Annotated in this window: 86 protein-coding genes and 2 pseudogenes (1 of these 88 running past the window's edge); 51 read left to right on the forward strand and 37 right to left on the reverse strand. The window is 70.4% G+C overall.

Features of this window, described 5'->3' with window-relative positions:
- On the forward strand, positions 1 to 525 hold the 3' portion of the coding sequence (locus ACFWZH_RS16175) for a class I SAM-dependent methyltransferase (protein ID WP_384430403.1). The gene continues 240 nt to the left of window position 1, outside the view; 525 of the gene's 765 nt are visible here — the last part of the coding sequence; its start codon lies off the left edge, out of view; its stop codon occupies positions 523 to 525.
- A 120-nt stretch (positions 526 to 645) separates the two neighbouring features.
- On the opposite strand, the gene pqqE is transcribed toward ACFWZH_RS16175, so the two are convergent.
- From pqqE to ACFWZH_RS16200, 5 genes are read right to left on the reverse strand one after another with little or no spacing between them, the layout of a single operon-like run.
- Positions 646 to 1,812 (reverse strand): pyrroloquinoline quinone biosynthesis protein PqqE, encoded by a 1,167-nt coding sequence (gene pqqE, locus ACFWZH_RS16180; RefSeq protein WP_384430771.1) that lies wholly within the window; start codon positions 1,810 to 1,812, stop codon positions 646 to 648.
- 29 nt (positions 1,813 to 1,841) lie between these two features.
- A complete protein-coding gene (pqqD, locus tag ACFWZH_RS16185; RefSeq protein ID WP_384430405.1) occupies positions 1,842 to 2,099 on the reverse strand; it encodes a pyrroloquinoline quinone biosynthesis peptide chaperone PqqD in 258 nt (85 codons plus the stop codon).
- Positions 2,096 to 2,773, reverse strand: coding sequence for a pyrroloquinoline-quinone synthase PqqC (pqqC, locus tag ACFWZH_RS16190; RefSeq protein ID WP_384430408.1), 678 nt, complete (start codon positions 2,771 to 2,773; stop codon positions 2,096 to 2,098). The genes pqqD and pqqC overlap by 4 nt, the downstream gene beginning before the upstream one ends.
- On the reverse strand, positions 2,770 to 3,717 hold the full coding sequence (pqqB, locus tag ACFWZH_RS16195) for a pyrroloquinoline quinone biosynthesis protein PqqB (RefSeq protein ID WP_384430411.1): 948 nt from the start codon (positions 3,715 to 3,717) through the stop codon (positions 2,770 to 2,772). The genes pqqC and pqqB overlap by 4 nt, the downstream gene beginning before the upstream one ends.
- 10 nt (positions 3,718 to 3,727) lie before the next feature.
- Positions 3,728 to 3,925, reverse strand: coding sequence for a pyrroloquinoline quinone precursor peptide PqqA (locus ACFWZH_RS16200; RefSeq protein ID WP_384430414.1), 198 nt, complete (start codon positions 3,923 to 3,925; stop codon positions 3,728 to 3,730).
- 562 nt (positions 3,926 to 4,487) lie between these two features.
- Between ACFWZH_RS16200 and ACFWZH_RS16205 the strand changes: the two genes are divergently transcribed.
- The 4 genes from ACFWZH_RS16205 to ACFWZH_RS16220 all read left to right on the forward strand — a co-directional run bounded on the left by ACFWZH_RS16205 (position 4,488) and on the right by ACFWZH_RS16220 (position 7,477).
- On the forward strand, positions 4,488 to 5,585 hold the full coding sequence (locus ACFWZH_RS16205) for a PQQ-dependent sugar dehydrogenase (RefSeq protein ID WP_384430417.1): 1,098 nt from the start codon (positions 4,488 to 4,490) through the stop codon (positions 5,583 to 5,585).
- Between the two features lie 173 nt (positions 5,586 to 5,758).
- A complete protein-coding gene (locus ACFWZH_RS16210) occupies positions 5,759 to 6,361 on the forward strand; it encodes a hypothetical protein (protein WP_384430420.1) in 603 nt (200 codons plus the stop codon).
- Positions 6,362 to 6,399: 38 nt separating this feature from the next.
- A complete protein-coding gene (locus ACFWZH_RS16215) occupies positions 6,400 to 7,140 on the forward strand; it encodes an alpha-ketoglutarate-dependent dioxygenase AlkB family protein (protein WP_384430423.1) in 741 nt (246 codons plus the stop codon).
- A 100-nt stretch (positions 7,141 to 7,240) separates the two neighbouring features.
- On the forward strand, positions 7,241 to 7,477 hold the full coding sequence (locus ACFWZH_RS16220) for a DUF2277 family protein (protein WP_384430426.1): 237 nt from the start codon (positions 7,241 to 7,243) through the stop codon (positions 7,475 to 7,477).
- A gap of 38 nt (positions 7,478 to 7,515) precedes the next feature.
- On the opposite strand, the gene ACFWZH_RS16225 is transcribed toward ACFWZH_RS16220, so the two are convergent.
- Both ACFWZH_RS16225 and ACFWZH_RS16230 read right to left on the reverse strand, forming a co-directional pair.
- Entirely contained in the window at positions 7,516 to 8,343 is an 828-nt protein-coding gene (locus ACFWZH_RS16225; protein ID WP_384430774.1) for an endonuclease/exonuclease/phosphatase family protein, read from the reverse strand.
- Between the two features lie 423 nt (positions 8,344 to 8,766).
- The gene (locus ACFWZH_RS16230) at positions 8,767 to 9,384 is read right to left on the reverse strand and encodes a flavin reductase family protein (protein ID WP_384430429.1); all 618 of its coding nucleotides are present in this window, start codon (positions 9,382 to 9,384) and stop codon (positions 8,767 to 8,769) included.
- A 1,492-nt stretch (positions 9,385 to 10,876) separates the two neighbouring features.
- Between ACFWZH_RS16230 and ACFWZH_RS16235 the strand changes: the two genes are divergently transcribed.
- The 3 genes from ACFWZH_RS16235 to ACFWZH_RS16245 all read left to right on the forward strand — a co-directional run bounded on the left by ACFWZH_RS16235 (position 10,877) and on the right by ACFWZH_RS16245 (position 13,768).
- Complete coding sequence (locus ACFWZH_RS16235) at positions 10,877 to 12,172, forward strand: hypothetical protein (protein ID WP_384430432.1); 1,296 nt, start codon at positions 10,877 to 10,879, stop codon at positions 12,170 to 12,172.
- A gap of 242 nt (positions 12,173 to 12,414) precedes the next feature.
- Positions 12,415 to 13,353 carry a hypothetical protein gene (locus ACFWZH_RS16240; protein ID WP_384430434.1) on the forward strand — a complete coding sequence of 313 codons (939 nt, stop codon included), beginning with the start codon at positions 12,415 to 12,417 and terminating at the stop codon, positions 13,351 to 13,353.
- Positions 13,354 to 13,396: 43 nt separating this feature from the next.
- The gene (locus ACFWZH_RS16245) at positions 13,397 to 13,768 is read left to right on the forward strand and encodes a hypothetical protein (RefSeq protein WP_384430437.1); all 372 of its coding nucleotides are present in this window, start codon (positions 13,397 to 13,399) and stop codon (positions 13,766 to 13,768) included.
- Positions 13,769 to 13,988: 220 nt separating this feature from the next.
- Here the strand turns inward: ACFWZH_RS16245 and ACFWZH_RS16250 are convergent, their stop codons facing one another.
- Complete coding sequence (locus tag ACFWZH_RS16250; RefSeq protein WP_384430440.1) at positions 13,989 to 14,261, reverse strand: hypothetical protein; 273 nt, start codon at positions 14,259 to 14,261, stop codon at positions 13,989 to 13,991.
- Positions 14,262 to 14,359: 98 nt separating this feature from the next.
- Between ACFWZH_RS16250 and ACFWZH_RS16255 the strand changes: the two genes are divergently transcribed.
- The 4 genes from ACFWZH_RS16255 to ACFWZH_RS16270 are packed head-to-tail and all read left to right on the forward strand — an operon-like array spanning position 14,360 to position 21,782.
- Entirely contained in the window at positions 14,360 to 15,253 is an 894-nt protein-coding gene (locus ACFWZH_RS16255) for a hypothetical protein (RefSeq protein ID WP_384430443.1), read from the forward strand.
- A 3-nt stretch (positions 15,254 to 15,256) separates the two neighbouring features.
- Positions 15,257 to 16,285 (forward strand): polyprenyl synthetase family protein, encoded by a 1,029-nt coding sequence (locus ACFWZH_RS16260; RefSeq protein ID WP_384430446.1) that lies wholly within the window; start codon positions 15,257 to 15,259, stop codon positions 16,283 to 16,285.
- Positions 16,286 to 16,340: 55 nt separating this feature from the next.
- Positions 16,341 to 18,098: a hypothetical protein gene (locus tag ACFWZH_RS16265; RefSeq protein WP_384430448.1), complete on the forward strand. Its 1,758-nt coding sequence runs from the start codon at positions 16,341 to 16,343 to the stop codon at positions 18,096 to 18,098.
- 6 nt (positions 18,099 to 18,104) lie between these two features.
- The gene (locus ACFWZH_RS16270; protein ID WP_384430451.1) at positions 18,105 to 21,782 is read left to right on the forward strand and encodes a hypothetical protein; all 3,678 of its coding nucleotides are present in this window, start codon (positions 18,105 to 18,107) and stop codon (positions 21,780 to 21,782) included.
- Positions 21,783 to 22,382: 600 nt separating this feature from the next.
- On the opposite strand, the gene ACFWZH_RS16275 is transcribed toward ACFWZH_RS16270, so the two are convergent.
- Positions 22,383 to 22,739 carry a hypothetical protein gene (locus tag ACFWZH_RS16275; protein ID WP_384430454.1) on the reverse strand — a complete coding sequence of 119 codons (357 nt, stop codon included), beginning with the start codon at positions 22,737 to 22,739 and terminating at the stop codon, positions 22,383 to 22,385.
- Positions 22,740 to 23,693: 954 nt separating this feature from the next.
- Between ACFWZH_RS16275 and ACFWZH_RS16280 the strand changes: the two genes are divergently transcribed.
- Complete coding sequence (locus ACFWZH_RS16280; RefSeq protein WP_384430458.1) at positions 23,694 to 24,143, forward strand: papain-like cysteine protease family protein; 450 nt, start codon at positions 23,694 to 23,696, stop codon at positions 24,141 to 24,143.
- A gap of 10 nt (positions 24,144 to 24,153) precedes the next feature.
- A complete protein-coding gene (locus tag ACFWZH_RS16285; RefSeq protein WP_384430461.1) occupies positions 24,154 to 25,032 on the forward strand; it encodes a hypothetical protein in 879 nt (292 codons plus the stop codon).
- A 397-nt stretch (positions 25,033 to 25,429) separates the two neighbouring features.
- Here ACFWZH_RS16285 and ACFWZH_RS16290 read toward each other — a convergent pair.
- A pseudogene (locus tag ACFWZH_RS16290) lies at positions 25,430 to 25,747 on the reverse strand (hypothetical protein); the annotation flags it as partial.
- A gap of 906 nt (positions 25,748 to 26,653) precedes the next feature.
- Between ACFWZH_RS16290 and ACFWZH_RS16295 the strand changes: the two are divergent.
- The 3 genes from ACFWZH_RS16295 to ACFWZH_RS16305 all read left to right on the forward strand — a co-directional run bounded on the left by ACFWZH_RS16295 (position 26,654) and on the right by ACFWZH_RS16305 (position 31,355).
- Positions 26,654 to 28,714: a transglycosylase domain-containing protein gene (locus ACFWZH_RS16295; RefSeq protein ID WP_384430464.1), complete on the forward strand. Its 2,061-nt coding sequence runs from the start codon at positions 26,654 to 26,656 to the stop codon at positions 28,712 to 28,714.
- A gap of 66 nt (positions 28,715 to 28,780) precedes the next feature.
- Positions 28,781 to 30,070, forward strand: a complete 1,290-nt coding sequence (locus ACFWZH_RS16300; protein ID WP_384430467.1) for a hypothetical protein — start codon at positions 28,781 to 28,783, stop codon at positions 30,068 to 30,070.
- Between the two features lie 154 nt (positions 30,071 to 30,224).
- Positions 30,225 to 31,355 (forward strand): amidase domain-containing protein, encoded by a 1,131-nt coding sequence (locus tag ACFWZH_RS16305; protein WP_384430470.1) that lies wholly within the window; start codon positions 30,225 to 30,227, stop codon positions 31,353 to 31,355.
- Positions 31,356 to 32,621: 1,266 nt separating this feature from the next.
- Here the strand turns inward: ACFWZH_RS16305 and ACFWZH_RS16310 are convergent.
- A complete protein-coding gene (locus tag ACFWZH_RS16310; protein WP_384430473.1) occupies positions 32,622 to 33,140 on the reverse strand; it encodes a winged helix-turn-helix transcriptional regulator in 519 nt (172 codons plus the stop codon).
- A gap of 114 nt (positions 33,141 to 33,254) precedes the next feature.
- Between ACFWZH_RS16310 and ACFWZH_RS16315 the strand changes: the two genes are divergently transcribed.
- The 7 genes from ACFWZH_RS16315 to ACFWZH_RS16345 all read left to right on the forward strand — a co-directional run bounded on the left by ACFWZH_RS16315 (position 33,255) and on the right by ACFWZH_RS16345 (position 51,017).
- Entirely contained in the window at positions 33,255 to 34,049 is a 795-nt protein-coding gene (locus ACFWZH_RS16315) for an SDR family oxidoreductase (RefSeq protein WP_384430476.1), read from the forward strand.
- 23 nt (positions 34,050 to 34,072) lie between these two features.
- The gene (locus ACFWZH_RS16320) at positions 34,073 to 34,432 is read left to right on the forward strand and encodes a nuclear transport factor 2 family protein (RefSeq protein WP_384430479.1); all 360 of its coding nucleotides are present in this window, start codon (positions 34,073 to 34,075) and stop codon (positions 34,430 to 34,432) included.
- A gap of 287 nt (positions 34,433 to 34,719) precedes the next feature.
- Positions 34,720 to 37,227, forward strand: coding sequence for an ATP-dependent Clp protease ATP-binding subunit (locus ACFWZH_RS16325; RefSeq protein WP_384430483.1), 2,508 nt, complete (start codon positions 34,720 to 34,722; stop codon positions 37,225 to 37,227).
- Positions 37,228 to 37,295: 68 nt separating this feature from the next.
- A complete protein-coding gene (locus ACFWZH_RS16330) occupies positions 37,296 to 37,832 on the forward strand; it encodes a phosphate-starvation-inducible PsiE family protein (protein ID WP_384430486.1) in 537 nt (178 codons plus the stop codon).
- Between the two features lie 343 nt (positions 37,833 to 38,175).
- Complete coding sequence (locus ACFWZH_RS16335; RefSeq protein ID WP_384430489.1) at positions 38,176 to 40,950, forward strand: SpoIIE family protein phosphatase; 2,775 nt, start codon at positions 38,176 to 38,178, stop codon at positions 40,948 to 40,950.
- A gap of 420 nt (positions 40,951 to 41,370) precedes the next feature.
- Positions 41,371 to 42,513, forward strand: coding sequence for an ABC transporter substrate-binding protein (locus tag ACFWZH_RS16340; RefSeq protein ID WP_384430492.1), 1,143 nt, complete (start codon positions 41,371 to 41,373; stop codon positions 42,511 to 42,513).
- A 338-nt stretch (positions 42,514 to 42,851) separates the two neighbouring features.
- Positions 42,852 to 51,017 carry a type I polyketide synthase gene (locus ACFWZH_RS16345; protein ID WP_384430495.1) on the forward strand — a complete coding sequence of 2,722 codons (8,166 nt, stop codon included), beginning with the start codon at positions 42,852 to 42,854 and terminating at the stop codon, positions 51,015 to 51,017.
- Positions 51,018 to 51,391: 374 nt separating this feature from the next.
- Here the strand turns inward: ACFWZH_RS16345 and ACFWZH_RS16350 are convergent, their stop codons facing one another.
- From ACFWZH_RS16350 to ACFWZH_RS16360, 3 genes are all read right to left on the reverse strand, one after another.
- A complete protein-coding gene (locus tag ACFWZH_RS16350; RefSeq protein WP_384430777.1) occupies positions 51,392 to 51,769 on the reverse strand; it encodes a DUF6192 family protein in 378 nt (125 codons plus the stop codon).
- 532 nt (positions 51,770 to 52,301) lie between these two features.
- A complete protein-coding gene (locus tag ACFWZH_RS16355; RefSeq protein ID WP_384430498.1) occupies positions 52,302 to 52,547 on the reverse strand; it encodes a hypothetical protein in 246 nt (81 codons plus the stop codon).
- 119 nt (positions 52,548 to 52,666) lie between these two features.
- Complete coding sequence (locus ACFWZH_RS16360; RefSeq protein ID WP_384430500.1) at positions 52,667 to 53,560, reverse strand: NADP-dependent oxidoreductase; 894 nt, start codon at positions 53,558 to 53,560, stop codon at positions 52,667 to 52,669.
- A 69-nt stretch (positions 53,561 to 53,629) separates the two neighbouring features.
- Between ACFWZH_RS16360 and ACFWZH_RS16365 the strand changes: the two genes are divergently transcribed.
- The gene (locus ACFWZH_RS16365) at positions 53,630 to 54,205 is read left to right on the forward strand and encodes a TetR/AcrR family transcriptional regulator (protein ID WP_384430503.1); all 576 of its coding nucleotides are present in this window, start codon (positions 53,630 to 53,632) and stop codon (positions 54,203 to 54,205) included.
- A 447-nt stretch (positions 54,206 to 54,652) separates the two neighbouring features.
- Here the strand turns inward: ACFWZH_RS16365 and ACFWZH_RS16370 are convergent, their stop codons facing one another.
- From ACFWZH_RS16370 to ACFWZH_RS16385, 4 genes are all read right to left on the reverse strand, one after another.
- The gene (locus ACFWZH_RS16370; RefSeq protein ID WP_384430506.1) at positions 54,653 to 54,817 is read right to left on the reverse strand and encodes a hypothetical protein; all 165 of its coding nucleotides are present in this window, start codon (positions 54,815 to 54,817) and stop codon (positions 54,653 to 54,655) included.
- A 54-nt stretch (positions 54,818 to 54,871) separates the two neighbouring features.
- A complete protein-coding gene (locus tag ACFWZH_RS16375; protein ID WP_384430508.1) occupies positions 54,872 to 57,469 on the reverse strand; it encodes a hypothetical protein in 2,598 nt (865 codons plus the stop codon).
- Positions 57,466 to 59,040 carry an NB-ARC domain-containing protein gene (locus tag ACFWZH_RS16380; protein ID WP_384430511.1) on the reverse strand — a complete coding sequence of 525 codons (1,575 nt, stop codon included), beginning with the start codon at positions 59,038 to 59,040 and terminating at the stop codon, positions 57,466 to 57,468. The genes ACFWZH_RS16375 and ACFWZH_RS16380 overlap by 4 nt, the downstream gene beginning before the upstream one ends.
- A gap of 445 nt (positions 59,041 to 59,485) precedes the next feature.
- Entirely contained in the window at positions 59,486 to 60,697 is a 1,212-nt protein-coding gene (locus ACFWZH_RS16385; RefSeq protein WP_384430512.1) for an acyltransferase family protein, read from the reverse strand.
- A 415-nt stretch (positions 60,698 to 61,112) separates the two neighbouring features.
- Here ACFWZH_RS16385 and ACFWZH_RS16390 point away from each other — a divergent pair, with 415 nt between their 5' ends.
- Positions 61,113 to 63,416 carry a PQQ-binding-like beta-propeller repeat protein gene (locus ACFWZH_RS16390; protein WP_384430779.1) on the forward strand — a complete coding sequence of 768 codons (2,304 nt, stop codon included), beginning with the start codon at positions 61,113 to 61,115 and terminating at the stop codon, positions 63,414 to 63,416.
- A gap of 195 nt (positions 63,417 to 63,611) precedes the next feature.
- Here the strand turns inward: ACFWZH_RS16390 and ACFWZH_RS16395 are convergent, their stop codons facing one another.
- On the reverse strand, positions 63,612 to 64,532 hold the full coding sequence (locus ACFWZH_RS16395) for an NADP-dependent oxidoreductase (protein ID WP_384430782.1): 921 nt from the start codon (positions 64,530 to 64,532) through the stop codon (positions 63,612 to 63,614).
- A 131-nt stretch (positions 64,533 to 64,663) separates the two neighbouring features.
- Here ACFWZH_RS16395 and ACFWZH_RS16400 point away from each other — a divergent pair, with 131 nt between their 5' ends.
- Both ACFWZH_RS16400 and ACFWZH_RS16405 read left to right on the forward strand, forming a co-directional pair.
- A complete protein-coding gene (locus tag ACFWZH_RS16400) occupies positions 64,664 to 65,086 on the forward strand; it encodes a winged helix-turn-helix transcriptional regulator (RefSeq protein WP_384430515.1) in 423 nt (140 codons plus the stop codon).
- Between the two features lie 115 nt (positions 65,087 to 65,201).
- The gene (locus tag ACFWZH_RS16405; RefSeq protein ID WP_384430517.1) at positions 65,202 to 66,311 is read left to right on the forward strand and encodes an NAD(P)/FAD-dependent oxidoreductase; all 1,110 of its coding nucleotides are present in this window, start codon (positions 65,202 to 65,204) and stop codon (positions 66,309 to 66,311) included.
- 148 nt (positions 66,312 to 66,459) lie between these two features.
- On the opposite strand, the gene ACFWZH_RS16410 is transcribed toward ACFWZH_RS16405, so the two are convergent.
- A complete protein-coding gene (locus tag ACFWZH_RS16410; protein ID WP_384430785.1) occupies positions 66,460 to 67,092 on the reverse strand; it encodes an SDR family oxidoreductase in 633 nt (210 codons plus the stop codon).
- Between the two features lie 57 nt (positions 67,093 to 67,149).
- On the opposite strand from ACFWZH_RS16410, the gene ACFWZH_RS16415 reads away from it, so the two are divergent.
- Both ACFWZH_RS16415 and ACFWZH_RS16420 read left to right on the forward strand, forming a co-directional pair.
- Positions 67,150 to 68,541 carry an MFS transporter gene (locus ACFWZH_RS16415; protein WP_384430520.1) on the forward strand — a complete coding sequence of 464 codons (1,392 nt, stop codon included), beginning with the start codon at positions 67,150 to 67,152 and terminating at the stop codon, positions 68,539 to 68,541.
- A gap of 26 nt (positions 68,542 to 68,567) precedes the next feature.
- Positions 68,568 to 68,912 (forward strand): AMP-binding protein, encoded by a 345-nt coding sequence (locus tag ACFWZH_RS16420; protein ID WP_384430523.1) that lies wholly within the window; start codon positions 68,568 to 68,570, stop codon positions 68,910 to 68,912.
- On the opposite strand, the gene ACFWZH_RS16425 is transcribed toward ACFWZH_RS16420, so the two are convergent.
- A complete protein-coding gene (locus ACFWZH_RS16425; RefSeq protein WP_384430526.1) occupies positions 68,821 to 69,204 on the reverse strand; it encodes a hypothetical protein in 384 nt (127 codons plus the stop codon). The genes ACFWZH_RS16420 and ACFWZH_RS16425 overlap by 92 nt on opposite strands.
- 643 nt (positions 69,205 to 69,847) lie before the next feature.
- On the opposite strand from ACFWZH_RS16425, the gene ACFWZH_RS16430 reads away from it, so the two are divergent.
- The 6 genes from ACFWZH_RS16430 to ACFWZH_RS16455 all read left to right on the forward strand — a co-directional run bounded on the left by ACFWZH_RS16430 (position 69,848) and on the right by ACFWZH_RS16455 (position 82,382).
- A complete protein-coding gene (locus ACFWZH_RS16430) occupies positions 69,848 to 70,009 on the forward strand; it encodes a hypothetical protein (RefSeq protein WP_384430529.1) in 162 nt (53 codons plus the stop codon).
- Positions 70,010 to 70,019: 10 nt separating this feature from the next.
- Positions 70,020 to 76,088, forward strand: coding sequence for an SDR family NAD(P)-dependent oxidoreductase (locus tag ACFWZH_RS16435; protein ID WP_384430531.1), 6,069 nt, complete (start codon positions 70,020 to 70,022; stop codon positions 76,086 to 76,088).
- 41 nt (positions 76,089 to 76,129) lie between these two features.
- Positions 76,130 to 78,466: a 3-hydroxyacyl-ACP dehydratase gene (locus ACFWZH_RS16440; RefSeq protein ID WP_384430534.1), complete on the forward strand. Its 2,337-nt coding sequence runs from the start codon at positions 76,130 to 76,132 to the stop codon at positions 78,464 to 78,466.
- Positions 78,463 to 80,085: a PfaD family polyunsaturated fatty acid/polyketide biosynthesis protein gene (locus ACFWZH_RS16445; RefSeq protein ID WP_384430537.1), complete on the forward strand. Its 1,623-nt coding sequence runs from the start codon at positions 78,463 to 78,465 to the stop codon at positions 80,083 to 80,085. The genes ACFWZH_RS16440 and ACFWZH_RS16445 overlap by 4 nt, the downstream gene beginning before the upstream one ends.
- Complete coding sequence (locus ACFWZH_RS16450; RefSeq protein ID WP_384430540.1) at positions 80,085 to 80,945, forward strand: hypothetical protein; 861 nt, start codon at positions 80,085 to 80,087, stop codon at positions 80,943 to 80,945. The genes ACFWZH_RS16445 and ACFWZH_RS16450 overlap by 1 nt, the downstream gene beginning before the upstream one ends.
- A 114-nt stretch (positions 80,946 to 81,059) precedes the next feature.
- Positions 81,060 to 82,382, forward strand: coding sequence for an aldehyde dehydrogenase family protein (locus ACFWZH_RS16455; protein ID WP_384430543.1), 1,323 nt, complete (start codon positions 81,060 to 81,062; stop codon positions 82,380 to 82,382).
- A 7-nt stretch (positions 82,383 to 82,389) separates the two neighbouring features.
- On the opposite strand, the gene ACFWZH_RS16460 is transcribed toward ACFWZH_RS16455, so the two are convergent.
- The 6 genes and pseudogenes from ACFWZH_RS16460 to ACFWZH_RS16485 all read right to left on the reverse strand — a co-directional run bounded on the left by ACFWZH_RS16460 (position 82,390) and on the right by ACFWZH_RS16485 (position 87,011).
- A complete protein-coding gene (locus tag ACFWZH_RS16460; RefSeq protein ID WP_384430546.1) occupies positions 82,390 to 83,085 on the reverse strand; it encodes an HAD family hydrolase in 696 nt (231 codons plus the stop codon).
- An 84-nt stretch (positions 83,086 to 83,169) separates the two neighbouring features.
- The gene (locus tag ACFWZH_RS16465; RefSeq protein WP_384430549.1) at positions 83,170 to 83,847 is read right to left on the reverse strand and encodes a LysE family translocator; all 678 of its coding nucleotides are present in this window, start codon (positions 83,845 to 83,847) and stop codon (positions 83,170 to 83,172) included.
- A 139-nt stretch (positions 83,848 to 83,986) separates the two neighbouring features.
- Positions 83,987 to 85,273 (reverse strand): ATP-binding protein, encoded by a 1,287-nt coding sequence (locus ACFWZH_RS16470; RefSeq protein ID WP_384430553.1) that lies wholly within the window; start codon positions 85,271 to 85,273, stop codon positions 83,987 to 83,989.
- A gap of 272 nt (positions 85,274 to 85,545) precedes the next feature.
- Positions 85,546 to 85,797, reverse strand: a pseudogene (locus tag ACFWZH_RS16475) (hypothetical protein); the annotation flags it as partial.
- Between the two features lie 57 nt (positions 85,798 to 85,854).
- Positions 85,855 to 86,454 carry a hypothetical protein gene (locus ACFWZH_RS16480; protein WP_384430556.1) on the reverse strand — a complete coding sequence of 200 codons (600 nt, stop codon included), beginning with the start codon at positions 86,452 to 86,454 and terminating at the stop codon, positions 85,855 to 85,857.
- Positions 86,451 to 87,011, reverse strand: coding sequence for a hypothetical protein (locus tag ACFWZH_RS16485; protein ID WP_384430559.1), 561 nt, complete (start codon positions 87,009 to 87,011; stop codon positions 86,451 to 86,453). The genes ACFWZH_RS16480 and ACFWZH_RS16485 overlap by 4 nt, the downstream gene beginning before the upstream one ends.
- A 236-nt stretch (positions 87,012 to 87,247) precedes the next feature.
- Between ACFWZH_RS16485 and ACFWZH_RS16490 the strand changes: the two genes are divergently transcribed.
- Together ACFWZH_RS16490 and ACFWZH_RS16495 are read left to right on the forward strand one after the other, a co-directional pair.
- On the forward strand, positions 87,248 to 88,303 hold the full coding sequence (locus ACFWZH_RS16490; RefSeq protein WP_384430562.1) for a sensor histidine kinase: 1,056 nt from the start codon (positions 87,248 to 87,250) through the stop codon (positions 88,301 to 88,303).
- Positions 88,300 to 88,953, forward strand: coding sequence for a response regulator (locus ACFWZH_RS16495; protein ID WP_384430565.1), 654 nt, complete (start codon positions 88,300 to 88,302; stop codon positions 88,951 to 88,953). Before ACFWZH_RS16490 ends, ACFWZH_RS16495 begins: the two co-directional genes overlap by 4 nt.
- Before the next feature lie 119 nt (positions 88,954 to 89,072).
- Here ACFWZH_RS16495 and ACFWZH_RS16500 read toward each other — a convergent pair whose 3' ends face one another.
- Entirely contained in the window at positions 89,073 to 89,717 is a 645-nt protein-coding gene (locus tag ACFWZH_RS16500) for a TetR/AcrR family transcriptional regulator (RefSeq protein WP_384430568.1), read from the reverse strand.
- 91 nt (positions 89,718 to 89,808) lie between these two features.
- Here ACFWZH_RS16500 and ACFWZH_RS16505 point away from each other — a divergent pair, with 91 nt between their 5' ends.
- From ACFWZH_RS16505 to ACFWZH_RS16515, 3 genes are all read left to right on the forward strand, one after another.
- Positions 89,809 to 90,438, forward strand: a complete 630-nt coding sequence (locus ACFWZH_RS16505) for a dihydrofolate reductase family protein (protein ID WP_384430571.1) — start codon at positions 89,809 to 89,811, stop codon at positions 90,436 to 90,438.
- A gap of 161 nt (positions 90,439 to 90,599) precedes the next feature.
- Positions 90,600 to 91,172, forward strand: coding sequence for a dihydrofolate reductase family protein (locus ACFWZH_RS16510; protein WP_384430574.1), 573 nt, complete (start codon positions 90,600 to 90,602; stop codon positions 91,170 to 91,172).
- Positions 91,173 to 91,323: 151 nt separating this feature from the next.
- Entirely contained in the window at positions 91,324 to 92,505 is a 1,182-nt protein-coding gene (locus tag ACFWZH_RS16515; RefSeq protein ID WP_384430577.1) for an acyl-CoA dehydrogenase, read from the forward strand.
- A 55-nt stretch (positions 92,506 to 92,560) separates the two neighbouring features.
- On the opposite strand, the gene asnB is transcribed toward ACFWZH_RS16515, so the two are convergent.
- Positions 92,561 to 94,387 carry an asparagine synthase (glutamine-hydrolyzing) gene (gene asnB / locus ACFWZH_RS16520; protein ID WP_384430580.1) on the reverse strand — a complete coding sequence of 609 codons (1,827 nt, stop codon included), beginning with the start codon at positions 94,385 to 94,387 and terminating at the stop codon, positions 92,561 to 92,563.
- Positions 94,388 to 94,403: 16 nt separating this feature from the next.
- On the reverse strand, positions 94,404 to 95,810 hold the full coding sequence (locus ACFWZH_RS16525; RefSeq protein ID WP_384430583.1) for an MFS transporter: 1,407 nt from the start codon (positions 95,808 to 95,810) through the stop codon (positions 94,404 to 94,406).
- A gap of 344 nt (positions 95,811 to 96,154) precedes the next feature.
- Between ACFWZH_RS16525 and ACFWZH_RS16530 the strand changes: the two genes are divergently transcribed.
- The 3 genes from ACFWZH_RS16530 to ACFWZH_RS16540 all read left to right on the forward strand — a co-directional run bounded on the left by ACFWZH_RS16530 (position 96,155) and on the right by ACFWZH_RS16540 (position 98,603).
- Positions 96,155 to 96,370 (forward strand): heavy-metal-associated domain-containing protein, encoded by a 216-nt coding sequence (locus tag ACFWZH_RS16530; protein ID WP_384430586.1) that lies wholly within the window; start codon positions 96,155 to 96,157, stop codon positions 96,368 to 96,370.
- Between the two features lie 319 nt (positions 96,371 to 96,689).
- Positions 96,690 to 97,850, forward strand: a complete 1,161-nt coding sequence (locus ACFWZH_RS16535; protein ID WP_384430589.1) for an alkaline phosphatase PhoX — start codon at positions 96,690 to 96,692, stop codon at positions 97,848 to 97,850.
- 96 nt (positions 97,851 to 97,946) lie between these two features.
- Positions 97,947 to 98,603 carry an HNH endonuclease family protein gene (locus ACFWZH_RS16540; protein ID WP_384430592.1) on the forward strand — a complete coding sequence of 219 codons (657 nt, stop codon included), beginning with the start codon at positions 97,947 to 97,949 and terminating at the stop codon, positions 98,601 to 98,603.
- 93 nt (positions 98,604 to 98,696) lie between these two features.
- Here ACFWZH_RS16540 and ACFWZH_RS16545 read toward each other — a convergent pair whose 3' ends face one another.
- Positions 98,697 to 99,983 (reverse strand): hypothetical protein, encoded by a 1,287-nt coding sequence (locus ACFWZH_RS16545; RefSeq protein WP_384430595.1) that lies wholly within the window; start codon positions 99,981 to 99,983, stop codon positions 98,697 to 98,699.
- Positions 99,984 to 100,335: 352 nt separating this feature from the next.
- On the opposite strand from ACFWZH_RS16545, the gene ACFWZH_RS16550 reads away from it, so the two are divergent.
- From ACFWZH_RS16550 to ACFWZH_RS16570, 5 genes are read left to right on the forward strand one after another with little or no spacing between them, the layout of a single operon-like run.
- Positions 100,336 to 102,078, forward strand: coding sequence for an amino acid adenylation domain-containing protein (locus ACFWZH_RS16550; protein WP_384430597.1), 1,743 nt, complete (start codon positions 100,336 to 100,338; stop codon positions 102,076 to 102,078).
- A gap of 23 nt (positions 102,079 to 102,101) precedes the next feature.
- On the forward strand, positions 102,102 to 102,377 hold the full coding sequence (locus tag ACFWZH_RS16555; RefSeq protein WP_384430600.1) for a phosphopantetheine-binding protein: 276 nt from the start codon (positions 102,102 to 102,104) through the stop codon (positions 102,375 to 102,377).
- A gap of 14 nt (positions 102,378 to 102,391) precedes the next feature.
- Complete coding sequence (locus ACFWZH_RS16560) at positions 102,392 to 103,144, forward strand: thioesterase II family protein (protein ID WP_384430603.1); 753 nt, start codon at positions 102,392 to 102,394, stop codon at positions 103,142 to 103,144.
- Positions 103,141 to 104,343 (forward strand): cytochrome P450, encoded by a 1,203-nt coding sequence (locus ACFWZH_RS16565; RefSeq protein ID WP_384430606.1) that lies wholly within the window; start codon positions 103,141 to 103,143, stop codon positions 104,341 to 104,343. Before ACFWZH_RS16560 ends, ACFWZH_RS16565 begins: the two co-directional genes overlap by 4 nt.
- A 29-nt stretch (positions 104,344 to 104,372) precedes the next feature.
- Positions 104,373 to 105,350 (forward strand): TauD/TfdA dioxygenase family protein, encoded by a 978-nt coding sequence (locus tag ACFWZH_RS16570; protein WP_384430609.1) that lies wholly within the window; start codon positions 104,373 to 104,375, stop codon positions 105,348 to 105,350.
- A 101-nt stretch (positions 105,351 to 105,451) separates the two neighbouring features.
- Here the strand turns inward: ACFWZH_RS16570 and ACFWZH_RS16575 are convergent, their stop codons facing one another.
- Positions 105,452 to 106,591, reverse strand: a complete 1,140-nt coding sequence (locus ACFWZH_RS16575; protein ID WP_384430612.1) for an alkene reductase — start codon at positions 106,589 to 106,591, stop codon at positions 105,452 to 105,454.
- A 65-nt stretch (positions 106,592 to 106,656) separates the two neighbouring features.
- Between ACFWZH_RS16575 and ACFWZH_RS16580 the strand changes: the two genes are divergently transcribed.
- On the forward strand, positions 106,657 to 107,022 hold the full coding sequence (locus tag ACFWZH_RS16580) for a MerR family transcriptional regulator (protein ID WP_384430615.1): 366 nt from the start codon (positions 106,657 to 106,659) through the stop codon (positions 107,020 to 107,022).
- 108 nt (positions 107,023 to 107,130) lie between these two features.
- On the opposite strand, the gene ACFWZH_RS16585 is transcribed toward ACFWZH_RS16580, so the two are convergent.
- Positions 107,131 to 107,595 carry a peptidase inhibitor family I36 protein gene (locus tag ACFWZH_RS16585; protein WP_384430618.1) on the reverse strand — a complete coding sequence of 155 codons (465 nt, stop codon included), beginning with the start codon at positions 107,593 to 107,595 and terminating at the stop codon, positions 107,131 to 107,133.
- A gap of 681 nt (positions 107,596 to 108,276) precedes the next feature.
- On the opposite strand from ACFWZH_RS16585, the gene ACFWZH_RS16590 reads away from it, so the two are divergent.
- Positions 108,277 to 110,121 (forward strand): peroxidase family protein, encoded by a 1,845-nt coding sequence (locus ACFWZH_RS16590; RefSeq protein WP_384430621.1) that lies wholly within the window; start codon positions 108,277 to 108,279, stop codon positions 110,119 to 110,121.
- A gap of 16 nt (positions 110,122 to 110,137) precedes the next feature.
- On the opposite strand, the gene ACFWZH_RS16595 is transcribed toward ACFWZH_RS16590, so the two are convergent.
- The 4 genes from ACFWZH_RS16595 to ACFWZH_RS16610 form a co-directional block, all read right to left on the reverse strand.
- The gene (locus ACFWZH_RS16595) at positions 110,138 to 111,760 is read right to left on the reverse strand and encodes a GMC oxidoreductase (RefSeq protein WP_384430624.1); all 1,623 of its coding nucleotides are present in this window, start codon (positions 111,758 to 111,760) and stop codon (positions 110,138 to 110,140) included.
- A gap of 93 nt (positions 111,761 to 111,853) precedes the next feature.
- Entirely contained in the window at positions 111,854 to 114,073 is a 2,220-nt protein-coding gene (locus tag ACFWZH_RS16600; protein ID WP_384430627.1) for a serine protease, read from the reverse strand.
- Positions 114,070 to 114,387: a trypco2 family protein gene (locus ACFWZH_RS16605; protein WP_384430630.1), complete on the reverse strand. Its 318-nt coding sequence runs from the start codon at positions 114,385 to 114,387 to the stop codon at positions 114,070 to 114,072. The genes ACFWZH_RS16600 and ACFWZH_RS16605 overlap by 4 nt, the downstream gene beginning before the upstream one ends.
- Before the next feature lie 287 nt (positions 114,388 to 114,674).
- Positions 114,675 to 115,307, reverse strand: coding sequence for a type III effector protein (locus tag ACFWZH_RS16610; protein ID WP_384430632.1), 633 nt, complete (start codon positions 115,305 to 115,307; stop codon positions 114,675 to 114,677).
- Positions 115,308 to 115,343 lie beyond the last annotated feature (36 nt).

Consider the following 115,343-nt stretch of genomic DNA (forward strand, 5'->3'; position numbering starts at 1 on the left):
CGCCATCACCCGCATCCCGCGGTGCGCTACATGTCCGGGGCTGCCGAGAACGTGCCCGCCCCCTCGGACGCATTCGATGTGGCCTTCCTTTCCCGCGTGATTCATCACCTCCCCGACCGCCCCAGGGCCGCTCGTGAACTGGCCCGCATCCTCCGTCCCGGAGGTGTGGTGATCATCCGGACCACGTTCCGGGAACGGCTGGACGCGGTGGTCTACGACTACTGGCCACAACTGCGGTCCGCTGACGAACGGCGGTTTCCGGGAGAGGCGGAACTGCTGGCCGACTTCGCGACCGCCGGCTTCGCCGTACGGGAGGTCGCCTCCTTTGCTCAGCCGGTGACCGCGAGTCTGCGCGACTACCACTCCCGCTTGATCCACCGCCCGCAGTCGAAGTTCGCCTCGCTCACGCCCGAGCAGTTCCACGAAGGGTTGCAGCGCCTCGCCGCCGCGGCCCGGGCCGAGCCCGTCGAGCAGCAGGTACCCGTCATCGAACGCTACGACGTAGCCGTGTTCTGCCGCCGGTGAAGCCGGTCCTCGCGAGGCGATGCGGCGGTAGCGGACGCTGAGAGCGCCGGCGATGCCGACAGGCGGCGAGAAGGTGTTCCGCCGTGCGAGACGGTATCCGTTGCGCCGTTGCCTCACCCTTCATGGGCCTGAGCGCTCGGCCCCCGCCGTCCCCCTCTGGGTGGTCGTGCCGCGGTGGGCGGGTCTGCGCGGCCGGCCCGTTCCGGTGGCGGTCCGCTCGGGCCGGGCGTCCACCAGGTCACGGACAAGGGCGTGGTGCGGGGACAGCCGGCAGGCGGGATCGGTGGCCGCGGCGTCGCCGGTGAGCGCGAAGGCCTGGCAGCGGCAGCCGCCGAAGTCCTTCTCGCGCAGGTCACAGCTGCGGCAGGGCTCGCGCATCCACTCCGTGCCCCGGTAGCGCCGGAAGGCCGGTGACCGGTCCCAGATCCACTCCAGGCGGTGATCGCGGACATTGGGGGCACCGAGGCCGGGGATCGAGGCGGCAGCCGGGCAGGGCAGCACCGTGCCGTCGGGCGTGACGGTGAGCGAGAGAGCGCCCCAACCGCCCATACAGGGCTTGGCCTTGCCGTCGAAGTAGTCGGGGACGACCCAGATCAGTTCGAGCGTGCCGGCGAGCTCCGTCCGTCGGAGCCGTACGGTCCGCTGTGCGCGATCGAGCTGCTCGCGGGAGGGCAGCAGTTCGGCGCGGTTGAGCAACGCCCAGCCGTAGAACTGGGTGTTGGCGAGTTCGATGCGGTCCGCGCCCCATGCGGGGCCGAGATCGATCAGCGCGTCCAGCGCATCGAGGTTGTGGCGGTGCAGTACGACATTGAGGCCGAGGGGCAGTCCGGCGTCCCGGACCAGGGCGGCGGCCCGCTCCTTCGCGGCGAAGGAACGGCGTCCGGCGATCAGGTCGGAGGCGCTCGGTTCGGCATGCTGGACGGAGAGCTGCACACTGCGCAGCCCGGCCTCGACGAGCCGGCCGAGCCGGGCCCGGGTGAGGCCGACGCCACTGGTGATGAGCTGGGTGTGGATCCCGGCGCCGTCGGCCGCCGCGACGATCGCATCGAGGTCGGAGCGCAGCAGCGGTTCGCCGCCGGAGAGGTGTGCGCTGACCACTCCGATGTCAGCGGCCTGCCGGAGTACGTCCTCCCACTGCACGGTCGTCAACTCGGCTTGTTTCCGGACGAGTTCGAGGGGATTGGAGCAGTAGGGGCAGTGCAGCGGGCAGCCGTGGGTGAGTTCGGCGAGCAGGGCCCAGGGGCGTGGCGGCGGAGGCGGGGACGGGGTCGTACGGGACGGGGGCACCGGCTCCGGATCCGGCCCGGACGTACTGGTCACCGCAGCCACCCTTCGTCTCGTGTCCGCCCGAGGAATTCCGGCACTTCCGCCGACACCGGCGCGTCCGGATACCGGCGGCTCAGCTCCGCGACGATCGCTGGTACGTCGTGCCGGCCGTCGCACAGGCGCAGCACATCGCCCGCGCTCCCTTCCAGGACCACGACGCGTTCGGGGAGAAGCAGCAGATCCGTGCCGCGTACCCGGTCATGGCGCAGATGGACGCCGGGAGCAAGCTCCGGGCACCAGCGCGTCATGGCCCCTCGCCTCGCTCGACCGCGTCCAGCAGCGCCCACAGCACCTGGCATTTGAACGTCAGCGCGGCGACCGCCAGGTCCTGCTCGGTCTCCGTACGCGCCCAGTCCAGTACCAGCGCCAGCGCCTCCTTGCTGTCCCGTCGCCCCTGGCTCTGCCGGCCACGGAAGTAGGCCAGACCGTCGGCATCGATCCAGCGGTAGTGCTTCTCGAAGGCGTCGATGCGGGTGCGCATGATGTCCGGCGCGGACAGTTCGGTGAGGGAGGCGGCGACCGCTTCCAGCGGCGAGCGCAGCCGGCAGAAGTTGACGTAGCCGTCGACGGCGAGTCGGACCCCCGGCAGGACGCCGGTCTCGTCCAGCAGCAGCGACCGGTCGAGCCCGGCGGCCTCGCCGAGCCGCAGCCAGCGCTCGATACCGCCCTCGCCTTCCTGCTGCCCGTCGTGGTCCTGGATGCGGCGCAGCCACATCCGGCGCAGTTCCGGGGTGTGCAGCTTCGCCAGGATCAGGGCGTCCTTGAGGGGGATGTGGCGCTGGTAGTGGAATCGGTTGCGGATCCACCGGCGCAGCTCCTCGGGCGTCAACTCGCCCTGGTGCATGCGCAGGTTGAAGGGGTGGCGGTCGTGGTAGCTGTCGCGGGCCACGCCTCGCAGTCGCTCCTCGAACGGCGTGCTCATAGCTCGATCTCCATGCCTTCCGCGGCCACCGCGAGCCCCAGCTCCGCCAGCTGCTCGTGCTGTGGCGCGGCGGGGTCGACGAGCGGGTTGGTGTTGTTGAGGTGGGTGTAGAGGCAGCGGGCGGCGAACGGGGCCAGGCGGACGGCGGTGCCGTTCGGTCCGTCGATGGGCAGATGTCCCATACCGTGCGCGGTACGTGTGGAGAACCCACTGCGACGGGGTTCGTCGTCGTCCCAGAAGGTGCCGTCGAGAAGGACGACATCGGCACCGGCCAGCGCCGTTTCGAACGCCTTGGGCCAGGCGGCCAGGGCCGGGGCGTAGAGCACGGTGCCCTGCGTCCGGCGGTCGTGCAACCGGATGGCGACCACCCACGGATCGTCGTCGCGGTGCTCGCCACGGTGGTCGGCGCGGTGCTCGGCGCGGTTCTGGTCGCAGCCCGTGTCACGCACGGCGTACCGGGGCCGCTTCGCGGAGAGCGGGATGGCGCTGATCTCGACATCGGAGCTCTCGCTCAGCGGTACGGGCGCGGATCCCAACTCCCGCCATTCGAGGCGGATATAGGGCGTGAGCACGTCGTCGAGGTGCGCACGGTCGCGTAACGCGGCACGGACCGGTCCGGTGGCGAGCACTTCGATCCGGTCGGCCTCGCGGAGCCGTGCGACGCCGAGCGTGTGGTCGAGTTCGGCATCGGTGAGCGCGATTCCCGCCACGGGGGTCCGGCGTGCCGCGGGGCCCGGGTGGAGGGCGGGGGTGCCCTCCATCTGGTCGGCGATGTCGGGGGTGGCGTTGATCAGGTACCAGCGGTCGTCGTCGGCTCGTACGGCGAGCGAGGCGTGGCGGCGGCGCCGATCGGGGTGAGCGCGCGCCCCGGAACACCCGGGGCACGCACAGTTCCACTGCGGCACGCCGCCGCCCGCCGCGGTGCCGAGCACGTGCAGCAGCACGGCGGGGCGGTCAGCGGGTGGTGAGGGAATAGGCGGTGACTTCGAGCGCGGTCTCGATGACCGTATAGCCCGGCGTCCGCCAGACGCCGGCCGACTCGCGGCGCGGAGCGGCGGGCCGGAGGGCGGCCGGAGTCACGGTGGTTTCACTCATATTGACGTCATTCCCCGTCACGTCATTCGAGACGGCCTCATTGATGCGGGATTTCATGCCGATTCCAGCCTTTCGTAGGGGCGCGGGGCGTGGAAGTGTGCGGGGTGTCGGGCGCCGAGGCACAGCCGAGGACAGTAGCCATTGCTCGCCACGCTAGAGGGAACGGCACGGGGAACGCGCGCTTCGTTCACCAACGGTTCCAGGGGCGCCGACCGTTGACGGATCGTTGACCACGTGGCGTCGTGTCGCCTCGTTACGTTCCTTGTGTTGCCTTGCAGAATCCTCAGCCACCGGGCCACGGTCAAGGGCGGGACGCAAAAATGATCCGACCTATGGGGCGGTTACGCAGCCCTCCAAGAGGCTCAGCAGCCGAAACTCCGCTGCTCATTACGCGAATCTGCGGAAAGTTCCCGCCCTCCAAGGATCTTTGAACCTCAACTCCGCTCTCCGCAACGGCAATACCTCCCATGTCCCCCTACCTTGACCCGGCCTCCCGGGCGCAGTACTTTCCGGAGTCCCCCGAACCAACAGGAAACTTTCCTATCAGCCCGGCGCCGCTGATGCTTGTTCGTTCGCCCTAGGGAACGCCCCCTCGCATCTCCCTGACCGGAGGACCCCCATGCGCATTCGCACCAGAGTCGCGCGCCGCGCCACACTGACCGCCGTCGCCGCTACCGCCCTGGCCGCCGGACTCCTCGTCTCGACCGCCGGCACGGGCGGCGCCGCCGGCAACTCCGTACGCGCCTCCGAGCCCGGCACCCCCCGGACCGTATCGGCGGGCTGGTCCGTCCCCTGGGGCCTGAGCTGGTTGCCCGACGGCTCCGCCCTGATCAGCGAGCGTGACTCGTTCAAGGTCTTCACGCTCGCCCAGGACGGCACGAAGACGGAGATCGGCGAGGTCCCCGACACCGTGACCACGGGCGGCGAGGGCGGACTGCTGAGCATCGCCGTATCGCCGTCATGGAAGACCGACCACTACGTGTACGTGATGCACACCGCCTCCGAAGGCAACCGCATCGCTCGCCTGACCTTCGACGGCAGCACGCTGGGCGACTACGAGGTGCTGGTGGACGGCATCGAGAAGAACAGGTACCACAATGGCGGGCGCATCAAATTCGGCCCCGACGGCTATCTCTACGCCACCACGGGCGATGCCCAGGCATCCGACCTGGCCCAGGACAAGAACTCCCTCAACGGCAAGATCCTCCGGATGACCCCCGACGGCAGGCCGGCCCCCGGCAACCCCTTCGACTCGCTGATCTACTCCTACGGCCACCGCAACCCGCAGGGCATCACCTGGGACGCCCAAGGACGGCTGTGGGAAGGCGAGTTGGGAAACACCGAATACGACGAGCTGAACCTCATCGAGCCGGGTGAGAACTATGGCTGGCCGAAGTGCGAGGGCGAGTGCTCCCTCCCCGGGATGACCGATCCGAAGCGTCAGTGGCCGGTCGCGGAGGCGTCACCCAGCGCGGTCGCGTACGCCGACGGGGCGATCTACATGGCCGCGCTGCGGGGCGAACGCCTGTGGCGCATCCCCGTCGACGGGACGACCGCCGGCACCCCCAAGGCGTACTACACCCACGACTACGGGCGGCTGCGTACGGTCGAGTCCGTCCCCGGCACGAAGTCCCTGTGGCTGACCACCACCAACGCCGACAACAACGGGGACGGCGGGCCGGGCTCGGACAAGGTGTTCCAGATCGACCTGAAGTAGATCGCGGAGTGGCTGCGATGGCCGGCCGCCTGTGTGGGGAGGCGACCGGCCATCGTGACGTCCGCTTTCCGCCAGCCATGGCGCCGTCGAAACCGCAGACTCACAGAGCGGCAGCGGCACCAGCCACAGCGACAGGCGGCCTCCAGAACCGGCCGCCCGAACAAGGACACACCATGACGCGCTCTCCCCTTCTCCCCCACTCAGAGGCGGCCGCGTACGGCGACCTCCCCTCCCCCGGCCCGCACCGCGATGCCGAACTGCGCGCGCTGCTGGGTCTGTTGACCGCTCCGCGTACCAGGATCAGCACGGTGGTCGTCGGCCACAGCCGGGACGCGGCGTCCCGATCCGCGGCCGCGGCGTTCATCGAGGCGTGGCGTACGACGGGCGGTCGAACGGTTCTCGCCACGGTTGACTGGTCGGAGACCGCCGCGTCCTGGTTGCGGGCGGCCGTGCGCTTCACCACCGGGGAGCCGGACGCCTGGGTGGTGGCCGCCGCCCCGCTCGGTTGGGCCCAAATGAGTCGTCGGCTCCGCCACAGCACCCACTGGGACCCGGCCCGTACCTACGGCTTCGCCTCGCTCGGGGACTCCCGCCTGCCCGCGTTGGCCGGCCCGGCCACGCTGCAGGGCATGCGCGGGGCCACGGCCGACGGAGCGCTCTGGACCATCGACCGTGGCTGGGTCACCCACCAGGTCCCGGCACCGCCGGCCGACCCCGTCAGCCGTGGCACGCTGGAGGAAGGCAGCGCGCGAATCAGCGGTCGCGCGAATGGGTGATGGCGCGAATCGACCATGGCGCGACGAGGCAGGAGCAGATGAGCACGCCCCTTCCCGGTTTCGAGGGCTTCACCACGGCGGCGGAGCAGCCCGACGCCGCCCGTACGGACAGCGGTCCGCACCCCGACCATACGGGCCGGAGCCGCCGGGAACTCGCCCCCGGTGCCGTGCACGTCCCCGGCTGGCTCTCCCTGACCCAGCAGCGCGAGCTGGTCACCGCCTGCCGTGACTGGGCGCGCGGCCCGGCCCCGATCCGGCACACCAAGCTCCCGCGCGGAGGCATGATGTCCGTCCAGACGGTGTGCATCGGCTGGCACTGGCAGCCGTACGCGTACACCCGCACCGCCGACGACGTGAACGGCGCCCGGGTCGCCGAGTTCCCGGACTGGATGGTCCAGCTGGGCCGCCGTGCACTGGTCGAGGCCTACCAGGACGCCACCGCCGGTGACGCCTACACCCCGGACACCGCGCTGATCAACTTCTACGACGGCCAGGCGAAACTCGGTATGCACCAGGACAAGGAGGAGCGCTCCAGCGCGCCGGTGGTCTCCCTCAGCATCGGCGACACCTGCGTCTTCCGGTTCGGCAACACCGAATCCCGCACCAAGCCGTACACCGATATCGAGCTGGCTTCCGGCGATCTCTTCGTCTTCGGCGGCCCCTCCCGCTTCGCGTACCACGGCGTGCCCAAGGTCCGCCCCGGCACCGGCGACCCGGCAACCGGGCTGAGCGGCGGCCGCCTCAACATCACCATGCGGGTGACCGGGCTCGACGGCTGAGGCCGGCGGCTCCCGGCGGAGGAGTCAGCGACAGCGCCGCCGGCGGCGTCAGCCCCCGGCTCCCACCGGCGGTGTCAGTGCCAAGGGGCACACTGGAGTCATGTGCCGCAGCATCAAGACTCTCCGTCCGCCCACCACTCCCACGGTCACCGACGAGGACATCCGGGCCGCGGCCCTGCAGTACGTCCGCAAGGTCTCCGGATTCCGTGCCCCCGCCGCACACAACCGCGCGGTGTTCGACGACGCCGTGGACGCCGTGGCGGCCGCGACCCGGGAACTCCTCGACGGCCTGCAGATCCGTGGCGCCTCCGCCGCCGCCCGTCAGCACTCCCCCTGAGCGGCGGCGCCACCCGCAAGCCAGCCCCTCCCCTCCACTCACCACTCCACCAGCGCCTGAACCGGTAGGTGATCGCTCGGAAACTGACCGTGCGCGGAGTAGGTGTTGATCGTCGCCCGCCGCGTACGCACTCCCGGCGAGGTGAGGATCCAGTCGATGCGGTCCCCGTCGCGCACCAGCGGCCGGTATCCGTGAAAGGTGGCGTACTGGGTGCTGCGCTCGTCCGCCGTGTCCCAGCTGTCGACAAGCGCCCCGCCATTGAGCATCGCCTCGTACACGGGGTTCTTGTGCGCCGGGACATTGAAGTCACCCGTGACGATCCGGGGCAGAGCAGCATCCAGCCCGCCCAGCCGCTGTGTGATCAGAGCGGCGGACCGCTCGCGCGCATACTGATTCAGATGATCGAGATGCGTGTTGAGCGCATAGAACTCGCTGCCCGTCCGCAGATCCCGGAAGCGCACCCAGGTCACCATCCGGATGACGGTGTTTCCCCAGGTCGCCGACGCGATCAGATAGGGCGTGTCGGACAGCCAGAAGTGGTCGTACTCGACCGGGGCCAGCCGCCGCACATCGTAGAAGATCGCCGCGAACTCGTCCTTGCTCCCGCCGGCCCGCCCCGTCCCCACCCAGTCGTACCGTGGCCCGAGGTCCGCTGCGATGTCGCGCAGCTGCCCGTACAGCCCCTCCTGGGTACCGAGCAGGTGCGGTGCCTCGTGACGCAGCAGGGACCGCATCACGGGCCGGCGCTCGGCCCAGGAGTTCGGCCGGCTGTCCGAGGCGTACCGCAGGTTGAAGGTCATCACCCGCAGCGGCCGCTCGCCGTCGTCGGCGGCGTACGCGGTCCCCGACCCGTACGCCGCCACCATCGGCCCGGCAGCCGCCGTAGCGGCCACCGCCCGTAACGCAATCCGGCGGCTGAGCGGCGCGGACTCATTCGACGCGGAAGCGAGACCAGTCACAGCAGCTCCAGTCGGTCGGCCAGAAGGCAGGCATCCATTCGGCTGTCCGGCCATCAAAGCCGGACACTCCGACCGCCAGGGCCCCCAACCCACCCAAGGCCCAACCCCGACAGAGTCTCGGACACCCGGGCAATCCGGAAGTAGCCCGCAAGGGAACCCACCGAGAACGCCGGGACACCTACTGAGACCCACGTGGAAACTTGGGAACCAGGGCACTAGGGAACTAGGGAGGAACCTGCTGGGACCCACTCGGCCCTACCCGGATCCGCCGCCGACCGAGGCGCTGCCCACCAGAGGGACCACCCGCCCCGCTTCCCCGCCCGCGTTCCCCTACCGGTCGCCGGCCGGCCCCTGCCAGTCCGCGTACTGGATACGGGCGAGGTCCCGTACATCGCCGACCGCGGCCCACTCGTTCTTCCCCATCCGCGACAACGGCTTCAGCCGGGAGACCTCGGGGTGCCCGTCGACGAGTACGTCCTGCGACACCACCGCGTGCACCACCCGCCCGAAGACGACGGTGGAATCGCCGATCCCGATCGTGGTGTGCACCTCGCACTCCAACGCCACCGGCGACGCCGCCACCCGCAGGGGCTTGACCCGCAAACTCGGCTCGGAATCGATGCCGGCTGCCTCGAATTCGCTCACGCCATGCGGGAAATCGGCACCCGTGTCATTGATCTGCGCCATGAGCCCCTCCGGCGCAAAATTCACCACGAACTGCCCGGTCGCCTCGACATTGCGCAGGGTGTCCTTGCGCCCGACAGAACTGAACTGCACAACGGGAGGCGCAACACTCGCGATCGAGAAGAAGGAGTGCGGTGCGAGGTTGTGCGTCCCGTCCGCCGAGATCGTGGACACCCAGGCGATCGGCCGCGGCACCACCGTCGCGGTCAGCAGCTGGTAGAAGTCGTTACGGGACATGACAGCGGGATCAAAGTCAGTGCGCATGGTGATCAGTATCCAGGAGAGCGGCCCCGGGTCGTATAGCGGATCCCCGGCACCACCAAACCTCTCAGTTCGGCGGAGAGTGCCCGCTATCGGGAGCCACCGAGCACCAGGAACCGACACCGACACCGTGGACGCCGAAGACACACGGGCCCGCCTGCGCTGGGCCCCTTCGTCAAGGTCTACCGGGAGAACGACACCTCGGCGTTCAAGAAGCGCCCGGGAGCGCAGGAAGTCGGCCCAGGTGACGGTGGTCCGCTGCGGGGCAGGGTCGATGCCCTCGGTCGTGAGGATCTCCCAGACGGTGGACGGTGCGACCTGGATGCCGAGGAGGGCGAGTTCGCCGTGGATGGGCGGTATCCCCAGGCGGGGTTCGCGGCGGCGAGGCGGAGCACCAGGAGGTGGATCGAGGCGTGGGTGCGCGGGCGGCCTGGGCGTCGGTCGGCGCTCGCACGGGCGTGACGGATTTTCAACAGGCCGCGGTGCCAGCGCAACACGGTGCCCGGGCAGACCAGCAGCCGGAGCCGGCGCAGTGTTGCGCGCGGGAGCGGGGGGGGGAGCAGGCGGCGAGGGACGCGCGGTCCCCGGCGTGGAGGTGGGGGCGCTGTCCGTCGAGTTGCCGTTGCGGGACGGCGCGTTCGATGGTTGAGGTGCCGCTGGACTACCGCGTCCCCGATAGCGAACGGATCGAGATCCAAGGGGCGTTGGCCTGGGTTCCTGGAGTTCGCTCCGGCCGAACGCACGGCTTGCTCCGCGCCAGTAGCGGTACTTCAGCAGCCGAAGGCGTCGTTGCCGGTGGTGGAATTGCGCCGGGTGGGTTCTTGCCCGTACGGACCAGGCGTCCATGGTGCCGCGACCGGAATGGTCGCGGTCCTGGCGCCGGCGTACTTCGCGGTTCTCCTCGCGCAGCCCGGTGACGCCCGCCTGGACGTCGGAGGCCGCCGTTCTGCGGATTCGTGACGGACCCGGCCCCGCCGCGTCCGCCACCCATCAGGCGTAAAGCCGGACGGAGAGGGGGACTCCGGCGGCGCCGGGGACCGTCGGCCCGCCCGCACTGGGTGGTGAGCCGCCGCGACGCATGGAGTGGCCGTGATGGAGCGCCGCTCTCTCGCGAGCGGACGTGGCCCGCAGAAGGGGGCCGGCTCCACTACCGGTGTTCTGCTCTCCGTGCGAGCACGGACAGGACGGGGCGCGCTGGGTGACCCATCCGGCCACCTGCTTCGGATCGCGCCAAACATGCGGCCCGGCGAGGACCGTGGACCGCGTGGAAAGCGGAGGCCAACACGCACCGACCAGACGTAACCCGAAGTAACGGGCATCGGAGGCGTGTCGGAATTTCTCCTGCGGTCTTGAACGGGCCGCAAGCATCCGACCATTATCGGTGCCGTCGCTCAAGTCACGTCTTCGTACCCGGATTCTCCTTGTCGAGGCTGCGTCCGGGCTCTTTGGCATGGGCTGACCTGACCGCTGGTAAAGAACTGCAAAAGGAGCATGCATGAATTACGACCTCGCGGTGGGGGCGAATGTCGACGTCGTGAACGCGACGTCCAAGGAGGTCTACAAACAGCTCTATCCGCGGTACTTCACCGGCTCGCAGCCCTTCGACGTAGAAGGCACCACGTTCACCGTCTCCTGGGACGTCGAGGAGGCCCCGGTCTTCGACCTCACCCCGCCCCCCTCGATTTCCGAGGCCGCCTTACGCGCGCACCTCACCGAGGGGCCGGCCGCGGGCCGGATAGCCGAGGGTGAGCTCGCCGAGCACGTCACGGCCCTGCGCGACTCGCTGGACGGGAGCACCTTCCAGGTGCGGCTCAACAAGGTGCACATCAAGGTCGATTCGGGGGACGGGAACCCCGTCGAGGAGGACATCGCGGTCACCGTCGACGTTCAGGCCACGACGTCCGACACGGGTATGTTCAGCCTCAACCCCCTCAAGGCCATCGCTGATGCGCCAAGCAAGGTCGACAAGGTCTTCCTGGACAAGGTGGTGCTCCCCAACGTCCTCGACCAGTCGCGGAAGGTCCTGTCGGGCATCACCCTGCCCGCACCGCAGATCCCGGGCCTGGCGCTGTCGACTCCGGTCCCCGTCATCCAGCCTCAGCAGGCGGTGGCCGCCCTCAACCTGGCAGAGCACGGCACGCCGCAGCCCCCGTTCCCCGACAGCTGGCCGCAGCGCCCGTTCTTCGCCCTCCTCGGACGGGACGCGGTCGAGCGCATTGCGCAGGTGGCGACCGCCTACCTGGAGGGCAAGCCGTTCCACGCCGGTGACAGCAAGGACTTCCTGGGCAGCAGCGCGTACTACAAGGCCGATGTCACCATCCACAACGTGCGGTGCGAGGTCGTGTGGGGCGACGTGCCGACCGTGCGCGTCCACACCGCCGTCTCCGGCAGCGGAAGCGCCGGCATCAACTGGATCTGGGGCGGGTCGACGGACGCGTTCTTCGACCTCTTCCTGGAGCCGGATCCGACGGTCACGCTCACCCTGGCCATGTCGGGGACGACGCTCAAGGCCACGGCCGTCGACGTGAGCTCCTTCGACTTGAAGCTCGTACCCACCCGCGGCGACATCGTGAGCATGATCGTCTCGTGGGTCGTCGACGCCCTGTCCTCGACGTTCGGCGGCATCGTGGGGAGCGCGCTGCGCGGCGTCGAGTTCCCGGTGGGCGACTTCCCGGCCATCCCCATCGACGTGGATCCCGTCCACCTCGACGCCACGCCGACGGGGCTGACCCTGGCACGCTTCGGCGACGCGCTCGCGCTCCAGGGAGACGTGACGGTCACCCAGCGGTAGGGGTCTTCGGAGTCCAAGTGCCGGGCCCGGCTTCCTCCCCGCCGGCGGGCCCGGCACCGGATGAATCTCGGAAATTTCCGCCACAGTGCCACCTGGGCGGCTTTGCGCTGCCCATTTGCGTGATGAAATTGAGGCACGCGGCAATATCGGAACGGCTTGTTTATTTGCTGCGGAAACCAGCCTCGGACAATGGCCGGGAACCGATTGTTTCACCCTCCGGACAGCCCCTTAAATCGGCTGCCGTGACCGAAACGCCATATGACCTCGCACTCGGTATCCACGCCGACGCACTCAACTCGGGACTCAAATCCCTGCACAGTCAGCACCGCGCGGTGTTCCAGGGGAACTACGGCCCGGAGACCATCGACGACATCGCTTACACCTTCTCCTGGGACTTCCTGGAGCCGCCCGAGCTCGTCCTGGAGAAGCCGGACGCCGGTCTCTGGTCCGAGATGATCAAGGCGGAGGGCATCACGGACCTCCCCGACTCGGGCGTCCTGCAGCTCCACGCACCGCAGTTGCAAGTGGGCGGCACCATCGCCGGCGATCCCCTCCCTCAGGGGGTCAGCGAGGTCAAGGTCGCCGTCCAGGCCAAGGTCGACCAAGGCGCCATCACCGTCGTCCCACTCGGTGTGTGGCTGTCCAAGATTCCGGACAAGTACACGAGGATCATGGTCGAGAAGGTCATCGTGCCGAACGTTCTCGACCAGGCGAAGAACCTGGTGAACGGGGTGAAGATCCCCGTCCAGGACCTCTTCGGCCAGCAGGTGGCCCTCACCCCCGTCCTGCTGGACGTCACCGGCACGCACCTGGTCCTCACGGCGACCGCCGGAACCGGCCGGACACCCGCCGCCGCTGCCGCTGCCGGTACGGCCACCGACTGGCCGTCGGACAAGCAGGTCTTCCTCCTCGTCGGCCGGGACCTGCTGGCCCGCCTCATCCAGGGAGCACTGGACCAGTGGCGCGACACGCAGTTGGCCGACGACGACAAGACCGTGACCGGAGTCGCCTCGGTCTGGTGGAAGGCGAAGTTCCGCAAGGCCGACAGCGTGAAGGTCGACGAGAACGACCCGACCACCATCTCCGCCGACTTCGACCTCCCGTGGTCGGTCGGCGTGGACCTGTTCCCCGTCGCCCCCGGCAAGGGGTGCGCGCTGTTCAAGGCCTCCCAGGAGTCCTGAGCCCCTCTTCCTCGTCGTTCCCTCACTCCAGGAGGTCCGCACCATGGACGCGCTGATCGACTTCGATGTCACCCTCGACCCGCAGGAACCCAACGTCACCTTCAAGGCGACAGGCCTGACGGACACGGCCCTCTCCGCGACGCTGGAGACGATCGTCCTGAACTCCGTCACCCTCAACCCCGTGTCCGATGCCGCCATGCTGGTCGCCGGGCCCGCCAACCTCCTGGCCCTCGCCGCGCCGAAGGTCGTCAAGGACGTGCTCGAAGGCAAGAAGACCGTCGACATCCCGCTCGACAAGCCGCTGGGCACCTCCATCACCCTCAACGACCAGACCGTGTCCGTGAAGCTGACGTCGCCCGAACTGGGCTCCCACGACGGAATGCTCATGGTCAGCGGCACGTTCGTCGTCTCCTGAACCGTCCCCGCACCGCTCCTGCCATGTACGACCGACCACTTCAGGAGACCTGTTGAACACGCCCCAGCCCCCGCAGTCCGGCGACGCCCGGCCCGGCCCCGAGGCCGAGACGCTCCACCTCGCCGACACCCCCGGCTACCCCCTGGCCCGCAGTGTGGAGATGCCCGGCACCCTCGACTACCCCACTGGCTCGCTGAGCTTCCGCCTCGGTGCGCTCCAGTTACGCGCCGAAGGGCAGCCGGAGGCACTCGGCGAGGAGACCCGCAGCGGCACCCGCCGCACCGTCCACCGTATCCCGGCCCTCGTCCTCACCGGCCGCTACGCCCTCGACACCCGCCCCGACGAGATCCGGGAGATCGACACCGCCGGCAACCTCCGGGCGCTTTCCGAAGAGGCGCGGCAGCCCACCCTGCCGGCCGGGGCCCGTGCCGTCGCACCCCACCACCCGGACGATGAGACCGTCCGCCGGTGGACGGCCCGCGCCGATGCCCACCGCACCAAGCTGATGAAGACCGAGAACGGCCGTCAAGCCCTCGTCCACTACGGCACGCACAACGAGAGCTACTACGACATCTTCAACGGCAGCTCCTCGTGTCCTCCAACCTCCGCAAGAAGTGGGGCGAAAAGGGCATCACCCAGCGCATGTCGGAACACACCTACGGCACCACCGATCCGGACGAGGCCGCCGGTGCCCGGCCGTCCGGCGGGGACGAGCAGCCGGTCAACGGCTGGGAGGACCCACAAGAGCACGTCCAGTACAACGCGCACGCGTGGCAGCAGCGGACCACGGTGCAGACCGCGCTCACCACCGAGGCCGCCCGGATCCAGCAGAAGGATCCCGACAAGGCCCAGCGTCTCCGGGATGCGGCCACGGCCGCCGAGGGCTTCTCCAAGTCGGTCCAGGACACCGGCAACGACGGCCGGCGGACCACTCTCATGACGCAGGACAACGTCTACACGACCATCAACCAGCACTCCGGGGAAATGCCGGCGGTCTCCCCAGAGGAAATGGCCCGCTACAACGGACTCGCCGCTTTCGCCGACGGGGAAGTGCAAGCGCTCCCGGCGGCGGACCAGGAGACCCGGCCCGAGGAGCCGGAGGACTGGATCACTCTGTCCGACGAGGAACACACCATCATCCAGGAGTTCGGCGCCGCCGCTTACCACGACGAGGCGATGCAGGGGCCGCAGGCGACCGACACCCTGCACACGGGCGAGTGCACGGCACGCCTGGAGGGCGTCCGCATCACCACCCGTCTCGCACCGGACGGCACACCGGCGGACGTGGCAGTGGAACTGCCCGACCTCGCACTGAACATCGACGACGAGGAGTGGCGGGGAACGGCCGCCGACGTGGCCCGCGAACGCCTCGCGGCCATGCGGTTCGTGCACACGCTGTTGCAGGACGCCGTTGCCGAGACCGTCCGCCGCGCCGCCTTCACCGGCATCACCGGCTACGCCCACCCGCAGGACGGACGGTCCTGACCCGTGCTCATCCTTGACACGACCGCCCCCGTCGAGGACGTCCTCGGCGGGGTGTGGACGAACCTGCTCGCTGACGACGTGCCGCGCTTCGAGTCGTTCCTCGAACAGGCGCTGGCCCCGCAGCACGAGTACCTCACCGACGACGAGCGAGCCCTGTACCGGCACGGCAAACGGCTGCGCCCGGCCGTCCTGCTGCTGGCCGCCCGCACGGTGCACGGCTCCACACCGCTCCCGGACAAGGTGCTCCAGGGCGCCGTCTCGCTGGAGATGCTGCACGTGGCGACGCTGATCCACGACGACATCGTGGACGGCGCCGCCCTGCGCCGCGGCCTGCCCTCGGTCAACGCCGCACGCGGCACCGAGACCGCTGTACTCGTCGGCGACCTGCAGTTCGTCCAGGCCATCCGCGGCTTCGTGCGGGCCATCGACCGGGACAGCGACATGGGCCTGATCGAGCTGGTCCTCGATACCGCCTTCCAGATCGGCTGTGGAGAGCTCGACGAGCTGCGCACGGACCTCGCCCAGGACCCGGAACTCCTGGCCACGACGTACTGGCGCACCGCCGACCGCAAGACCGCCGCCTTGTTCGGGCTCGCGGCCGAGACCGGGGTGACGCTGGCCGACGGGCACAGCGGCGACGCCCGCCGGGCCGGGTTCTACGGTCGTCGGCTCGGCCGCGCCCTGCAGGTCATGGACGACCTGTTCGACCTCGCCCAGGACGAGGCAGGTTCCGGCAAGCCGCGCGGCATGGACCTGCTGCGCCGCCGCGCCTCCCTGCCGCTGATCTACGCCATGCAGGAGTGGGGTCCCGAGCACGCGGTCAGTCGCATCATGCGCGGTGAGCCCACCGGCGCCGAGGCCCTGGAGAGGACGCTCGCCGAGGTCCGAGGCGGCCGCGGCTTCTCGCGCGCGTACACCGATGCCCGCGCCCAGGCGCTGGAGGCCGTCGAGCTGCTGCGCCCGTTCCCGGCCGGACCGTACCGCTACGCGCTGGAGGACCTGGCCCTGCACGTCGTGGACCGCGGGGCCTGACCACGGCCCGGCAGCCCGCCCCGACCGACCACTCCGAGAACCCGAGGAGAGCCCTGTGGCCACCGAGCTGATGAACTTCATCTACGCCACCATGTACAAGCGCGTCAACGACCCGGACAGCCCATACTGGCTGCCCACCGTCCTCAAGGACGTCCGCACGACCGACGGCCACACGCTGAATCCGCTGAACGTCGACACATGGGACATCGGGGAGCTCGACGGCGCCGAGGGCAAGGCGATCGGGGACACCATCGCTTCCGCGTGGTGGATCTTCGTGGGCTCCGCGTTCGACGACGCGAAGGACCGCGGCGTGCCCGACCTTCCGGACAACCTCGACCCCTTCACCAGCCAGCGCGACGCCGACCGCCCCTACCCCTCGCTGTCCCTGACCTCCGTCACGGTCGACGGGCTGGCGAACGCCTCGGTCGGGGAACTGCAGCGCCTCACGCCCACCGAGAACGGCTACCGGGGCACGATCCGGGTCACCACCGCGGCGTACGACACGCACGGGTGGCAGAAGCAGATCACCGTCAAGGGCACGTACAGCCTGGTGCAGCACGTGGTGGTGATCGACGACCCCGGGGACGGCAGTGGGGGAGACGACCTGAAGCCGCCGACGAAGGTCGTGGTCAACGGGCTGGAGGGGGTGGAATGGCCGCGCCAGGAGATCGAGGGCCATGGACAGTTCGCCGTGGCGGCCCAGGACCTCGCCTTCGACGTCGTGCTGTGTGCCGAGGCTACGGGCACGGGTGCGGACCGCACCCCGCTGCTGACCATCGAGTCGATCACCGTCGCGTCGCAGCCGACGTTCCACCTCGACGAGAAGTCCCTGACCATCGAGGGCAGCACGATCGACGAAGCCACACTCGACATCTGGAAGCAAGCGGCGGCCGACGCCTTCAACGCCCCCGACGCCGGTCAGGCCCTCACCGCGAAGCTCGTCGCCACCCTCGCCGACCCCTCCTTCCGCGACCAGTTCTCCTCGACGGTCACCACCCAGCTGGTCAAGGCGCTGGACGGGGTGCTCGGCGCGGTCCTGAAGGGCAGCCTGCCCTCGGACGACAGCGGATTCCCGCCGAAGTACGGGTTGCTGGACGTCTACCTCTTCGACCGGCTGCGGGCCTCTGTGAACGATGCCGGCTCCGGCTTCTACCCCCCGTCCGTCGTGCTCGGGGCGAGTGACCCCACGCTGGAGCCGTACCGCCTCGGGGACATCGACCTCGGCTCGTACAAGGTCGGCGTCGCGACTGCCGACCTCAGTTTCAAGGAAGGCTCGATCAAGGGCATCTCCAACGTCCTGATTCCCGTGAAGGACGCCGCCCTGACGGACGGGGGCATCGGGGTGACCCTGAGGTTCGGCCAACTCCCGGGCGACGCCAAGGTTCCCGGGCCCCCGCTCACCATCACGGGCACGGGCGTGGTCTCCTTCCCCGATGCCGCGGCCGCTCCCGCGACGGCCCCGGAACGCGCCGCGGCGAGCGACGACGACACGATCGAGGGCGACATCACCGTCACCATCAACCAGCCCTCGGCGACGGCCGCCCTGTCCTTCAGCGGCCGCGACGCCGACGAGCTCACCATCGGCCTGGACGCGCTCACCCTCGCCATCGCCACGAAGGACCTACAGGTCACGATCAAACTCAAGGAGCCCAGCCCCTTCGAGCAGATCATCCAGCAGGTGCTGAACAAGGACGAGGTCAAGCAGAAGATCATCGACGGTGTGCAGAGCACCGGCGACACCCACCGGACCGACATCGCCAAGGAGCTCACCGACAACGCCCGCACGGTCATCCGCACCAAGCTCGAAGGCTGACCACCCATGACGATCGACGAACTCAAGGCCCTCCTCACCCAGCACACGCAGGGCACCACTCTCACGCTCCCCGCCGCCGGCCTCGGCGCCGGTCCCGCGGCCGCGCTCATCGGCACATGGCTCGACGGCACGCTCACCGTCACGGACCTTCAGCGCGAGGACCACGACGACAGCGTGGTCGTGCACGGCACGCTCACCGTCACCGGCCTCGGCCTCACCGACCTGCCGGTCCACGGGATCGAGTTCGGCCTCGACCCCCTCGACCACGACCCCACCCTCTGCGTCCCGCTCGTCGTCCCCGCGGACTGGACCTTCGCCACCTCCTTCCCCGCCACCGACGGCAGTGACCTGGCCGCCCTCGCCTTCCCGGTGCCGCCTGCGCTCCTGCTCACCTCGGCGGCCCGGCCCGCGCGCCACGGGTACCCGGCGCTGGACCCCGGCCTGACCTTCCACGCCTCCCAGGTGAACGATCCGGAGCAGCTCGGCAGCCTCGCCGCGCTGCTCCGGCCCCGGCCCGGGGTACTGTCGCTCAGCGGACCGGTCGTACGCCGCCCCGCCAAGGGCCCGAACGGCGAGGTTCGTACCGACATCGCGCTGCGCTCGTCGCCCCGGCCGGACGGGGAGTTCTCAGCCTCCTTCTACCTGTCGGCCGGTTCACGTGAGGAGGGGGCGAACGGCTCCTCGGTCACGTACGGCCTGCGGCTGGCTGCGGACCTGGTCCTCGGGCAGGTGGGCGGGGCGACGATCAGCGCTCCGCTCCCTTCCGGCGGCGGTGTGCTCGCCCTCGGCGCCGACCAGCTTCCCGAGAAGCTGTCGCCCAACGACCTTGCCGCGTGGAACGGCACCGGCGCCGCGGTTCACCAGCTCGTCGATCAGCAGGGTTTCCCGCTCGGCGACTCCATCCGCCTCACCGCGATCACCGCCACCATCGATCCCTCAGCATTCGACAAGGGCGGGTTGGCGGCAGCCCTGACCCAAGTCACCGCCACCGTCGAGACCACGCCGGGCACGAAGTGGCCGATCGCGGGTGACGACCTCGCCCTGACCGGCGTCGGCGCCACTCTGACCGTCACGAACCCGCTCCAGGACTCCCGCTCGGCGAAGGTCACCGGCCGCGGTGACTTCCTCGTCGCGGGCAACGTCAGCCTCCATGCCACCGCGGAGATACCGCCCGGCACCTTCCGGCTCACCCTCGACGAGAGCACACCGGCCGAGCTGCGGGACGTGCTCCAGCACTTCCTGCCGCACGCCGACCTCACCGGCGTTCCCGAGCTGACGCTGAAGAAGTTCTCCGGCACCGCGACGCCCAAGAAGGGCGCGTACGAGGTAGACGCGTCCGTGTCCTCCGCATGGCACATCGACATCGGCGCCGCCCGCATCACGCTCACCGAGGCCGGGCTGGAGCTGGCGCGCGAGGGTGGCGAGGGCGCCCCCGGTGGCGTGGTGCAGCAGCAGCCGGACAACGGTTCGGGAACCACCGGCACCCTGTCGGCCAAGGCAGAGCTCGGTCCGGCCTCGGGTGGCAACGGCGACGACTCCGTCGTGAAGTTCTCCGCCAAGTGGGCCCTCCCCGGCACCTTCGAGCTCGACGGGACCTTCCCCGACCTCGACCTGACCGAACTCCTGAAGTCCCTCGCCTGCCAGGCCGACGTGCCGCTGCCCGCCGGCCTGCCGCAGGTCTCCCTCCGCCACCCCGCCGTGGCCGTACGGCTGGGGAACGCACTGACGGGGCAGCCGGCCGCGGGCAGGAGCTACGAGCTGACGGTCAGCACCACGGCGACGTTCGACGCGGCGCAGCTGACGTTCTTCGGCAAGGCGGCCAAGAAGGCGGAGAGCGGCACCCTGTTCGCCGCCGCGTTCTGGCAGCAGGACTGGATCTGGTCGCCGGGGAAGGTGTCGGACTGGGCCCCGGTCCTCGGTTTCCTCGACGGCATCACCTTCGCCAAGTCCGGGCTCGCCATCAGCTCCGCCGACGGGGTGACCGTCGATGCCGGAGCCAACCCGCCCGACACCCTGCCCGCCACGCTGGACAAGGGCCTCACGTTCTTCACCGAGCTGGGGCTGACGGGCCCGCTGGCGCCGTTGAAGGTGCTGTTCCAGGACTCCAGCGGCATCCACCTGACGGCGCGGCTCACCACGCCGGTCCAGGACTCCGAGTTCACCGCGTCCATCGCGGAGCAGAAGACCCGCGAGGGCTTCGGCGGCCTGACTCTCGCGTTCCGCCCGGCCCAGCGGGAGGTGTCGCTCCAGACCTCGTGGAACTTCAGCGTTCCGGCTGTCGGGTCCGCTCCTGCGACCCTGCTGCAGTTCGTGGCCGGCGGGGCCCTCAAGGGCCCGGAGTTCCACCTCTTCCTGGCGCTCAAGCCCGCCGGTTCCGGTGCGGCAGAAGCCGCCGGACGACCTGCGCCGCATCAACTGGCCTACGCGCTCCGGGCCCCCGGGCACACGCTGCTCACGGCGGACCCCGTCCCCGGGACCGACGGCCGCCTCATCCACGACGCGACGCCGCACCAGGCGAGCGAGACCGCATACAGTCCGGTGCGCAGCACCGCGATCCGCCTCGCCGGTCTCACGGAGCCGCCTTCATCCGATGACCTCCCCACGTGGAAGAACGCCTTCGGCGTCGAGGGCTTCGATGTCCAGTACTTCTACCTGCAGATCGGTTACGGGGCGGAAACCGGGCTCACCCTGGGCGGGGGCGGTTCGGTGGTCATCGGCGACGCCGCCCTGAAGCTCGATGTCGAGGGCGGGTTCAATCCGGAGCCGTACGTCACCGTTTTCCGCTTCGACCTGGAGGCCGTCCACCAGGACACCGGCATCTCGATCTGGGACATACTCGCCGTCCTCGTCACCCCGCCGGACTGGCTCGCCTTCCTGAAGCAGATCGTGCTCCACAAGCTGGCGATATGCGTGGTCACCGCTTCCGGCGGCTGGACCAACCCCGTGACCCACGAGGAGTGGAAGCAGGGCTTCTACGCCAAGGGAGACATCGACTTCTTCGGCAACAACTGGCGCTTCGAGGTCAACGTCAGCGACGACGGCCTCTACGCGTACAGCAACATCGCCCAACCGCTGAAGCTGGCCGACGTCTTCACCCTCTCGGACGCGAGCGGAACCAAGGGGCCCCAGTACCTCCTCGACACCCGAGGCATCCGCACAGGCCACCTCCCGGCGAAGATCTTCTACCTCTCCGGCAAGCTCGACCTCCTCGGTCTGTCGGCCTCGATCGAGGCGCAACTCGGCAACGAGGGCTTCGCCTTCACGATCGCCGCGGACCTGCTGGACATCCTGCACGGGGATATGAGCTGCACCCTCAACAGCACCGGACTGAAGGCCTCGGCCCACGTCAAGCTGGACTTCGACATCACCATTCCCCGGGGCGTGGTGCTCGGCGGCATCCCGGTGCCCGCCGGAAACCTGGTGGGCATCCACGCGGAAGGTGGCTTCGACCTCACCGTCGACGGGCATGGCGCCACCCTGCACCTGACGGCGAACTGCCACGCGTCCCTGCTCGACGTGCACCTGCTCGACTTCGACCTCGACCAGCAGTTCGGGATCGGCAAGTGGGACGACATCGCCTCCTGGCTCGAGCGCAACCCGGAGAGACTCTTCGAGTCGCTGGGCGAAGGCATCTGGGACGCCCTCAAGGACTGCGCCACGACTTCGGCCGCGCAGCTCACCTGACGCGTCCTGCGCAGCGCCCCCGTCCGACCCGCCCGCTACGATCCCGTGCCGGGCGGGTTCTTTCCCGTTGTGCGCATGACGCCGCGCCACGGCCCAGGCGCGTGTCGTGCTCGGTGAGGGGGACCATCCCGCCCGGGTGAGGATCAACTGGCGGTCGGTGTCTCCTGGCCGGATCGCGGTCCTACTTGACCTGCTTCTTCCGCATCTGACGGGTGTACTCGTTGTGGACGCACGTGAGGACGGCACGAAGTTGTGCATCACGGCCTCCACTGCTGCCGAAGGGCACGCTGCCGAACTTCGGGGGCAGTATGCGCAGGGCGCAGATACCTCCGTCGCGGCGTAGGACGTGGTCTGGCTACGGCTCGGCTGCGGCTCGCGCCGATCGGTCCGGCGGCCCAGGATGGAAGCATGAGCGATTACGCGAGGGCCCCGATCGCGGTCTTGGGCGTCCCTCCCGGTTATCCCCCGGGTAGCGGGGGCGGTCCGGGTGCCGCCGGGTGATGGTCTACTCCTGACGGCACCTCGGCCCATGGCTGCGTTACCGGACATTCGCCTTGCTCAGGCTCTGCCCGCGCTGCGGTCCCGGTGGGGCAGACACGGTCAGGCGGTCGGGTCTCCCTGGACGTTGACCTTCGCGCCTCGCCGGAACGGATCCTGGTTCTGGCCGTAGTCCTGATAGATCTTGTAGTGGCTGTTGTCCAGGTGGAAGCCCATGGCGATGACCCCGAGGTAGGTGGTGCCCGGCTGGGTGTCGCTGTCCCAGTAGTGGAAGATCGTCACCCCTTCGCCGCCGGCACCGGCTTTGCCCGCGCTGGAGTGCAGGACCTGGCGGATCTTCCCGTCGATAAAACAGGTGCCGCTGTCCTTGCCCTTGTGGTCATAAGCGGCGTTCACGGCCTGTTTGACGTTTGCCTCGGTGGTCTTGCCCTCCCGCTTGCCGTTCAGTGCCTTCAACATCCTTTCTTGCCCGGCCTTGTCGTTCGTGTGCTTCGCCAAGTGCCGTGCCGTCCTTGATGGCTGCGTGGTGGCAGGCTTGTTTGCCTGTGCGGATGTCACGGAGTCACTCCTTCCGTAGTGGGATGGTTGACGGCAGCCGGTGGCCCCCATCTGAAGGGCGCAGGGAACAGCATGGGGTCAGCCCCGGTAGCACGATCACCTGGCTCGGCGTCTCCTGGCCCTCTCCCTGGAAGGTACGGCTGACGTGCGCCGCTGACGGCTGCCTCTGGGTCGCCGCCCGCGCAGACACCATGTCGGAGAGACAAGCCCGACGCGACAGTGCGAATAGGCCACAGCCCGTAATCGGCCACAGGGGAGGGTGGCGAACGGAACGGCATGAAGTTGCGCGACGCTGCGGAGCGGGGCATCGAGAAGAACGTCCGTCGCGAGTACGAGCGCAACGCACACGGTGTGCCGATCCGCGTCAGTGAAGGCTGAGTCCTGAGTCCTGTCCTTGGCGTTCCCTGGTGCCGGCCTGACAGAGATCACCTCGGCTGCAGGCAGGCGATGCTGGGTTCATCGTTTGCCCAGCGGGAGCCCGCCGCGCCGTCGCACCTCCCTGGGCGCGGCTGTCGAGGCGGGATGTGACGACCTGACCGTCTGTGCCTCCAGTACCTGCTGTCCCATTCCCTTCGCCGACCTCACCGAGGACATATCACCTGAACTTGCGATTATCCGGGAAGTAATCAGTAGGGGTTAAATTCCTCCAAGGCCCCTGTATGTCTTTGACATGGTGCGCTGTCATATCCGTGCCAGATCGCCCCGCTCGTCTCGTCGCACCCATCAGGGGAAGGCAGGAACATGGGCAGATTCAGGTACGGAACCGCGGCGTCGGCCATCGCGCTGGCTGCCTCGGGATTGCTGGTAGCCGCGGGAGGCACGGCTCACGCGGAAGCGGGTCAGGACAACATCGGCATGTACAAGCAGGAGAAGACCCAGTGGTGCTGGGTCGCCTCCGGACTGACCATCGCCAAGTTCCAGGGCTTCGGCTCCACCCAGACGGACTTCTGCAACCGGGCCCAGCCCTACTACGGCTGCAACAACCAGCCCGCCACGCTCGACGACATGGCCAGGGCCTGGGGCAGCCTCGGCATGACCCACCCCGGCTCGGGCTTAAGCAGCGCGGCCACGTTCAACCAGGTGTACACCGAGGTCAAGGCGGCCCGGCCGGTCGCTGTCCGCATCGGGTGGACATCCGGTGGTGGCCACATGAACGTCGTCTACGGCTTCGACACGTCGAACAACACCATCGGTGTGGCCGACCCATGGCCGGACACCGCCACGTACACGTGGTGGAACTACAACGACTACGTGAGCAACAGCTCGTCCAAGTGGACCCACTCCCGCATCGGCATCTCCCGCTAAGGCAGGCGACATGCGCGACACCAGCGGCACCAGAACGTCCAGCAAACGGGCCGGCTCTCGCTTCGCCCGCCTGTCCATCGTCATCGCACTGAGCGCATCCGCACTGCTGTCCGTCGCCGGCCCGGCCCACGCGGCACCGGCCAAGGACCCGCTCCCGGCGGACATTCCCGACTACCAGGCCGCCCTCGACGCGGTGAAGTCCACCGCCGTCCGCAACGCCGTCTGCCGCTTCCTGAGCACTCCGGTGCCCAGCGGCGGCGCCGGCGGACCGGTGCAGACGATCCCCGAAACGGCCGAGCCGTGCCAGGGCCTCCCGGCCTTCACGATCAAGGACCCGGTGGCACTGAACGAGATCACCCCCGGGTTCGTCGCGGGCACCTCCCTGCCACTGCCCACCGAGGCGGTCAAGCTGACGCAGCTGGTCTCCTCGCTGAGCACCACCGTCAACGGCCGCAACGCCACCGTCATGCTCGCCCCCACCCAGGGCGGCGGCTGGCACCTGGCGGCCGTGCGCGACGGCGACAGCGACGTCACATACGCCAGCAAGGCCACCGTGGGCACGCTCGTCTTCACCGAGCCGCAGATCCGCGGCTGGTACCAACTCAAGCTCAACACCGTCGAGCCGCTCAACGACCAGGCCCGGCAGGGACTGGGCGGCCAGGCGTCGATGTCGCTCAGCGACTACCAGAAGCTGGTCAAGGCCCGCTACGCCGACAAGCTGCCCGGCTCGGAGTACGACACCAAGGGCTACTCCAGCGGTTACAGCCCCCAGCACAAGGCGGACGAGCCATCGTCCGCCACCCCGCTGCTCGCCGGGACTGGCGCCGCACTCGCCCTTGCAGGTGGGGCCGTCGCCCTCCGTCTGCGCCGGCGTGCAAGCACCGGCTGAACCCGCCCCCGCTCGCCCCGTCGCCCCGCCCCTGGCAGCCAGCCGGGACGGGGCGAAACCCAGTCCCGGCCGGACCGGCCGCTACAGACCGGCACCGCGACGAGCAGTCGACGGCCGACCGGCCCCGCTCGACGCCCACCGTCCAGCACCGGCCGCACACCGGGCACTGCGCCTCGACAGCAGAAGATTGCCGTCCATGTCCGTCGTATTCGTAGTGGGTGCGGCCGGCGCGGTTGAGGCATGAGCGTCGTAGGCGCGCCGGCCCGTCGTGTCCTGGCCGGGTAGATGGGCGGGTCAGGACGCGGTCAGCTGGTCGCCCGAGGCTCGTGTCGGCGTTGGCCGCTTCGGTCAGCGCTCCGGTGGGTGCGTACGTGAAGGTGGACTGCAGTCCGTCGTCGGTGGTGAGGTGGGTGACGCGACCGAGCGGGTCGCGTGTGGAGGTCAGGCTCTGGCCGGCGCCGTCTGTGCGCGAGGTGAGCCGGCCTGCGGCGTCGCGGGTGCAGGTGAGGGTGCGGCTGTCGAAGTCGGTCTCGGAGGTCGGCCGGCCGGCGGCGTCGTAGCTGTAGTTCCAGTTGCGGCCGTCGGGGGCGGTGACGGCGGTCAGTCGCAGTTCGGCGTCGCGGGTGAAGCCGTAGCGGGCGCCTTCGGGGCGGTCGGCAGCACCTGTCCTGGATCGGGCGAGCGCCTCTGGACGGTCGTTACGACCTATGCCCACACCCTCGGCGGGCCGCTACGCCCCTGGGCTCGTGGACAGGACGACCTCGGAGCGAGGCAGGGATGAGAGTCCACGGCCGCAAAGTGCGATCTGCGCTGGAGTGCCGGATCCGTCGCAGCTCTCATCAACTCCTGGCAAAGCCTGGGGCCCGACGGGCAGATCGGCTGACCGAACCAGGCAGGTCCAGCAGCGGTTCTTCTCCACCTGCGCCCGCCCTCCTCTCATCGCGCTGCCGGAGAACGTCGCCGCCTGCCGCCGAACCATCACCGACCTCCTGGACCGGATCGGCCCCCAGCTCCCACCGGGCTGCCTGCACCGACCACTGGACATTCCCTCCGATCGCCCACCGATTCCACGATTCCGGAGGCTCTGGGCTCCTCTTTCCCTCCGCCAAACGGCTCGGGCCCGGCACACGCGGCCGAACGCTGCGTGGCCGGGACCACCGTCCCCACCACCGGCAACGATGTGAGCGCAGCGGAGGCGGCATCTACCAGCCCACCAACAGCCGATCGTTCCTGGTGCGTAAGCGATACGCGGCGGGGTGGCCAGGCCCCGTCTGCGGTTTCCGTTCGATCCTTGTGTGGAGATTTCGAAAAGATCGCTGATAGGTTTATATATGTGGTGAAGGCCGCGGCGTGGCTTGGGGGTGCGGGATGACAGTTGCGGCTGCGGCGGCTGTGTCACCCCGTGCGAGCCACACGCATAGTGCGGAGGGGACACGGAGTGACTGGGGCTGGGCGGGGGGCGGGTAGTCCTGATGAGACACACGGGCCATCGTGCCGCCGACGGATCACGCCCCGGGAGCCCCTCGCCAGTGAAGAAATCGACGTCCGGGCACCTGCATCCGCAGACCCTGAACGCACGGTACAACTGAGGGTCGAACTGCCCGCACCGACCGGTGAGACCATGCTGACGCAGCGGTCGGAGCGATCCAACGGGCGGGCCGGCCATCGTAGGGCCGCGCAGCCACCATCCCCCCGCATACGCATCGGTGCGCTGCTGGCCTCCCGCTTCGGGCGGCTGGCGCCGTGCGCTCGTCGGCTCAGGCCGCGCTATCCGCGTCCGGGCCACACCGGCTGGCGCCGCTGGATGCCCTCCTGCCGGCAGTGGCTGGGCGTCGTGTCGACGGCCGTCGGCCTGACCGGACTGTTCCTGGCCATCGCCTACGCCGCCACCGACATACCCAAGGACTTGAACGCGTACGCCACCCAGCAGGACAACGTGTACTTCTGGTCCGACGGTACGCCCATGGCTCGCAGCGGCTGGGTACAGCGACAGGCGATGCCGCTGAAAGACATACCCGAGGACGTTCGCTGGGCCGTGCTGGCGGCCGAGAACGAGAGCTTCTACGACGACCCCGGCGTCTCTTTGAAGGGCCTCACCCGCGCCCTGTGGCGCACGGTCGGTCAGGGCGAAACCCAGGGTGGCTCGACCATCACTCAGCAGTACGTCAAGAACGTCTACCTGAACCAGGACCAGTCCGTCAGCCGCAAGTTCACCGAAGCGATGATCGCCCTCAAGCTCGACAACCAGATGAGCAAGGACGAGATCCTGGAGGGATACCTCAACACCAGTTGGTTCGGCCGCGGCACCTACGGCATCCAGCGCGCCGCACAGGCCTACTACGGCAAGGACGTCAGCGAACTCAACGCGAGCCAGGCGGCTTTCCTGGCGTCGCTACTCAAGGGCGCCAGCTTGTACGACCCCACACTGAGTGCGGCCAACCACCAACGGGCAGTGAAGCGCTGGAACTGGACCCTGGACCGGATGGTCAAGATCGGCAGGCTGTCGCCGTCCAAGCGGGCCAGGTATCGGACTTTCCCCGAGCCGGTCAAACAGAACCCGTTGTACGACACCGGTCAGCAGAGTGACTACCTGGTGGAACTCGCCTCCCGATTCGCCCAGAAAGCCGGGCACATCTCGGCCAGGCAGTTCGATCTGGGCGGCTATCAGATCTACACCACCTTCGACCGCAAACGGGAGGCGGCTCTCGACGACGTGGTGGCCAAGGCGCGCAAGAAGGCCCGGCAGGCCCACCCGGACGCGGCAGCCACCGCCCATTACGGCGTCGCGTCGCTGGCCACCGACGGCCGCATCCTCGCCGTCTACGGCGGACCGGACCACCGGAAGCAGGGCTACAACGAGTCCAACGCCGGGACGGTAGCGGCCGGTTCGGCCTTCCTTCCGTTCGTGTACGCGGCCGGTCTCGAACACGGCATCGTCAGGCGGCGGGACGCGCCCCGGGAGAAGGTCACCCCGCACTCCCTCTATGACGGCGACGACGACGTGCCCGTCACAACCCCGGAGGGCCCCTACTGGAACCGCAGCGGCAAGAAGGTCACTGCCCACAACGACGGCCGGAAGTCGTGGGGCCGGTTGACGCTGCGCGAGGCGCTCGCCAAGTCGGTGAACACCCCCTTCATGCAACTGGGCATGGACACGGGCCTGGACAAGGTGAAGGAGACGGCCCAGGCGGCTGGGCTGCTGTCCTCGAGTATGGGGCCGCAGGTACCCGCTCTGTCCCTGGGCAGTTCCACGCCGAGCGCGATCCGCATGGCAAGTGGCTACGCCACCTTCGCCGCGGCGGGCCAGCACATCGAGCCGTACTCCGTGCACCGCATCACCCGGAACGGCTCGGCCGTGCGGCTGGACCCCCCGGACGCGCGCCGCGCGGTCACCGCCCAGGTGGCCGGGGAGGTGACACAGGCGCTTGCAGACTCCTTCCGCTCCGCCCACCCTGACGCCGCTCCCGCCGCGGCGGCGGTGTCCGGCAAGGCCGGCACCACCGCCGACGACACGGCCGCCTGGTACGTCGGCACGGCCCGCGCCGTGTCCACGGCCGTGGTCGTCTACCGCATGGATCTGACCAAGAGCCTCGACCCGCTGCCGCTCAAGGGGCTGGCGGGAACCACGGCCGACAGCGTCGCGTACGACATCTGGTCGGATGCCGTGGGCCCACTGCGCTGACCGGCCGGCCGGCCACATCCGCATCCGCATCCGCATTGGAACCTCCCTCGCAGATTTGAGTCCTGTATGAAGTCGACTCCAGGTCGCCGTCGTAAGGGGCGCGCGCCCCGCCGCACCATCCGTACCCGGTTCGTAGCCCTTGCGTCAGCCGCCCTCGTCGTTTGCGCGGCCGCCGCGGGCTACCTGGTGTTGAGCCAGACCGACGGCCAAGCTTCGGCTCCCTCCGGCGGCGAGGCGGGATCGGTTGCGCAAGGCTCGACGGAGCCTCGCAAGGAGCCGGAGTGGGACGGCACAACCAAGGTCCTCGGGGACGGATCGACCTCCTACACCGGCCCACAGAAGGGGCAGTTGAAGGCGGCGCCGCTCAAGGCAGCGGAGAGGCCACCACAGTTCGTCGTCTTCTCCTGGGACGGCGCGCTGGAGGGCGACGACCGGCTCTTCTCCCACTACCGCGAGATGGCCAAGGACTACGACGCTCATATGACCTTCTTCCTCACAGGCATCTACCTGTTGCCCAAAAGCAAGAAGGACCTCTACCACCCGCCCCAGCACCCGGTGGGCTCCGCCGCGATCAGCTACCCCACCGACGAGCACATCCGCACCACCCTGACGCAGCTCGCCGCGGCCTACAAGGACGGCAACGAGATCGGCACCCACTTCAACGGCCACTTCTGCGGAGCCAAGGGAGGCGCCGACTGGAGCGTGGAGGAGTGGAAGAGCGAGATCGACCAGTTCTACGACTTCGTCGAGAAGTGGCGGACCAACACCGGCTTCAAGGACAGTCCCGCGCTGCCTTTCGACTTCCGCAAGGAGGTGACCGGCGGTCGCGCCCCCTGCCTGGAGGGCCAGCCGAACCTGCTCAAAGCCATGAAGAGCTACGGATGGCGCTACGACGCAAGCTCCCCGGGCGACTTCCAGATATGGCCGAGCAAGAAGAACGGCATCTGGGACTTTCCGCTGCAGATGCTTCCGTACCCCGGTGGCAACTACCAAGGCCTGTCGATGGACTTCAACTTCCTCTACAACCAGTCCCATGGTGAGACCGAGGGCGATCCGGCCAAGTACGCCGACTGGGAGCAGCAGACCGTCGCCTCTTACATGGCCGGCTTCAATCGCGTCTACTACGGCAGCCGAGCACCACTGTTCATCGGCAACCATTTCGAGGACTGGAACGGCGGCATCTACATGAAGGCCGTTGACCAGATAGTCAAGAACATCTGCACCAAGAGGGGCGTCAAATGCGTGTCCTTCAAGGAACTCGTGGACTGGCTCGACGTGCAGAAGCCCGAAACGCTGCAGCGCCTGCGCGGTCTGGATCCGGCCCAGTCGCCGGACTGGTCCACGGTCGTCAAATGACCCGGAAACCCATCTGACCTCACGCACACCCCTTCGCATACTTCACACATCTCGCGCAAAATTCGATCGCCCGGTCTGTGTACCGGCGCAGAGGGGAACATCGTTGAAATCCAGAAGAACAGGCCGCAAGCGGAGCCGCGCCACCATAGTCACGGTGGCGGCAGCCTCGGTGACCGCCGGAGTCCTGCTACCCGGCTGGAGCGCGAGCGCGAAAGCCACCGACGCCCCGACCGTGGACTCGGCAACCAAGGCCGCATTTCAGCGGCTGGCCGACGCGGTCTTCACCGATCGCACGCAGTCCCTGGTGGGCGACGCCCGGAGCGGACGTCAGAAATCGCACCCGCAGCGGACGTCCGGCTTCACCGGAAGGGTGCGGCTGTCCGAGACGCAGTCGCGCGAGGAGGGATCGACGCTCGACGAACTGCGCGCCCGCAAGTCCAGCCTGGCCCGACTCGGCGAGAGGTACAGCGGAGCCCGCACCAGTGTCACGCTGGACGCCATCCGGGTGAAGGGCCGGCACGCCACGGCCGACGCCACCGAGACCACGACCCTGGCGTACGAGAAGGCCCGGGGCGCCGAGCCCAAGACCACCGGATTCCGGGCCCACCACGTACTGACCTTCCAGGCCGACCACAAGGGTGGCTGGCAGCTGACCGATGTCGGCGATATCGACGACGGCTACCTCGCGGTGAACCAGGTCGCCAAGCCGTCCGTCGCCGCGCCGGCCACCGCCGCCGCCCCGCCCTCGGCGACCCGCTCGGCCACGACGTGGCCCGCGCCGGCCAACCCGAAGAATTTCTCGGCCACCGGGTACCGCTACAACGCCATGGCGGCCTACGCGACGAAGTACTGGAACAGCTACAACCCGGACTACCCCGACTTCAGCGGCGCCGGCTCCGGCGGGGACTGCACCAACTTCGTCAGCCAGTCCCTGAAGGCGGGCGGCTGGCAGCACGTCCCCGGCTACACGACGGACTTCCACAAGTGGTTCGGCAACTCCGACATCCAGTCGGACTCCTTCGTCGGCGTCAACGAGTTCTCCTGGTTCGCCCTGTCTTCCAAGCGCGTCACCAGCCTCGCGAACGTCTACCAGATGGACGTCGGTGACGTGCTGCAGCTGGACTTCGACAGGGACGGGTCCAAGGACCATTCCATGATCGTCACCAAACGCAGCCGGCTGGGCATGCCGTACGTCACGTATCACTCCACCGACACCTACAACAGGTCGGTGGCCAGCATCGTTGCGTCGTACCCGAGCGCCGCGTACTACGCCTACCGCACCTGAGCGGTACCGCACCAGCGGCCTGCGCTGCGGCCCGTGGCCACCGCACTTCAGAGTCCACACAGTCGGACGATCCGCGGTGGCCGTACGCGGTGGCCCAGCCGGGGCCACCGCAAGACCGCGAACCCACACGGCAGCCCACACCGCTGCCGTGGCCCTCATTCTGCGGGCGCTCCATAGAGAGCCTGACGGCAGAGCGGGCTCGCCACGCTGCCTTGCGGCAGACGTTGATCGCCACTCCCCGCAAGGAGCCGCACAATGCACCACAGCTCCCGCCCCGCCGCACTGCCTGTTCGCGTCCGGTTGGCCACTCACTCGGAGCGCAGCGCTGATCGGCAGACGGCGGACGGCGGACGGCGGACGGCGGACGGCGGACGGCGGAATCGTGCTCGTCGCGGACGTCTCGCCGTAGCTGCGGCCCGACGCCAACATCTGCCCTGACCGCGCCTTCTGCCACACGTTCCGCGGCGGCGAGGGCAAGTACCAGATGGTGCCCGGCTGGCCGTACTCGATCATGGTGGCGCACTTGAGTGCCCCGCGCTCGCCATCATGCGCTTCTCGGATTCCCCAGGGCACGTTCCCATGGATGGTCAAACCGCCTCGATCGTCCTCGATCCCAACCACCGCCACCGGAACCGAAACCCACTCCTCGTCGACCGGCAGCTTGTCGACTGGCGCGGCCTGTCGGCGCCGGTTCGATTCCGGCCGGGACCGCTTGCACTCATCCGTCGTGGGTCTCCACACGGACGCCTAGGTTCACCAGGGACGTCCAGATGAACCGAGCTGTCTCGGAGCTACGAGTGAGGCATCCCCAGTTCACGATGCGTACTGTGTCGTTGCGTTGGACCCTGTCCACCAGCTCTAACCATCCAGGGCCTGGCGGATCTGTGGAGATACGAAAGTCAGAGAAGACGTGGGTGCAACCTGATGCGATCAGCTCGGCAGCCTGGTCGTCACTCTCGATGGAGTCAGCCTGCGCGTATCCGTAGACGGTCATATGCCCAGCGTAATTGCGGCCGTGATCGATCCCAGGAGATTGCGCGGTCCGGCATGACCCGGCAACGACGAGACCACCGACCGGCCGTTGCGGCAGTACCCCCTCCAAGGCGGCGGACCCCCGCACGTTCAGCCAGGCTGACTTGGACGCCATCGCCCACGAACGCAACCACCATCCGCGCAGGATTCATGACTACCGCACTCCGACCGAGGTCTACGCTGACCTTCTGAACAGCGGTGATGCGCCGACTACTTGAGCCCACCAGACGGACATCAGGCGGTGATTGCACCATCGGGTGGGGTTGCCGTGGTTGGGGTGTAGCGGGCGCGCATGGCGTGGCTGGCGGCGGGGCCGGCGGTGAACACGTAGGTGTGGCTGTCGTCGAGGCGGCGGCCGGTCTTGGCGTCGACGACCACGGGTTCGACTTCGTCGCCGCTGCCGGCATCGACCAGGATCATGCTGCGCTGCTCGGGGGCGAGGCGGGAGTTGCCCCATGCGGCGAGCGTGATGATCACCGGGCGCAGGGAGCGGCCCAGGTCGGTTAGGACGTACTCGTGGCGGACCGGGTTGGTCTGGTAGGGGCGGCGTTCGAGCAGGCCGTCGGCGATGAGCGTCTTCAGACGTGCGGTGAGCATGCTGGTGGAGATGCCGAGGTTCTCCTGGAACTGGTCGAAGCGGGTGTAGCCGTCGAAGGCGTCGTGGAGAAGCAGTAGCGTCCACCATTCGCCGACGTGCTGCACGGTCGTGGACAGCGGGCATTCGAGGTCTTCTGCCCTGATGCGGCTTGCCAAGGTCGACCCACCCCCGGAGAGTTACTACTAAAATCGAAGTTAGTTACTTCTATTTTAGCAGTAACGGCGAGGTGCGGTGCCCCCACCTGCCCACACCCGGGAACGGAGATCGCCATGACCACCCTTGCCACAGCGATCAGCGAATCCCTGAAGGGCCGACGCGCCCTGGTCACCGGCGGCACGAAAGGCGTCGGCGCGGCCGTCGCCCGACGCCTGGCCCAGGCCGGCGCCACCGTGCTGGTGACCGCGCGCAACCGGCCGGACGACACCGCGGCCCCGGACATGATCACCGCGGACCTGGCCACCCCCGAGGGGGCCGCCACCGTGGTCGAGGAAGCCCTCCGCCGCCTCGGCGGCGTCGACATCCTGATCAACAACCTGGGCGGCTCGGATGCCCCCTCGGGCGGATACGCGGTCCTCGACGAGGACGACTGGGCCAGGGAGCTGAACGTCAACCTCCTCGCCGCCGTCCGCCTGGACCGCGGCCTGCTCCCAGCCATGATCGAAGCCGGACGTGGCGTCGTCATCCACGTCTCCTCGATCCAGCGCCGCATGCCGCTGTGGAACGGCACCCTTGCCTACGCAGCCGCCAAGGCCGCCCTGACCACCTACAGCAAGGGCCTGGCCAACGAGGTCGCCCCGCACGGCATCCGCGTCAACACCGTTGCCCCCGGCTTCGTGCAGACCACCGCCGCTGACCACCTCGTCGCCCGCATCGCCAAGAACTCCGGCACCACCCATGAAGCGGCGCTGAGACAGCTCATGGACTCCCTCGGCGGCATCCCACTGGGCCGCCCCAACCGCCCCGACGAAGTCGCCGAACTCGTCGCCTTCCTCGCCTCCGACCGTGCCAGTGCCATCGTCGGCGCCGAGCACGTCATCGACGGCGGCACCATCCCCACCGTGTGAACCCTCCACCCCAGGAAGCCACCATGCACACCGACCAGCCTCAGGACATCGCCCCCGACGCACTGCCCGAGGTGATCACCCGCTATCTGGACGCCCATCGCGCTCATGACACCGCCGGCGCACTCAGCGCCTTCCATCCGCACGCCAACGTGACCGACGAGGGCAAGACCCACCGGGGAGCCTCGGCGATCGAGACCTGGCTGTCCCGTTCCGCCGGCGAGTACACGTACACGATCGAACTCACCGGCGCACAGAAGGTCGACACGGACCACTACATCGCCACACACCACCTCGAGGGCAACTTCCCGGGCGGGGTAGTGGACCTGCACTACCGCTTTGCCCTCAGCAACGGCCTCATCAAGGACCTCGTCATCGAGCCCTGACCGGCACCCGCACATGCCCACGCCTGCGGTCTCACGGCCTCTTACCCCCTCGGGGCACCGCGACCGCACGAGGAGTTGGGGTCCAAGAATGCATACCGGCTTCGGCTTGTCCTGCGGCGCGCGGACTCCTCGTGCCCGATCGCCTGTGGCATCTGCGGCTCTGCCCAGGACGCCCGTCACTCACCCGCTGCGTTCGCACGTCGGGACGACCCGGCGAAGAATGGCCGTGTACGGGCAATTCGACTACGGCAGGCTGCGCACAGCCGCTGTGCCGCCCGCCGGACGGGATGATCCTTGTGACGACTTCGCCCTTCGGGTCCGGCGACCCGTTCTCCGATCTCTTCAACCGCTTCTTCGGCATGAGTCCGGCAGCCTCGCCGCCGGCCGTGCAGCGCGTGCCCATCGGACGACTGCTCAGTGATTCCTCGCACGAGCTGCTCGCGGCGGCCGGCGGCCGGGCGGCCGAGGACGGGTCCGATCTCGACACCGTGCACCTGCTGTGGGCCGCCACGCAGGTGCCGGCCTCCCGGCAGCTGCTGGAGCAGGCAGGCGCGGATCCGGACCAGCTGGCTGCGGACCTGCAGGAGAACCTTCCCACCGGCACCAAAACCGGCGACCCCGGGCTCACGCCGGCGGTGAAGCGCGCTCTGCTTGCCGCCCACGCCCACTCCCAGGCGACCGGTGCCTCGTACATCGGTCCGGAGCACATCCTCGCCGTATTGCTGGACGATTCCAGCCTCGCACGCACGCTGGGACCCGAGGGAGTCTCCTCCGGTCTGCTGAGCGGCGGCGAAGCCGGCCGGAAGGCGGCGTCGGGCGAGCACAGCGACACCCCGACCTTGGACGAGTACGGCCGGGACCTCACCGAGGAGGCCCGCAGCGGGCGTCTCGACCCGGTGGTCGGCCGGGCGGAGGAGATCGAGCAGACCGTGGAGGTCCTTTCCCGGCGCACCAAGAACAACCCCGTGCTCATCGGTGATCCCGGCGTCGGCAAGACCGCCATCGTCGAAGGACTGGCGCAGCGGATCGTCGCCGAAGAGGTCCCGAAGGCCCTGCGCAACCGCCGCGTCGTGAGCCTCGACATGGCCGGTCTGGTGGCAGGGTCCAAGTACCGGGGAGAGTTCGAGGAGCGGCTGAAGAAGGTGATCGACGAGGTCACGCAGGCCGAGAGCGGCATCATCGTGTTCATCGACGAACTGCACACGGTCGTCGGCGCGGGCGGAGGCGGCGAGGGTGCCATGGACGCCGGCAACATTCTCAAGCCCGCGCTCGCCCGGGGCGACCTCAGCGTGGTCGGCGCCACCACCATCGACGAGTACCGCCGGTACATCGAGAAGGACGCCGCGCTCGAACGTCGCTTCCAGCCGGTCATGGTGCGCGAACCCACCGTCGAGGAGACGGTCGAGATCCTGAGCGGGCTTCGCGACTCCTACGAGGCCCACCACCAGGTCCGTTACACGGACGAGGCCCTGGACGCCGCGGCCGCCCTGTCCGACCGCTACCTCACCGACCGGTTCCTGCCCGACAAGGCGATCGACCTCATGGACCAGGCAGGAGCACGCGTGGGACTGCGCGGCCTCGGTGCCCCGACCGGGACCGCGAGCCTTGAAGACCGCCTCACCAAGCTGCGCAGGGAGAAGGACGAGGCCGTCAGCACCGAGGACTACGAACGCGCCGCACAGCTCAAGGAGCAGATCCGGCAGGTGGAGCAGGAGCTCGCCGACGTCGGCGGAGAGCGGGAAGAGGCCGGCAGTGTGACTGCCGAGGACATCGCCGACGTGCTCTCCGCACGCACCGGCATCCCGGTCTCCCAGCTCACCGAGACCGAGCGCGAGCGGCTCACGAAACTCGAAGAGGCCCTGCACGAGCGGGTGGTCGGCCAGGACGAGGCAGTCACCGCCGTGTCCCAGGCCGTGCGCCGGGGCCGGGCCGGCATGGGAGACCCCGAGCGGCCCACCGGCAGCTTCCTCTTCCTCGGACCCACGGGAGTCGGCAAAACGGAACTGGCCAAGGCACTTGCGGAACTGCTCTTCGGAGACGCCGACCGGATGGTCCGCTTCGACATGAGCGAGTTCCAGGAGAAGCACACCGTCTCCCGGCTCGTCGGCTCCCCGCCCGGATACGTCGGCTACGAGGAGGCCGGGCAACTCACCGAGGCGGTGCGCCGAAAGCCGTACAGCGTCGTGCTGTTCGACGAGGTCGAAAAAGCCCACCCGGACGTCTTCAACCTGCTGCTGCAGGTCCTGGACGACGGACGGCTCACCGACGCCCAGGGACGCACGATCGACTTCCGGCACACCGTGGTCATCATGACCAGCAACATCGCCTCCAAGCGCATCCTGGACCACCAGGGGGCGGTCGAGGACATCAGGGACGACCTGATGGCCGAACTGCAGGCGCACTTCCGGCCCGAGTTCCTCAACCGCATCGACGAGATCATCGTCTTCCACGCCCTGACCCGGGCGGACCTGGTGCGCATCGTCGACCTGTTGCTGGAACGCAGTCGGCGCAGGCTCCACGCCCAGCAGATCAACCTCGAGGTCACCGAGTCCGCCAAGGAGTGGCTGGCCAACCGTGGCTACCAGCCCGAGTTCGGAGCCCGGCCGCTGCGCCGCACCATCCAGACGGAGCTCGACAACCGCCTTTCGAACATGCTGCTCAGCGGCTCGGTCAATCCGGACGACACCGTCATCGCCGACGTCAAGGACGGCGAGCTGGCACTGACCCTCGGTCCGGCGGCCGCCTCGGGCGGCGCGGACCAGCCGGAGCCGGACACCGCAAGTTCGGCGGAGTAGCCCATCTGAACTGGGATTTCTTTCATTTCGCCCAGCACGCCGCGCCTGCAGGCCGGGGCACCCCTAGCATGCTGACTGTGCGACCCAATACCCCGAAGGTCGAGGGCGGCCGGTTACAGGGCCTCCTGCAGCTCATCGAGGACGGCATCCACCTGGTCGTCGCGGCGCTCCTCGTACTGCTCGCGGGGCTGCTGACCGTCGGGGTCATCCACGACGTCATCAGGTCGATCCAGGGGCCGTATCACGAGGAGACGGTCGTTCTCTCCGCCCTGGACAACGGCCTTGTGCTGTTCATCGTGGCCGAGCTGCTCCACACCGTCCGCCTCACCATCAGGAACCAGACCCTCGACGCGGAGCCGTTCCTCGTCGTCGGCCTGATTGCCGGCATCCGCAAGGTGCTCATCGTGACGGCCGAGGCAGAGAAATCCTTCCGGTGGAACGTCGAGGGGATCGAACTGCTGATCCTGGCGGGGCTGATCCTCGTGATGGCGACAGCGGTGTACGTGTGGCGGCGCTCCACGCGGCCGGGAGACTACTTCCCGCTCCAGGAGCCGCAGCGCTCCCCGCCGCCGGAGCCCTCACCCACCCCGGTGCGCGCGTCCTGATCCTTCACCGTCCGCAGCCACGGCCGCCCGCACCCGCTGCTCCTCGCGACGCGTTTCGGGAGCGTGTCGGAGTCCGGCAACACCGACGGGGTGGCCGGTGGCGCGGCCGTGCGGTGCGGGCCGGGGCGGCGCCGGAGCGGGTGTTCGCGGTGGTGCACGCGATCGTAGCGGCGCGGCGTCAGTCTCCGGTGGGTGGGCCGCGGGAGGCCATCGCGTGGGCAGCTGCCGTAGCACGCCTTGCCAGCCCCTGGGCAAAGCAGAATAAATAGGAACCATGAGCGGAAATTCGCGCCGTTTCCGGCGTTGGCTGGGCCGCGCGGCCGGCCGGTCCGCTTTTCCAGGCGTGCCTCCTGCCGGGAGCGGCAGCGACGACCGGCAGGACGAACGCTCTGCGGTGGCCGGTGGGCCGCGGCACATACCGCCCTGGTTGGCCAGGCGCAGCGTCGCCCGGGAAGTCTTCCTCCTCCAGCTGGTGCTCGTGGTGCTGCTCGTCGCGGCGGCAGTGGTGGCCATCGTCGTCCAGGCCAAGCGGGACACCATGACCGACGCGCGGCACCGGACGCTCGCCGCCGCCGAGTCCTTCGCGCACTCCTGGGGGCTCCAGGAGGCGCTGAACAGCGACAATCCGACCGCGAAGCTCCAGCCGCTCGCCGAGGAAGCCCGCAAGGCCTCCGGCGTCGACGCCCTCATCGTGTACAAGCTCGACGGGATCACCCTCACCCACAGCGACCCGCGGCAGATCGGCAAGCACGTCATCGGCCCGTATGCCGACGCCGCCCGGGGCAAGCCCTTCACCAGGACCTTCGAGGGCGCCCTGGGCCTCTCCGTGATCTCTGCAGTCCCCGTCAAGGACTCCTCGGGCAAGGTCGTCGCCATCGTCGCCGCACCGGTCAGGGTGGAGGAGGTGCAGAAATCGGTCGATCAGCAGCTGCCCCTCTTCCTGGGCACCGCAGTCGCGGCGCTGGCACTCGCCGGAGGCGGCGCGTGGCTGGTGAGCCGTCGGCTGCGCCGGCAGACCCACGGCCTGGGACCGGCCGAGATGACCCGGATGTACGAGCATCACGATGCGGTCCTGCACGCGGTGCGGGAGGGCGTACTCATCGTCGACCGCGACGGGCGGTTGTTGCTGGCCAACGACGAGGCACGGCGGCTCCTGGACCTGCCCGCGGACGCGGAGGGACGCCACGTCGGCGACCTGGGGCTGGACGACCGAACCGCCGAGCTCCTGTCGTCCGACCGCATCGCCACCGACGAGGTGCACCTGGCCCAGGACCGGCTGCTGGCCCTCAACAAGCGGTCCACTGCCCCCCACGGAGCCCACCAGGGAAGCGTGGTGACCCTCCGCGACACCACCGAACTCAGGTGGCTGTCAGGTCGCGCCGAGGTGGCGCGGGAGCGGTTGCGGCTCCTCTACGACGCCGGGGTACGGATCGCCTCCACGCTGAATGTCGAGCGCACCGCCGAGGAGCTGGCGCAGGTGGCTGTCCCCCGGTTCGCCGACATCGTCACCGTCGAGCTGCTGGACCCGGTCGTGAAAGGCGAGGAACCGACCGGGGCGGGTACCGAGCTGCGCCGGACGGCCATCGCCGGCCTGGCGCCGCACCATCCGCTCTACCCCGTCGGCGAGCTGATGGGGTTCGTCGCGGGCACCGTGGTAGCGGCGAGTGTGGGCGAAGGCCGCTCCGTGGTGGAGCCGGACCTGGCCGGCTCCACCGGCTGGCGGTCCCAGGACCCGGAACGCGCCCGGCGCATCCTGGACCACGGGGTGCATTCCCTGGCGGTCGTACCGCTACGCGCCCGGGGAGCGGTACTGGGGCGGGTGGACTTCTGGCGGTCGGGGAGCTCACCTCCGTTCGACGACGAGGACCTGTCCTTCGCCGAGGAACTGGCGGGGCGGGCCGCAGTGGGGATCGACAACGCCCGGCGATATACCCGCGAACGCACGATGGCGATGACGCTGCAGCGCAGCCTGATGCCCCGCGGCCTGCCCGACCAGGACGCTCTGGAGGTGGCACACCGCTATCTCCCTGCCCAGGCGGGAGTGGGCGGGGACTGGTTCGACGTCATCCCGCTGCCCGGCGGCCGGGTGGCGCTGGTCATCGGCGACGTGGTCGGACACGGCCTGCATGCGGCGGCCACCATGGGCCGGCTGCGCATCGCCGTGCACAACTTCTCGGCCCTGGACCTCTCCCCCGGTGAGCTGCTGAGCCACCTGGATGAACTGGTGACCCACCTCGACGTCCAGGACGAGGACACCGAGGACGGACCGGCGATCACCGGCGCCACCTGTCTGTACGTCGTCTACGACTCCGTCTCCGGACGGGCCACCGCGGCGACGGCCGGCCATCTGCCGCCCGCCGTGGCCCACCCCGACGGCAGGGTGGAGTTCCTGCACTCACCGGTCTCCCCACCGCTGGGACTGGGCACCGGCCTGCCCTTCGAAACCGCCGAGCTGTCGCTGCCGGAGGGCTCCCGGCTGGTGCTCTACACCGACGGGCTGGTCGAGAGCCGCAGCCGCGACCTGGAAACGGGGCTGGAAGCACTGTGTGCGGCCCTCGCCGGGCCGGACCGTACGCCGGAGGACACCTGCGCCACCGTCATGCGGTCGCTGCTGCCCGCCGGGTCCACCGACGACGTCGCGCTGCTGGTGGCCCGGACCCGGCGGCTGGACCCGGCACACGTCGCCGAGTGGGACGTGCCCCGCGATCCGGCGGCGGTGGGCCCGGTCCGCAACGGCTGCGTCCGGCAGTTGGCGGACTGGGGTCTGCAGCACATCGCTTTCGGCACCGAGCTCATCCTCAGCGAACTGGTCACCAACGCCATTCGCTACGGCGCCGACCCCATTCACGTGCGACTCCTGTACACCACCCGAACCGTGACCTGTGAGGTCTCCGACGGCAGCAGCACCTCCCCGCACATCCGCCAGGCGAAGGACACCGACGAAGACGGCCGCGGCCTCTTCCTCGTCGCGCAGTTCGCCGAACACTGGGGCACCCGCTACTCCCCCAGGGGCAAGACGATCTGGGCCGCTCAGGCGGTCTCCCCCGACGCCCTGCCCTCCGAAGAGGAGCCGCGGGAGGACCTCCTCAGCCATTGGGAGGACCGCGGGGAGTGGTGAGGCCGTGGGTGACGCGCTCGCGCCCGGGGACGAACGTGGCGCCCCCTCCGCGCGTGGCGCCTACTCGCCGCTGTGACCTGGCCCGATCACCGTCCTGGCAGTGGCCCGCAAGGGGGCGGAGTACGCTGGTTTGGACCATTGCTGGAGAGAGAAGCGTCGGGCAGTGACACGTCGCGGCGAGATGACTCAAGGACCGCCCGCGCGCCAAGCCGTCGGCGGCTCTGTGGGAGTGCCGAGACCACCCACTCAGCGAGCCTGCGAGGCCCCGTCGGCGTTCCGCCCCACCTCCGGGCGTGCACCGTCCTTGGGGGTCGGGCCGCTGTGCGGGCCGTACGACCGCCCGGTGTCATGGCTCGCCCTGGTCCGCGTCCGCCACCCGCTCGGCGGACCGCTCCCCCACCTGGCCCTGCTGGAGGCGTCGTGGCTACACATCACCGGGTCCGCGCAGGCGCTCTCCTCTGTTGTCTCGGCCTTGCGGCGCTCGGTCTCGGCGCCTGCCAGGAAGAGAGCACCACCCGGCCGGTCGAGCCCTCCCGGGCCGAATCCGCCGCGGAGGTCGGCGGGACGACGGCACTGATCAAGGCGGCGAAGAAGGAAGGCAGGCTCAACACGATCGCGCTGCCGCGCCAGTGGGCCAACTACGGCGCGCTGATCGACGGCTTCGAGAAGAAGTACCGCATCAAGGTCGTCGTCGACAATCCGTCCGGTCACAGCCAGCAGGAGATCGATGCCGTGAAGAGCCACCGCGGCCAGGAGCGCGCTCCCGACGTGCTCGACCTCGGGGACTCCTTCGCCCAGTCGGCGGCGCGGCAGAACCTGCTGGCCCCCTACCGGGTCGCACAGTTCGACAAGATCCCACCGGAACAAAAGGACGCCGAGGCCCACTGGTACAACAACTACGGCGGTTACGTCTCCATCGGCTGCGACGCCGCCCGCGTCCGGACCTGCCCCGCGTCCTTCGCGGACCTGCTCCGTCCGGAGTACAAGGGCCTGGTCTCGATGCACGGCGAACCCACGATCGCGGGATCGGCCTTCGCCTCCGTGTACGCGGCGGCACTCGCCAGCGGTGGGTCGTTCGACGACATCCAGCCGGGCATCGACTTCTTCGCCCGGCTCGACAAGGTCGGCAACTACAACCGGGCCGACCCCGACCCGGCCGCGATCGCCAAGGGCAAGACACCGATCAGCATCGAGTGGGACTACCTCAACCTGCAGCACATCGACCAGCTCCGCGGAACGGGCGTGGACTGGAAGGTCTCCATTCCCTTCGACGGCAGCTTCTCGCAGTACTACGCACAGGCGATCAACAAAGACGCTCCCCACCCGGCCGCGGCGCGACTGTGGGAGGAGTACCTCTTCAGTCCGGAAGGCCAGAACCTCCGTCTCGTGGACTACGCCCGCCCGGTGCTGATGTCCGACATGGCGAAGAACGGCACCCTCAACAAGGCCCTGGCCGCCCGGCTGCCGACGGTCGAGGGCGCACCCCAGTTCCCGACCGAGGCCCAGCTGAACAAGGCGCTGCACACCGTCCGTGAGAACTGGGCCAAGGCCGTCGGCGGCTGATCCGTCCTCGCCGGCCCGACGAGGACACCTTGTGTTCCTACCCGGGGAATTCCAGCCCGCCGGTGACACCTTTGAGGAACGGAACCGTCCGCGGAGCGGATGTGATCGAGGAACATCTTCGCTGAGACCGCCGCATGACGCGGGGGCGCAGGGGCGCAGGGGCCGCGCTCTCCTATCTCACGCCGTTGCCAACCACCCTGACCTGACACGAGGCGCGCGCCACCTGACAGCCCCGTACCGCCCAGCGACGGCGCAACACCTCCCTGCGGACCTTGGCGATCGGTACGGTGTCCGGGCGGGAGCGCCACCGTTCGCTCCGGGGTCGAAGGTGGTGGGGGATGGCTGAGGTTCGCGGCGAACTGGTCCGAGCGTTGCCCGGCGCTTTGCTGGACCATGCGGCGAGACGGGGAGGCAGGACCGCGTTCCAGGATGCCCGGCGGAGCGTGACCTACCGCGAGCTGGAGCGGCGCACGGGGCGGCTGGCGGGGCAGCTGGCCGGGCTGGGGATTCAGCGCGGGGACCGGGTGGCCCTCCATCTGGGCAACCGGGTGGAGTGGGTGGAGAGTTGTCTGGCGGTGCTGCGAGCGGGGGCGGTGGGTGTTCCGCTGGATCCGGGGGCAGCGGACGCCGAGCTGGCGTACTTCCTCGACGACTGCGGCGCGGTCGCGGTCGTCACCGAGGAGGCGCTGCTGCCCCAGGTCTCCCGACTGGCCGCCGAACGGCCTCAGTTGCGCGTCGTGGTGGTGGCGGGCACGGACGCCGCGCCGGTCGGGGCGCCTGCGGGCGCGGTCGCGTTCGAGGACCTCGCCGGGAGGGAACCGAGCCTCCCGCCGCGGGACGACCTCGGCCTGGACGAGCCGGCGTGGATCCATTACACCTCGGGCACGACCGGGGCCGGTAAGGGCGTGGTCTCCAGTCAGCGCGCCTGGCTGTGGTCGGTGGCGGCGGCCTACGTCCCGCTGTGGGGCTTGGAGCCACGGGACCGGTTGCTGTGGCCACTGCCGGTGTTCCACGCCTACGCGCACTCGTTGTGCCTGATGGGTGTGGTCTCGGTGGGGGCCGGCGCATACCTCCTCGACCGGGGCGCGAGCGTCGCGGAGGCGCTCGCCGAGCGGCCGTTCACCGTCCTGGCCGGGGTGCCCGCCACGTACCACCTGCTGGTGGAGTCGGTGCGCGAGGGCCGGCGGCCGCTGCCCGGCCTGCGCCTGTGCGTGACGGGGGGCGCGCCGTGCCCGCCGGCGCTGCGGGCGGATGTCGAGGAGCTGCTGGGCGCGCCGCTGCTCGACGGCTACGGCTCCACCGAGACCTGCGGGAAGATCGCGGTCAAGCGGCTCGGCGGGCCCGGGGGCGAGGACTCCAACGGACCGCCGGTGCCCGGAGTCGAGGTCCGGCTGACCGATCCCGGCAGCGGCGAGGAGGTCGCCGATGGGGGCGAGGGAGAGATCTGGGTCCGTGGCCCGAACCTGATGATCGGGTATCACCGCCGCCCGGACGAGACCGCGCGGGTGCTCCGGGACGGCTGGTACCGCACGGGGGATCTCGGCCGCCGCGTCCACCACGGCAGTCCGCCGGGAAGTCCGCACGGCGGTCTGCGGGTCACCGGCCGCGTCAAGGAACTGATCATCCGCGGGGGCGAGAACATCAACCCGGTCGAGGTCGAGCAGGTGCTGCTGGCCTGCCCCGGGGTCGCGGACGCGGCCGTCGTCGGCCGGCCGCATGACGCGTTGGGCGAGGTGCCCGTCGCGTTCGTGGTCCCCGGCCCGCACGGCGTCGACACCGATCGGGTACGTGCCCTCTGCCAGGAGCGTCTGTCGGGCTTCAAGGTGCCCGACGAGGTGTACGAGACCGACGCCGTGCCCCGCACCACCACCGGCAAGACCGATCGCCGGGCGCTGGCCCGGCAGGTGGCCGAACGGCTGACGGCGGAGCGCGTGGCCGCCGCGTCCGCCCTGCGCGAGCGGCTGCTGGCCCTGGCACCGTCCGCGCGGCACGACGCCATGCTGCGCCTTGTCCTCGACCGCACGGCATGGACGTGCGGTGAGCCGGCGCGGACCCTGGAGTCCGGCAGGCCCTTCACCTCCTTCGGGCTCACCTCTCTCGGGGGCGTACTGCTGCGCGACCGGCTCGCCTCCGCCACTGGTCTCGATCTGCCCGCCACCTTGGTGTTCGACCACCCGACGCCCGCCGCCGTGGCCGAGTTCCTGGCCGCCGCGCTGTTCGACGGCCCGGTCCCGGCAACCCGTACGAGCACCACCAGAGCGCGTACGCCCTCCGAGGAGCCGGTGGCCATCGTCGCCATGGCGTGCCGCTACCCGGGCCGCCCGGAGGACGTGGCCTCCCCTGAGGAGCTGTGGCGGCTGGTCGCGGACGGCATTGACGCGACCTCGGAGTTCCCCGCGGACCGTGGCTGGGACCTGGCGAGGCTCTTCGACCCCGACCCGGACCGGCTCGGCACCACCGTCACCCGCCGCGGCGGATTCCTGCGCCGGGCGGCCGACTTCGACGCCGCCTTCTTCGGGATGTCCCCGCGCGAGGCGCTGGCCACCGATCCGCAGCAGCGGCTGCTGCTGGAGACCACCTGGGAGCTCTGGGAGCGGGCGGGCATCGACCCGGCGGCGCTGCGCGGCAGCGACACCGGGGTCTTCGTCGGCGTGATGCACGCCGACTACGGCGGGCGCCTCCTGCACCGCGGACCGCACGAACTGGAGGCGTATCTCGCGCTGGGCTCGGCCGGCAGCGTGGCGTCCGGCCGTATCGCGTACACCCTGGGCCTGCGCGGGCCCGCCGTCACGGTGGACACCGCGTGCTCGTCGTCGCTGGTGGCGATGGACTCGGCCGCGCGGGCGCTGCGGTCCGGCGCGTGTTCGCTGGCCGTGGCAGGGGGCGTCACCGTGATGGCCACGCCGGCGCCGTTCGTCGCGTTCAGCAGGCTGCGCGGGGTGGCGCCGGACGGCCGGTGCAAGCCGTTCTCCGCCGCGGCCGACGGCACCGGCTGGGCGGAGGGTGTCGGCATGGTCCTGCTGGAGCGGCTGTCCGACGCCCGGCGCAACGGCCACCCGGTGCTGGCCCTGTTGCGCGGCTCGGCCGTCAACTCCGACGGCGCCTCCAACGGCCTGACCGCGCCCAGCGGCCCGGCCCAGCAGCAGGTGATCCGCCAGGCCCTGGCCGACGCCGGGCTGTCCCCGGGCGACATCGACGCGGTCGAGACACACGGCACCGGTACCGCGCTCGGCGACCCTGTCGAGGCCCAGGCGCTGCTGGCCGTGTACGGGCGCGACCGGCACAGCGACCGGCCGCTGTGGCTCGGCGCGCTGAAGTCCAACATCGGGCACACCCAGGCCGCCGCCGGGGTCGGCGGTGTCATCAAGACCGTCCTGGCCATGCACCACGGACGGCTCCCGCGCACCTTGCACTGCGAGGAGCCCTCCCCGCGCGTGGACTGGTCGTCGGGCGCCGTACGGCTGCTGACGCGGGAGCAGGAATGGCGCCCGGCGCCCGGCAGCCCGCGCCGCGCCGGGGTCTCCGCGTTCGGCATCGGCGGGACGAACACCCACGTCATCCTGGAACAGGCCCCCTCCGAACCGGCAACCGAGGTCCCCGCACCGTGGCAGGCGGCGGCGCCGCTGCTGCTCTCCGGTGCGGACTCGAAGGCTCTTCGCGCTCAGGCCCGGCAGACCGCGTCCCTGTTGCGGAGGCAGCCCCGACTGTCCCCGTTGGACGTCGCGTTCTCGCTGGCCACGACCCGTGCCGCGCTCGCCCACCGGGCGGCGGTGCCCGGCGGCGACCGCGCGTCGCTGTTGACCGCCTTGGACGCCTTGGCGGCGACCGGAACCAGCGGCATGGTCGGAACCACCGAGGCGGTCGCGGCCGCCGGGCGGCTGGCCCTGCTGTTCACCGGCCAGGGCGCGCAGCGGCCGGGCATGGGCCGGGAGCTGCACGGTGCCTTTCCCGCCTTCGCCGCCGCCTTCGACGCCTTGTGCGACCGGTTCGACGCGTACGACGGATTCGGCGGCAGCCGCCTGGACGGGCCGCTGCGCGCGGTGCTGTGGGCGGAGGAGGGTACGCGCGAGAGCGCCCTGCTGGACCGGACGGATGTCGCGCAGGCGGGCCTGTTCGTCTTCGAGGTCGCGATGTTCCGGCTGCTGGAGTCGTGGGGCGTGCGGCCGGACGTGCTGGCCGGTCACTCGGTCGGCGAACTGGCGGTGGCCCACGCCGCGGGGATCCTGTCGGAACGGGACGCCGTGGAGCTGGTCGCGGCCCGGGGGCGGCTGATGCGTCAACTGCCCGGGAACGGGGCCATGGTGGCCCTGGACGCCTCCGAGGACGAGGCGACGGAAGCACTGGCGGAAGCACCGGATCTGGCGGACCGGGTCGCGGTCGCGGCGGTGAACGGTCCGCGGTCGGTGGTCGTCTCCGGGGAGGAGGCCGCCGTACTCGCCATCGCCGACCGGTTCACCGGGCGCGGTCGCCGTACGACGCGGCTGCGGGCCGGCCACGCCTTCCACTCGCCCCTGGTGGAGCCGATGCTCGCCGAGTTCGGCCGCGTCGCGTCACGACTGGCGTACCAGGCGCCGCGTATCCCGGTGATGTCGACGCTGACCGGGCGTCCGGCCGCCGGGGACGATCTGCGCTCGGCCGCGTACTGGGTGCGCCACGTCCGCGAGACCGTGCGCTTCGGGGACGCGCTCCACCGGCTGGCGCGCGACGAGCGGGTCACGGCCTTCGCGGAGGTCGGGCCCGGCGCACAGCTCACCGCGGCGGCCGTGGCCGACCCCGGTCTGGCCGGGGAGGGCGAGGGGCCGCTGTTCACCGCCGTCGTACGCGCCGGAGGGCCGGAGACGGAGACGACACTGGCCGCACTCGCCCGGCTGCATGTGCACGGCCTGCCGGTGGACTGGCTGCGGGTGTTCGCGGGCAGCGGAGGCCGGCGGGTGGAGTTGCCGACCTACCCCTTCCAGCGGCAGCGCTACTGGCTGGCCGACACCCTCGCCCCCGCTCCCGACGTGGATGGCCAGGGCCATCCACTGCTGACCCGGACGACCACCCTGCCCGGTACGGAACGCCTGCTGTGCACCGGCCACTTGTCCGGCGCCGATCAGCCGTGGCTGCGCGACCACGTCGTCGCAGGGCTGTCGCTCGTACCCGGCACCGCGTTCGCGGAGATGGCACTCCACGCGGGCGAGGCGTGCGGGCTGGAGGTACTGGAGGACTTCGCCCTGCTGGCCCCGCTCGTCGTGCCCGGCTCCGGCGGCCGGGTCCAGGTGCAGGTCGTCCTCGGCGAACCGGACGGCTCCGGCCGCCGCAGCGCCGAAGTCCACTCCCGCCCGGAGGAGTCGGGTGCGCTCGGCGCCTGGACGCACCACGCGACGGGGCGGCTCGGCCCTGCCGCCGGTCATCGGGGCCAGGACGCCGACTCCGCGCCGTGGCCGCCCCCGGGCGCGATGCCCGTGGAGCTCGCCGGTGCCTACGAGCGCCTGGCCGGCGCCGGTTACGCGTACGGCCCGGTGTTCCAGGGCGTCACCGCCGCTTGGCGGCGGGACGAGGAGCTGTTCGCCGAGGTGCGGCTGCCGGAGTCGGCGAAGCCCGACGCCCGGCGGTACACCATCCATCCCGCGCTGCTGGACGCGGCGCTGCACGCGGGGGTGCTGGCCGGCCCGCCCGCCGGTCCCGCCCGGCTGCCCTTCGCCTGGCGCGGCGCGACCGTGTACGCCACCGGCGCCACGGCGCTGCGCGTACGGCTGTGCGCCATCGGCACGGACACGGTCACGGTGGACCTCGCCGACCAGGCGGGCAGGCCGGTGGCCCGGGTGGAGTCCTTGACCACACGGCCGGTCCCGGAATCCGTCGACGCCGTGGCCGCGGGCCTGGTCGCGGCCGGAGGTCTGTACCGGCCGCGGTGGACCGGCGTTCCGGTCGGCGGGGACGGTCCGGCCCTGGCCGTGACGGCACCGGACGACCTGGACCTGCGCGCCGCGCTGCCCTCCCCGTCCGCCGGCGCGGGGGCCGCCCGCGAAACGGTCGTCGTCTCCCTCGCCGCACCGCCCGCGCGGTCCGCAGCCGCCGAATCCGCCGATCCGGCTGCCGACACCCACGCCATGACCACGCGCGCCCTGGAGCTGCTGCGGACCCGGCTGTCCGGTCCGGCGTCGCCCGGAGCGCGCCTGGTCGTGGTGACCCGTGGCGCCACCGGCCCGGTGCCGGACCTGTCCGCCGCCGCGGTGTGGGGGCTGGCGCGTGCCGCGCAGTCGGAGTATCCCGGCCGCCTCACGGTGGTGGACACCGACGGCCGCCCCGAGTCGCTGCGTCTGCTGCCCGCCGCCATCGCCACGGGCGAACCCCAACTCTCCCTCGCAGACGGCACGGTGCGCGTCCCCCGGCTGGTGGCCGCCGAACCCCTCGCCGGCGTCAGCGACGGCTTCGCGGCCGGTGGCACCGTCCTGATCACCGGCGGCACCGGCGCCCTCGGCGGCCTGCTCGCCCGGCACCTGGTCGGGCGGCACAAGGCCCGCCACCTCGTCCTCATCAGCCGTCGCGGCCCGCGGACGGCGGGGGCACGGCGGCTGCGGACCGCCTTGGAGCAGGCCGGCGCCCGCGTGGACGTGATCGCGTGCGACGCCGCCGACCGCACCCGACTGGCCGCCGTCATCAACACGTACGCGCCCGACCTGACCGCCCTCGTGCACGCCGCCGGGATCCTGGACGACGGTGTGCTGGAGGCGCTGACGCCCGAACGGCTCGCGGCGGTGCTGCGGCCGAAGGCGGCGGCGGCCTGGAATCTGCACGAGCTGACGAAGCGTCTGCCCCTGTCGCACTTCGTGCTGTTCTCCTCGGCGGCCGCGCTGCTGGGCCATCCCGGCCAGGCCAACTACGCCGCCGCCAACGCCTTCCTGGACGCCCTCGCGTACCACCGCACGGCCCTTGGCCTGCCCGCGCTCTCCCTCGCCTGGGGGCCGTGGGCGGACGAAGGGATGGCGGCGCGCACCGACCTGCCCCGGGCCGGGGTGCTGCGCGCGGTCTCCCGCGAGGAGGGCCTGGCGTTGTTCGACGCCGCGCTGGGCAGCGGCGAACCGGTACTCGCCCCGCTGCTGCTCGACCGTTCCCGGTCGTCGGCCCACGCCGGACCGCCGGTCCCACCGCCGCTGCGCGACCTGCTGCGCCCGGCCCGCCCGACCGCCCGGTCCGAGGACGACGGCGGCATCAGGGCAGCTGGGACCGCGGGCGACAATCCGGGGGACTCGACCGGGATCTGGCGGGCACGGCTCGCGGCACTGCCCGCACCCGACCGTGCGCCCGCCGTGCTGGAGCTGGTCCGTGAGGAGGTCGCCACGGTGCTCGGCAACCCTGACGCGACCGCCGTGGCCCCCGGCCGCCCCTTCACCGCGCTGGGCTTCGACTCCCTGACCAGTGTGCTGCTGCGCAACCGTCTGAGCGCGCTGACCGGCCTATCGCTGCCCGCGACCCTCGTGTTCGACCAGCCCAGCGCCACGCGGCTGGCCGCCCATCTGTACGAGGAGCTGAACGCGGCACTCCCCGAAGGCCCTGCCGCCGAGCCGGAACGGGCCGAGCCCGCGACCAAGCCCACGACCGCGCCCACCCCACGCGGCACGACACGGCCCCCGCAGACCCTCGCCTCCCTCTACCGGCGGGTATGCGAGACGGGCGATGTCGTATCAGCCATGCGCCTGCTGGTGACCGCTTCACACGCCCTGCCCGCCTTCGACCGCGCCGACAGCGCCCGGCACACGCTCGCGCCGCTCCGTCTGGCCGAAGGCGCCGGCAATCCCGCGCTCGTGTGCTTCCCCGGCTTCGCCACCAACCTGGGCAGTCCCTGGTACGCGGCACTGGCCCCCTGTTTCGGCGGCGAGCGGGACGTCTTCGAGCTCCAGCACCCCGGGGTCGACCACGGGGACGCCGTCCCGCGCGACTGGGAAACCCTCGTGGACCTGCACACCACCACCGTGCAAAAGCACCTCGGCGACCGCCCGTATGTTGTCCTCGGCTACTCGATGGGCGGATACCCCGCCCACTCGGTGGCCGCCCGGCTCGCGGCGACCGGCTCCACGCCGGCCGGCCTCGTCCTCGTCGACACCTACCACGTCACCCCGGACCGCGAGGACGAGCCGTGGCTGCTCGCCCTGCCCGCCCGCCTCCCCCTCCAGATGGGCGAGCGGTTCGACACGGCGGTGGACGACATGTCCGTGGCCGCGCTGGGCGCCTACACCCGCATGGTCCGCGGCTGGCGGCCGGAGCCGACCGACGTCCCCACGCTGCTGGTCCGCGCCACGGAACCGGTGCCCGGGATGCGGACCCACGACGGCCGCGAGGCACGCGACGGTGACTGGCGAACCTCCTGGCCGGAGCCGCACGACACCGTGGACGTCCCCGGCAACCACTGGAGCATGAACGAGGAGCACGCGGGCACGACGGCAGACGCGATCCGGGCGTGGCTCGGTCTGCGCGCCGGCCGGCCGCACCCTCGCAAGCCGGACTCCGGGGGCGACTGAAGGACCGTCCGCTCACCCTCGGCGGCCGCGGCCCGGGGCGACTCCCTTGGTGAGGCGCGGCCCACAGCACGGGGCCCGCCGCGCGCCCCGTGCCGGATGACGTTCCAGCGGCGCGCGGCGGGTCGACGGATGGCTCGGGGCGATCAGCCCTTCTGCGAATCCGGCCGCGTCTTCTGTGCGGCGGCGGGTTCCCGGCCCGCCTTGTCGACCACGGCATGCTCGATTCTCGCCCTGCTGGACATCAGGGTGCCGCGCTTGCCGTACGGCCTGTCCGGTATCCCCACTTCCTGTCCCAGGTCACCGGTGGAAGACCCCGTGCGGCCGCGACTTGGCGCAGGTGCGCGAGCCCGGTGTGGATCTGCGCGCGGGTGCGTTCAGTGGCGGCCATCAGCTGGGTGATGCTCAAGCCGGCGGGGCGGGCCTCCTGCAGGGCGGCAAGGATTGCTTCGGCGTGGACGTGAGCGGGGACTCCCCGCCCCATCGCGGGTGACGGCGTTCTCGATCCAGTCGGCCGCGGAGCGTACCCGTGCCAGGCCCCGTCCGATGGTGTCGCGTTCGGTGTCGTCGTAGTGCTCACCTTTCAGGTTCGGCACGATCCTGCCGACCGTGGTGACGAACTGCGCGCAGGCCGCGACCAGGTCCATGAACTGGGCACTGTGTTCCCTGCGCTGCAGCTGAGGGGCCGCCTCCTCGCGGCCGAACTGGGCCTGGACATCCTTCCCGGAAGGATTCGCACCCCCATACGAGCGCATCGGCTCAATCTCCAGAGCTGCACGCCGATCCGCCACTGGGCGCCGCTCATCGTGGCGCCCCAGTCCCGCCCCAGCTTGACCAACTCGCCGTAGCGCTCCCGGGTCACACTGCCGATCATCTCGGGCATCCGGACACCCCCCATGGGCCCGGGTGCGGCATCCTACCGGTGCTGCCAACGCCCCCTGGCGGCCAGTCACTTCGCCCCATCCGACAGCCTCCGGCCGCCGGAAAGGGGGTGCGGGCCCGGCGTGTGGAGCGGCCCTATGCCCGCCGGATGCGCGGTCTCACGCCTCGCGCTGCCCAGTGCGCCGTTTGTGCCAGGCCCGGTTGCGGCAGCGGGGAGAGCAGTACGTTGCCGAGACGGGATGGGCGACGCAGACCGTCCAGGATGTCCCGCACTCCGGGCGGCTGTTACGCCGGCCTTCACCGCCTCGGAACACCGTCCCTGCCCATGCCGCCACGAAACGAAGCAGAAGTTGCCGCCAGGGAGCCCGACGGCCACAGAAAGAAGGGGGAACGGGAGCGTCGAGGCTAGCGGGTGGCGAGAGTCAGATCCCACACGCGGATATCGTCAGAGCTCTGGGTGACGGCGACCGGGGTTCCTGCGATCTCGGTGACCATCTGGAGATGGTGGCCGGTGAACGGGGCGCCGATCTGCCGGCCACTGGCCAGGTCCCACACGCGGGTGGTGCCGTCATTGCTGCCGGTCACGGCGATCGTGCGGCCTGCGACATGCGCGGTGCCCAATGTCGCGATGGTGTCGGTGTAGCTGGTCATAGGCGATCCGATCGGCTCATGTGTGGTGAGGTCCCACCTGTTCACCGCTTCGTCGTCACCGCCGGCCACCACCGTCCGGCCGTTCACTTTCGGCGCGGGGACGCCGGGAGGACGGCGGCTCAGATGACCAGGACCCGGCGCCCCCGGGTGTGGCCGGCGCGGCTGTCGGCGTGCGCCGCCGCTGCCTCGGTGAGCGGGTACGACTTCTCGACCGGGATGTGGAGCCTGCCCCGGGCGATGAGGTCTACGGCCTGGGCGAGCGCGTCCGGCACGCTCCCGGCCACGCCGGAGAACCGCACGCCCAGCTGCGGCGCACCGAGGTCGGCGATGGAGACGACCTTGCGCGAGTCCCCGGTCAGCTCGACGAGTTCGCGGATCACGCCCGAGCCGGCCAGGTCGAGAGCCGCGTCGACCCGGCCCAGGCTTCGCACCCGTTCGACCCAGCCCTCGCCGTAGGTCGTGGCGAGGGCGCCCAGGCCGCGCAGGTAGTCCTGGTTCGCGGCCCCGGCCGTGCCGATCACCGTGATGCCGCGCTCGCGGGCGATCTGCAGCACCGCCGACCCGACGCCGCCGGACGCGCCGCTGACCAGCAGCGTCTGCCCGGGCCGCACGCCGACCTCGCGGATGATACGCAGCGCGGCCTCCACCACCGACGGGTACCCGGCCGCCTCTTCGAAGGTCAGTCCCACGGGCATGCGGGCCCAGGCCGACAACACGGCGAATTCGGCGTACGTGTCGGCGCCTTCGCCGAACACGCGGTCGCCGACCTCGACCCCGACGACGCCCTCGCCGACCTCGTCCACCACCCCGGCGGCGTCCAGTCCGACCCCGGCGGGCAGCTCGACCGGATGGGCTGCCAGGACTTGGCCCTCCCGAATCCTCCAGTCGACGGGGTTGACACCCGCCGCTCGCACGGCGATGCGTATCCGACCGGGGCCCGCGTGGGGCTCCTCGGCTTCCACCAGTTGCAGGACCTCGGGACCGCCGAACTCGGCGAAGCAAATTTTCCTCATGACGTCAAAGTAACCCTAACCGTTAGCCTTTCACAACGGTTAGGAATTCGTACCTGGTAGTGTCAGGGCATGACCGAGCCGCCCGGACGTCGCGAACGCAAGAAGGCCGCGACCCGTCAGAAGATCGCCGACACCGCGCTGCGACTCTTCCTGGAGCGCGGGTACGACGCCGTGGGCATCCGCGACGTGGCGGCCGCGTCCGACGTGGCCGTCACCACGGTTTTCTCCCACTTCGCCTCGAAAGAGGCCCTGGTGTTCGAGCGCGACCAGGACTTCGAGCAGCGCCTCACGCGGGCGGTCACCGACCGTCCCCCGCACGAGCCGCTCATCGCGGCACTGCACCGCGAGGTCCAGGCCCTGGTGCGGCACTGCACGGCGGAGGGCAGCGCCCCCGTCCGACGCATGATCGAGGGATCACCCGCCCTGCAGAAGTACGAGGAGTCGATGAGCCTGCGTCACGCGCAGGCACTGGCAGCGGCCTTGGCCGCCGATCCCCACCTGTCCCGGAGCGCGACGGCCTGCCGGGCAACCGCGCGGTTCGTCATCGACGCCTACGCGCTGGCCTGCCAGGCGGACGATCCCGGGGCCACGGCGGACGAGGTCTTCCGGATGATCGAGGCAGCCTGGGAGGCCACCGCGCCCTGAGCCCGAGGCGCCGGCCCGCCGCGGCCGGGCCCGGGGCACGCCACGCGCGGGTTGCCCTGGGCGGCCCTTACCGGGGCCGGGCCACGACCGCCTGCGCAGGCACGGCATCCGGCACACGATCCCGGAGAGGACCGACAGCCAGGCCGCCCGCCTACACAAGGGCTCCCCGCAGCGGGCACTGTTGGGCAGCTGGGTCCGGCTTGGTGAAGCCCTTTGAGGCGAGCAGCGTCTCGGATGTGTAGAACGCGGGGCCGCCCTGTTTCGGGCAGCCGACCGTGGTCCAGTACAAGCCGCCTGAGCCCCCTGACGGCTTGTTGAAAGAGTGGCGGCGGAACGTATCGACGCGTCACACCGTCAAGATTGCCAAGACGCCACCCGCGGTTCCGATGCGCACAACAGTTCGTCGTCAAGGATGCGTATGGAGCGGATCCGCGCGTTCCTCAAGGGTCAGAGCCCGGTCTGCGACGGGAGGCGGGTCGCTGCGATCTCGCTGCGGCCCACTGCCGCGAGGGGCACCTTCAGCCGGCGGGTGGCCCATGTCGCGGGAAGCGCGATGACGGCGACCACCGCGGCGGCCAGCGGTACGCGATCGAGGCCGTACTCCGCCACCACCCAGCCGCCGATCGCGGCGCCGGAGGCGATACCGGCGTTGACCGCGGATGCTCTTCAGGACCAACTCGCCAGGCGCGCCGTACGGGCAAGCTCCTCCCGGAAGTGCGCGAGGTCCGTCAGCTGATGTCGCTCGCCCAGGTGGACAGCGCGTGCGAATGCGGCAGCCGCTGCGTCGTGCCGTCCGCGCCGTTCCTCCAGCTTGCCCTGGTACGAGAGGACGATGGCCTCTTCAAGAGGGCGGTCGGCGGCGCGGGCGGCGTCCAGTGCCTCGTCGAGCCGGGCCGCCAGGATCGAGTCGGCCACGGTCCCGGCTTGGAGTTCGAAGCCGCAGAGTTCCACCAGGGCCCGGAGGCCGTTGGTGTCCACGGGTGGATGACGGTCCCGCAGGCGGCGCAGGACGGCGATGGCCGCCCGGAGGTCCCCGATGTCCCTGCCGAGCACCACCCCCAGCCAGCGCAGCGCCTCGACCTGGAGGTCCCGGTCTTCGTGCAGTGCGGCGTGCGCGGCCGCATCTGCGAAGGACACGGCAGCCACCACCGCGTCGTGGTCGAGTGCGACCCGGCCGCGGTTGCCAAGGGCCACGGCGCGGGGGAACGGGTCGTCGGGGCAGAGCGCCGACCAGTGCACGGCCTGTCGCAACATCTCCAGTGCCTCGGGCCACCGCTCCTCCCCGGCGAGCGCACCCTTGTCGTTGTGGTACAGGCTCTCTCCGCGTGCCACCGACGCCAACTCGGCAGGAATCTGGGCGAGCCACGCCGCTGCGTGTCGCTGTGCCTCGGGGTCCTCAAGCTCGACTGCCAGGGCTTCGGCCGAGGCCAGGGCACTGAAGATCTCCCTCATCTCGTCCAGCGGCGCATCCGGTCGAGCCAGCGCGCGGAAGTCGACGAGGCACTTGAGCCTGCCTGCTCTGTAGTCATGACAGGCGGCGAGGTCCGCAGCGCGGCGCAGCAGATGCAATGCCCTGTCCCGGTCGCCGAGTGCGCCCGCGCATCCAGCCATGTTGGCGGTTGCGTGAACCTCGTCGGTGTGATCGCCGATCTCCCGGTCCAGTGCGGCGACCTCCTCGTAGAGTTTCAAGGCAGGTGCCGGCTCGCCCTTCATCCGGCGCGCGTCGGCGCACTCCCCCAGCGCGTGGGCGAGTCTCTTGCGGTCCTGTCGCTCCCGCAGGGAGTCGGCACGCCGCCCCTGGTAGGCCAGGGCCCGGTCGTAGGCGCCGAGGTCGAAGGCCGCCAGACCGGCCAGGTTCAGCAGCTGCTCGTGCTGGCGGCCGCTGCGGGACCCGCCGAAGAACCCGCCCTCCAGGGCCGAGTCCACCGCCGCGTCGAGCTCTGCCCATGCCGCGTCCCGCTCCTCGCCCTCGCGCGCACGCACGGCGAGTTCGGCGAGCGCCGCCTTGGACTGCCGCAGAGCGTAATCGTCCCTCAGCTGGTAGGACAGGCCGACGGGGCCGGCGCCTGCCAGCATGGGGTGGGATTCGAAGCGCTGCTCGCCGAGCGTGATCACCTGGTGCTGGTCGGACTCGGCCAGGCTAAGCGCCTGTTGGTGGTACTCGATGCACAGCGCGTCATCGCCAGCCGCCCGGGCCGCTTGCGCGAGGTCGGTCAGTGCCTGCCAGCGCCGCCGTGCCCCCCACGCTGCGGCCATCTGGAGGCGTGTGCCGAGGACCCGCAGTGCCACCTTGTGCTCTTCCAGCGAGCTGAGCACGAGCCCGAGCAGGGCCAGCACGTCGTGCAGTACAGCGGAGGCTCCCGTGGACTCCGCGAGCCTCCGTGCCTCGTCCAGGTCGGCCCGGGCGGCGCGGGCATCCCCCAACTCGTAGTGGACTGCGGCGCGTTGGAGCAGACGCTGGGCCGCCTCCCGGTCATACCCACGGATCTGGTTGGCGTCGACCCTTGCGTGGGCGATGTCCATGGCCTGGCCGCCCTGGCCGACGCGGCACAGGGCCCGGAGGGCGGCCAGGATCCCCGGCCCGTTCGGTACGCCCAGCGAAGCGGTCGCGGTGCAGCTCTCCAGGCCGGCCACGGCCGCTTCGTCCTCGCCCCAATGCAGATGGGCCCGGCAGAGATACAGGAGCGTTGCTATCTGCCCCGGTTCGTCGGCGGCCTCCCGGCACAGGTCCAAGGCGCGCGCCAGCAAAGGGCGGGCATCGCTCTCGTGGCCGATCATTGCGTAGGCCAGACCGAGTCCGGCGAAGTTCTGTGCGCGGGCGCGGGAGTCCCTCTCGCTCGCGGTCAGCGAGACCTCGTAGTGACTTACCGCCCGTACGTAGTCCTCACGATCGAGGTGAGCATCGGCGAGGGCGCCGTCCAGCACGGGGATCATGTCGGCGTAGCCGAACCGGTAGGCGCTCTTGCGGGCCGCCGTCAGCAGGTCCAGCCGTCGCTCGGCGCTCTGCCGTTGCGTCCACACCACCAGCGGCTCTCCGTGCGCCAGCGTGATGCAGAGCCTGGCCGCACGTTCATCCTTGTCGGCGCGTGCGGTGAGCCAGTCGTATGCGGCGAGCAGCCGCGGTAGGACCACGCCGTCCAGGCGGCCCAGATCCAGCTCGGCAGACCGTCTCTCAGCCAGTGGCCTTGTCAGCCGCACGAAGTCCTCCACGGCGACGGTCGCCTGCGCCATCCGGCTCGCATACAGGTGGTCGACGGCGGTCACAAGGTCTCCAGCAGCCAGGTGGCGTACCGCGCGAGAACCGAGTGCATCTTGTACGTCTGCGGGCCCACCGTCTCCAGGAGCCCGCGTTCGACGAGCTCGTACACGGTGGCCGCGGGTGGCGGTTGCGTCGTCTGGGTCGTGCCGGGGATGGCATCCCACACGCGCTGTGCGTGGTCGAGGGTGATGGGCGCGGCAGCGGACCCGAACGCGCCGAGGTAGGCGAAGCGCAGCTTGGTCACGTGGTCGAGGACGGTGACGCTGCGGTAGAAGACCGCGGCAATGGTGGGGCTGGTCTCGTTCACCAGGCCGGCGAGCGCCGGGGGCGGGGACTGCGACCACAGCCGCTCGTCCTGGTCCAGCGTCGCGATCAGCGCCTCGGCGGACTGTCCGGCGTCCAGCTTGGCCTGGAGCATGTTCGCCGCGACCCGGAGCACCAGGGGCAGCCCGTCGAGGCGGTCTACCAAGACGCGCAGCTCTTGCGGATGCCGCCGCGCCACGTCCTTGGCCAGCCTCGCGACCAGCTCGAACGACGCCTGGGGGGACAGCACCTTGAGGGGGTAAACCTGGTGGTGCGCGGTAGCCAGGGCCCGGGCATTGGCCGGCTGCCGGGTGGTCACCACATGAGCGCAGTGCACCCCGCCCACCATGAAGGGGGACGCCTCCCCGGGCTCCACCACGTCGTCGACGATCAGCAGCATGCGCCGGTCGCGCAGGATCGCCGAGAGCCGGGCTGTCAGGAACTGGGGCGGCCACGCCGGGTCCGGTTCCTCGTCCAGCACCCGCACCCACTGACCCAGCGAGGTCCTGATCTTGTCCCTGCCCCTGTCCTTGGACTCGAGCGAGGTCCACAACACGCCGTGCGGAAAGGCCCGGCCGATCTCCGTGTCATGGGCCAGTGTGGCCGCCATGGATGTCTTGCCGACGCCGGGCAGCCCGTGCACGGCCGTCACCACTTGGAGGCGGGGCGCGCTCGCGTCGTCCGGCATCGGGATCAGGCGCTGCCGCAGGGCCTCCTGGTCGGCCTCCCGGCCGACGAAGAGCTGGGGCGGCGGGGGCGCGAGCCCCTGGACCTGCTCGACGGCCGTGCCGCCCGCCCGTTCCCCCTCCAGGGCACTGACCACAACCCGGTTGAAAAGCGGGCTGCTGGGCCGCCGGGCGTCGTCCCGGATAGCCTTCCCCAGCTGCCCCACGAAGTCGCCGAGAAACGATGGAAGATCGACTCCGAGGCTGCGCGCATCGAGGCCCATCCCCAGGGCGAGATCGACGATGCCGTCCACCGGATCCGCCCTGTTTTCGAGCGCAGCGCCCACGATCAGATCCGACACCTCCGGGGCGGTGAACAGCCGCCCCAGCGCGGTGTCCACGTGCTGGGCACGGTCGATGTCGGCGGCCCGGTCGCCACTGGCTCCAGCGGTGAGATGGGACTCCAGCACACAACGGAGCACCCTGGCCGTGATCTTACGCAGCGCCGCGCGCTCCGGCGGCCCGAACACCAGGACCTTCAGCCGCGCTCCGATGAGCTGGCCCGCCAGGCGCATAGCGATGCTCGCGATGACGGAGGCAGGGTCCATGCAACACCCCTCCCAACTGCTCACCCACAGCATGGTGTTGATGCCAGGGCATTACCCCATGCCCCATGGCCACACACGCGGCCGGAACGCAGGGTTGCGACACCGGGCTCGTCGCCTTCGCGCTGCCCCGACGTCCTGAGCGACGCCGAGAGCAGCGCCTGCTGCGCGAGTGGCTCACCCGTCTGGCGGCGGACGACGGCACGCCGCAGTCCTGGTCCAGGACCTGTCAGTGCGGATAATCGCCGTCGACCGTGAACGGCCCCCCTGGGTTCGGGCACTTCCGACGGCCGGCGGCTGTTCCACGGCCTCGTAGTTGACCGGCACGTCCGGGCGCTCGACGACCACCTGCCGCAGCGCGTCCCGCTCCGTCCGGTCGACGCTCAGGCCCCCGCGCGGCTTGGTGGCCACCCAGTGCGCCAGGCACGCCAGGTATGCCAAGGTCGGATCACCTGACGGGGCGTCCGGCCTGTTGGTCCGCGAGTTCGACGTCGGACTTACGTGTCTGGCCGCTTGGGGAGCGTGCGGAAACGGCGTCAGCCGTGCCCGCCCGCGTCCGCGCGGGCGCGGCCGCATCGCGCTGGAACGCCCAGGACATCTTCGGCTCCATCACGTATCGGAACACCCGCCGTACCGGCCGCGTGCACAGCAGCGTGATCAGCGTGACGGCCAGCAACGTCACCACGACCTCGCCGACCGGTGTGCGCACCCAGGGAAGAGTGTCGTACCAACCGGACCAGCGTGCCATCTTGATCGCGAAACCGTGCAGCAGATAGCCGTACAGCGTGCCCGCGCCCAGCTTCGTGAACCACGTCTGCCGCCGTGGCACCAGGGCCAGGAAGCACACGGTGAGCACCAAGGCGCAGCCGAACAGCGCGAGTTCCATGACCGGGGAGACCCACGCCGGCATGCCCAGGTCCTGTACGGCGTCGTTCTGCCGGAACCATGCGGTGTTCATGCGCGGCGCCGCCCAGTACGCGAAGACGACGGCGGCCAGCATCACCGGCGCCGCCGCGACGCGGATCGCGCGCTGCCGCAGCAGGTCGAAGTGGGCCGGCTTCAGGTGCAGTCCGATGACGAAGAACGGCAGGAACTGCAGTACCCGCCGCATGGCGAAGTCGTTGCCGATCTGAGGTGAGGCCGCCGCGAGCACGGCGATCACCAGCGCCAGTGGGACGGGCCAACGCACGAGCTTCCAGAGAGGGGTGGTCAACCGCCAGATGAAGAGAGCCGCCAGGAACCAGTCCAGGTAGTACGGGCTGGTGAGGCTGATCGGCTCGTTCGGGGTGTCGTGCACCCAGCGCTGGAAGTAGGCGTAGAGAACCTCGAACACCACGTACGGCACGGCGACGCTGGTGATGAGCCGCTTGAGCTTGGCCGGGCTGAGGTCGAATCCGCGCGAGAAATAGCCGGAGATGAGGACGAACGCCGGTATGTGGAAGGTGTAGACGGTCATGTACAGCGCCATCGCCACCCGGCCACCGTGGGTGAGCGGCTCCCACGTGTGCCCCATGGCGACGAGGACGACCGCCAGGTACTTCGCGTTGTCGAAGAACGGATCTCTCCCGCCGGACTCGGGATCGATGCGTGGGGCGGGATCCTGCCGCCGCACGGGCGCCGGGTCCATAGTACGTTCGAGGGGGATGGCCGCGCGGAACATTTGAGGCACCCTAGCCGCACAGCTGTCATGAGCAAAACCGTCCACACGGCTGATCCGTCGTCCGTCCGTCGGTTCGGCACTACGACCGGCCAATTTGTGTGTTCCGCCTGCTTGATGCCGCATCGTCTGCCTCAAGGGAGGCGGGGACGCGGCGAACTGGGCCAGCCGGTGTCGCGCTACGACGGAAGAGCCGCTCCGGGCATCGGATGGCGCCCGAGCAACGGCGCCGCCGCGAAACCCAGCCCACGCACCCGCCCGGCTCTCCCGCCTGGACAGCTACCTCGCCGAGATGCCGCACGAACTGACAGAGCGGGAGGGATGTCAGGCACCAGCGCTGGAACAGCTAGTTTGTATGCGGGACTGGTACGAAGGCCCGTGGTGGCAGAGGTACACGGGGGACGAGAGGTCGGGAAGAGTGTCGCTGCGCGAAGGTGATCCAGCCGAGATCGGTGGTTATCCACTGGAGGCCCGGCTCGGCTCGGGTGGCATGGGCACCGTCTTTCTGGCCCGTACGAGTTCAGGGCGACCTGTCGCGATCAAACTGATCCACCCGCAGTTCGCGGCGGACGAGGAGTTCCGCAGCCGCTTCCGACAGGAGGTGGCGGCGGCGAGGCGGGTGAGCGGCGCGTTCACCGCCGCCGTGGTCGACGCTGCCCCCGAGGCCGAGCAGCCGTGGATGGCGACGACCTATATCCAGGGGCACACGCTCTCCCGGCGTATCGCCACCAAGGGCCCGCTGAGCGGAGCGGAACTGAGGAGGCTCGCCATCGGGCTGGCGGAGGCTCTGCGGGACATCCACCGGGTGGGGGTCGTCCACCGTGACCTGAAGCCCTCGAACGTCGTGCTCTCGTCCGAGGGCCCACGCGTCATCGACTTCGGCATTTCGCGCGCCGTGGACCAGCAGACGCTGACGGTGACAGGGCGGGTCATCGGTACGCCGCCCTTCATGTCTCCGGAGCAGTTGCTGGCGCCGCGTGATGTGGGACCGCGGTCCGATGTCTTCTCGCTGGGGACGCTGCTGGCGTACGCGGCGATGGGCCACGGGCCCTTCGACGCGGAGAGCCCCTACATCGTTGCGTATCAGGTGGTGCACGGGGTGCCGTCGCTGGAGGACGTGCCGGTGACCTTACGCACGGTCGTCGAGTCATGCCTGGCCAAGGAGCCCGATCGGCGCCCCTCGGCGGACGAACTCCTCGTGCTGCTACGGGACCTGCCAGCCGACCTCGACCAGACCGACGCGAGGGCGGTCGGCGCGGGCCGCACCCGCGACATGATCACCCAGCATCACTTCGCGGCGCCGGCCACCCCGGCGCCGACCACCCCGACAACCACCCCGGCGCCGACCACCCCGACAACCACCCCGGCGCCCACCGCCCCGACAACCACCCCGGCCGATGCCAGTACGGGGAGCGTCGACACCTCCGTCGGCCGCCGAACGCGTCGCCGATGGCGTCCCGTGCTCGCGGCTTCGGTCGCGGTCACGGTGGCAGCGATCGGTGGCGCAGTCGCGGCGCTGACGACGGGCGGCTTCGGGGGGAACAGCGGCGGCGACAAGGGCAACAGCCTTGCGGCCCCGGTCGCCGCACTTCCGGACGGCTTCAAGCCGTGGCACCGGACCGTGCCGGGCGGTCGCGAGGACATACCCGACGAGCTGCGTTGCGTCGCGCACGGCGACGCGCTGTTCTGCGGGGGCGGCGGTGTTGTCGCGGCCCGCATCAGGGCCAGGGACGGCTCGCGGGTGTGGACGGCGAAGAGCCCCGGCGTCCCCACCAATGGCATGTACCTGGTGGGCGCCACCGACGACACGGTGCTCGGTTACCGCTTCGCCGCCCAGGACGCCCCGCAGGACCCTCGCAGCGAGGTGGTGGCCCTCGACGCGAACAACGGCCGGGAGTTGTGGTCCGTGCCGTCCGGCGCCCAGTCGACGGCCGTCACGGGTCGGACTCAGGACGCCATCGTGGTCGGCTCCGACGTCGTGACGGTCGACGCTTCCCACTCCCGCTTCGAGGCCCGCAACGCGCACAGCGGTCGGGTCACATGGACATCGCCGTTCCCTGCGGGCAAGGAGTGCGCTCCCGTCCCGGTGGGCTCACGGCTCGTCGCGATGTGCGCGACGGATGCGGAGGTGGATGCCTTGGCGGTGCGCCACCCCACCCTGTACCCGGTCGACCGCGCCTCGGGGACACTGGGCAGGCCCATCGCGGTCAACGGCCCCGCCGTGCCGATGGGCGTCGCCAACGGCAGGCTCGTACTCCTGCACATACACATGGGGGGAACGGAGCTGGACCGCTACAACGAGGTGGCACGGGTCGACCCGGCCTCGCGGAAGGTCACGTACTCCCGCCTGGCCGAGACGTACACGGGGACGCCCGGCATGGCGGGCAGCACCGTCTACGTGAGCGGGCGGACCGGTCTCGTCACGGCACTCGACCCCGCGACCGGCCGGAAGAAGTGGTCGCGGCAGACTGGCGTGGAGGGCGCGTCGGGTCCTGTCGTGGGAGCTGACGCACTGTATTTCAGCTCGGCCACCGGACGGGTGGTCGCGCTGTCGCCGCACGACGGCAAACCCTTGTGGACGACAGATCCGCAGGCCGATGGGTTGACGGGCGAGGGGGGCGCAAGCCCGCGGGTGACGCTTTCGGGGCGTGCGGTGATCGTGGCCGCGGCCAAGAACACTCTCTTCGCCTTCGACGCGCAGAAGCCGCCGAAGTCGGGCTGACCCGGGGGCCGGGAACCAACGGATCGACCGCCGGCGCTGCGGCAGCACCGGCGGCCGACCCACCGGCTCCGACGAAGCAGTTTCCTGTGGATCATTTGGTCCGCCCCGTCGGAAAATGGCCGGGCCATCGGCTCCCCCACGGTGATGGATCGACAGCCCGTATGGCGTCCCCTGCCCGCCCCGCCGAACCCCGTCCTAGGGAACGAGGACGATCTTTCCCTTCACTCGCCCGCTCTCGATCAGACGGTGCGCCTCGGCCACCTCCGTCAGCGGCATACTGCGTTGAACGTGTACCCGTAGCCGCCCCTGCTCGATGAGCGCGTTGAGCTTCTCCAACGAGGCGTAGTCAGGCTCGACGCCGAGGGCGGCGAAGCGCACCCCCCGCTCGGCCAGGCCCGGCACGGCCGCCGCACGGGTGGCGCTCACCAGGATCCCGCCGGGCCGCAGCACCTCCACCGCCCGCGTCGCGTCGTCACCTGGGACCAGGTCGAAGAGCACGTCGACGTCCCGTACCGCCGCACCGACATCGGTCGTGGTGTAGTCGACGGTCTCGTCCGCGCCGAAGCCGCGCACGAACGCGTGTTTCTCCGCCCGCGCGGTGCCGATGACGTACGCCCCGAGCGCCTTGGCGACCTGTACGGCCAGGTGGCCCGTGCCGCCGGCCGCTCCGAGAACCAGCACCCGCTGCCCGCTCGACACCCGCGCTGTGTCCACCAATCCCTGCCAGGCGGTCAGCGCCGCCATCGGCAGTGCCGCAGCCTCGACGTGTGTGAGGGAGGCGGGCTTGTGGGCCAGGTGGCGGGGCGGGGCGGTGACGTACTCGGCGTAGCCGCCGCCGCGCCACGGGAAGTGCACCAGTCCGTACACCTCGTCGCCCGGCGCGAAGCGGGTGACGCCGGGCGTGACCGCCTCGACCACCCCCGAGACATCCCAGCCGGGGATGAACGGCAGCTTTCCCCAAGGGACCACCCCCGCCCGCAACTTCGCGTCCACCGGGTTCACGCCGGCTGCTTCGACCCGCACCAGCACCTCGGTGGCCACCGGCTCCGGGCGCTCCACCTCCGTCACACGCAGTTCCTCGGGACCACCGAAGGCAAGCTGACTGACGGCGCGCATACGCACACCCATGACGTACCCCTCTTACTGATCGTCTTGCTGATCTCTCACGGTCGCCGCGCGGCGCACACCAGCCTGCGCCACACAGTGACACTTGAAAAGGAGGCACCCTCCTGATATCCAGGCTCCCTATGGATACCTGCAATGACCTGCGGCAATACGGTGGCGCCGACGCCTACTTCCAGACCTGTCCGTCCCGCCCGGTACTGTCACTGCTCACCAGCAAGTGGGTTCTGCTCACGGTCGGCGCCCTCCAACAGGGGCCGCTGCGCTTCAACGCGCTGCGCCGCCTCCTGGACGGCGTCACGCAGAAGATGCTCACGCAGGCACTGCGGACCCTGGAGCGCGACGGCCTGGTCACCCGCACCGTCTACCCCACGATCCCGCCGAAGGTCGTGTACGAACTCACCGAGCTCGGCCACAGCCTCACCGGCCTGCTGACGGCGGTCCAGGACTGGTCCGAGGAACACCAAGGTGAGGTACTCGCCGCCCGCAGGTCCTATGACCGGCGGGCGGCGGCCGAGGTCGAGCCGGTGCGGCCTGCCGGCGACTGAGGACCGTCCGGCGGGTCCGCACCGGAGCCCTCACCGTTCCCTATGCCCGCATGCTAGAAACGGGCGTCGAGTTCGCCCGTCATCTGGGAAGGGGCCGTTCGTGAGGACCGGGTCCGTGAAGCGGCCGGAACGTGTCGCTGTCATCGGCGTGGGCATCCTCGGAGCCGGCGTGGGCTGGAACCTGTCCCGGCACGGCGCCAAGGTGGTCTTCATCGACGCAGGCCAGCCGGGCCAGGGCATCACCAACTGGTCTTTCTCCTGGGTCAACGCCAGCAACAAGACCACGCGCAAGTCCTACTTCGACCTGAACGTCGCGGGCATGGCAGCGTACCGTGAGCTTGCCAGGACCATCGGGCCAGACTCATGGTGGTATCCGAGCGGCCACCTGCGCTGGGCGGACGATCCCGCAGCAGAGGCGAAGCTTCTGAAAACGGCCGAACAGCTGGCCAACTGGGACTACCGGGCTGAGGTGTACACGGGGGCCGAGGTATGTCGCCGCCTCGAACCGGCTCTCGCGATTCCCAGTGAGGTTCCCGTCGTGTTCTACCCCGACGAAGCCTGGGTGCACGGACATCATCTCGTCAGCCGCCTGGTCGGCCAGGCCGTTGCCTCCGGCGCCGAGCTCCGGGCCGGCACCGCGGTCCGTGACATCGACACAGGTACCGACGGGAGCATCCAGCAGGTTGCTCTGTCGGATGGGAGCTGTCTCGACGTCGACATCGTCGTGAACGCAGCAGGCCCCAGCGCCTCCCACGTCGCCGAGCTCATCGCACGGCGCCTGCCGATGCGCCGGGAACCCGGAGCCGTCACCCGGATCGACTGCGCTCAGGTCCCGGTTCACCGGGCCATGCACGCGCCGCACATCGAGATCCGTCCTGACGGAGACGCTTCGGTGGTCCTCCACAGCCGCGAGATCGACGCACTCATCGACACAGGCGAAGATCCAGCGCAACTCGCGCGGCTGCTCCACGAATCGGCGCGGCAGGTCGTTCCCGAACTCGGCGACGCCCGCATCGCACAGACACGGGTAGCCCACCGGGCCATCCCAGCCGACGGATTCCCCTCGGTGGGAGCGGTGCCGTCCGTACCGGGCTACTACGAGGCCGTATCCCACAGCGGCATCACCCTCGGGCCGGTAATCGGCCGACTGCTTGCTTCGGAGATCCTCAGCGGCAAGAGAAATGAGATGCTCGCGGACTTCCGTCCGGAGCGGTTCACCCCGTGACAGCCCGTGCAAGCGGCACGAGTACCGCGACCAGGCGGGCGCGTCTCCGTGCGCCCGAAAAACAATCGCATAAAGCCACGCCGCTGCGTCACACGAGCCGGAAAGACCGGACGGTCCACCACCTCTGCCGCTCCACCTCGCGCACGAGTCATACCCGTCTGGTGGTTGAGCGCCACACCAAGAGACGTGTTGCAAGCAGCACCAGCCGCTCAGCGATGACGCCATCAGAGAACTGCGCGAACGCCGCCCGCGGCTCCGGCCGGTTGTCACAAGATCTCCGGCTGTAGTAGCGGTGCCCGGGCCGGGGGCCAATGTCGGCGACCGCCACCTGCCCGTACTTCGCCGACGCATAGCCCGCGGCACCGGGATACGTCTGATACCCGGTCAGCGAGGTCATCACGATGATCCTCCCGTCACCACTCGCCATCAGCGCGGGAAGCAGCTTCTGCGTGACACGGATCGTGCCGAGGACGTTGGTCTCGTACATGCGGAGACATGCCTCCGGGTCGAGGTCTGCGATGCGGTCCACACCCAGCGAACCGCCCGCGTTGTTCACCAGCACCCGACAGACGGGCGCCGACTCGGCGAACTCCTCGACGGATCGGGCGTCCGTGACGTCCAGCCGGACCGCTCGCCCCCCGATCTCCTCCGCCAAGGCTTCGAGTCTGTCCATTCGACGTGCGGCGACCACCACGTCGAATCCGTCGGAAGCCAGACGGCGCGCGGAAGCACGCCCGATCCCGCTACTGGCACCAGTCACCACAGCTATTGGTCTTGCCATACCGGCCGCGACGGTCACCGTTGACGTGGATCGCAAGGGATACGTAGGCTCGCGCCGTTGAACCAGTGCTTTCCCGCCACACGAAAGGGCTTTCGTGTTAGTGCGCGCAGTCGCCCCGCAGGGTTGCTCTCCCGTGATGGCAGGGCTTGGCCGGTGATGGCACCTCGGGGGCGTTTCTCAGTTTTTCGTGACCGTGAATTCTCGGTCTTCTTCGTCGGTTACGTCACGTCCAACTTCGGCACTTCCATGGCATCCGTTGCGCTTGCCTTCGCGGTCCTGCACAACGGGGGATCTCCCACCGATCTGAGTCTCGTCCTCGCCGCCCGCATCATCCCGATGGTGCTGTTCCTGCTGGGCGGCGGTGTGCTCGGCGACCGACTGCCGCGACGCCGGGTGATGCTGGTGGCCGACTCCGTCCGCGCCCTCAGTCAGGGCACCCTGGCGCTGCTGCTCATGGCCGGGCCCGTGCCGTTGTGGATACTTCTCGCGCTCGCCTCCTGCGGTGGGCTCGGTGAGGCGCTGTTCCGGCCCTCGTTCGACGGCCTGGTCCCACAACTCGCCCCGAAGGATCGACTGCCCGAGGCCAACGCGTTGCTCGGGATGGCCCAGTCGGCCGCGAGCGTGGGCGGGCCGGCTCTCGCGGGCGTCCTGGTCGCGGTCACGTCGGCGGCCACCGTACTGCTGGTGGACACCTTCAGCTACCTGGTCAGCATCGGCGCCTTGCTCATGCTGCGGGTCGGTGACCTCGCTCCCGACTCCGGCAAGAGCTCCATGGTGGCCGAACTTCGGGCCGGATGGCGAGCCTTCTCGGCCCACACCTGGCTGTGGACCGTCACGCTCCAGTTCACCCTGTTCAACCTGGTCGTCTGGGCGCCCTACCTGGTACTCGGCCCCGTCTCGGCGGACCGCGACTACGGCGGACCCGAGGCCTGGGGCTTGATCGTCGGCACCTTCGGCGGCGGTGCCCTGATCGGCGGCCTGCTGCTGCTCGGCCGACGGCCGTCCCGACCGCTGGTCGTGACCACCCTGATCACCTTCCTGTGGGCGGCGCCCTCGGCGGCCCTCGCGGTCCGTGCCCCGCTGTGGGCGGTGTGCGCCGCGGCACTTGCCGCCGGCATTTCGAGCGCGGTGTTCAACAGCCTTTGGATGACGACGATCCAGCAGCACGTCCCTGCGAACAGCCTGTCACGGGTGATGTCGTACGTGACCTTCGGCGCCTATTCGGTAGGACCGATCGGCCTCGCCCTCGCCGGCCCGCTCGCGGAATCCACCAGCGTCAGCCTGGTACTGGCCGTCGGTGTCGGCTGGCAGATTCTTGCCAATTCCGTCGTACTGATGCTTCCGGCCGTACAGAATCTTCATGCGCCGGATTCCGATCCTGATAAGAGCGTCACAGCGAAACCGATCGAATCCGACGAATCTCCCACATCCGACACCTCGAAATCCTGACTATCTCCCCTTATTCAAAGGCAACAGTGTGGGATCTGGAATGTGAGACGAATGCGCGCCGGCCCGACGCGGTGACCCTGACCGACGGACTTCGTCGGTTCACCTATACAGAACTGACCACGGCGGCCACGCGCGCCGCACTTGCCCTGCGCGGCGCGGGCATCGGGCCGGGAGACACCGTGGCGACAAGGGGGCGGCGCTCTTCCCCGACGCACTGCGCCTCCTCGTCGCCCCCGAGGGCACCGAGGCCGACCCCGGGAGCTGGCCGCCCGTTGGTCGTCACGCCATGCGGATCAGGAGTCCTGGAGGGTCGCCGGCCTGAACGGCTTCCTCGTCGATGGACAGGCCGCAGTAGTCGCCGACAGCGGTGAACACCGCTGCGGGCAGCCAGGGCCCGTGCTCCTCGTAGTACGCCACCACGGCGGCTTCGCCCACATCCCCGATGGCAGGGAACACCGCGCCCGCCGCGTGGAGGGCCGCGTCCAGTGCGGAGGCCTCCCCGATGTCCGCTCCGAATTCGGCCTGTCGGACGCGCCCGTCATCTGGCGAAACGGCGATCATCTTTGGCGGGCTCCACGAGTTCGTCGTCACGCAGACGATCTCCTCGTCCGGACCGAGCCACATCGACTCCACCTTTCGGTAGCCGGTGAACCACGTCGCCATGCCCTAGTCCTCCAGCACGTACACCCAGTCCCCGCATGTGCCGTACATGGCGCGACTGACGTGAGGTGACTGATCGCCTCGTCGCCTCGCCGGCACGGTGACGTCCTTGCAGGGGATGCGGGCGGGCCAGCTCACCGAAGTCGGCGCCCAGCGCGATGAGGAACTCGTCCGCATCGAGGCCGCGGGCGGCAGGTCAGCGAGATCCCGCCGAGCATTTCGGGCAGGGCGGCGGATCTGTGTGCGCCTATCCAGGCGATCCCGTTAGACATACCCGTCACACCACTGACCGTGAATTCGTGATGCCGGTCAGCCGTCCATGACCAGGCCGGTTCCGGCGAGGCAGCCGTCGACCAGGTCAGGGTGGTAGTCAGTGCGCCGTCCAGGATCACGAAAACCTGGTGCCTCGCGGCCCACACGACGTCGACGGGATCCGAACTCCCGGCGGTGCACCGCCAGTTGATGGGCGAGTTGCCACAGGTGCGCGTGGGCAGATCGATCGCAGGGTCCTGCCCGTCGCCGGGTGTACTCACACATGGCCGCGTGGACTTCGGCCCATCCCCCACATGAGGGACATCGCGACTAGTGATGTCCAGATAGGAAATTCATCACCTGAGTCTAAATTTCCTCCCAAAGGGGGTCGTTCATGCGTCGTCTCGCCGCCGTCATCCGCGGGATCGCCCCGTTCCCTGGCGTCTCCACCAACCCAGCCCAAGTCCTTGGCGCCAAGCTCGGTGCCGACGTCGACGGTGAGGCGAACGCGGCGTTCACCGTCGACGACACCTCATGTCCGGATATCGCGCCGTAAGGTCCGTGCGATGGCTGCTTCGTCTTTTCAGCTGGCCAAGAGTCCCATTGCCGTCATCGGCATCGCAGGAACGTTCCCTCAGGCGCATGACGTAGGGGAGTTCTGGTGCAACGTGGTGTCGGGCCGCGACTGCATCACCCAAGTCCCGGAGAGTTCATGGCGGATCGCCGATCATTACGATCCCGACCCGCTGGCCGAGGACAAGACATACGCCCGGCGGGGCGGATTCCTGCCGCCGACCGTGTTCGACCCCGCGGAATTCGCGATGCCGCCGGCAACGCTCGACTCTATTGGTTTGGTCCAACTGCTCAGTCTGCGGGTGGCAGGAGAGGTGCTCCGCGATGCTCGGTGCGACGGGGCGGACTGGTACGACCCGTCGCGCGCTGGGGTGATCCTCGGGGTGTGCGGCCAGAACACCACCTATTACCCCCTGGGTGCGCGTCTCATGGTGCCGTATGTGAAGAAGGCGGCCCTCAGCTGCGGCCTTTCGGAGCAGGACGCCGAGGAGGTGGCCCGCCGGTCCGTCGCTTGGGCGCCCAGCTGGACCGAGGACAGCTTCCCGGGAATTCTCGCCAACGTCGTCGCCGGGCGCATCGCCAACCGGTACGGCCTGGGCGCGGCCAACTGCACCGTCGACGCGGCGTGTGCCAGTTCGCTGGCCGCCCTGCGCATGGCGGTGAGCGAACTGGTCGAACACCGTGCGGACCTCATGATCACGGGCGGCTGCGACGCGGACAACTCGATCACCACCTTCCTGTGCTTCAGCAAGACGCCCGCGCTCTCCCCCAGCGGGCGCATTCGGCCCTTCGACGAGTCGGCGGACGGCACCCTGCTCGGTGAGGGAATCGGGATGCTGGCCCTCAAACGGCTGGCTGACGCCGAACGGGACGGGGACCGGATCTACGCCGTGCTACGCGGTCTCGGCGACTCCAGCGACGGGCGCACCAGCAGCATCTACGCGCCGTGCGGGGACGGCCAGATGACGGCGCTGCGCCGAGCCTACGAGGATGCCGGCGTACCTCCACAGTCGGTGGAGCTGATCGAGGCGCACGGGACGGGTACCCCCGTCGGCGACCACGTCGAGATCGGTACGCTGCGCGCCCTGATGGACACCGGCGACCGCCGACACCGGGCCGCCGTCGGCACCGTGAAATCGCAGATCGGCCACACCAAGGCCGCTGCCGGGGCAGCGGGGCTCATCAAGACCGCGCTGGCGCTGCACCACAAGGTGCTGCCGCCCACCATCAACATCGACACGCCCGGCGAAGCGGTTCGGGAGGGGAGCCTCTACCTCAACACCCGGGCACGGCCGTGGGTACGCGACCCGGGGCACCCGCTCCGGCGTGGTGCGGTCTCCGCCTTCGGCTTCGGCGGCGTGAACTTCCACGCGGTCCTGGAGGAGCACCAGCCCTCCGACCACCACGCCCGGACCCTGCACGGCACACCTCAGGCCCTGCTGTGGCACGCTCCGGACCCGGCCGCACTGCTCTCCCTGCTGCGGGCCGGGGCACCGCCCGCGGAGGACGGACCGGTTCCCGCCGGCCACGCCCGGCTGGGCGTCCTGGCCCGCACCGCGGAGGAGCGCGAGGCCGCGGTGGCCCAGGCCGTCGCCCGACTGGGCGACCGGCCCGACGACAGCGTCTGGAGCCTCGACGAGCAGGTCCACTTCCGGCGGGAAGGCCTGCCGCCGGAAGCGAAGTCCGCGGCGCTCTTCGCTGGTCAGGGCAGTCAGTACGTGGAGATGGGCCTGCACACACTGCTGGCGTTCCCCCCGGTGCGCCGGACCTTCGACCAGGCGAACGCCCTCTGGACGGAGGGGGACGACACCCTGGCCCGGGTCGTCTACCCCGAACCGGGGCGGTACGGACCGCAGGAAGCGGCGGCCCGGCTGCGGCGGACCAGCTGTGCACAGCCGGCCATCGGCGCACTGGCCATGGGGCAGTTCCGCTACCTCACCGAGCTCGGCTTCACTCCGCACGGACTCCTGGGACACAGCTCCGGTGAGATCACGGCGCTTTGGGCGGCCGGCAGCCTCTCCGACGCGGACTGCCTGCGGCTTGCGCTGCAACGCGGGCAGGCCATGGAGCGAGCCGACGACGGCGGAGATCCCGGTGCCATGGTCGCACTGCGGCTGTCGGTCGACGAGTGGCGGGAACGCGCCTCCGGATACCCGGAGTTGGCACTGAGCAACATCAACGCGCCCGACGAGGTGGTGCTCGGCGGGCCGACGCCGGCCATTGAGGCGCTGGCCGCGGACTGCGCGCGTGACGGCACGACTCTGCACCGGCTCCCGGTCGCGGCGGCGTTCCACACCCCGCTGGTCGGTCACGCCGTGGAAAGGTTCGCCGGGTGCTTGGCAGGCGTCGACCTGTCCTCCCCCGCTACACCGGTACTGGCCAACACCCCCGGCGCGAGCTACGGCGGCGATCCGGAGGCCAACCGGCGCGTGCTGGCCGAGCAGATCGTCCGGCCGGTGGACTTCGCGGCCCGTGTACGGGAGTTGTACGCCGAGGGCTGCCGCGGCTTCGTCGAGTGCGGGCCCAAGCAGGTGCTCAGTCGGCTGGTGCCCCGCATCCTCGGCGCGGGCGTCGTCGAGGTGATCCCCACCGACCACGGGCCGGGAAGCGACGGCGCGGCGGCCCTGAAGTGCGCCGCGCTGCGGCTGGCCGTGCTGGGATTCGACATCCGCGGCATCAACCGCTACGACGCGCCGGAGCCGGCGCCCCGCAGGGAACCGTCCCCCGTGGCCCGGCTGTTGGAGGGCTCGGCGTTCGCCGTCGAGGCACACCGGGCGGAGCATGAGGCGCTGTTGGCCACCCCCTATCAGTGCGAGGCCGCCGTTGCCCCGACCGCAGCCGAGGCCACACCGGCAGGTCGTACCGGCGGGGCACGGACCGGTGCGGACGTTCTGGGGCAACTGGCCGCCCGGCAACTGGAACTGCACAACGAGTACTTGGCCGGACAGTTGGAGACCTCCAAGGGTCTTGCACAGATGGTTTCCCGTTCGGGCACCGGCCCGGACGCCTCGGTTCTCGCCTGCGCCGAAGCCGTCCGTGATCACAGTGCGGCGCTCGGCCGTGCCCACATCCGCAGCCAGGAAGTCCTCCTCGAACTGGCCCGCAGTGGGCTGGCATTCGACGACGCCGCGACCGGCCCGGCGCCGGCCGGTGCGGACGGGGTCCCGCCTTGTGGAGAGGGCGAGACACCCGTCGTCGTCCCGCCGTCCGTCGACCCCGTCGGTCCCCCCGCAACCGGAGCGGTCCCCGCACCCCGGAACGCGGCCGATACCGCATCGGCCGCCGCACACGAACCGGCGGCCGACCGTGCGCCCGACGGGGCCCCCATGGATGTGGCGGACGTCGAGCGGATCCTGTGTGAACTGGTGGCGGAGAAGACCGGATACACCGTCGAGATGGTCGACCCCGACCTCGACATCCAGACCGACCTGGGCATCGACTCGCTCAAGCAGGTCGAGATCGCGTCCGAGGCGTGGCAGCGCTACCCGTTCTTGCCGCAGGAGGACATCTACCGCTTCGCGCAGGCGCGCACCGTCGGTGAACTGGCCCGGCTCGTGCACAGCTTCTTCGAGGGCGCCGACGGATCCGTGGCCGACAGGGCACCGGTGGCCGCCGGGCGAGCCCGGGTGGGTCTGCGTACGCTGCCCGCGGTCGACGCGGTCGTAGCCCCCTACGGACCGCAGCCGACGGCGCTCCTCGCCCATGACGGCAGCGCGCTGGCAGACGCGTTGCGCGACGCGCTGACCGCCGACGGCTGGGGAGTGCGGGTACTGGCCCTGCCGGACGTGGCCGTTCCCGGGGCGGAGGGGCAGCTCGCCGACTGGCGGGAGGAGACGCTGCGCACCCAGATCGAGCGGGTGCTGCCGCCCGACGGGCGGCTCGGGCTGTGCGTACTGCCCGCCGACCGCGAGCCGCGTACGGACCCGGCCGCCACCGTCCGACGGCTGCGGCACGCCGTACTCCTCGCCAAGCACACGGTGCCTGCCTTGAAGGCCTCGGTCGCAGCCGGGCACCGTGCCGGGTTCGCCGCCGTCACCCGGCTCGACGGCTCTCTGGGACTGTTGGGAACGGCGGGCCATACGACCCAGGCGTTGTACGGAGGGTTGGGCGGTCTGGTGAAGGCGCTCGGTGTGGAGGAGCCGGACCTGTTCTGCCGGGCCTTCGACAGCGCGCCCGAGAGCCCCGCCACCGGGGCGGCAGCGCAGTTCCTGCGCGAGATCGCCGACTCGGCCCCGGTACGGGAGGTCGGGTGGGACGGCGAGACCCGTCGCACCCTGGCACTCTCGCCCGAGGCCGCTGACCGGCTCCCCGCCGACAGCGGGGCGGCCACGGGCGACGCCCCGTCCCCGGACGATCTGCTGGTGGTGACCGGCGGCGCCCGGGGCATCACCGCCTGGTGCCTGACCGCGCTGGCGGCACGACGACCCTGTCGACTGGTCCTCCTGGGCCGTACCCCACTGGAGGATCCGCCCGCCTGGGCCGCCGGTCTCGACGACCCGACCGCGCTGCGCGAAGCCTGCGCGGAGCAGGCCCGCGCGCGCGGCGAGGACCCCGGCGATCCGGCCGTCGGGACTGCCCTGGACACCCAAGTCGCGCGGCTGCTCGCGCAGCGGGAGGTGCACACCACGCTGGCGGAGCTACGCGGCCTGGGAGCCGACGCCACCTACGTCAGCGCCGACATCACGGATGCCGCTTCGGTCGGCGCGGCGCTGGCACCGTGGGCGGAGCAGGTGACCGGGGTCCTCCACGGCGCCGGGGTGCTGGCCGACCAGCCGCTGGCCGTCAAGGAGGCCCGGGGAATCGAGAGGGTGGTGGACACCAAGCTCTCCGGACTGCAGCACGTGCTCGCGGCGCTCCCCGCCGAACGGCTGCACCACCTGATCGTCTTCACCTCGGTTTCCGGGATCTACGGCAACGGACGGCAGACCGACTACGCGATGGCCAACGAGGCGCTCAACCGCTTCGCCTGTGCATGGAAAGCGGCCCACCCCGGCACCCGGGTCGCTGCGCTCGCCTGGGGGCCCTGGCGCGGCGGGATGGCGTCGGAACGGGCCCAGGAGCTGTTCCAGCAGCTGGGGGTGCCGTTGCTGAGCCGGGAGGAGGGCTGCAGGTACTTCGTCGACCAGCTCACCGCGGCCCACGCCGATGACCTGGTCACCGTCCTGGGTCCGTTGGAGTCGGCGTTCCCGCCCGGGCCGCTGCCGGCCGACGGGGTGGAGCTGTTGCGGGACCTGACGGGGCTGGCGGCGGAACCGGTGCTGGAGGATCACAGTATCGACGGGCAGCCTGTGCTGCCGATGACCGCCGCGCTCGGATGGGGTGTCGACGCGGTCGAGCGTACGGGTTCGGGGAATCCGGTCACCGAGGTCCGCGACTTCTCCGTGCGCCGCGGACTCGTCCTCAACGGCTCCCACCCACCGCGCGCCCGTGTGGTGCTCCGTCCCCGCCCCGGCGCCGAGCAGGCCGTGGCGGTGACCATCCAGGACGACGGCGCGACCGCCGGACCGCCCCGCTACGAGGGGGTGTTCGGCTCGGCACCGGACGGCATCGCACCCGATCCGCACCGCCTCCCCCCGCTGCCGGAACCGCCGTACCGTCACCACTCGGCCTACGGCGAGGGGTTCCTCTTCCACGGCCCACTGCTCCGCGGCCTGGGGCCCGTCCTGGTCGAGAACGACCGGCAGCTGGTGCTGTGCGCCAAGCTGGCCGACCCTCCGCTGGCTCAGGGGGCCTACGGTGGTGCCCGCTACAGCCCCGCTCTGGCCGATCTGCTGTTGCAGGCCGCGGCCCTCCTGGGTCGGCGCGTCTGCGGCCATCGCTGTCTGCCGGTCTCCGTGCGACGCGTCGAGCTCGTGGCTCCCCTGCCGGACGACGCCCCGTTCGTCATCCAGGTCGACCTGGAGAACCATGGTCCGCTGGAGCTGATCTGCACGGTGACGGCCTGCGCTCCCGACGGAGCGGTGTTGCAGCGCTGGAGCGGACTCAAGGGCATCGTGGCCGCGCCCCAGCTCGGCAGCCGTGCGGCCTGGCCGCCGGCCGCCCCCGACTCCGCCGCCACCTGATGCCCGCCCCACCCCCTCCTGCGCCCGGACGGACCACGACCATGGACGAACTCGGCTTCGACGGCCCGTCCCCTCGCCACCGCTGGTGGCCCGAGGAGGGCATCGGTACCCGTGTCACCACCGCGACCTCACCACCCACCCTGCCGACGCGGTCCGACGCCGAGGACGTGACGGGGCTGGTCGACCTGATCTGCTCCGGACACCGGATCACCCTCCAGGCGCACCAGGCCCTGCAGACCTGGCTGTTGAGGCGCACCACCCGGGCGGCCGGGCCGGCGGACGGACCTGCCGCGGACACCGGCTGGAACCGTTGGGCCCACCCGGCCGGCGCTGGGCACCGGACCGCCGCCGCGGACGGCGCCACGGACGTCGACCCAGCGGATGTCGACCCCGAAACCGCTGTCCTGAGTGCCGGTGTGCGTGCCCTGCAGCAGAGCCACGGGGCCCCGCCACCAGGTCCTCGGCGGGCTTCCTTGACGTGGCATCAGGAGTTCCCGTTCGACGGCACCGGCCCTGACGCGCTGACCGCCACCTGTACCGGCGCGGACTCCTTCGCCGTATGGTCCCGTGGCCGCCTGGTCGTCGAAGCGCACGGCACGACCGGACCGATGCCTGCACCCTCGGAGACGGCGCGACCGAACGACAGTTGGCGCCCGCCGGCCCGCGCCGTCCGGCACCGTGTCGACCGCGTCGGACTGGACCTGCTTGCCGCGGGACGGCTCGCCGACGTCTTCGGACCGGAGCACGGGGCCGGGAGCTCGGGTGAGACCACCGGCCAGGTCGGGACGGGCGGCTACCGCCTTCTGGCGGAGGTCGCCGTCTCCGGCCCGGGAGCGGGCCGGTTCGGCCTGGGACACCTCGTCGCCACCGCTGCCCCCGGCGCCGTCGAAGGACCGGTCGGCTGGGCCGAGCTGCTGCCGCTCGTGTGGCAGGCGCTTCGGGTGCACGCGCTGCACGACGGGCTGCACCTCTGCCTCCCCCGGCCGTACTTCCACCCGGTGACCGACGCACCCACCCGGATCTCCGTCGCCGACACCGGGCGGGCGGCCGTCGGGCCACTGCGGCTGGAGGCCGACGTCACACGGATCGGCCTCGTCCCGCGCCCCCATGTCGTGGCGGAGGTCCGGATCAGCGACGAGGAGGGGGCGGTGGCCCACGTCCGCGAGGCGGGGGTGGCGCTCCGGGAGGCGCCGGGCACCGACCTCGTGCCGGGGAAGGCAGCCGGTGCGGTCCGCCGCTCCCCCGGGGGCGAGTCGGCGTTCGCACATGAACTGCACATGGCGCATGCCGCCGACGGCGATCTCACGATCGTCTACGGCCCCGCCGCGCTCACCTCCGCGGAGCGGGTTCGCCCCCGGCTGCCCCGTGGCGGGATGCTGATGCTCGACCGCTTGCTGAGCGCCCCCGACGCGCGGGGCGGGTATCCGGTCGGCTCGACCCACCTCACCGAGTACGACGTCCCCGAGGACCCCTGGTACCTGCGCGACAACGGCGGCACGTTGCCCTGGCTCTTCTATCTGGAGAGTGCACTGCAGGCGTCGGCGTTCGTCGGGGCGGCGCTGGGGGCCAGCCTGGAGCACCCGGGCGAGGACTTCACCGTCCGCAACCTCGAAGGCCACGCCCGCCTGCTGCACCCGGTGGACCTGCGCGGCCGTACGGTACGCCAGCACACGACGTTGCTCTCCCACACGCCGATGCCCGGTGCCGTCCTCCAACGGTACGGCTATGAACTGGTCGTGGACGGTGAGGTGTTCCACCGGGGCGAGACCGTGCACGGCTTCTTCACCAGGCCCGTCCTCGATCAACAGCAGGGGCTGGACGGCGGGCGGCGGGTCCCCCCGTGGCTGGAGAGCGCAGCCACCCCGCCACCGGGCGCCCGGCAGCTCGACGCCGGCTCCGGTGCACCGGTGGGGCACGGCCGCCTCGCCCTGCTGGCGGGCGCCACCTGCACCCTGGTGCCGGAGGGCGGCCGGCACGGCCTGGGCTGCCTCCTCGCCACCCGCCCCGTGGAATCCGACGACTGGTACTTCAGCCGGCATTTCCTCCACGATCCGGTCATGCCCGGCTCTTGCGGGGTCGAGATGCTGTGTCAGGCCGTCAAGTTCTTTCTGTTGCATACGCGTTCGGTCAGTGAGGAGGCCCTGAGGGCTCTCGCTCCGATGCCTGGTGTGCCGCTGCGGTGGACCTACCGGGGCCAGATCCTGCCGCACCACGCACAGACGCAGGCCGAGGTCCATCTCCGCGAGGTACAGCGCGACGGCACCGGGCTCACCGTGGTCGCCGACGGCAGCGTCTGGTGTGACGGTCTGCGCATCTACGAGGTGGACTCCCTCGCGTTCCGGACCTCCCCCCGCCGCACTACGAAGGAGGCGGCATGACGGTCTCCTTCGATCGGGCCGGCATCCGCGGCGCGCTCGCGGCACTGGACCGGCCCTGCTATGTGGTCCGGGTCGACGGTCGGATCGGGGCGGTCAACGAGCTTCCACGGCCCGGGGCGCAGATCGAGGTACTCGCCGCCTCAGGCCCGATCGCCACCCACCAGCTCGGCTCGGCGGACTTCCTGCGCCGCCACGGACTGCGGCAGCCGTACATGGCCGGTTCCATGGCGGGCGGGATCTCCTCGGAGGACCTCGTCGTGGCCCTGGCGAGAGGGGGCGCGCTCGCCTCCTTCGGGGCGGCGGGCCTGGGCACCGCCCGCGTCGAACAGGCCGTCGACACCCTCCGCGGACGACTGCCGGACCTGGCGTGGGCGTGCAACATCATCCACAACCCCGCCTCGCCTCGGGCCGAACACGAGATCGTGGACCTCTACCTGCGCCACGACGTGCGCTGCGTCGAGGCGTCCGCCTTCATGGGCCCGGATCCCGAACTGATCCGGTACCGGGTGGCGGGGCTGCGACGTGGTCCCGATGGTGCGGTCCTGGCGGACAACCGTGTCATCGCCAAGGTCTCGCAGCCGGCGATCGCCGCGTTCTTCCTCCGTCCCGCACCGGCGGAGATGGTCGACGAACTGGTACGGCAGGGACGGCTGACGGACGAACAAGCCCGCCTGGCCTCACAGGTCCCGATGGCCGACGACATCACCGTCGAGGCGGACTCGGCCGGGCACACCGACCACCGTCCGCTGGTGACCCAACTGCCCCTGATCCTCGCGCTGCGCGACCGGGAGGCGGCGGCCGGGCGGCCCGGGGGCTCGGTGGGCATCGGAGCGGCGGGCGGGATCGGGACTCCGCAGGCCGCGTTCGCCGCCTTCGCCCTGGGTGCGGCCTACGTCGTGACCGGGTCGGTCAACCAGGCGTGCGTGGAGGCCGGCACGTCCGCCCGAGCCAAGGAACTGCTGGCCCAGGCCGGTGCGCAGGACTGCACCAGCGCCCCCTCGGCCGACATGTTCGAAATGGGCGTGCACGTCCAGGTGCTCAAGCGCGGAACGCTCTTCCCCGGCCGGGCCGCCTGGCTCCACCAGCTCTACCGCGACCACGGCAGCGTGGAAGAGCTCCCCGATGCGGCCCTCGCGCGCCTGGAACGGGAGATCTTCCACCGTCCGCCCTCCGAGGTGTGGCCCGACGTGGCTGCCTACTTGCGGTGCCACCACCCCGAGCAGCTGGAGCGCGCCGAGCAGGACCCCCGTCACCGCATGGCCCTGCTCTTCCGCTGGTATCTGGGGCTCTCCTCCCGCTGGGCCGCGGACGGCACCCCGGAGCGGGTGGGCGACTACCAGATCTGGTGCGGACCGTCGATGGGCGCCTTCAACGACTGGGTCCGGGACACCCCGTGGGCAGCGCCGGAGAACCGGCGTGCCGCGGACGTCGCCGCCGCCTTGCTGGACGGAGCGGCCTACCAGAACCGTCTTGCCCAGCTGCGCTTCGCGGGCGTCCGCCTCCCGTCCTGGTGCACCACGGCTCCCCCGTATCAGGCGACGCCGGACCCGGGCGCATCCGGGCTCTCTCCGCCGTCCCCCTCTCTGGTGGGCGCGGCGGCGCTGCCGGAGGGGGCGTAGTGTTCCAGGTCGATGCGTTCTGGTCGTACGGGATCGGTGCCGGGTATGCGCTCGCTGCCACCGATCAGCTCGCCGCAGCCGACGGGGACACCGGCCGCCGAGCCACCGTACGGAACCGTCAGCTCGCACTCACCCTCCTCTTCCTCGGCGTGTTCTTCCTCCCGATGGGGCTGCTGCTGGCGACTCGGTTTCCCCGCTGGGAGACCATGCAGGTCCTCACCGAGATCCCCCCGTGGGCCATGGCCTGCTTCAGCGCGGGGGTGTTCGTGAGCGGTGCGCTCGGCTGTCTCCTCACCCTGCGGCTGCTGGCACGCGGGGCGTTGTGGGCGGCATGCCTCCAGGTGATCGGTGCGTACGCCGGGGTGTTCTTCGTCCTGGTCCACGGCTGGGACGGCACAGGGCTGCACCGGCTTCTCGCCGCCGCGCCGTCGACCTTCCCAGCGGGGCCGCCGACGGCCGCGGAGCTGGTGCGGTTCTGCGGCTCCCCGGTCGCCGCGGCGCTGCGCTGGATGGGGGCCGTGATCCTGCCGGTCCTGCTGTTCTCCTACGTGTGGTGCCATGCGTACCGTCCGCCGCAGGAACTGCCCGGCGCCCGGCCGCCGGGTGTGCGGGGCGACCACCCGTGGCGGCCGTCTGCGCGGGCGGTCCTGGGCATGGTTGCGGTGGTCCTGGGCACGTGCCCGCTGCTGGCCGTGGCCGCCTCCCTGTCGGTGCGGGCGCTCGGCGGACCGGCCGGCGGCGCCCTCGTGATGGCACTCGGCATGGTCGTACTGCATCCCCGCGGCCCGCTGGCTCGCCACTGCCGTTCCCTGGTCCGTCCGAGTCCCCCGCGCGAAAGACGACCGGCCGCCGCGGCGTAGGTCGTCCCGGAGCGCGTCGGACCCGGTCGGCCCGCTAGAGCCTGACCGGGCCGGTCACAGCCCCCAGCGGCAACCCGTCCACCGCACCGGCGAACCCGTTGGAGGCCCACCGACATGCCGTCACCCGTCACCGACGTGCTCGTGCGCGACCTGCTCGGCGCCCCCCTGCGGCACGCGCTGGTCGCGAGCGGACTGACCGGACATCCGGACGACTACCTCCCGGTGATCGGGATCTTCTCCCGCCGATCGTTGCTGTCCCTACCGCTCTCCTCCCCCGACGAGGTCCGGGCCGCGGTGGCAGGTGCGCGGGAGGCCGCGCGGACGTGGGGAGCCCTCCGCGACACCCAGCGCACCCGTTGGAGCTGCCGGCTACAACGGACGCTGGCGGTGCGCCATGCCGCCCTGCTGACCGTCCTCCAGGACGTCTCCGGCCTCGGCCCCGCCGACGCCGAGGCCGAACTCCGCGGCGTCCGGCGTACGTTGCTGCGGCACACCGTCGCGGCGGGCCCGCCCCGGGCACTCCGGCGACGGCCACGCTCCGGCTCGCCGCCTCCCCCCGCCCCGCGGCGTCCAGCCGTGGCCATGTCTCACGTCGACGGCGCCCGCCCCCTCGTGTCGCTGCTCGAAGGGGCGCTGCCGGCCCTGCTGGCGGGGGTGACCGTGGTCTCCGAGACCGACCACCGCACCTCGGTCCCCACCCTGGCCGTACTCGCGGCGGCCCGGGAAGCGGGGCTGCCGCACGGGTGCTGGGCTCTGGCGGTGGACAGGCAGGCGGCCGACCTCCGGTGCGTACTGGCCGAGCACACGGACCGGGTGTCCCCGCAGTGCTGCGCGTGGGATCCCTGGCGCCGGTCGCCACCCGGACTCCTGGTGCTCCGGCACGACGGAGACGCACGGTCCGCCGCCCGGGCCACCATCCGGTCCTGCTTCGCCCGCGCCGGTCGCCGCTGCGCGGCCACCCCACTGGTCGCGGTGCACGAGGTGCGTCTCGCGGCGTTCCTGGAGCACCTCGCACGGGAGACCGCGCGCTTCCGCCCGGCCACCGCACTGCCGCACCACCAGTGGCGTGCCCGTCTGCACGCGTGGACCGACGCCGCGCTCGACGCCGGGGCGCAGCCGGTCGGGAGCGGGACGCCCCCTGGCCGGGGCTTCCCGCTGGTACCGGATCCGATCGTCCTGATGGCACCACCACTCGGTGCGGAGGCTCTGCCATGGCCTCCCGTGGGACCGGTTGCCCTGCTCGTCCGGTTCTCGGCCTGGGCGGAGGCCCTTGACCTCGCCCGGCGTACCGGGCCGCACCTGGGCGTCTTCACCCGCACCCGGCTCGCTCAACTGGCCCCGCAGTTCGCCGGGCTGGCCGCCACCCGGATCCAGCTCAACGCGGCGCCCGAAGCCGGCCTGCCACCCCACCAGGCCCACGCCGCCATCGGCAGGTGACGCACCGTCATCGACGCTGCGCTGCCCCGTCACGGCCCCTGCCATCTCCCAGGTTCCTGGCCCAGTCTCGCAATGCGGGGTCGGCCAGGCTGGTGCCCAGCCAGTCGTGGTCGAGGTCGGCTCGGGGAAGGGACGGTACGACCGCGACGTGGAGCCCGGCAGCGCGCGCCGACGCGATGCCTGTGGCCGAGTCCTCGAAGGCGACGGAGTGCTGAGGAGTCGCACCGAGTGCCTCGCATGCGGTGAGGTAGAGCTCGGGTGCGGGCTTGGGAGAGCGCACTTCGTCGGCGGCGAACGAGTGGGTGAAGTATTCGGTGAGGCTGGCCGACCACAGTGCCGTGTCCAGCAGTTCCCGGGGGCTGTTGCTGGCCACGGCTATGGGTACCGCCGCCCGGCAGGCGCGCACCAGTTCTACCGCCCCGGGGAGGGCTGCGGCGCCTCGGGACAGCTCCTTGCGGACCCTTTCGAGGAGTTCGGCGGCGAGTTCGGCACCGTCGCCGGGGCGCCCGAGGTACCGGGCCATGGCCTCTCCGGCGGCCTCCACGGTGCGGCCGATCACCAGGGCTTTCTGCTCGGGACCGAAGGGATGGCCGTGCGCCGCGAAGATGGCGGTCTCCGCAACGGTCCAGCAGGCTTCGGTGTCGACCAGCAGGCCGTCGCAGTCGAAGACCACGGCCTCGGTGCTGGTGGGGAGGGAGCACATACGGATGTCCAATCGCTTCGGGTGATGCACGGGTTGCCCGTTCCGGCGGCTGTCGGTGGCCTTGCGGTCGCGTCGACCGGTGCCTCACTGTCCGAGCGCGAGCCGGACGCCGAAGGCGGCGATGACCGTGCCGGTGACGCGGTCGAGGTAGCGGCGGACCGAGGGCCGTTGCAGGCGCCCTCGGAGCACATGCGCGAAGGCGATCAGCGCGCACGCCCAGCCGATGGCCAGGAGGATGTGGACACCGGCCAGGAGCGCACCCGAAGCGAGGTGCGAGGCGCCGGCGGGGAGGAACTGCGGGAGCACCGCGACGTAGAAGGCGCCCATCTTCGGGTTGAGGAGATTGGTCACGGCCCCGTGCCACCAGCCGCTGAGCAGGGTGTCGTCGACGCCTGCCCTGGCGTTGGTCTCGACCCGGGTCGAGGTCGCGCCCCGGGTTTCCGCTGTCTGCGGGCTCTCGCTCGATGCCTGGCGCCAGGTGGCCCACAGCAGCTTGCCGCCCATCCACACCAGGTACGCGGCTCCGACCCAACGAAGGGTCTCGTATGCGAGGTGAGACGCGGTCAGCAGCGCGGTCACACCGAGCGAGCTGAGCACGCCCCAGACCAGCGTGCCGCTCTGGATGCCGAGGACCACGCCCCAGGCGCGACGGCGGTGGCCGAGCGCCGCGGTGCGCAGGATGAGTGCGGTATCCAGTCCGGGAGTGAGGGTGAGGAGTCCCACTATCAGGGCGAAAGTCCCTATTGCATCCAGGGTGATCATGAGCGATCACCCTAGGTCGGGAACCGTGGGGCGTCCACATTTCCTGCCCGGAATCGGGCAGGAATTACAGTTCTCGCCTTCGGTTCTGCGCATCACACCTCAGGTGATCGCCGATGGCCGCGCAAAGACGGGGGTCACCTCAGACCCGCGCGGCGGTCCTGAGGTCACGGTCGAAGGCACGGATGTCGTCCTCGGTCAGGGACGTCCGGGTGTGGGCGATGGCTTGGAGGTAGTCGCCGGTGAGCCGGTCCGGGTCGGCTCCCTCGTCCGGACCGGAGGACAGGTGGCGTTCGAAGGCGCTCTGGGCGGCGGTGCGTGCCGCGTATTCGATGTCCGCCGGGGTGAAGCGGTCGCTGGCCTCGACCAGCGCGTCGAGTTCGAGGCCGGCCGCGCGGTCGGGGCCGATGTAGCGGATCCAGATGGCCCGTCTGGCCTGGGCGTCAGGCGGGCCGACCGGGATGAGGTAGTCGAAGCGGCCGGGGCGCAGGAAGGCCGGGTCGAGGGAGCGCACCGCGTTGGTGGCACAGATCAGCAGTCTGCGGTCGCCGCGCCGGAACTGCGGGATCAGTTTGAGGAGCTCGTTGGTGACCCGGTGCGCCAGCGTCGTCGGATCGTGCCGCTCGGAGGCGATCTCCTCGGCCTCGTCGAAGAACAGCACGGCCTGCTCCAGGTGCTCGACGCGGGCGAAGAGCCGGCGGAGGGCGGCCGCGACGCCGTGCGCGTCCTCGGCGAGTTGGTAGGGGAACACCTCGATGAACGGCCAGCGCAGGCGGGAGGCGACCGCTCGCGCGAAGGTGGTCTTACCCGTGCCGGGTGGGCCGAAGAGCACCACTGCCCGAGGCGGCACCAGCCGGTACTGCACGGCGAGCTCGGGGTGTTCCAGTGGGAGCACCAGTCGGCGCTCGATCAGCGTCTTCTCGGCGCTCATTCCCGCGATGCTCTCCCAGAGGCCGTCGTCCGGGACGGCGCCGCCGAGTTGATCCAGCAAGGTTGCTTCGGCCGAGTCCGCGGTCAGCAGTTTCTCGACGTAGCAGAGGTCGGGGCGACGCACGTATCCGGCGTGGGTGAACGCCCGCTGGACGGCCTCCCCGTCCGGCAGCAGCGCCCCGATGCGGCGCACGCCGGACCGCCCCAGCCGTTCCTCCAGCGCGGCCAGCAGCGCCTGCCCGACGCCGTGTCCTCGCCACGGCTTGCCCACAGCCATCCGCAGGACCCACCCCCGCTCCTGTGCCATCAAGGACACCGCGGCGCCGATGACCTGGTCTCCCACCACCGCCACCACGGCGGGCGCCTCGGCGTGCAGCGCGCTCACCGCCTCGGCGAGGCTCACCGCCAAGTCCACGGTGGTGTCAGGTGCCTCCTCCCAGATGCGCACCACCTGATCCAGGTCGCTCTCCTCCAGTGCACGGACCTGCCACGGGGACATTCGCCAGTCACCTCTCCCAGCCGATGCCGGTAGATCATGCTCCAGGCCGTCAGGCTTTCGCCGAGCCGCCGAACGCGCAGGCGTTGCCGGCACTCCCCGTCGTCGATCTCACCCTGTGCACACCATGCGGCGAGCAGCCCACGCCCGGCGCCGCGGTCGTAGCAGTACACCCGTCGGGCTTCACCTACCTGCTCGACGATCACGAGACACTGCACGGCGCCGTCTCTCCACTGTCCCTCGCCGAGCCGCACGCCGCGAGGGGCCAGGTGGCCCTACCAGCCTTCCGACCCCGCATGCCGGCGAGGTTCTTTCGCGTCAGGCGGTGGTGCGGGGGGGGCGGCGAGGTCGAGGGCAAGGTCGGTGATCATGTCTTCCTGGCCGCCGACCAGCTTGCGGCGACCGACCTCGATGAGGATCGCGCGGGTGTCGATGCCGTAGTGGCGGGCGGCTGTCTCGGCATGGCGCAGGAAGCTGGAGTACACGCCCGCGTAGCCGAGGGTGAGGGTCTCCCGGCCGACTCGCACAGCGGCGCACGAGGCGGCACGCCGTATGGCGGCGGGAGCGGGACGGTGACCAACAGCTCAACGGCCGCGTTGGGCGTCTGTGGTGGTCGAGCGCAGCCGACCGGCCCGATGCCGACGCAGCCAGTAGTGCCCGGCCACCACCGCGAGCAGTGGCCCCCAGGCCACCAGCGGCAGATAGCACACGGTCATGATCCAGTACCCGATGCCGTCCGGTGAGTCCGGGTGGCCCATGGTGTTCGGGTCGTTCCAGCCGAATGCGCCCGTCCCGCCGAGAACGGTGAGTGCGGTCGCCCCCAGCCCGGCCGGAATCACGGCCACCGCCGTGGGTATGCGCCGGTCGCCGATGAGCGGGATCCAACGGGGGAAGACCTCGCCCCAGCGCTGGACGAGTCCGAGCGTCAGCAGCCCGAGGCCATCGGCGAACAGGGTCAGGGCGATCATGTAGAGCGAGAACCAGCTGCCGAAGGTGACCGTCGCCATCGCCCCCTCGCCGGTGAAGCCGACCGGGATGCCCAGCGCCGCCACGATCCGCCACAGGCCGCTGGGCAGCGGGGCAAGCGCGGTCAGATGCGCGAGCCGGACCACCCAGCGGGGCGGAACCGCGCGCGTCGAGCGCGTCGTTCTCGCCACGGTCGCCGTGGTCGTCATGGAGGTCATCGGTCGCGCTCCGTACCGGGCGTGGGCGGGAGGACGTGCCGCACCGTGAAGTCGCCGCTCTTGACGGTCTCGTACGGCGCCGCGCTCAGGCACTGGGGCACGTTCATCTTCGGGATGTCGTCGACCGCCCAGCTGTAGCCGAGCCGGTCATGCGTGCCGTTGTCGTACACGGTGAAGCCGACCCGCTTGCCGATGACCCGACCGTCGGAGTGGTCGGAGCGCGTGATGATCCCGGTGGCGGTGGCGACCGGGCCGCCGGTCAGAAGGCAGTCGATCCGGCCTTCGAAGGTGGCGCCCCGCGTGCCGTCGTGGGAGTGGTGGCTGAAGCGGAAGGTGCCCCGTGAGCTGCCGCCGGGCAGGTCGGCGGGGGCGAAGCCGTGGGCGTCGAAGGAGAAGGTCACACGATCGCCGTTCTTTCCCCGGTCCATCGTGGCGGAGCCGGTGAGGCTGGACTCCTTGACCTTCTCGGGCCTCGCGGACTCCATGGTCGGTGTGCCGGCGGTGGCGGTCCCCGCAAGCAGTCCGAGCGTCACCGCCGCGGCGAACGCGCCACTCACCGTCGTCCTTACGTATCGCATACTGAACGTCCCTTGTTCTGAGGCCTGTTGGATGAGTGGCCTCGCCCACCTGATCAGCTTCCCCGGCGTGTGGGGCCGCGACCATCGGCCGACCGGCAGATCCCCGGGCGCAGGGAAGGCCCTGTCTGTGCCGATCGGCAGAGGCGGGACCGGAAGCCGGTCCATAAGCTGGACCTCGGCGGACCTGGTCGGACTTGGGGAGGGGGCGGCGGGCGATGAGACGTGGCCCGGTGGCTGTGGTGGTGCGCGCGTGGGCGGGGCGGGCGGCCGCGCTGGCCGCGGCCGTACTGATCGCCGTCACCTTCGGATGGGCCCCGGGCGTCACGCAGGACGAGTCCGGTCCGCTCTTCGCGGCGGCGACGGCGCTCGTGGTGCTGCAGGCGGCTGCGTTCCGGTGGGCGCCGCGTCGGGAGGCGGCCGTGGGCATCGGCCTCGCGGCGGTGGCGCTGACCCTGTGGCCCCAGCCGCTGGTGCCGTCCGCGTCGCTCTACGAGCGGGTCGGTATGGGCGCCTTCTGGTTCCTGCCGACCCTGGGGGCGGCCGTCGTGGGCGGATACCCCCGGCTGATGGAGCGCCGCAGGAGCCAGGCCGTCCGCGCAGCCCGCCACAGCCAGCAGCTCGAACTCGCCCACGACCTCCATGACTTCGTCGCCCATGACATCAGCGGCATCGTGGCGCAGGCCCAGGCCGCCCGCTTCGTGGCCGGACAGAATCCGGAGGCGGCGGCCGGGGCACTGGAGCGGATCGAGCGGGCCGGGCTCGCGGCGCTGGCCTCGATCGACCGTGCGGTCCACCTGCTGCGGGATCCGGGCCACGAGGCCAACTGCGCGTCCCTTCCGGGTGCGGCCCAACTCGCCGAACTGGTCAGACGGTTCAACGAGAACGGCCGCACTCGGGCCCGTATCGACATCTCCCCCGGAGTGGAGGCCGCACTGTCCCGCGAGGCCGCCGCCACGGTCCACCGCGTCCTGACGGAGGCGCTGACGAACGTCCGCCGCCACGCCCCCGACGCAATCGGCGTCGAAGTGGCCCTCACGCGCGCGGACGAGGCCGTCCGGCTGACCGTCACCAATGACAGCGGCCGCAGCCGTGCCCGTACGCGCGAGCACGGTGGGACCGGCGGGATCGACCGGAGGGGCGGGATCGGCGGGGCGGGACTTCTCGCCCTTACCGAACGCGTCCGCGCCATGAACGGAACCCTCCACACCACCCGACGCGAGGGCACCTGGCGCCTCACCGTCACCCTCCCCGCCACTGGAGACACGGCATGACGACGACCCGCATCCTGATCGCCGACGACCAGGAGGACATCCGCAACGGCTTCCGGCTGGTCCTCGATTCGCAGCCGGACATGACCGTGGTCGGTGAGGCCGCCGACGGCGCCACCGCCGTCGGCCTCGCCCGTACGCTACGCCCCGACGTGGTCCTCGCCGACATCCGGATGCCACGCCTCGACGGCCTGGAGGTCACCCGCCAACTCGCCGCCGACACCCGGGTCGTGGTCGTCACCACCTTCGACCTCGACGACTACGTACACACCGCGCTGCGCCACGGCGCCTGCGGCTTCCTGCTGAAGCGCTCGGGCCCCACGCTGTTGATCGAGGCGGTACGGGCGGCGATGGCCGGCGACACCCTGATCAGCCCCCAGATCACCGTCCGCCTGCTGCGACACCTCACCCCACCGGCCGCAGCCGCCCCTGCCCCCGATCCGCTGACGACCCGCGAACGGGAGATCGCCCGCCTGGTCGCGCAAGGCCTGACGAATGCGGAGATCGCGGCACGGTTGGTCGTCACGGCCGGCACGGTGAAGTCCCATCTCGCCAACATTCAAGGGAAGTTGGACGTCCGAAACCGGGTCGGGATCGCCGCCTGGGCATGGGCGTCGGGCCTGGCGACACCTGGCGCGGCACCGGCCCCATGACACGTCCCACGCCTCGCACCGACGGCTCGACCGCCCGCTAGGTAGATCAGATGCCGTCCCCAGGCCTGCCTGACGGGTCGGGGGGTGTTCAGGGTTGCTGCCGCGTTTGGTGGGGGGTGTCAGATGCCGCGTTCGATCATGTCGATGACGTGCTGGCCGGCGTCGTGGACCTGGTCGGGGTGGAGGCCGCGGAGGGGGCCGTCGATGGCGAGGGCGGCGAGGCCGTGAACGGCCGACCAGGCGAGGAACTCGGCACCGGGGCGGCGGTCTTCGGGCAGGAGACCGGCCTCCACCAGGCCGTCGAGGGCGGTGCCGAGCAGCTCGAAAGGCGTCTTGCCGGTGCTTCCCGCGGCGGTGTCGGCGGCGGCGTGGGTCATGTCGCCGGGGACGTGGAAGGCCGTACGGAACAAGCCGGGTTCTGCCTGGGCGAAGCGCAGGTAGCCGGTGCCGACGGCGCGGAAGCGGGCGCGGGCGGCAGCTGTCGCGTCCGCGGTCGGCGGCAAGGCGGCTTGCTCGGCCTCCATGGTGCGGGCGAGGTGCGCCATGGCGGCCTGGGAGACGGCGTGGAGCAGTGCATTGCGGTCGGTGAAGTGCCGGTAGGCGGCGTTGGGTGCGACTCCGGCCTGCCGGGTGGCGGCGCGCAGCACGACGGCTTCCGGCCCGCCCTGGCGGGCGAGTTCGAGGCCGGCTTCGATCAGCGCGTTGCGGAGGTCGCCGTGGCGGTAGGTGTCCCGCTTCGGCTTGTTGTTCTCGGCTCCTGCCATGGCCGCCGCCTCCAATGTGGACAGCATCCACTTAGGTCGTCTAGGCTCCTGGGTGATCACTCGGGGGCGCGGATCGCCGCACCCTCCGAATGTGGACATCGTACACAAGGGGTGGCCGCCGACCGCCCGGACGCTCTTCCAACAGGGGGATCCGCTTCTCATGGGCAAGATCACGTACTTTGTGCACCAGTCGCTGGACGGTTTCATCGAGGGCCCGAACGGCGAGTTCGACTGGCCCCGTATGGACGGCGAACTGTCCGCCTACTCGCACGCCCTCACCGACAGCGCCGACATCTTCCTGTACGGCCGCGCGGTGTGGGACATGATGTCCGGCTACTGGCCCCGCGCCGAGGAGTTCTCCACCCACGAGCACGACCTGGCGTTCGCGCCCGTCTGGCGCAAGGCAGCGAAGGTGGTCGTTTCGTCGACGCTGACCGAGGCCGACTGGAACACCCGCGTCATCAACACCGACGTCATCGCGGAGCTCACCGCCCTCAAGGACAGCGGCGCCCATCTCCTGCTGTTCGGCGGCTCCACGCTGGCCGGCTTCCTCACCGCACACCAGCTGATCGACGAATACCAGATCTTCGTCCACCCCGTTGTGCTCGGCGGCGGCAAGCCCGTCTTCACCGCTCCGCAGCAGCGGTTCGACCTGGTCCTGACCGAGACCAGGAGCTTCGACTCCCAGGTCGTTCTCCTCCGTCATGAACGGGCCGACTAGCCGGTTCCGTTCCGCCCCGAAGGGCGGGCGACGACCGATGAGTTTCTCCGTCATCGGCAGTCAGAGATCACGGTGGGTGCACTGCGGCAGCGAGTGTGATCGCGAGCGTGCACCGACCGACCCTTCTTGCACCCAGGCACGAGAAACCGAGGAACCTCACGATGCGTACCCTGATCAGCACCGCCTTCCTCTCGCTCGACGGCGTCATGGAGGCACCGGGTGGTGAGCCCGGATACCGGAACTCCGGATGGACCTTCAAGGACGTCGAGTTCCTCCCCGAAGCGTTCGACATCAAGGGCCGGGAGCAGAAGGAGGCCACGGCGATGTTGATGGGCCGCACCAGCTACGAGGCGTTCAGCCCGGTGTGGCCGGACATGGAGGACTTCGCCGACTACAAGGTCATGCCGAAGTACGTCGTCTCCACCACGCTCACCGACGACGACCTGGTGTCGAACTGGGGCGCGACCACGATCCTGCGCTCGCTCGACGAGGTCGCCGCACTGAAGGAGACCGAGGGCGGCCCGATCATCGTCCACGGCAGCTCCGCCCTGAACCAGGCCCTTTCGGACGCCGACCTGATCGACCGCTATCACCTGCTCGTCTTCCCGCTCCTGCTCGGCGCGGGCAAGCGTCTGTTCAGCGCCACGGACAAGGACACCCAGAAGCTGAAGCTGGTGGAGCACGAGGTGTACGCCAACGGCCTGCAGAAGAACGTCTTCGACGTCGTCCACTGACGAGGCTCCCGCACCCGCCCCACCGTCGCGTCCCCGAAGTACGCCCCAGTCGGTGGCGCAGAGCCGACTGGCGGGCGCCGAGAAACGGGTCGGTTCCTCCCTTATGGTGACGCTGACCTGACTCCATACGCACAGCGAGGAGCAACCCTTCATGGCGGCCTCGATCGGATTGCATGTCAGCCCGGAATTTCCCGCGATGCTGGAGCGGATCGACGCACTCGGCGGGGCGCTTGAGGCGAAAGCGGACGCGGCCGAGGAACTCGGCAGACTCACCGAGGACATCGCGCGGGCGTTGCTGGGTGCTGGGGTCGTGGCGGCCGCACTGCCGCAGAGCCTCGGCGGCTACGAGTTCTCCCCACGCCAATTGATGGAGACGGTCGAGCGGATCAGCTACCACGATTCCGCGGCCGGTTGGACGATGATGGCGCTGCAGTTGATGACGGGCACCACTGCGGCCTATCTCGATGCCGTTGCAGCGGCCGGCTTGTTCCCGGATGTCGTGGGTGGGGACCACGCGTTGTTGGCTGGGCACGGTACCCGGCCCGGCCGGGCCGTCCCGGTGGAGGGTGGCTATCTGGTGAGCGGCAGTTGGCAGTTCGCCTCCGGCATGGCGCACGCCACCCATGTCCACAGTGCGATCCAGGTCGAGGGCACCGGGGAGCTGCGGGTGCTGGCGATGCCGAAGTCGCAGGTGGAACTCGTCGACAACTGGGATGTGCTCGGGCTGCGGGCGACGCACAGTATTGATTACCACTGCACCGATGTGCTCGTCCCGGCGACGCACACCTACCTCGCCACCACGACGGCCCCGGCCAGCGGCGGCGCGATCTACCGCCTCGGATTGGTCAACATGTCCGCGATCGGACACACCGGTTGGGCGCTCGGTGTCGGGCGGCGCCTGCTCGACGAACTGAAGTCGGTGGCCGCGGCCAAATCCGGCACGCGTAACGCCGCCGTCGACACCGCGCAGTTCCACGCGGAGTACGCGACCGCCGAGGCCAGGCTTCGCTCGGCACGGGCGTGGGCCATGGAGGTATGGCGGGATATCGAAGTCACCCTGGATACAGGCGAGTTGTCGAGTACCGAGCAGGACACGCTACTCAGGTTGGCACTCAACCACGCGACGTGGACCGTGCAGGACGTGGGTCAGACGGTGCACCGATGGGCGGGGACGGCGGCGATCCGGCGCGGGCCGATCGACCGGTTTCTGCGTGATCTCGGGACAGGTACCCAGCACATCACCTCAAGCCCCACGGTCCTGCAGAACTGCGGGAAATGGCTCAGCGGCGCGCGACCCCGAGCACACTGGGAATTCCTCGACTTGACGCCGTGACCACCAGGCCGGCCAGTGCGCACCGGCACGACAGGGAGCCGTGGATTCGGGCTCCTCAGAGGGCGAGTTCGGGCCGGTGGTGGTCCAGCCACAGGGCCAGGTCGACGACGCGTTCGAGGCGGAGGCGGTGGCCCCACTCCAGACGGTCGGGCGGGGTGTCGAGACAGGGCTTGATACGGGCCTCGTCGGCCAGGGCACGGACCTGCTCGGAGGACAGGGCGTCGCGGGCCAGGTCCTGCAGGCCGCGGTTGTAGTCGGGGTGGTGGGTGGCCGGGTAGTGGTTCTTGGGGCGCCACAGGACCGTCTCCGGCGCCAGGCCCGTACCGGCGGCGCGCAGCAGGCTCTTCTCCCGGCCGTCGAAGCTCTTCAGCGCCCAGGGTGTGGCGAAGGCGTACTCGACGAGGCGGTGGTCGCAGTAGGGGACGCGCACCTCCAGGCCCTGGGCCATGCTCAACCGGTCCTTGCGGTGCAGGAGTTGGCGCAGCCAGCGGGTCAGGGACAGGTGCTGCATCTCGCGTTGCCGGTGCTCGGCGGGGGTTTCGTCGTCCACATGCGGTACGGCGGCCAGCGCGCTGCGGTAGGTGTCCTGGCGGAACTCGCCCATGCGCAGGTCGAGCTCCGGGTTGAGCGGCATCGCGGCCTCGTCACCGGTGACGAGCAGCCACGGGAAGGTGGCCGCGGCCAGCGCCTTCGGGTTGTGGAACCAGGGGTAGCCGCCGAACACCTCGTCCGCGGCCTCCCCGGAGAGGGCCACGGTGGAGTGCTTGCGGATCTCGCCGAAGAGGAGGTACAGCGAGGTGTCCATGTCGCCGACACCGATCGGCGAGTCCCGCGCCACGACGACCGCCCTGCGGTGCTCGGGGTCGAGCAGGGCACGCGGGTCGAGGACGACCGTGCTGTGGTCGGTGCCGATGTAGGCGCCGGCCTCGGTGGCGTAGGGGGTGTCGTGCCCGGTGCGCAGCACGTCGCCGGTGAACTGCTCGGCCTGGTCGCTGTAGTCGACGGCGTAGGAGCGGATGCGGGCGTCCGGGCCTTCGCGCAGCCGGAGTTCGTCGGCGAGCAGCGCGGTCAGGACGGTGGAGTCGATGCCGCCGGACAGCAGGCTGCACAGCGGGACGTCGGCCTCCAGTTGACCGCGGGCGGCCGTACCGACCAGCGCACGGATCCGTTCGACGGCCGTGTCCCGGTCGTCGTCGTGGACCTCGGCCTCCAGCTGCCAGTAGCGGCGTTCACGGATGCCGTCCCGGTCCAGCACGAGCAGGCCGCCGGGTGCCACCTCCCGTACGCCCGACCACACGGTCGGCCCGGTGTTGAACAGCAGGCCGTACGCCTCCCGCAGCCCGTCGGCGTCCACCCGGGGCCGTATCTCCGGGTGGGCGAACAGGGCCTTGGGCTCCGAGGCGAAGGCGACGCCACCGTCGACGGCCGCCCAGAACAGCGGTTTGACGCCGAGCCGGTCGCGGACCAGCAGCAGCCGCTGCGCGCGCTCGTCCCAGACGGCGAAGGCGAACATCCCCTCCACGTGCTCGGCGAGGTCCTCGCCCCACTCGGCGTAGGCACGCAGTACCACCTCGGTGTCGCTGCGCGTGTGGAAGAGGTGTCCCCGGCCACGGAGTTCGGCCCGCAGCTCGTGATGGTTGTAGACCTCGCCGCTGTAGCTGAGCACGGAGGTCGGCCGGTCGGGCCGGTCGGTCATGGGTTGCGCACCGCCGGCCAGGTCGATGACGGCCAGGCGGCGATGGCCGATCGCGGCGTGCTCGCCGAGCCAGACGCCGCCGGCGTCGGGGCCGCGCGGGGTGAGGGTGGCGGTCATGGCCTCGATGACCGGGGCCTGGGTGCGGGCGTCGTGGTGGAAGGACGCCCAGCCGGTGATTCCGCACATGAGGGTGGCTCCTGGGTCAGTGGTGGGCGGCGGGCGCCGCGTCGGCGGTCTTCTCGGGCACAGGGGTGGGCCGCCGACCGGGCAGGGCGAGCAGGGGTACGGCGAGACAGGCGGCGGTGGCGGCCAGCGCGAGCCCGGCTCGTACGCCCTGGTCGGGCCCGGTCAGCCCCCAGACGGCGGTGGCCAGGGCGGGGCCGAGGGTGAAGCCGAGACTGCGGGCGAGCTGCACCGTGGACCCGACGGTCGCGGTCCGGCCCGGTGGGGCGGCGCCCATGACCAGGGCCTGGGTGGGTCCGCCGTTGAGGCCCATGCCGGCGCCGGCCAGCGCCAGCCGCCAGGCCACGTCCAGCGGTGACCAGCCGTCGCCGAGCGGCACCAGCAGGAGCAGCCCGACGGCGGTGACGGCGGCTCCCGCGGCCGCGACCGGCCGGGCGCCGCACCGGTCGGCGAGGCGTCCCCCGATCTGCCCGGCCAGGCCCATGCCGAGGGGGAAGGCGAGGACGGTCAGTCCGGTCGTGGTGGCGCTGACACCGTTGTCGCGCTGGAGGTGCAGAGCGATCAGATAGTGCATGGCGGCGAATCCGGCCGCCAGGGCCAGCACCGCGCCATGGGTCCGGACGAGCCCCGTCGCCCTCATGACACCGGCCACCGGCCGACCGCCCGGACCGCGCAGCCACCACCAGAGCGTCGGGACCGCCGCGATGGCGAGCACCAGCCACGCCGGGTGGTCCGCTGCCAGGGTCAGCGCCAGCAGCAGGACCGCCACACCCGAGGCCACCAGCAGTGCGTCCGCCGCCGACCGCCGGTCGGGGCGGCGCAGTCCACCGTCCCTCGGCATGGCCCGCCAGGCCACGACCAGGGCGAGCACGCAGAAGGGGATCTTGACCAGGAAGACCGAACGCCAGCCCAGGTGGTCGAGTAGCAGCCCGCCCACGGCCGGTCCGATGACCGCGCCCAGCGGGCCCAGGGTGGCGGGCACGCTCATCGCCCGGCCGCGCAGCCCCGGTCGTACGGAGCGGATCGCGAGGACCGGCATCAGTACGAACAGCATCGCCCCGAAGGCGCCCTGCATCAGGCGGGCGGCGATCAGCCAGGCCATCCAGGGCGCGACGGCTGCCAGGGCACTGCACAGGCCGAAGCCGCAGGTCGCGACCAGCACGGCAGGACGTAGCCCGACACCGTCGAGCCACCGGCCGACGGGCAACAGCAGGGCCACCACGGGTAGTTGATAGCCCAGCACCGCCCACTGGGCCGGCGCGGCGGAGACCTGCAGACCCTCGGCGATGTCCGCCAGCGCCACGTTCACGATGTTCATGTCGAGCATCGCCACGAACGCCAGCACGCCCGCCACGGCGACCAGCGACCAGCGGTCCGCACCGACGTGTGTGCGACCGGGCCGTTCCGAACCGGGACCGTGTGCCACTCTTCTCCCTCGCCGTCGCGGTGGGCTGCCGGACGGCAACCGCATGTCATGAGTCGAGGAGGGCCAGGGGCGAGTTCCCGGCCGCATCCAGAAATTTCCGATGCCGACGGGCGGCGCGACGGCACACCCGCGCCCGGCTTACTCCCCCATCCCCCATCCCCTGCCCCCCGGCCTCATCCCCCATCCCCCATCCCCCGTCCTCGTCGCCGAAACCGGCGCCGCCCCAGCCATGGAACTCCGTACTCCGCTCAGCCGACTCCTGAGGTGAGGGCGGCGGCCTGAACACCCCCGCCCGCGGATCCGTACACCAACGAAAGCCCCCCATGACACCCAGGAGTTCTCCCATGGCCCAGAAGCAGTACAACGTCACCGGCATGAGCTGCGAGCACTGCGTGGCGAGCATCACGGAAGAGGTCTCCGAGGTGCCCGGGGTCAGCGAGGTCGTGGTCGACCTCGCCGCGAACACCGTCACGGTCCACGGCACGGACCTCGACGACGAGCGGCTGCGCGCTGCCGTCGTCGAGGCCGGTTACGCCGTCGCCGCGCCGGCCGCCGCCTGAGCCGACACCGCGGGCCGGGCAGGACGCACTCGCCGCCCTGCCCGGCTGCTTTCGTCCGCCGATGGCCGCTACCGCGTCGGCGCCCGCAGCTCTGCCGTGCGCGGCGCGTGCCCGGCAGCCAGCCTGAAAGGTTTCCCTATCGTTCATTTAGTGACATGAGTGATCGTTTCTGCGCAAAACCTACTCACTGGTCGGTCGGGAAGAGTTCGCCTACGGGCCCCTGATCCGTCCGGCGCGGCGGCTCTAAGTTCTCCTCGGTGACCAGTCGGCAAGGCGCTCAACTGCTCGTTTTTCGCAGTACCTTGACGAAGGAGTAGATGTGGAACGTCGTACCTTCCTGCGCGGAGCCGTCATCGGCACCTCGGCGGCTGCCTTCGGCGGCACCCTCCTGCACGGCGCCGCCTACGCCGCCCCGGCCCAGAACGGCCCCGGCCCCTACGGTGCACTGGGCGCCGCCGACGCCAACGGCATCCAGCTGCCCAGCGGCTTCACCAGCCGGGTGATCGCCCGCTCCAGCCAGGCCGTCTCCGGCACCTCGTACACCTGGCACAACGCCCCCGACGGCGGCGCCTGCTTCGCCGACGGCTCCGGCTGGATCTACGTCTCCAATTCGGAGATCAACCCCAGCGGCGGTGCGAGCGCCGTCAAGTTCAACTCCTCGGGCACCATCACCGGCGCCTACCGCATCCTGTCCAACACCCGGCAGAACTGCGCCGGCGGTGCCACCCCGTGGAACACCTGGCTCTCCTGCGAAGAGGTCTCCCTCGGCTCCGTCTACGAGACCGACCCGTGGGGGGTGAACGCCGCCACCCGGCGCGACGCCATGGGCAAGTTCAAGCACGAGGCGGCCGCCGCCGACCCGGGGCGCCAGGTGATCTACCTGACCGAGGACGAGACCGACGGTTGCTTCTACCGGTTCACCCCGACCACCTGGGGCAATCTGTCCTCGGGAACCCTCCAGGTCCTGAAGGCCGGGACCGGCACCTCGGGCTCGTTCACCTGGGGCACCGTGCCGGACCCCGACGGTTCCCCCACCGCGACCCGCAACCAGGTCTCCGGCGCCAAGCGGTTCAACGGCGGTGAGGGCTGCCACTACGCCAACGACACCGTCTGGTTCACCACCAAGGGCGACAACCGCGTCTGGCAGCTCAACCTGGCGAACAGCACCTACGAGCTGGCGTACGACGACAACCTGGTCAACCCCGGCCCCGCCCCGCTGACCGGCGTCGACAACGTCACCGGATCCTCCTCCGGCGACCTGTTCGTCGCCGAGGACGGCGGCAACATGGAGATCTGCATCATCACCCCGGACGACATCGTCGCGCCGTTCCTGCGGATCACCGGCCAGTCCAGCTCGGAGATCACCGGACCGGCCTTCTCCCCCAACGGCACACGGCTGTACTTCTCCAGCCAGCGCGGCACGAGCGGCAGCTCCTCGGGCGGCATCACCTACGAGGTCACCGGCCCCTTCCGCACCTGACCGACCCGATAGCAGTCCGAGCGGCTTCTGGTGGCCCCGGCCGATGCGCCGGGGCCACCCCTGGAGTTCCCATCCCGCCCCTCCCAAGGAGGATCCGTGTCCCGCGCCCTGTCCCGACGCCACTGGTTCGGCCTGACCGGTGCGACACTGGCCGCCGTCGCACTGTCGACGACGACGCTGACGACCCCGGCCCACGCCACCCCGCCCAACATCCCCGGCAAGTCCACCGCCCAGTCCGAGCTCAATGCGCTGACCGTGGCCGCCGAAGGCAGCATGACCGGCTACTCACGCGACCTGTTCCCGCACTGGATCACCATCTCGGGCACCTGCAACACGCGGGAAGAGGTGCTCAAGCGCGACGGCTCGAACGTCGTGGTCGGCAGCGACTGTTACCCGGACTCCGGCAGCTGGTACAGCCCGTACGACGGCATCACCGAGCACGCGGCATCCGACATCGACATCGACCACGTCGTCCCACTGGCCGAGGCCTGGCGCTCCGGTGCGAGCTCGTGGACGACCAGCAAGCGCGAGGACTTCGCCAACGACCTCGCATACCCCCAGCTCATCGCGGTGACCGACAACGTCAACCAGTCCAAGGGCGACAAGGATCCGGTCACCTGGACTCCGCCGCTGTCCTCCTACCACTGCACCTACTCCAAGATGTGGATCCGGTCCAAGTACCACTGGGGCCTGACCCTCCAGTCCAGCGAGAAGACAGCGCTGCAGAGCATGCTCAACACCTGCTCCTCATGACCGGACGCCCGCTCGCCTGAGACACATCAGCACACACATCAGCGCGGCCGCACCTCACGTAACACGCACCCAACAGGTCGCGCTGAACCTCAGCTATTCAGCAATCTCGCGTCTACCAGCGACACGGGACCGACAGGCACGGCAAGCGTGGCCGGCCCCATGGCCATAACGGTGGATCGGTGCCCCACAGCCTGCACAAGGACCGATGTTCCAAACCGCGCAGCCGAACAGCGCTGCCGCTTCATGTCGCTGTCGTGGTGTGGCGTCGAGCCGCTGCGCCTTCGGCCCAGGGACCTTGAAGAGGCGTTTGGGCACCTCGTCGAAGGTGTGGAGGCCGGCGGCGTCAGCCGTAGCTCTGCGAAGTCGATGGTCGTTGAACACTCTGGTGTCTTCGCCATAGCGGCACGTGCTGTCCAACGGCTCCTCGGCGAAAGTGAGTTCTGCGTCGGCTGCTTCGTTGTCCTGAGCGTCGTCTTCTCCGTCGGGTCCGACGATGCTTCGCCATTCGTCGCGATCCTCTGTGGGAACCCACATACGAGAGACACTGCGTGGATTCCCCTGGCTGGGAATCCGCATCGGTACGTACTCGCCGTCAGCGCTGGTGACGACGAGTTGGTCAACCCCAGTGTGCGGTTGCCGCGGGATGCACAGTGCGGGAAGGTCCCATTGAACGTGGAGGCGACCGCATGCGCTTCCGATGAGGGGGCAGGGGCGTTCGCTGCTCGGCGTGCACTTCCAACGCTGCAGATGGCGCACGCCGGCACGGACGAGCATGGCCTTTGGCGAGGCGATCTCTCTCCAGGAGAAGTCGTCGACCCGGGCCCAGGGCGCTCTGTCAATCAAGGCGGCTCGATCGCTATTGGTGACCCATGACGGGACGATGCCGTTGTCAGCGGCCGCTTGAGAGCGGCGTCGGACGGTGCTGGCGGTGATGGGCGCGTACTGCGCCTCCCAACCCACACGTTCGGCCGCCCCAATGACCAGGACGTCGTTGCGTATCCGCCCGTCGCCACTGCGGGATTCGATCTCGGCGGACAATCCGTGGCGATCGGCGGCTCGGGCGATACGCTCCTTCATCGCCTTGTGTTTGTCGCTCTCTTCCGCCGTGGGGCGGTGACGCACTGGCAGATGTGCGGCTACGAGTGTGGTGCGGCCACCCATTGTGCGGCGGCGTATTGCCATCCACGGTGATCGGTCGTGGTCTTCTGCTTGGCACACGCCTCGTTCATGGTGCTCCAGGCACTGGAGCAGCTCGCGATCCCGCTTGCCGATGGGCTGAATGATCTCTTCCAGCAAGTCCGGACGGTCGGGGTGCCCCAGGTCCGGATGTGTGAGTTCAATCCTGATGCGATAGCCGGTATGGAACACACCATTCGCCATAGAGAAAAGCGTAGAGGCGGCCTCTGACAATGCACTGTCTTCAGCGATCAATTCGCACGCGGTATCGAATGAATCGAGAAGGGTGACTTCGCTTCAGCGGCCGGCCACCGCCGGGCGTGGCGGCGACCCCGAGGGAATCGATCACGAACGTGCGGGCATTCAACACGTTCACCCCCCTACCAAGGAGTAACTCCTTCTCTTCCGCGCCCGGTTCTGCCGAACTGGAGGCATGCCCGGTGAGCGCCTCATGAGTTGGTGGAGGGGCTCACCGACCGGTTGTGTCGGCTGCCCACGGGCATCGGGGCGTGGGGGACCTGACCCTCGCGCCACACCGAGCGTCGACGAAGGGGACATGATGCAGCAGGACACGGCGTCACTCATCGACACCGCCCAGAGCGGCCGCCCACGGTCCATCGGCGAGTACTTCCTGCGCGCCGGTCTGGCCAGGCCCGGCCAGGTGGCCGTGCTGCGCGAGGGCGAGTGCCTGACGTACGAGGACTTGGCGCTCGACGCCGAACGGCTGGCCGGGGAACTGACGGAGCGTGGGATCGGCCGTGGCGACAGGGTTCTGGTCGAATGCGACCCGATCCCGCAGGCGGTGGTGGTCCTGGTGGCGTGTTCGCGGCTTGGCGCCGTCTACGTGCCCGTCGCTCCGGATGTCCCCCAGGCACGCAAAGCGGCGATCATCGCGGCGGCCCGGCCGGCCGCGCACGCCGTGGCCGCGGGTCGGCCGGCGACTGCCGAGACCCCGGTGCGCATGCGGTTGTCGCCCGGTGGGGTTGCGGTATCGGGCGGTGTCCCCGGTGCTTCGGAGCGTGCCCGTGGCGCACCCACGGAGCACGACGTCGCGTACCTGACCTTCACCTCGGGCACCACCGGGCGCCCCAAGGGCATCACGATGACCCACCGGGCCGCACTGGCCTTCTTCGGGGGGATGGCCCGGCAGGTGCCGACCTCGCCGCAGCACCGCGTCGCGTCGTTCGCCCCGCTGAACTTCGACTTCTCGTTGCTCGACCTGGGTTGGGCAACGGGTGCGGGCGGGACGTTGGTTCAGGTTCCGCGGATGTTGGTGCGCCATCCTCGGCGTTTCGTGGAGTACTTGGCGCGGATGGGGGTGACCCATGTGAGCGGGGTTCCCTCGATCTGGCCGCCGGTGTTGCGACATGCCGCGGACGCACTGTCGGCGTGCACCTCGCTGCGGGGACTGCTCGTGGGTGGTGAGGCCTACTCCGTCGGTCTGCTGCGTGAGTTGCGGCGGGCGCTTCCGGGGGTGCGGCTGGTGAACGCCTTCGGGCAGTCGGAGTCCATTGCCTGTTCCTTCCTGGAGCTTCCCGACCCCCTCCCGGGCGACCTGTGGCAGGTACCGATCGGTCCCGCCCATCCCGGCGCGGAGATGCTGCTGCTCGACGATGCGGGTCGCGAAGTCGATGTCGGTGAAACGGGCGAACTCTTCCTGCGGAGCGCCGCGTTGTTCTCCGGGTACTGGTCGGACCCCGATGCCACCGGTCGCGCACTCGTCCCACCGCCGGGCCGGCCGGACAGCCGTGAACGCGTCCTGCGCACCGGTGACTTGTTGCGCAGAGAGCCGGACGGGCTGTTCACCTTCGCCGGCCGCAAGGACCTGCAGGTGAAAATCGGTGGCAATCGGGTGGAGCTGGAGGAGATCGAGGCGCACTTGACCGCACACCCCGCGGTGGTGGAATCCCTCGTGGCCACTGTGCGCGGCGACCTGGGTACCCGTTTGGTCGCCATGGTCGTCGGCGAAGCGGAACAGGACGGGGTGGAAGAGGAGTTGCACGCCTGGTGCAACGCGCACCTGCCGCCGTACATGAACCCCGCCTATCTGTGGGCCGTACCCGCGCTGCCGCGCACCGTAGGGGGAAAGCTCGACCGGCGCGCAGCGCACAGCCTGGCTCGGCACCTGATCGCCGCGGCTTCGGACGGAGCCCCGTGCCCACCAGCGCACCCGGCGGCCCTTCCCCGTGCGCCACGCGAACAGTCAACGGAAGGACGAGCGCTCCTTGACCGCGCCCGGCCTACTGGTTCAGCAGGTGTCCGGGATCCATCGGCTCGGACGGCGGACGAGTCGTGCTGAGTCAGGCAGACCGTGAAGCGCGCTTGCGTACGTTCCTTTCGCACCTGCGCCCCGATGCCGATATGGCGGCCGTCACCAGTGACTCCAACCTGTTCGAGTTGGGGATCCTGGACTCGCTCGCCGTCGTGGAACTCATCGTTTTCCTGGAGCGCCTCATCGGTGCGGAGATCGTGATCGAGAACTACCAGTTGGAGTCCTTCCACACCCTTGCCGGGATCTCCCAGGTCATGGCTGGCTCAACACGCTCGAACACCGCCGTCCGGGACGCCGACCACACGTCGACACCGGGAACGCCATAACGGGCAGGTGGATCATGACACCAACCAACGACTGGATCTGCCTGGGCCCCGAGACGGCGCTCCCGCGGCTGAACCTGCTGTGCTTCCCACACGCCGGCGGCTCGGCAGCCGGCTGCCTGAGCTGGGCTGAGGCGGCTCCCCAGGGTATCCGGATCGCCGCAGTGCGGCTACCCGGTCGGGACGGCCGCATCAGCGAACCGCCGCTGCGCAGCGCACGGGCCGTGGCGGCGTCGCTCGGTCCCGCCCTGGCGGACCCCAGCGACACCGTGCCGTGGGCCTTCTTCGGCCACAGCCTGGGCGCGCTGCTGGCATTCGAGACCGCGCACTGGCTCGTCCAGCGAGGACTTCCCGGTCCCCGGATCCTCATCGTCGCCTCCGCCCCCGCACCCCACCTGCACCGCAGCTCACCCCCACTGCATCACCTGCCCGACGCCGACATGCTCAAAGCCCTGGACGACCTCGGAGGACTGCCTCCCTCCCTGGCGGACAACCCGCGGCTGGCCAGGCTGTGGCTGCCGCGCATCCGCACCGACTTGGAGATCTACGACACCTACGTCCCCCGCCGGCATGATCCGATCCCGTGCCCGATCACCGCGTTCGCCGCCACCGAGGACCGCCTGGTGGCGGTGGAGGAGGTCGCCCAGTGGCACCACTTCACCACCGGTCGCTGGAGTCTGCGGATCTCGCCGGGCGACCACTTCTTCGTCCACTCCGACCCCGCCCCCGTCCTGGCAGCCGCACTGTCCGAGGAGACGAGACCACGATGACCAGTACGGACCCGGATGCCACCACACCGCGGCCGGCCACTGAGGAAGCCGCCACTCTGCTCGGTTCCCCGGATCCCTGGCCGGGTTACGCGGCCTTGCTGGCTCGTCCGGGGCTCCATTACGCGCAGCCCGAGCACACGTACTACGTGGCCCGGCACAGCGATGTCCACCGCGGCCTGCGGCACCCGGACCTGGCCGTCGGTTTCCCCTTCCGGGCGACCCGCCAACTGTTCGGCCCCACCGCGATCGATCTCGACGCCCCCCGGCACCGAGCGGCCCGCCGACGGGTCTCCTGGTTCACCAGCCGCCACATGCCCACCTGGACGCAGACGGCCGTCATCCCGGTGGTCGAAGACCTGATCGAGCGGGCCGCCACCGACGCACCGGTCGACGTGGTCAAGACCTTCGCCCAGCCCCTGCCGACCCGTGTCATCTGCCGCGTCCTGGGCCTGCCCGACCAGGAATGGCCATGGATCTGGCAACAGCTCAGGCCCGTCATCGGCCACATCGCCGACCAGAGAACCGGTATGCAAGCGGCGCTGGCCTCCCGTGACGCCCTCGCGGACCGGCTCCAGCACGCCCTACGCATCGGCGTGCCGCACGGCTCGCTGCTGGCCCGCCTGACCGCCGAGGCCCCACCCACATCCCCCACCGAGCGCACCGCCGAACCCCTGCGCACGGCACTCCTGCTCCTGGCCGCCGGCACGGAGACGACAGCGGCCGCCGTAGGGAACCTGTTCTGGTGCCTGCTCCGTCACCCGCACACCTGGGACGAGGTGGCGGACGGCACGATCCCCGCCGAAGCGGTCGTCACCGAAGGCCTCCGGCTCCACCCGCCACTGCACAGCACGGTCCGCTTCGCCCGCCGCGCTCTCACACTGGGCGACACCGCGATCCCCAAGGGAGCGCGGGTGCAGTTGCTGCTCGCCGCCGCCAACCGCGACCCCTCGCATTTCGGTGCGTCGACATCGTGGAACCCGCACCACCCCGCACCACCGCACCACGCGTTCGGCGGCGGACCGCACGCTTGCATCGGCGCTCAACTCGCCCTCACAGAACTGAAGTTGCTGCTGATTGCGCTGACCCAGCACTTCGTGCTCGCGGGCCCCGCCCACCCTGCCGGCGGCTTCCGGGCCGGCCCCTTCCACTACCCCGACGAGCTCCCCGTGCGGCTCGTTCCACGGACCACCCCCGCCTGACGGCACCTCATCGGAGGGACAAGCCCGCCATGACCACAGTTTCCGCCGGAGAGCTGGAAATCATCCGGCTCACCGGCAACATCGGCGCCGAGATCCGCGGCCTCGACCTCGCCTCGGACCTGCCGCAGGACACCATCACCGCGATCCGCACCGCCCTCGTCACCCACAAGGTCATCTTCTTCCGAAGCCAACACGCTCTGGACGGTCCGGCCCAAGAGCACCTGGCCCGCCGCTTCGGCACCCCCACGACCGCATACCCCACCCTGCCCTCACTCGGCGGTGCCCCCGCCATCCTCGACCTCGACTACCAGAATTCCCCACTCCGCGCCGACTTCTGGCACGCCGACGTCACCTTCATCCAGCGCCCACCGCTCGGTTCCCTCCTCCGAGCGGTGTCCCTCCCGCCCTACGGCGGCGACACCGTGTGGGCGAACACCGCCACCGCCTACACTGCGCTGCCCAAGGAACTGCGCTCCCTCGCGGACGACCTGTGGGCCGTCCACGCCAACACCCCCGACAACGCACCGACGCTGAGCTCCGACGACAGCCCTCAGGCCCGCACGATGCGCGAGACCTTCACAGCCCGCAGCTTCATCACCGAACATCCCGTCGTCCGCGTCCACCCCGAGACGGGCGAACGACTGCTGCTCCTGAGCAAGTTCATCCGCCGTTTCGTCGGCTGGACAACCGAAGACTCCCAACCGCTGCTCACCCTGCTCCGGTCCTACATCCCCGTCCCCGAACGCGTCGTACGGTGGCGCTGGGCCGCGGGAGACGTGGCCTTTTGGGACAACCGCGCCACCGAGCACTACGCCGTCCGGGACTACGACCCACACCCCCGCCGGATGCAGCGCATCACCCTCGCCGGAGACGTCCCGGTCTCGGTCCAGGGAGAACGCAGCCGCGTCGTAGCCGGCGACGACACCCACTTCACCACCTCGCTCGCCTGTCCCCACGACGGCGAGCCGGCAGACCGAGCCCGCTCCGTCAGTCCACCTGCCACCTGAGGTCTGCCGGATGGGGCAGGTGCCGGGCCAACGACCAGTCGTTCGGCTCAACAGGGGGCGGGTGGCGCGCGGGAAGTGTAGGCGGCCCCGGCTCGCGGCGGTCACATTCCGACGGGTTCGGGTGTCTCGGCTCGGTGCTTGGCGGCGGCCAGCACCGGGTAGTCGGTGTACCCGGTCTCACCGCCTGTGTACATCAGGCCCTGGTCTCGCACCGGGTTGAGCGGTGCGCCGATGCGCAGCCGTTCGACCAGGTCGGGGTTGGCAAGGAACGGGCGGCCGAATGAGATCAGGTCGGCTCCCGCCGCGAGCAGCCGCTCGGCCTGGTGCTTTCCGCCGTCGGCCGGCAACGGCTTCCCCCACCCGAGGACCGGGTTGGCGATCAGGGTGCCCTGCCAGGTCTTCCGGATCTCCTGGAAGAGGGGTTGGTCCGGATCCGCGAAGACGACGTGCAGGTAGGCGAGGCCGGCGTCGGCCAGGGCAGCGATGAGCGCCGGGTAGATGTCCTCGGTGTCGCCCTCGTCTATGCCGTTGACGGTGAGTCCGGGCGCGATCCGCACACCTACCCGCTCCGGGCCGATCGCGTCGGCGACGGCTTGGACCACCTCGACCGTGAACCGAATGCGGCCGGCCACCGAGCCGCCGTAGGCGTCGGTACGGTGGTTGGTCCCCTGTGCCAGGAACTGGTGCAGAAGGTAGCCGTTGGCGGCGTGCACCTCCACTCCGGCAAAGCCGGCGTCGACGGCGTTGCGGGCGGCGGCCGCGAAGTCGGCCACGGTGGAGTGGATCTCGTCGATGGTCATCTCACGCGGCACGACGGAGGGCTGGTGCCCGCCGGGAGTGAAGATCGTCTCCGGAAGCGGGACCGGCGAGGGCGCGACCGGCATCAGCCCGCTGTTGTCGGGGTGGCCGACCCGTCCACCGTGCTGCAACTGCAGGAACATCCGGCCGCCCGCGGCGCGCACGGCGTCGGTGACCCGTCGCCATCCGGCCACGTGTGCCTCGTTGTGGATCGCGGTGATGTTGGGGTAGGTCTGTCCCACCGCGTTCGGCGTGGAGGCCTCGGCGATGATCAGCCCCGCGGAGGCACGCTGGGCGTAGTAGGTGGCCATGATCGCTTGCGGGACGCCGTCGGCCCCGGCGCGGTTGCGGGTCATGGGCGCCATCACCAGGCGGTTGGGCAGGTGCAGGGTGCCGAGCCGGGTGGGTTCGAAGAGGCGGGAGTCAACTGGTGTGTTCGTCATGCCGGTACGGTAGAACCTGACATCAGTGTCAGGTTCAAGTCCTGGGTCGGCAGGCGAGGTGGAGAATGCGGATCGGTGAACTGGCTCGGCGCAGTGGGGTGAGCGAGCGTTCGCTGCGCTATTACGAGACGCAGGAACTCCTGAGGGCCGAGCGCACTCCGGGTGGCCAACGCCACTACGGCGAGTGGGCGGTCGACCGGGTCATCCGCATCCAGGCGCTCTACGCCGCGGGGCTGAACAGCAAGAAGATCGCGCAGCTGCTCCCCTGCATGCGTGACGCGGACGGCGCCCCGAACGAGATCGCCACGCCACGGCTGGTCGACGAACTCACTGCGGAACGGGACCGCATCGACGGGATGATCACCGACCTGATTCGCTCCCGCGACGTCCTCAACGAAGTCATCGCCACGGCCTCGGGCCTCACCCCTTGAGAGGGGTCGGGTAGAGCACGCGGCCCCGATTACCGGGACGCTCGGTAACCGGGGCCGCGTCAGGGCGGGTTCGCCCTCGCCGAGACGTACTCGGCGTCGCGCGACTTCCTATGCGGGCCCGCGCTGTTCGATGGCGATGGGGAGAATCTTCACGGACGAGGCGATGTCGTTGAAGTTGCCGTTGTCGTTGTTGAGGCTGATGCGCTCGCCGGGGAAGAGTGTCGCCGGCACTCCGCTGTAGTCGTAGTTCGGGTAGACCCGCACGACCCGGTTGGTGTTGTTGACGATGGAGCTGGTGACGTCGTTGAAGTTGCGCTGGTCCAAGCGCGGCATGTCCTCATTCGTCATGAGGATTCGGGCCGGGCCGCCACCGTTGAAGTCCCAGTTGTCGTAAAGGCACACATAGCCCGTCCTGCATGCCCACGTGCCCGAGCCGTAGTCAATGCCCCAGTCCCTCGGCTGCGCCGGGGCCGCTGATGCGGACCCGGCGAACAACGTCGCAAGGGCCGCTGCTCCAGCAGCAACAGCGATACGGATCTTCACGTGTTCCCCTCCCTCCATGTCGAGCGTCACGCTCTCCCCGAACCTCCCTTCCGCCGCAAGCAAGTCGATATGCGACAAGCCATATGAAATCATCCCATGGTGTGATCAAGTCCCGGCCAACCACACCTCGGTCACGGATGCTGCCGTGCGCGCCGGCGACAAGCACGTGGAAGCGCGCGTGCGGACGGTCCAGAGCCAGGCACACGGCGTCGCCGCGTGCTGCTGCGCGGGCCGGCCGCAGCGGGCCCCGTTCGACATCGGTCGGTGCCCGGCGCACGATGGAAGAGGTAGCGAAAGGCCACTTTTCACCGACCGCGAACCCGGCGTGCCACCGGAGACGCGGAGGTCCTGCGCCGCAGGGACGGGGTGGGCATGAGCGCCCCAGGTGTCCTGGCCCCGACGCAGGATCGCCCCGCGCCTCCGCCCCGCCCCGGCACGGGCACCTGGGCCCAGGACAAGGCTTCCGCCTGCCGGACCGAGCGACGCGTTGGTGCGTGTGGCCCCCGCCCGGACGAGTCCGGCACCCGCCTCTCACTCCTCGGCCGGTGCCGCCTTCTGACGGGCGACAACCTCATGCGGATCCCACCGGAAGCGAGCACCTGCTGGCTCTTCTCCCGTCGTGTCCCGCCGCGGTGCCCCGGGGCGCCTGGTGGCCGGCAACTTTCCGCGCCGCTCGCCGACAGGCACCGCATGGTGTGAAGGAGTCCCACCATGACCAGCCACCACCTCCGCTCCCCTGCTCGGCAGTCCGGCAGCCGCTCCGCCGAGGGTCAGTCCCCCTTCGTCCGCCTCTACGACCGGCTTGCGCTCGCCGCCGACCACCGTAGGGGGTGGCACAACCTGCCGCCGCCCCTCGGCCTTGCCACGCTCCTCGGCCTGCGCAACATCCTGCGGAGAAACAACCTCTACGACACCGGCGCCCAGCCGGCTGTGGGCCTGACTCCCCTCGGCGCCCTGGAGGCCCGGCACCTCACCGAACGCACCAGCGACGGCACGTACAACGACCTCGACGACCCGCGGATGGGCATGGCCGGATCCCGCTTCGGCCGCAACATCCCGCCGGAGCGGACTTTCCCCGAACGGGAGCCGGACATCATGTCCCCCAGCCCGCGTGAGGTGAGCCGCGCGCTGCTCACCCGGCGGGAGTTCATCCCGGCCGAGTCGGTCAACACCCTTGCCGCGTCATGGCTCCAGTTCATGATCCGCGACTGGTTCAGTCACGGTCCGGGAACCATGGAGCAGCCGTGGCACATCGAACTGGTCCCGGACGACCCCTGGCCGGCCCCGCCGATGCTCGTCGCGCGCACCCTTCGCGACCCGACCAGGCCCGACGACGACACCCGTCCGCCCACCTTCATCAACGAGAACTCCCACTGGTGGGACGCATCGCAGCTCTACGGCAACGACCTGGAGACGCAGCGGAAGCTGCGCACCGGAGAGAACGGCCGGCTGCGGTTGCCGGACAACGGCTCGCTCTTCCCCGACGAACCCGACCTGGACGAGGCCAACAAGCCGGGTTTCTGGCTGGGCCTGGCCATGATGCACATCGTGTTCATCCTCGAGCACAACGCCATTTGCGACCGACTGCGCGGCGAGTACCCCGATTGGCCGGACGAGCAGCTGTTCCAACGTGCGCGGCTGATCAACGCGGCACTCATCGCGAAGATCCACACCGTGGAATGGACCCCCGCGGTCATCAGCCATCCGACGACGATCGCGGCACTGCGCGCCAACTGGTTCGGCATACTCGGCGAACGGGTGCACAGGCTGCTCGGCCGGATCAGCGGCAGCGAAGTCCTCAGCGGCATCGTCGGCGGCAGGACGGATCACTTCGGCGTCCCCTACGCGCTCACCGAGGAATTCACGGCCGTCTACCGGATGCACCCACTGATCCCGGACGACTGGAGCTTCCGCTCCGCCGCCGACGACTCGGTGCTGCAGGAAGCGACCTTCCGGGAGCTGGCGGGCCCGCACGCCTACGAGCTGCTCACCAAGCACTCGCTGACCGATCTGCTGTACTCGTTCGGCACCTCGCATCCCGGACTGGTCACCCTGCACAACTTCCCCAAGTTCCTTCAGGAGTACGTGCGGCCGGACGGAAAGCTGGTGGACCTGGCGGCCATCGACATCCTGCGCATCCGCGAAGTGGGTGTGCCGCGGTACAACGAGTTCCGGCGCCTGCTGCGCCTCACGCCGGCCAAGGACTTCGCGTCACTGACCGACGACCCCGAATGGGCCGAGGAACTGCGCCAGACCTACGGCGATGACATCGAACGCGTCGACCTCATGACCGGCATGTTCGCCGAACCCAGGCCGAAAGGCTTCGCCTTCAGCGACACCGCCTTCCGGATCTTCATCCTGATGGCCTCCCGCCGCCTCAACAGCGACCGCTTCCTCACCCGCGACTACACCCCCCAGGTGTACACGCAGACCGGACTGGACTGGATCGAGCGGAACTCCATGGCCACCGTGCTGCTGCGGCACTTCCCTGAGCTGCGCCCGTCGATGCGGGCGGTGACCAACGCCTTCGCGCCCTGGGAACCGGCCGCGACATGACGGGATCACCGGCACCTCACCCACTGATCCCGTCCTCGGCGAGTACGCGTGCGAGGTTGCGCTCGGCGAGCGCGGTGATGGTGACGAAGGGATTCACGCCGATCGAGCCGGGGATCAGCGAACCGTCCATGGCGTAGAGACCGCGGTGGCCGGGAAGCCGGCCGTACGCGTCGGTGGCCCGGCCCAGGACGCAGCCGCCGAGGGGGTGGTAGGTGAAGTCGTCGGCGAAGGGCCGGTTGCCTCCGAACAGGTCGTAGCGGTAGATCGTGCTGTTCGCCCGGTTGATGCGGTCGAAGAGGGACTTGGCGGCGTCGACGGACGGCTGGTTCTGGTCGCGGGTCCACCGGAGCTTCACCGCGTCGGTCGCCCGGTCGTAGGCGAAGCTGCCACGCTCGCGGTTCCGGGTGATGGCCAGGTAGAGGCTGATCCAGTGTTCCAGGCCCATCGGCAGCGGGGCGATCTCGGCGAACACGGGCGTGGTCGGGTGCGTCGAGTCGTCGATGGCCATGACGGGAATCGTGGCCTGGCACTCGCCGGTGGTGTCCCACAAGTGGTTCGCTCGCGCGGTCATGACGTTGCCGTTGGTGCCCCAGCCCAGGCCCACCTCGGCGGAGAGGTCGGGCAGCGCACCCGTCTCCCGGGCGCGCAGCAGGAGTTCCGTGGTGCCGAGGCTGCCCGCGCCGAGGAAGAGGTGACGGCAGCCGATCTCCCGCGTGGCGATGACCCGGCCGGTCTCGTCGATCCGGTCCACGGTGAGGACATAGCCGCCGTCCGGTTCCTGCCGGATCGCGCGGACGCGGTGGAGGGTCTCGATGGTGACCTGGCCGGTGCCGAGGGCCGCGGCCAGGTAAGTGCGGTCCAGGCTCCGCTTGCCGTGGTTGTTGCCGTAGATCACCTCACCGGCAAGCGCCGACTTGGTGACCTCCCCCACTTCTTCGCGCCGCATGTACGAGAAGTCGTAGACGCCCGGCACGAAGGTCGTGCGCAGGCCGGCCCGGTGGGCGTGGGTGCGGGAGACCCGGGCGAACCGGTACCACTTGGTGCTCTCGAACCAGTCCGGGGCAACGGTGTTGACGCCCAGCATCCGGTGGGCGAGCGGGAAGTACCGGTCGTACATCTCGGCCGCGTCGACCTGCGGAAGAACCTGGGAGAAGTACGCGCGGGCCGGGGTGACGGCCATGCCGCCGTTGACCAGCGATCCGCCGCCGACGCCGCGTCCGACGTACACGGACATGGCGTCGAAGCGGACCCGGTCGAGGACCCCGGGGTACGGGGTGATGTCGCGGTTGACGACGTCCAGCCACAGGAATGTCGCAAGCGGTGCCTCTGTCCGGGTCCGGAACCACATGGACCGGCGGTCGGGGACACGCATGGGGCAGAACACCTTGCCGTCCTCGGCGGGCTGGCTCCACAGCCGGCCCCTCTCCAGGACGAGGGTCCGCACCCCCGCCTCCCCCAGCCGGAGTGCGGCCACGGCCGCGCCGTAGCCGGAGCCGACGACAACGGCCGGTGCGTAGTCCTCGGCGCTCCCGGTCGCCGCCCCGGCCGGCGTCAGGCCGATCCGAGTCAGCCCGAGCACGGCCGCGGCCTGCAGGGCTGCGATGCCCACCAACTGACGCCGCGTCAGATTCGAAGTCATGTGCGCATCATGTGCGGAGCATTTCGCTCCGCCTAGAGTCCGCGCACACCTTTCTCGACCCGGTCTGCACCGAAGGCATCGTCGCGGATCGCTTCAGCCGGTGCCGCGGTCGGTGGAGTCCGGCCGTCGCTCGGGTCCGGCCATGGTGGCGATGTCCTTCACGAGTGCCTGGTAGGCGGCTGCCCGCTCTCGTGCCGATACGGAGCAGTCGCGAGTGGTGGCACGGTGGGCGTCGGCTTCCTTCTGCACGGTCATATGAGCCCGCAGCCGTGCCTGATGCTCGTCGTCCCAGTCGCGGAGAGCCGACGGTGTGCGGCCCTGGTAGCCGTGGTCGGCGTACCGGTACACCGCGACGTACAGGCACACGAAGAAGACGGTCGTCAGGATCTGGCCGACGTCGTGCAGCAGTACCCCGGCGACCAGGACGGCGCCGAACACGAAGCCCGCCTTCTGCAGGCTTCCTGGGATACTCGCGCGGTCGGCCGGGAGCCACCTGCGCGGGTGCCGGAGGGGAGGTCGATAGGCCGCACCCAGCCGTACGGCTCTCGGCAACCGGGCGACGTAGGCCGACAGGGCCAGCCAGGGCAGGTGCCAGGAGATCGTTCCGGCCAGGGACGGCCAGGTCCAGCCCCACACGAGCCAGGCCGCCGGGACCATCACCACGCCCCAGGCCCCCAGCCACAGCGTCACGCGGACGGCTGCCCCCCACCGGGCGGCGGGTGTGCACCGAGCGACCTCGTAGGCGGCCCACTGACGCTCATGCTCGGCATGGGCTGCCGCAAGCGCGCGGACTTCCTCCGTACGTGCCGCCAGTTCGGCCTGCCGCTCCGCGTCGTCCGCCGCCTTCTGCGCCAGCCGCTCCGCATCGAGCGCGGCGTACGCGGCGAAGTCGGTGCGGACGAGCCGTCCGATGGGAGAGTCCGGATCGCCGCCCTGCTCGCACAAGCGGTCGTACCAACGGACTCTTCCGGCGGCGGGCGGCGTCAGCCTCCCGAAGGCGGTGCGGATCCACTCCCCGGCACGGGGATCTGGGAGGAGCGTGGCCAGCAGCACACCGCGCGCGTCGCCGTCGGCCCACTCCCGGGCCGGGCCCGGCAGGTCGACCGATCCGGCCACCTGTCGCCAGGACTCCCAGACGTCGTCCCATGCCTCCTGTCTCCCGCGCAGGCCGCGCAGTTCGGTGAAGACGGCCAGTGCGTCCAGCAACCCGCCCGCACACAGGTCCCGGTAGACGCCCGCCGCCGGACCGTCGGCGTCCAGGCGGCCTTGCAAGCACGCCGTGGTCAGCGATTCCAGGGTCACACGTGTGCCCTTCCAGACCGCCTCGCCGTCCGGATCGAGCCAGCACAGCAGGCGCAGGACCTTCAGATCGGGCGTCACCTCCGGATTCGTCAGCCAGCGGTCGATCAGCTCGCGCCGGCCTTCGACGTCCTCGGTGAAGGGGTCGTCGAACTGCTGCAGCCACGCCAGCAGGTCGCGAAGGCCGTCGGTGGGCTCGGACGGTGTGCCCATGCGGTCGAAGAACTGCTGCCGGGCGGTTGCCCAGTGCGCGCGGATGGTCGCCGCCAGATCCCGCGGTGCCGAGTGCAGCGCACCAGCCAGGGCGAGCGGCTTCCTCCTCCGCGTGGCCGATGAGAGTTCGGTGACGGACGGCGCGATCCCGGCATGGCGGGTGAAGACGTCGACGAAGGACACGTCGTCGAGCAGGGTCCTGCCCTTGACCGCTTCCAGCCGCTGGTGTCTCCAGTTGCGGGGGGCTTCCGCCACCACTCCCAGCAGCAGCCCTTCGGCGAAGAGCGCAGCCCCCGACATGCCCTCCCACGGTGAGTTGCCGCTCGCCAGTTCCGGCGAGACGTCCTTGACGTCCAGGACGTACCTGTTGCGGACGATGCCCGAGCCGGGGCGCAGCGCGCACTCGATGTGCTCGATGTCCACCCCGCGTGTCCTGTCGTGCTGGGCACGGGGGAAGCCCATGGCCTGGCAGCCGCCGAGGGGGGAGTCGTCCATCAGCCTCGCCCAGCGCACCGGGGACAACCGCGCGGCGGTCTCCGGCCGGACGAGGTCCTGGGCGGAGAGGAGCAGGGCGGCATCGCACGTCCCCTCTCCCCTCCACACCACCCGGGCGCTGTGGCTGCCCGTTCCGCCCACCACCGTCACCCGTGCCTCGGGCTCGTCCCTGACGACGTGGGCCGCGGTGAGGAGCAGGCGCGGAGTCAGCAGATAGCCGCTGCCCCTGCTGCCGGTGATCTGCACGGCGGCGACGCGGTGGTGCTCGGGGCCCACCGGCCGACCGGCGCGTAAGGTGCCGCTCACAACGTGCCGGCACCGGCGAGACCGGACACGTCACCCTCATCGTCGTCGGCGATGAGCACAGGCTCTCCGCTGGCCTGGACGGGCTCAAGAGTGAGCGACACGCGGTGCGTGCGCGTCCGGCTCATGCCGGCATCGGTCTCCCCGGAGACGACGAACGCGCGAATGCCGCCCCGCGCACGGGCGTCCTTCCGCAGCTCGACGGTGAACTCCAGCGCGATCGGTCCCACCTTGAAAGCGATGTCGCTCCCGGCGCCCTGAGCGGCGGCGCTCAGCAACTCGTCACGTACCGCCTGCACCGCCTCGGCGAGTTCCATGTCCCCGGACCCCAACACATCCCCCTCGTACTGTCGTTCGTCTCGAAAATATGCTGACTCAGAGTAAAGCAAGGGCAACGGCCGGGCAGCGGGGCGAGGCGAGGCTCGCGCATCTCGCCGCACCTGACCGGGGCACATCAACCGGTTCGGCGAGTACAGCACGCACGAGCTGGGCATCCAGCCGGAGGCTTGGGCCCGCCAGGCCGGCCACGTCGGTCTGCAGGTCTCCGCTCGTTCGCCCAGGGGCGGAGGCTGATCGGGCTGCTGTTGCGGTGCGCCGGGCGGGGTCAGGGGGGTGCGAGGGTGTCGAGCCGGGCTGCGAGGTCGGGGTGGGCGGCGGCCAGGTGGGGGCGGGTGGCGGCCAGGGGGGCGATGAGGCGTGCGGGGTCGTCGTGGGCGAGGGCCGCGTGGAGCTCGCTGAGCGGGCGGCGGGCGGCGGGGGAAAGGTCGGAGAGTGCGGTGATCTGCCCGGCGAGGCGGCGCAGGTCTGCCGCGTTGTCGCGGGCCCAGGCGGCAGCGGTGCGGTCGGCGGCCCGGGCCTGACGGGTGGCCTGGACACGCTGCTCGCCGGTGGTGCCGGCCGCGCCGGGGCGGCCGCGCAGATAGCGGCGCTCGGCGGCCTGGCGGCTGGCGACACCGAGAGGGTGGGCGAGGTCGGCCCAGCTGGCGCCCGCGTCGCGGGCAGTTTCGATCAGGCCGGTCTCCCACCCGGCGAGCTGCTCGCGTACCTGCCGCAGCAGCGACAAGGAGGCCAGGGCCTGTTCCGGGCCCGGCCCGAGGGCGTCGGGGGCGTTTGGGGTCTCGTGCTGGGCGGTGCGCAGGGCGTCGTCGATGGCGTGCAGGGCCGCCGCGGCGGCGAGGAACGACGCCGGGCCGTGGGCGTCGGTGCTGGGCGAGGACGGCTGGTCGGCCGGGGTCACGGGCACCTCCCTCGGGTTGTCATCAGGAAGACGACA

The sequence above is a fragment of the Streptomyces sp. NPDC059008 genome, from assembly GCF_042749045.1.
Classification (GTDB): domain Bacteria; phylum Actinomycetota; class Actinomycetes; order Streptomycetales; family Streptomycetaceae; genus Streptomyces.

Excerpts from the sequence above, each read along its gene's own strand:
- ACFWZH_RS16365 (WP_384430503.1), top strand. The coding sequence starts at position 53,630 with ATGACCGAGCCGCCCGGACGTCGCGAACGCAAGAAGGCCGCGACCCGT.
- ACFWZH_RS16235 (WP_384430432.1), top strand. The coding sequence starts at position 10,877 with ATGAATTACGACCTCGCGGTGGGGGCGAATGTCGACGTCGTGAACGCG.
- ACFWZH_RS16445 (WP_384430537.1), top strand. The coding sequence starts at position 78,463 with ATGACGGTCTCCTTCGATCGGGCCGGCATCCGCGGCGCGCTCGCGGCA.
- ACFWZH_RS16205 (WP_384430417.1), top strand. The coding sequence starts at position 4,488 with ATGCGCATTCGCACCAGAGTCGCGCGCCGCGCCACACTGACCGCCGTC.
- ACFWZH_RS16200 (WP_384430414.1), bottom strand. The coding sequence starts at position 3,925 with ATGAAATCCCGCATCAATGAGGCCGTCTCGAATGACGTGACGGGGAAT.
- ACFWZH_RS16500 (WP_384430568.1), bottom strand. The coding sequence starts at position 89,717 with ATGGCAGGAGCCGAGAACAACAAGCCGAAGCGGGACACCTACCGCCAC.
- ACFWZH_RS16465 (WP_384430549.1), bottom strand. The coding sequence starts at position 83,847 with ATGATCACCCTGGATGCAATAGGGACTTTCGCCCTGATAGTGGGACTC.
- pqqD (WP_384430405.1), bottom strand. The coding sequence starts at position 2,099 with ATGACGCGCTGGTGCCCGGAGCTTGCTCCCGGCGTCCATCTGCGCCAT.
- ACFWZH_RS16355 (WP_384430498.1), bottom strand. The coding sequence starts at position 52,547 with ATGACCAGCTACACCGACACCATCGCGACATTGGGCACCGCGCATGTC.
- ACFWZH_RS16410 (WP_384430785.1), bottom strand. The coding sequence starts at position 67,092 with ATGGCAAGACCAATAGCTGTGGTGACTGGTGCCAGTAGCGGGATCGGG.
- ACFWZH_RS16470 (WP_384430553.1), bottom strand. The coding sequence starts at position 85,273 with ATGTCCCCGTGGCAGGTCCGTGCACTGGAGGAGAGCGACCTGGATCAG.
- ACFWZH_RS16510 (WP_384430574.1), top strand. The coding sequence starts at position 90,600 with ATGCGTACCCTGATCAGCACCGCCTTCCTCTCGCTCGACGGCGTCATG.
- ACFWZH_RS16530 (WP_384430586.1), top strand. The coding sequence starts at position 96,155 with ATGGCCCAGAAGCAGTACAACGTCACCGGCATGAGCTGCGAGCACTGC.
- ACFWZH_RS16315 (WP_384430476.1), top strand. The coding sequence starts at position 33,255 with ATGACCACCCTTGCCACAGCGATCAGCGAATCCCTGAAGGGCCGACGC.
- ACFWZH_RS16395 (WP_384430782.1), bottom strand. The coding sequence starts at position 64,532 with ATGCGCGCCGTCAGTCAGCTTGCCTTCGGTGGTCCCGAGGAACTGCGT.
- ACFWZH_RS16270 (WP_384430451.1), top strand. The coding sequence starts at position 18,105 with ATGACGATCGACGAACTCAAGGCCCTCCTCACCCAGCACACGCAGGGC.
- ACFWZH_RS16515 (WP_384430577.1), top strand. The coding sequence starts at position 91,324 with ATGGCGGCCTCGATCGGATTGCATGTCAGCCCGGAATTTCCCGCGATG.
- ACFWZH_RS16580 (WP_384430615.1), top strand. The coding sequence starts at position 106,657 with ATGCGGATCGGTGAACTGGCTCGGCGCAGTGGGGTGAGCGAGCGTTCG.
- ACFWZH_RS16565 (WP_384430606.1), top strand. The coding sequence starts at position 103,141 with ATGACCAGTACGGACCCGGATGCCACCACACCGCGGCCGGCCACTGAG.
- ACFWZH_RS16455 (WP_384430543.1), top strand. The coding sequence starts at position 81,060 with ATGCCGTCACCCGTCACCGACGTGCTCGTGCGCGACCTGCTCGGCGCC.
- pqqC (WP_384430408.1), bottom strand. The coding sequence starts at position 2,773 with ATGAGCACGCCGTTCGAGGAGCGACTGCGAGGCGTGGCCCGCGACAGC.
- ACFWZH_RS16230 (WP_384430429.1), bottom strand. The coding sequence starts at position 9,384 with ATGCGCACTGACTTTGATCCCGCTGTCATGTCCCGTAACGACTTCTAC.
- ACFWZH_RS16385 (WP_384430512.1), bottom strand. The coding sequence starts at position 60,697 with ATGTTCCGCGCGGCCATCCCCCTCGAACGTACTATGGACCCGGCGCCC.
- ACFWZH_RS16490 (WP_384430562.1), top strand. The coding sequence starts at position 87,248 with ATGAGACGTGGCCCGGTGGCTGTGGTGGTGCGCGCGTGGGCGGGGCGG.
- ACFWZH_RS16220 (WP_384430426.1), top strand. The coding sequence starts at position 7,241 with ATGTGCCGCAGCATCAAGACTCTCCGTCCGCCCACCACTCCCACGGTC.
- ACFWZH_RS16605 (WP_384430630.1), bottom strand. The coding sequence starts at position 114,387 with ATGGAACTCGCCGAGGCGGTGCAGGCGGTACGTGACGAGTTGCTGAGC.
- ACFWZH_RS16350 (WP_384430777.1), bottom strand. The coding sequence starts at position 51,769 with ATGCGCTCGTATGGGGGTGCGAATCCTTCCGGGAAGGATGTCCAGGCC.
- ACFWZH_RS16225 (WP_384430774.1), bottom strand. The coding sequence starts at position 8,343 with ATGGTGGCGGCGTACGGGTCGGGGACCGCGTACGCCGCCGACGACGGC.
- asnB (WP_384430580.1), bottom strand. The coding sequence starts at position 94,387 with ATGTGCGGAATCACCGGCTGGGCGTCCTTCCACCACGACGCCCGCACC.
- ACFWZH_RS16550 (WP_384430597.1), top strand. The coding sequence starts at position 100,336 with ATGATGCAGCAGGACACGGCGTCACTCATCGACACCGCCCAGAGCGGC.
- ACFWZH_RS16575 (WP_384430612.1), bottom strand. The coding sequence starts at position 106,591 with ATGACGAACACACCAGTTGACTCCCGCCTCTTCGAACCCACCCGGCTC.
- ACFWZH_RS16495 (WP_384430565.1), top strand. The coding sequence starts at position 88,300 with ATGACGACGACCCGCATCCTGATCGCCGACGACCAGGAGGACATCCGC.
- ACFWZH_RS16320 (WP_384430479.1), top strand. The coding sequence starts at position 34,073 with ATGCACACCGACCAGCCTCAGGACATCGCCCCCGACGCACTGCCCGAG.
- ACFWZH_RS16345 (WP_384430495.1), top strand. The coding sequence starts at position 42,852 with ATGGCTGAGGTTCGCGGCGAACTGGTCCGAGCGTTGCCCGGCGCTTTG.
- ACFWZH_RS16435 (WP_384430531.1), top strand. The coding sequence starts at position 70,020 with ATGGCTGCTTCGTCTTTTCAGCTGGCCAAGAGTCCCATTGCCGTCATC.
- ACFWZH_RS16440 (WP_384430534.1), top strand. The coding sequence starts at position 76,130 with ATGGACGAACTCGGCTTCGACGGCCCGTCCCCTCGCCACCGCTGGTGG.
- ACFWZH_RS16570 (WP_384430609.1), top strand. The coding sequence starts at position 104,373 with ATGACCACAGTTTCCGCCGGAGAGCTGGAAATCATCCGGCTCACCGGC.
- ACFWZH_RS16280 (WP_384430458.1), top strand. The coding sequence starts at position 23,694 with ATGTACAAGCAGGAGAAGACCCAGTGGTGCTGGGTCGCCTCCGGACTG.
- ACFWZH_RS16275 (WP_384430454.1), bottom strand. The coding sequence starts at position 22,739 with ATGTTGAAGGCACTGAACGGCAAGCGGGAGGGCAAGACCACCGAGGCA.
- ACFWZH_RS16480 (WP_384430556.1), bottom strand. The coding sequence starts at position 86,454 with ATGACCTCCATGACGACCACGGCGACCGTGGCGAGAACGACGCGCTCG.
- ACFWZH_RS16330 (WP_384430486.1), top strand. The coding sequence starts at position 37,296 with ATGCTGACTGTGCGACCCAATACCCCGAAGGTCGAGGGCGGCCGGTTA.
- ACFWZH_RS16590 (WP_384430621.1), top strand. The coding sequence starts at position 108,277 with ATGACCAGCCACCACCTCCGCTCCCCTGCTCGGCAGTCCGGCAGCCGC.
- ACFWZH_RS16380 (WP_384430511.1), bottom strand. The coding sequence starts at position 59,040 with ATGGACCCTGCCTCCGTCATCGCGAGCATCGCTATGCGCCTGGCGGGC.
- ACFWZH_RS16295 (WP_384430464.1), top strand. The coding sequence starts at position 26,654 with ATGCTGACGCAGCGGTCGGAGCGATCCAACGGGCGGGCCGGCCATCGT.
- ACFWZH_RS16210 (WP_384430420.1), top strand. The coding sequence starts at position 5,759 with ATGACGCGCTCTCCCCTTCTCCCCCACTCAGAGGCGGCCGCGTACGGC.
- ACFWZH_RS16425 (WP_384430526.1), bottom strand. The coding sequence starts at position 69,204 with ATGGCGACGTGGTTCACCGGCTACCGAAAGGTGGAGTCGATGTGGCTC.
- ACFWZH_RS16285 (WP_384430461.1), top strand. The coding sequence starts at position 24,154 with ATGCGCGACACCAGCGGCACCAGAACGTCCAGCAAACGGGCCGGCTCT.
- ACFWZH_RS16545 (WP_384430595.1), bottom strand. The coding sequence starts at position 99,983 with ATGGCGAATGGTGTGTTCCATACCGGCTATCGCATCAGGATTGAACTC.
- ACFWZH_RS16560 (WP_384430603.1), top strand. The coding sequence starts at position 102,392 with ATGACACCAACCAACGACTGGATCTGCCTGGGCCCCGAGACGGCGCTC.
- ACFWZH_RS16595 (WP_384430624.1), bottom strand. The coding sequence starts at position 111,760 with ATGACTTCGAATCTGACGCGGCGTCAGTTGGTGGGCATCGCAGCCCTG.
- ACFWZH_RS16360 (WP_384430500.1), bottom strand. The coding sequence starts at position 53,560 with ATGAGGAAAATTTGCTTCGCCGAGTTCGGCGGTCCCGAGGTCCTGCAA.
- ACFWZH_RS16460 (WP_384430546.1), bottom strand. The coding sequence starts at position 83,085 with ATGTGCTCCCTCCCCACCAGCACCGAGGCCGTGGTCTTCGACTGCGAC.
- ACFWZH_RS16215 (WP_384430423.1), top strand. The coding sequence starts at position 6,400 with ATGAGCACGCCCCTTCCCGGTTTCGAGGGCTTCACCACGGCGGCGGAG.
- ACFWZH_RS16430 (WP_384430529.1), top strand. The coding sequence starts at position 69,848 with ATGCGTCGTCTCGCCGCCGTCATCCGCGGGATCGCCCCGTTCCCTGGC.
- ACFWZH_RS16245 (WP_384430437.1), top strand. The coding sequence starts at position 13,397 with ATGGACGCGCTGATCGACTTCGATGTCACCCTCGACCCGCAGGAACCC.
- ACFWZH_RS16325 (WP_384430483.1), top strand. The coding sequence starts at position 34,720 with ATGATCCTTGTGACGACTTCGCCCTTCGGGTCCGGCGACCCGTTCTCC.
- ACFWZH_RS16400 (WP_384430515.1), top strand. The coding sequence starts at position 64,664 with ATGGATACCTGCAATGACCTGCGGCAATACGGTGGCGCCGACGCCTAC.
- ACFWZH_RS16300 (WP_384430467.1), top strand. The coding sequence starts at position 28,781 with ATGAAGTCGACTCCAGGTCGCCGTCGTAAGGGGCGCGCGCCCCGCCGC.